The organism is Duganella guangzhouensis, from assembly GCF_009674535.1.
GTDB lineage: Bacteria > Pseudomonadota > Gammaproteobacteria > Burkholderiales > Burkholderiaceae_D > Rugamonas > Rugamonas guangzhouensis.
On sequence record NZ_WKJK01000011.1, the window covers coordinates 113,200 to 228,542 of the forward strand.

The 115,343-nt window shown below is 62.9% G+C and carries 98 protein-coding genes and 1 tRNA gene (2 of these 99 only partly in view); 53 read left to right on the plus strand and 46 right to left on the minus strand.

From position 1 onward, the window contains the following. Nucleotides 1–553, minus strand: partial view of a TetR/AcrR family transcriptional regulator gene (locus tag GJ699_RS20820; RefSeq protein ID WP_195763609.1) — the 5' portion only. Its footprint begins 86 nt before the window's first position; only the first 553 of its 639 coding nucleotides appear in the window; the start codon lies at nucleotides 551–553; its stop codon lies beyond the left edge, outside the window. Nucleotides 554–685: 132 nt separating this feature from the next. On the opposite strand from GJ699_RS20820, the gene GJ699_RS20825 reads away from it, so the two are divergent. The 6 genes from GJ699_RS20825 to GJ699_RS20850 are packed head-to-tail and all read left to right on the plus strand — an operon-like array spanning nucleotide 686 to nucleotide 10,125. Then, complete coding sequence (locus GJ699_RS20825) at nucleotides 686–2,032, plus strand: LLM class flavin-dependent oxidoreductase (protein ID WP_154379850.1); 1,347 nt, start codon at nucleotides 686–688, stop codon at nucleotides 2,030–2,032. Beyond that, a complete protein-coding gene (locus tag GJ699_RS20830; protein ID WP_154379852.1) occupies nucleotides 2,029–3,333 on the plus strand; it encodes an MFS transporter in 1,305 nt (434 codons plus the stop codon). Before GJ699_RS20825 ends, GJ699_RS20830 begins: the two co-directional genes overlap by 4 nt. Nucleotides 3,334–3,351: 18 nt before the next feature. Continuing rightward, complete coding sequence (locus GJ699_RS20835) at nucleotides 3,352–5,763, plus strand: TonB-dependent receptor (protein ID WP_154379854.1); 2,412 nt, start codon at nucleotides 3,352–3,354, stop codon at nucleotides 5,761–5,763. Nucleotides 5,764–5,767: 4 nt separating this feature from the next. Next, nucleotides 5,768–6,583: a sterol desaturase family protein gene (locus tag GJ699_RS20840; RefSeq protein ID WP_154379856.1), complete on the plus strand. Its 816-nt coding sequence runs from the start codon at nucleotides 5,768–5,770 to the stop codon at nucleotides 6,581–6,583. Continuing rightward, on the plus strand, nucleotides 6,584–8,878 hold the full coding sequence (locus GJ699_RS20845) for an arylsulfatase (protein ID WP_154379858.1): 2,295 nt from the start codon (nucleotides 6,584–6,586) through the stop codon (nucleotides 8,876–8,878). It begins immediately after the preceding gene. Continuing rightward, nucleotides 8,875–10,125: an anaerobic sulfatase maturase gene (locus GJ699_RS20850; RefSeq protein WP_154379860.1), complete on the plus strand. Its 1,251-nt coding sequence runs from the start codon at nucleotides 8,875–8,877 to the stop codon at nucleotides 10,123–10,125. Before GJ699_RS20845 ends, GJ699_RS20850 begins: the two co-directional genes overlap by 4 nt. Here GJ699_RS20850 and GJ699_RS20855 read toward each other — a convergent pair. Continuing rightward, complete coding sequence (locus GJ699_RS20855) at nucleotides 10,082–10,897, minus strand: DUF6624 domain-containing protein (protein WP_154379862.1); 816 nt, start codon at nucleotides 10,895–10,897, stop codon at nucleotides 10,082–10,084. The two genes, GJ699_RS20850 and GJ699_RS20855, sit on opposite strands and share 44 nt — an antisense overlap. A gap of 86 nt (nucleotides 10,898–10,983) precedes the next feature. On the opposite strand from GJ699_RS20855, the gene tcdA reads away from it, so the two are divergent. The 3 genes from tcdA to cysK all read left to right on the plus strand — a co-directional run bounded on the left by tcdA (nucleotide 10,984) and on the right by cysK (nucleotide 13,382). After that, entirely contained in the window at nucleotides 10,984–11,823 is an 840-nt protein-coding gene (gene tcdA, locus GJ699_RS20860) for a tRNA cyclic N6-threonylcarbamoyladenosine(37) synthase TcdA (RefSeq protein ID WP_154379864.1), read from the plus strand. 47 nt (nucleotides 11,824–11,870) lie between these two features. After that, entirely contained in the window at nucleotides 11,871–12,386 is a 516-nt protein-coding gene (locus GJ699_RS20865) for an FKBP-type peptidyl-prolyl cis-trans isomerase (protein WP_229262203.1), read from the plus strand. Between the two features lie 63 nt (nucleotides 12,387–12,449). Beyond that, nucleotides 12,450–13,382, plus strand: coding sequence for a cysteine synthase A (cysK, locus tag GJ699_RS20870; RefSeq protein ID WP_154379866.1), 933 nt, complete (start codon nucleotides 12,450–12,452; stop codon nucleotides 13,380–13,382). On the opposite strand, the gene GJ699_RS20875 is transcribed toward cysK, so the two are convergent. The 5 genes from GJ699_RS20875 to GJ699_RS20895 form a co-directional block, all read right to left on the minus strand. After that, the gene (locus tag GJ699_RS20875; RefSeq protein ID WP_154379868.1) at nucleotides 13,379–14,401 is read right to left on the minus strand and encodes a cation diffusion facilitator family transporter; all 1,023 of its coding nucleotides are present in this window, start codon (nucleotides 14,399–14,401) and stop codon (nucleotides 13,379–13,381) included. The two genes, cysK and GJ699_RS20875, sit on opposite strands and share 4 nt — an antisense overlap. After that, on the minus strand, nucleotides 14,398–14,724 hold the full coding sequence (locus GJ699_RS20880; RefSeq protein ID WP_154380099.1) for an ArsR/SmtB family transcription factor: 327 nt from the start codon (nucleotides 14,722–14,724) through the stop codon (nucleotides 14,398–14,400). The genes GJ699_RS20875 and GJ699_RS20880 overlap by 4 nt, the downstream gene beginning before the upstream one ends. A gap of 127 nt (nucleotides 14,725–14,851) precedes the next feature. Further along, complete coding sequence (locus GJ699_RS20885; protein WP_154379870.1) at nucleotides 14,852–15,376, minus strand: hypothetical protein; 525 nt, start codon at nucleotides 15,374–15,376, stop codon at nucleotides 14,852–14,854. A 6-nt stretch (nucleotides 15,377–15,382) separates the two neighbouring features. Then, entirely contained in the window at nucleotides 15,383–16,123 is a 741-nt protein-coding gene (locus GJ699_RS20890) for a P-loop NTPase family protein (protein ID WP_154379872.1), read from the minus strand. Between the two features lie 60 nt (nucleotides 16,124–16,183). Next, entirely contained in the window at nucleotides 16,184–16,672 is a 489-nt protein-coding gene (locus GJ699_RS20895) for a CinA family protein (protein WP_154379874.1), read from the minus strand. A 197-nt stretch (nucleotides 16,673–16,869) separates the two neighbouring features. Between GJ699_RS20895 and GJ699_RS20900 the strand changes: the two genes are divergently transcribed. Beyond that, on the plus strand, nucleotides 16,870–19,476 hold the full coding sequence (locus GJ699_RS20900; RefSeq protein ID WP_154379876.1) for an EAL domain-containing protein: 2,607 nt from the start codon (nucleotides 16,870–16,872) through the stop codon (nucleotides 19,474–19,476). On the opposite strand, the gene thiL is transcribed toward GJ699_RS20900, so the two are convergent. Both thiL and GJ699_RS20910 read right to left on the minus strand, forming a co-directional pair. Then, nucleotides 19,461–20,429, minus strand: a complete 969-nt coding sequence (thiL, locus tag GJ699_RS20905; RefSeq protein WP_154379878.1) for a thiamine-phosphate kinase — start codon at nucleotides 20,427–20,429, stop codon at nucleotides 19,461–19,463. The genes GJ699_RS20900 and thiL overlap by 16 nt on opposite strands. A gap of 15 nt (nucleotides 20,430–20,444) precedes the next feature. Continuing rightward, nucleotides 20,445–20,846: a hypothetical protein gene (locus GJ699_RS20910; protein ID WP_154379880.1), complete on the minus strand. Its 402-nt coding sequence runs from the start codon at nucleotides 20,844–20,846 to the stop codon at nucleotides 20,445–20,447. Between the two features lie 310 nt (nucleotides 20,847–21,156). Here GJ699_RS20910 and GJ699_RS20915 point away from each other — a divergent pair, with 310 nt between their 5' ends. From GJ699_RS20915 to GJ699_RS20945, 7 genes are all read left to right on the plus strand, one after another. Beyond that, nucleotides 21,157–23,475: an NADP-dependent malic enzyme gene (locus GJ699_RS20915; protein ID WP_154379882.1), complete on the plus strand. Its 2,319-nt coding sequence runs from the start codon at nucleotides 21,157–21,159 to the stop codon at nucleotides 23,473–23,475. Nucleotides 23,476–23,639: 164 nt separating this feature from the next. Continuing rightward, nucleotides 23,640–24,683 carry a GDP-mannose 4,6-dehydratase gene (gmd, locus tag GJ699_RS20920; RefSeq protein WP_154379884.1) on the plus strand — a complete coding sequence of 348 codons (1,044 nt, stop codon included), beginning with the start codon at nucleotides 23,640–23,642 and terminating at the stop codon, nucleotides 24,681–24,683. A gap of 14 nt (nucleotides 24,684–24,697) precedes the next feature. Beyond that, nucleotides 24,698–25,603, plus strand: a complete 906-nt coding sequence (locus GJ699_RS20925; RefSeq protein ID WP_154379886.1) for a GDP-mannose 4,6-dehydratase — start codon at nucleotides 24,698–24,700, stop codon at nucleotides 25,601–25,603. After that, complete coding sequence (locus tag GJ699_RS20930; RefSeq protein ID WP_371867611.1) at nucleotides 25,600–26,766, plus strand: glycosyltransferase family 4 protein; 1,167 nt, start codon at nucleotides 25,600–25,602, stop codon at nucleotides 26,764–26,766. Before GJ699_RS20925 ends, GJ699_RS20930 begins: the two co-directional genes overlap by 4 nt. A gap of 4 nt (nucleotides 26,767–26,770) precedes the next feature. Then, the gene (locus tag GJ699_RS20935) at nucleotides 26,771–27,889 is read left to right on the plus strand and encodes a glycosyltransferase family 4 protein (RefSeq protein ID WP_154379890.1); all 1,119 of its coding nucleotides are present in this window, start codon (nucleotides 26,771–26,773) and stop codon (nucleotides 27,887–27,889) included. 34 nt (nucleotides 27,890–27,923) lie between these two features. Continuing rightward, nucleotides 27,924–28,631: a winged helix-turn-helix domain-containing protein gene (locus tag GJ699_RS20940; protein WP_371867612.1), complete on the plus strand. Its 708-nt coding sequence runs from the start codon at nucleotides 27,924–27,926 to the stop codon at nucleotides 28,629–28,631. Further along, nucleotides 28,624–29,982 carry a sensor histidine kinase gene (locus GJ699_RS20945; RefSeq protein ID WP_154379892.1) on the plus strand — a complete coding sequence of 453 codons (1,359 nt, stop codon included), beginning with the start codon at nucleotides 28,624–28,626 and terminating at the stop codon, nucleotides 29,980–29,982. Before GJ699_RS20940 ends, GJ699_RS20945 begins: the two co-directional genes overlap by 8 nt. Here the strand turns inward: GJ699_RS20945 and GJ699_RS20950 are convergent, their stop codons facing one another. From GJ699_RS20950 to GJ699_RS20965, 4 genes are read right to left on the minus strand one after another with little or no spacing between them, the layout of a single operon-like run. Beyond that, nucleotides 29,983–30,981, minus strand: a complete 999-nt coding sequence (locus GJ699_RS20950) for a response regulator (RefSeq protein WP_154379894.1) — start codon at nucleotides 30,979–30,981, stop codon at nucleotides 29,983–29,985. Next, entirely contained in the window at nucleotides 30,978–34,385 is a 3,408-nt protein-coding gene (locus tag GJ699_RS20955) for an MHYT domain-containing protein (RefSeq protein WP_154379897.1), read from the minus strand. The genes GJ699_RS20950 and GJ699_RS20955 overlap by 4 nt, the downstream gene beginning before the upstream one ends. 49 nt (nucleotides 34,386–34,434) lie before the next feature. Beyond that, nucleotides 34,435–35,397, minus strand: coding sequence for an alpha/beta fold hydrolase (locus tag GJ699_RS20960; protein ID WP_154379899.1), 963 nt, complete (start codon nucleotides 35,395–35,397; stop codon nucleotides 34,435–34,437). Nucleotides 35,398–35,415: 18 nt separating this feature from the next. Further along, nucleotides 35,416–36,114, minus strand: coding sequence for a dienelactone hydrolase family protein (locus tag GJ699_RS20965; protein ID WP_154379901.1), 699 nt, complete (start codon nucleotides 36,112–36,114; stop codon nucleotides 35,416–35,418). A 206-nt stretch (nucleotides 36,115–36,320) separates the two neighbouring features. On the opposite strand from GJ699_RS20965, the gene GJ699_RS20970 reads away from it, so the two are divergent. The 3 genes from GJ699_RS20970 to GJ699_RS20980 are packed head-to-tail and all read left to right on the plus strand — an operon-like array spanning nucleotide 36,321 to nucleotide 39,509. Continuing rightward, nucleotides 36,321–37,553: an efflux RND transporter periplasmic adaptor subunit gene (locus GJ699_RS20970; protein ID WP_154379903.1), complete on the plus strand. Its 1,233-nt coding sequence runs from the start codon at nucleotides 36,321–36,323 to the stop codon at nucleotides 37,551–37,553. Beyond that, the gene (locus tag GJ699_RS20975; RefSeq protein WP_371867613.1) at nucleotides 37,550–38,272 is read left to right on the plus strand and encodes an ABC transporter ATP-binding protein; all 723 of its coding nucleotides are present in this window, start codon (nucleotides 37,550–37,552) and stop codon (nucleotides 38,270–38,272) included. The genes GJ699_RS20970 and GJ699_RS20975 overlap by 4 nt, the downstream gene beginning before the upstream one ends. A 13-nt stretch (nucleotides 38,273–38,285) precedes the next feature. Beyond that, nucleotides 38,286–39,509, plus strand: coding sequence for an ABC transporter permease (locus GJ699_RS20980; protein WP_229262204.1), 1,224 nt, complete (start codon nucleotides 38,286–38,288; stop codon nucleotides 39,507–39,509). Here the strand turns inward: GJ699_RS20980 and GJ699_RS20985 are convergent, their stop codons facing one another. After that, entirely contained in the window at nucleotides 39,510–39,971 is a 462-nt protein-coding gene (locus GJ699_RS20985; protein WP_154379904.1) for a hypothetical protein, read from the minus strand. Between the two features lie 112 nt (nucleotides 39,972–40,083). Between GJ699_RS20985 and GJ699_RS20990 the strand changes: the two genes are divergently transcribed. Beyond that, nucleotides 40,084–41,373, plus strand: coding sequence for a BNR repeat-containing protein (locus GJ699_RS20990; RefSeq protein WP_154379906.1), 1,290 nt, complete (start codon nucleotides 40,084–40,086; stop codon nucleotides 41,371–41,373). Nucleotides 41,374–41,444: 71 nt separating this feature from the next. Further along, the gene (locus GJ699_RS20995; protein WP_154379908.1) at nucleotides 41,445–42,983 is read left to right on the plus strand and encodes a S10 family peptidase; all 1,539 of its coding nucleotides are present in this window, start codon (nucleotides 41,445–41,447) and stop codon (nucleotides 42,981–42,983) included. On the opposite strand, the gene dsbD is transcribed toward GJ699_RS20995, so the two are convergent. Genes dsbD through mrtJ form a run of 6 tightly spaced genes read right to left on the minus strand, consistent with a single transcriptional unit; the run spans nucleotide 42,984 to nucleotide 50,022 of the window. Beyond that, a complete protein-coding gene (dsbD, locus tag GJ699_RS21000; protein WP_371867619.1) occupies nucleotides 42,984–44,795 on the minus strand; it encodes a protein-disulfide reductase DsbD in 1,812 nt (603 codons plus the stop codon). Beyond that, a complete protein-coding gene (locus GJ699_RS21005; protein ID WP_154379910.1) occupies nucleotides 44,795–45,688 on the minus strand; it encodes an FAD:protein FMN transferase in 894 nt (297 codons plus the stop codon). Before GJ699_RS21005 ends, dsbD begins: the two co-directional genes overlap by 1 nt. Then, nucleotides 45,682–46,812: a DUF3570 domain-containing protein gene (locus tag GJ699_RS21010; protein ID WP_154379912.1), complete on the minus strand. Its 1,131-nt coding sequence runs from the start codon at nucleotides 46,810–46,812 to the stop codon at nucleotides 45,682–45,684. Before GJ699_RS21010 ends, GJ699_RS21005 begins: the two co-directional genes overlap by 7 nt. Before the next feature lie 11 nt (nucleotides 46,813–46,823). After that, nucleotides 46,824–47,045, minus strand: a complete 222-nt coding sequence (locus GJ699_RS21015; protein WP_154379914.1) for a DUF4266 domain-containing protein — start codon at nucleotides 47,043–47,045, stop codon at nucleotides 46,824–46,826. Next, nucleotides 47,042–49,669: a choice-of-anchor D domain-containing protein gene (locus tag GJ699_RS21025; RefSeq protein ID WP_308495529.1), complete on the minus strand. Its 2,628-nt coding sequence runs from the start codon at nucleotides 49,667–49,669 to the stop codon at nucleotides 47,042–47,044. Before GJ699_RS21025 ends, GJ699_RS21015 begins: the two co-directional genes overlap by 4 nt. A gap of 14 nt (nucleotides 49,670–49,683) precedes the next feature. Beyond that, nucleotides 49,684–50,022, minus strand: coding sequence for a JDVT-CTERM system glutamic-type intramembrane protease MrtJ (mrtJ, locus tag GJ699_RS21030; protein ID WP_371867614.1), 339 nt, complete (start codon nucleotides 50,020–50,022; stop codon nucleotides 49,684–49,686). Between the two features lie 150 nt (nucleotides 50,023–50,172). Here mrtJ and GJ699_RS21035 point away from each other — a divergent pair, with 150 nt between their 5' ends. The 4 genes from GJ699_RS21035 to GJ699_RS21050 are packed head-to-tail and all read left to right on the plus strand — an operon-like array spanning nucleotide 50,173 to nucleotide 53,340. Further along, entirely contained in the window at nucleotides 50,173–50,742 is a 570-nt protein-coding gene (locus GJ699_RS21035; RefSeq protein WP_154380114.1) for an RNA polymerase sigma factor, read from the plus strand. After that, nucleotides 50,739–51,386, plus strand: a complete 648-nt coding sequence (locus GJ699_RS21040; protein ID WP_154379916.1) for a zf-HC2 domain-containing protein — start codon at nucleotides 50,739–50,741, stop codon at nucleotides 51,384–51,386. Before GJ699_RS21035 ends, GJ699_RS21040 begins: the two co-directional genes overlap by 4 nt. Further along, complete coding sequence (locus tag GJ699_RS21045; RefSeq protein ID WP_154379918.1) at nucleotides 51,383–52,657, plus strand: S8 family peptidase; 1,275 nt, start codon at nucleotides 51,383–51,385, stop codon at nucleotides 52,655–52,657. The genes GJ699_RS21040 and GJ699_RS21045 overlap by 4 nt, the downstream gene beginning before the upstream one ends. Continuing rightward, complete coding sequence (locus GJ699_RS21050) at nucleotides 52,609–53,340, plus strand: TorF family putative porin (protein WP_195763611.1); 732 nt, start codon at nucleotides 52,609–52,611, stop codon at nucleotides 53,338–53,340. The genes GJ699_RS21045 and GJ699_RS21050 overlap by 49 nt, the downstream gene beginning before the upstream one ends. 2 nt (nucleotides 53,341–53,342) lie before the next feature. Here GJ699_RS21050 and GJ699_RS21055 read toward each other — a convergent pair whose 3' ends face one another. After that, nucleotides 53,343–53,828 (minus strand): glycine zipper 2TM domain-containing protein, encoded by a 486-nt coding sequence (locus GJ699_RS21055; RefSeq protein WP_154379922.1) that lies wholly within the window; start codon nucleotides 53,826–53,828, stop codon nucleotides 53,343–53,345. A 356-nt stretch (nucleotides 53,829–54,184) separates the two neighbouring features. On the opposite strand from GJ699_RS21055, the gene GJ699_RS21060 reads away from it, so the two are divergent. The 4 genes from GJ699_RS21060 (at nucleotide 54,185) to GJ699_RS21075 (ending at nucleotide 63,502) form a co-directional block, all read left to right on the plus strand. Beyond that, entirely contained in the window at nucleotides 54,185–57,277 is a 3,093-nt protein-coding gene (locus GJ699_RS21060) for a TonB-dependent receptor (RefSeq protein ID WP_154379924.1), read from the plus strand. A 75-nt stretch (nucleotides 57,278–57,352) separates the two neighbouring features. Beyond that, nucleotides 57,353–58,996: a GH35 family beta-galactosidase gene (locus GJ699_RS21065; protein ID WP_154379926.1), complete on the plus strand. Its 1,644-nt coding sequence runs from the start codon at nucleotides 57,353–57,355 to the stop codon at nucleotides 58,994–58,996. 25 nt (nucleotides 58,997–59,021) lie between these two features. After that, on the plus strand, nucleotides 59,022–60,374 hold the full coding sequence (locus tag GJ699_RS21070; RefSeq protein WP_154379928.1) for an enolase C-terminal domain-like protein: 1,353 nt from the start codon (nucleotides 59,022–59,024) through the stop codon (nucleotides 60,372–60,374). An 86-nt stretch (nucleotides 60,375–60,460) separates the two neighbouring features. Then, nucleotides 60,461–63,502, plus strand: a complete 3,042-nt coding sequence (locus tag GJ699_RS21075; RefSeq protein WP_154379930.1) for a sensor histidine kinase — start codon at nucleotides 60,461–60,463, stop codon at nucleotides 63,500–63,502. Here the strand turns inward: GJ699_RS21075 and GJ699_RS21080 are convergent. Further along, nucleotides 63,489–64,124 (minus strand): response regulator, encoded by a 636-nt coding sequence (locus tag GJ699_RS21080; protein WP_229262205.1) that lies wholly within the window; start codon nucleotides 64,122–64,124, stop codon nucleotides 63,489–63,491. The genes GJ699_RS21075 and GJ699_RS21080 overlap by 14 nt on opposite strands. A 175-nt stretch (nucleotides 64,125–64,299) precedes the next feature. On the opposite strand from GJ699_RS21080, the gene GJ699_RS21085 reads away from it, so the two are divergent. Next, nucleotides 64,300–65,316 carry an alpha/beta fold hydrolase gene (locus GJ699_RS21085; protein ID WP_229262206.1) on the plus strand — a complete coding sequence of 339 codons (1,017 nt, stop codon included), beginning with the start codon at nucleotides 64,300–64,302 and terminating at the stop codon, nucleotides 65,314–65,316. Further along, on the plus strand, nucleotides 65,283–68,288 hold the full coding sequence (locus tag GJ699_RS21090) for a sensor histidine kinase (protein ID WP_154379934.1): 3,006 nt from the start codon (nucleotides 65,283–65,285) through the stop codon (nucleotides 68,286–68,288). The genes GJ699_RS21085 and GJ699_RS21090 overlap by 34 nt, the downstream gene beginning before the upstream one ends. Here GJ699_RS21090 and GJ699_RS21095 read toward each other — a convergent pair. Together GJ699_RS21095 and GJ699_RS21100 are read right to left on the minus strand one after the other, a co-directional pair. Further along, nucleotides 68,254–68,880, minus strand: coding sequence for a response regulator (locus GJ699_RS21095; protein WP_154379936.1), 627 nt, complete (start codon nucleotides 68,878–68,880; stop codon nucleotides 68,254–68,256). The two genes, GJ699_RS21090 and GJ699_RS21095, sit on opposite strands and share 35 nt — an antisense overlap. Then, entirely contained in the window at nucleotides 68,877–69,791 is a 915-nt protein-coding gene (locus GJ699_RS21100) for a LysR family transcriptional regulator (RefSeq protein ID WP_154379938.1), read from the minus strand. The genes GJ699_RS21095 and GJ699_RS21100 overlap by 4 nt, the downstream gene beginning before the upstream one ends. Nucleotides 69,792–69,920: 129 nt before the next feature. On the opposite strand from GJ699_RS21100, the gene GJ699_RS21105 reads away from it, so the two are divergent. From GJ699_RS21105 to GJ699_RS21130, 6 genes are read left to right on the plus strand one after another with little or no spacing between them, the layout of a single operon-like run. Next, nucleotides 69,921–70,670, plus strand: coding sequence for an SDR family oxidoreductase (locus GJ699_RS21105; protein WP_154379940.1), 750 nt, complete (start codon nucleotides 69,921–69,923; stop codon nucleotides 70,668–70,670). Nucleotides 70,671–70,683: 13 nt separating this feature from the next. Beyond that, nucleotides 70,684–71,982, plus strand: a complete 1,299-nt coding sequence (locus GJ699_RS21110; RefSeq protein WP_154379942.1) for an epoxide hydrolase family protein — start codon at nucleotides 70,684–70,686, stop codon at nucleotides 71,980–71,982. A gap of 15 nt (nucleotides 71,983–71,997) precedes the next feature. After that, nucleotides 71,998–73,239: an epoxide hydrolase family protein gene (locus GJ699_RS21115; protein WP_154379943.1), complete on the plus strand. Its 1,242-nt coding sequence runs from the start codon at nucleotides 71,998–72,000 to the stop codon at nucleotides 73,237–73,239. A gap of 9 nt (nucleotides 73,240–73,248) precedes the next feature. Then, nucleotides 73,249–74,256, plus strand: a complete 1,008-nt coding sequence (locus tag GJ699_RS21120; RefSeq protein WP_154379945.1) for a zinc-binding dehydrogenase — start codon at nucleotides 73,249–73,251, stop codon at nucleotides 74,254–74,256. A 19-nt stretch (nucleotides 74,257–74,275) separates the two neighbouring features. Next, a complete protein-coding gene (locus tag GJ699_RS21125) occupies nucleotides 74,276–74,974 on the plus strand; it encodes a pirin family protein (protein ID WP_154379947.1) in 699 nt (232 codons plus the stop codon). Next, nucleotides 74,971–76,992, plus strand: coding sequence for a M13 family metallopeptidase (locus GJ699_RS21130; RefSeq protein ID WP_154379949.1), 2,022 nt, complete (start codon nucleotides 74,971–74,973; stop codon nucleotides 76,990–76,992). Before GJ699_RS21125 ends, GJ699_RS21130 begins: the two co-directional genes overlap by 4 nt. Before the next feature lie 24 nt (nucleotides 76,993–77,016). On the opposite strand, the gene GJ699_RS21135 is transcribed toward GJ699_RS21130, so the two are convergent. Next, a complete protein-coding gene (locus GJ699_RS21135; protein WP_195763612.1) occupies nucleotides 77,017–77,364 on the minus strand; it encodes a CzcE family metal-binding protein in 348 nt (115 codons plus the stop codon). Between the two features lie 125 nt (nucleotides 77,365–77,489). Here GJ699_RS21135 and GJ699_RS21140 point away from each other — a divergent pair, with 125 nt between their 5' ends. The 3 genes from GJ699_RS21140 to GJ699_RS21150 all read left to right on the plus strand — a co-directional run bounded on the left by GJ699_RS21140 (nucleotide 77,490) and on the right by GJ699_RS21150 (nucleotide 80,029). Further along, entirely contained in the window at nucleotides 77,490–78,164 is a 675-nt protein-coding gene (locus GJ699_RS21140) for a heavy metal response regulator transcription factor (protein ID WP_154379953.1), read from the plus strand. Between the two features lie 102 nt (nucleotides 78,165–78,266). Next, nucleotides 78,267–78,668, plus strand: coding sequence for a DUF305 domain-containing protein (locus GJ699_RS21145; protein ID WP_229262207.1), 402 nt, complete (start codon nucleotides 78,267–78,269; stop codon nucleotides 78,666–78,668). After that, nucleotides 78,665–80,029 (plus strand): YncE family protein, encoded by a 1,365-nt coding sequence (locus GJ699_RS21150; RefSeq protein ID WP_154379957.1) that lies wholly within the window; start codon nucleotides 78,665–78,667, stop codon nucleotides 80,027–80,029. The genes GJ699_RS21145 and GJ699_RS21150 overlap by 4 nt, the downstream gene beginning before the upstream one ends. 32 nt (nucleotides 80,030–80,061) lie before the next feature. Here GJ699_RS21150 and GJ699_RS21155 read toward each other — a convergent pair whose 3' ends face one another. From GJ699_RS21155 to GJ699_RS21165, 3 genes are all read right to left on the minus strand, one after another. Next, nucleotides 80,062–81,465 carry a heavy metal sensor histidine kinase gene (locus GJ699_RS21155; protein ID WP_154379959.1) on the minus strand — a complete coding sequence of 468 codons (1,404 nt, stop codon included), beginning with the start codon at nucleotides 81,463–81,465 and terminating at the stop codon, nucleotides 80,062–80,064. Continuing rightward, nucleotides 81,462–82,136 carry a heavy metal response regulator transcription factor gene (locus tag GJ699_RS21160; protein ID WP_154379961.1) on the minus strand — a complete coding sequence of 225 codons (675 nt, stop codon included), beginning with the start codon at nucleotides 82,134–82,136 and terminating at the stop codon, nucleotides 81,462–81,464. The genes GJ699_RS21155 and GJ699_RS21160 overlap by 4 nt, the downstream gene beginning before the upstream one ends. A gap of 111 nt (nucleotides 82,137–82,247) precedes the next feature. Further along, nucleotides 82,248–83,147, minus strand: coding sequence for a LysR family transcriptional regulator (locus GJ699_RS21165; RefSeq protein ID WP_154379964.1), 900 nt, complete (start codon nucleotides 83,145–83,147; stop codon nucleotides 82,248–82,250). 103 nt (nucleotides 83,148–83,250) lie between these two features. On the opposite strand from GJ699_RS21165, the gene GJ699_RS21170 reads away from it, so the two are divergent. The 4 genes from GJ699_RS21170 to secF all read left to right on the plus strand — a co-directional run bounded on the left by GJ699_RS21170 (nucleotide 83,251) and on the right by secF (nucleotide 87,471). Continuing rightward, a complete protein-coding gene (locus tag GJ699_RS21170; protein WP_154379966.1) occupies nucleotides 83,251–84,000 on the plus strand; it encodes an SDR family oxidoreductase in 750 nt (249 codons plus the stop codon). A gap of 11 nt (nucleotides 84,001–84,011) precedes the next feature. Then, nucleotides 84,012–84,566 (plus strand): VOC family protein, encoded by a 555-nt coding sequence (locus GJ699_RS21175; RefSeq protein ID WP_154379968.1) that lies wholly within the window; start codon nucleotides 84,012–84,014, stop codon nucleotides 84,564–84,566. A 90-nt stretch (nucleotides 84,567–84,656) separates the two neighbouring features. Further along, entirely contained in the window at nucleotides 84,657–86,522 is a 1,866-nt protein-coding gene (gene secD / locus GJ699_RS21180; RefSeq protein ID WP_154379970.1) for a protein translocase subunit SecD, read from the plus strand. Nucleotides 86,523–86,532: 10 nt separating this feature from the next. Beyond that, a complete protein-coding gene (secF, locus tag GJ699_RS21185) occupies nucleotides 86,533–87,471 on the plus strand; it encodes a protein translocase subunit SecF (RefSeq protein WP_154379972.1) in 939 nt (312 codons plus the stop codon). 22 nt (nucleotides 87,472–87,493) lie between these two features. Here the strand turns inward: secF and GJ699_RS21190 are convergent, their stop codons facing one another. From GJ699_RS21190 to GJ699_RS21200, 3 genes are read right to left on the minus strand one after another with little or no spacing between them, the layout of a single operon-like run. Further along, nucleotides 87,494–88,696 carry a multidrug effflux MFS transporter gene (locus GJ699_RS21190; protein WP_154379974.1) on the minus strand — a complete coding sequence of 401 codons (1,203 nt, stop codon included), beginning with the start codon at nucleotides 88,694–88,696 and terminating at the stop codon, nucleotides 87,494–87,496. Further along, on the minus strand, nucleotides 88,693–89,865 hold the full coding sequence (locus GJ699_RS35330; protein ID WP_195763613.1) for a (R)-mandelonitrile lyase: 1,173 nt from the start codon (nucleotides 89,863–89,865) through the stop codon (nucleotides 88,693–88,695). Before GJ699_RS35330 ends, GJ699_RS21190 begins: the two co-directional genes overlap by 4 nt. 9 nt (nucleotides 89,866–89,874) lie before the next feature. After that, nucleotides 89,875–90,639, minus strand: coding sequence for an SDR family NAD(P)-dependent oxidoreductase (locus tag GJ699_RS21200; protein WP_154379978.1), 765 nt, complete (start codon nucleotides 90,637–90,639; stop codon nucleotides 89,875–89,877). A gap of 103 nt (nucleotides 90,640–90,742) precedes the next feature. Between GJ699_RS21200 and GJ699_RS21205 the strand changes: the two genes are divergently transcribed. Next, on the plus strand, nucleotides 90,743–91,636 hold the full coding sequence (locus GJ699_RS21205) for a LysR family transcriptional regulator (protein ID WP_154379980.1): 894 nt from the start codon (nucleotides 90,743–90,745) through the stop codon (nucleotides 91,634–91,636). On the opposite strand, the gene GJ699_RS21210 is transcribed toward GJ699_RS21205, so the two are convergent. Next, nucleotides 91,610–92,530 (minus strand): LysR family transcriptional regulator, encoded by a 921-nt coding sequence (locus GJ699_RS21210; RefSeq protein WP_371867620.1) that lies wholly within the window; start codon nucleotides 92,528–92,530, stop codon nucleotides 91,610–91,612. The two genes, GJ699_RS21205 and GJ699_RS21210, sit on opposite strands and share 27 nt — an antisense overlap. A gap of 105 nt (nucleotides 92,531–92,635) precedes the next feature. Between GJ699_RS21210 and GJ699_RS21215 the strand changes: the two genes are divergently transcribed. After that, the gene (locus tag GJ699_RS21215) at nucleotides 92,636–93,487 is read left to right on the plus strand and encodes an aldo/keto reductase (protein WP_154379984.1); all 852 of its coding nucleotides are present in this window, start codon (nucleotides 92,636–92,638) and stop codon (nucleotides 93,485–93,487) included. Between the two features lie 8 nt (nucleotides 93,488–93,495). On the opposite strand, the gene GJ699_RS21220 is transcribed toward GJ699_RS21215, so the two are convergent. Continuing rightward, nucleotides 93,496–93,780, minus strand: a complete 285-nt coding sequence (locus tag GJ699_RS21220; RefSeq protein ID WP_154379986.1) for a DUF1640 domain-containing protein — start codon at nucleotides 93,778–93,780, stop codon at nucleotides 93,496–93,498. A 33-nt stretch (nucleotides 93,781–93,813) separates the two neighbouring features. Continuing rightward, nucleotides 93,814–94,077 carry a DUF1640 domain-containing protein gene (locus GJ699_RS21225; protein ID WP_154379988.1) on the minus strand — a complete coding sequence of 88 codons (264 nt, stop codon included), beginning with the start codon at nucleotides 94,075–94,077 and terminating at the stop codon, nucleotides 93,814–93,816. A 120-nt stretch (nucleotides 94,078–94,197) separates the two neighbouring features. Between GJ699_RS21225 and GJ699_RS21230 the strand changes: the two genes are divergently transcribed. Then, the gene (locus GJ699_RS21230) at nucleotides 94,198–94,617 is read left to right on the plus strand and encodes an STY0301 family protein (RefSeq protein WP_154379990.1); all 420 of its coding nucleotides are present in this window, start codon (nucleotides 94,198–94,200) and stop codon (nucleotides 94,615–94,617) included. 186 nt (nucleotides 94,618–94,803) lie between these two features. On the opposite strand, the gene GJ699_RS21235 is transcribed toward GJ699_RS21230, so the two are convergent. Further along, entirely contained in the window at nucleotides 94,804–95,034 is a 231-nt protein-coding gene (locus GJ699_RS21235; protein WP_154379992.1) for a hypothetical protein, read from the minus strand. A 768-nt stretch (nucleotides 95,035–95,802) separates the two neighbouring features. Between GJ699_RS21235 and GJ699_RS21240 the strand changes: the two genes are divergently transcribed. Then, nucleotides 95,803–96,927: a patatin-like phospholipase family protein gene (locus tag GJ699_RS21240; RefSeq protein WP_195763614.1), complete on the plus strand. Its 1,125-nt coding sequence runs from the start codon at nucleotides 95,803–95,805 to the stop codon at nucleotides 96,925–96,927. Between the two features lie 35 nt (nucleotides 96,928–96,962). On the opposite strand, the gene GJ699_RS21245 is transcribed toward GJ699_RS21240, so the two are convergent. The 3 genes from GJ699_RS21245 to GJ699_RS21255 form a co-directional block, all read right to left on the minus strand. Further along, complete coding sequence (locus GJ699_RS21245; RefSeq protein WP_154379996.1) at nucleotides 96,963–97,940, minus strand: ComEC/Rec2 family competence protein; 978 nt, start codon at nucleotides 97,938–97,940, stop codon at nucleotides 96,963–96,965. Nucleotides 97,941–98,358: 418 nt separating this feature from the next. Further along, nucleotides 98,359–99,495: a tyrosine-type recombinase/integrase gene (locus GJ699_RS21250; RefSeq protein WP_154379998.1), complete on the minus strand. Its 1,137-nt coding sequence runs from the start codon at nucleotides 99,493–99,495 to the stop codon at nucleotides 98,359–98,361. Nucleotides 99,496–99,747: 252 nt separating this feature from the next. After that, nucleotides 99,748–99,832 (minus strand) — tRNA-Leu (locus tag GJ699_RS21255). A gap of 157 nt (nucleotides 99,833–99,989) precedes the next feature. On the opposite strand from GJ699_RS21255, the gene GJ699_RS21260 reads away from it, so the two are divergent. Next, on the plus strand, nucleotides 99,990–101,951 hold the full coding sequence (locus GJ699_RS21260) for an APC family permease (protein WP_154380000.1): 1,962 nt from the start codon (nucleotides 99,990–99,992) through the stop codon (nucleotides 101,949–101,951). Nucleotides 101,952–102,031: 80 nt separating this feature from the next. Further along, nucleotides 102,032–102,394, plus strand: a complete 363-nt coding sequence (locus tag GJ699_RS21265) for a hypothetical protein (protein WP_154380002.1) — start codon at nucleotides 102,032–102,034, stop codon at nucleotides 102,392–102,394. On the opposite strand, the gene GJ699_RS21270 is transcribed toward GJ699_RS21265, so the two are convergent. Next, the gene (locus GJ699_RS21270) at nucleotides 102,375–103,295 is read right to left on the minus strand and encodes an alpha/beta hydrolase (RefSeq protein ID WP_154380004.1); all 921 of its coding nucleotides are present in this window, start codon (nucleotides 103,293–103,295) and stop codon (nucleotides 102,375–102,377) included. The genes GJ699_RS21265 and GJ699_RS21270 overlap by 20 nt on opposite strands. A gap of 100 nt (nucleotides 103,296–103,395) precedes the next feature. Here GJ699_RS21270 and GJ699_RS21275 point away from each other — a divergent pair, with 100 nt between their 5' ends. Further along, nucleotides 103,396–104,253: an AraC family transcriptional regulator gene (locus GJ699_RS21275; RefSeq protein WP_154380006.1), complete on the plus strand. Its 858-nt coding sequence runs from the start codon at nucleotides 103,396–103,398 to the stop codon at nucleotides 104,251–104,253. Here the strand turns inward: GJ699_RS21275 and GJ699_RS21280 are convergent. Next, complete coding sequence (locus GJ699_RS21280; RefSeq protein WP_154380008.1) at nucleotides 104,244–106,145, minus strand: AAA family ATPase; 1,902 nt, start codon at nucleotides 106,143–106,145, stop codon at nucleotides 104,244–104,246. The genes GJ699_RS21275 and GJ699_RS21280 overlap by 10 nt on opposite strands. 395 nt (nucleotides 106,146–106,540) lie before the next feature. Here GJ699_RS21280 and GJ699_RS21285 point away from each other — a divergent pair, with 395 nt between their 5' ends. Then, nucleotides 106,541–106,939 carry a gel scht gene (locus GJ699_RS21285; protein WP_154380010.1) on the plus strand — a complete coding sequence of 133 codons (399 nt, stop codon included), beginning with the start codon at nucleotides 106,541–106,543 and terminating at the stop codon, nucleotides 106,937–106,939. 27 nt (nucleotides 106,940–106,966) lie between these two features. Here the strand turns inward: GJ699_RS21285 and GJ699_RS21290 are convergent, their stop codons facing one another. The 6 genes from GJ699_RS21290 to GJ699_RS21315 form a co-directional block, all read right to left on the minus strand. Further along, a complete protein-coding gene (locus GJ699_RS21290; RefSeq protein ID WP_154380012.1) occupies nucleotides 106,967–108,691 on the minus strand; it encodes an ArnT family glycosyltransferase in 1,725 nt (574 codons plus the stop codon). Between the two features lie 102 nt (nucleotides 108,692–108,793). After that, a complete protein-coding gene (locus tag GJ699_RS21295; RefSeq protein WP_154380014.1) occupies nucleotides 108,794–109,063 on the minus strand; it encodes a type B 50S ribosomal protein L31 in 270 nt (89 codons plus the stop codon). A 172-nt stretch (nucleotides 109,064–109,235) separates the two neighbouring features. Next, the gene (gene rho, locus GJ699_RS21300; protein ID WP_154380016.1) at nucleotides 109,236–110,498 is read right to left on the minus strand and encodes a transcription termination factor Rho; all 1,263 of its coding nucleotides are present in this window, start codon (nucleotides 110,496–110,498) and stop codon (nucleotides 109,236–109,238) included. Nucleotides 110,499–110,618: 120 nt separating this feature from the next. Then, on the minus strand, nucleotides 110,619–110,945 hold the full coding sequence (trxA, locus tag GJ699_RS21305; RefSeq protein ID WP_154380018.1) for a thioredoxin TrxA: 327 nt from the start codon (nucleotides 110,943–110,945) through the stop codon (nucleotides 110,619–110,621). A 195-nt stretch (nucleotides 110,946–111,140) separates the two neighbouring features. Next, nucleotides 111,141–111,557 (minus strand): response regulator, encoded by a 417-nt coding sequence (locus tag GJ699_RS21310; protein ID WP_154380020.1) that lies wholly within the window; start codon nucleotides 111,555–111,557, stop codon nucleotides 111,141–111,143. Nucleotide 111,558: 1 nt separating this feature from the next. Further along, a protein-coding gene (locus tag GJ699_RS21315) for a PAS domain S-box protein (RefSeq protein WP_154380022.1) crosses the window boundary here: on the minus strand, nucleotides 111,559–115,343 show its 3' portion. It continues 493 nt past the right edge of the window; 3,785 of the gene's 4,278 nt are visible here — the last part of the coding sequence; its start codon lies off the right edge, out of view — the gene reads right to left on this strand; its stop codon occupies nucleotides 111,559–111,561.

Sequence of the window (115,343 nt, forward strand, 5' to 3'; positions counted from 1 at the left end):
CGCTGTAGCCGGCCAGCATGAAGTAGTGGCCCAGCACGCACAGGTTGATGAACTGGATGGCGGCCAGTTTGGAGTCGTCAAAGCGGCCCATGCCGGCCGCCTTCAGCGCTTCCAGGCAGCGCCGCACCGGTTCGCGGAAACGGTCGCCTTCGGTTCGCATGATGTCGGCCAGGCCGTCGACGCGCGACATTTCCGCCACCACCAGGCGGATGAATTTCAGATTGTCCGGCTTGAAGAAAAATTCGGCGATGATCAGGCCCAGCCGGTACAGCACCTGGTCCGGCGTGCCGCTGGTGTCGACGTGGAACTGGGTTGCATAGTCGGGCGAGCGTTTTTTCACCAGCGTCATGAACAGCTCTTCCTTGCTGCCGAAGCGGCGGTACAAGGTCAGCTTGGAACAGCCGGCGGCGGCGGCGATGCCTTCCATGCTGGCGCCTTCGATACCGCCCTTGTTGAGGAATTCGACCCGGGCGGCTTCCAGAATACGTTGTAGCAGCTGCTCCGAGGCGTCGCGGGTAGGGCGGCCGGCCGGTGCGATGGCTGGTGAAGACATAGGCAACTTCATGTAGATTAATCCGTGATTGTCGCATGCCTGGATGGGCATGGCATAAACGTCATAAGCAAACCTGAATTAATTCGTTTGCTAAAGGATAAGCTCTGGGTAATGTAACGCAATCGTTACATTATGTGGAGAATTATCATCGCTACCGAAAAACGCCAACTCCGGCTCGGCGCTTTCCTGCAGGGTGTGGGGCATCATCTGGCCGCCTGGCGGCATCCGGATGTGGACCCGCGCAACACGCTGCGCTTTGATTTCTACCAACAACTGGCGCGCACGGCCGAGCGCGGCAAGTTCGATGCGATCTTTTTTGCCGACAGCCTCGGTGTGCCGGATGGGCCGCCGGAGCTGCTGGCGCGCGGCCTGTTGCCGTCCTATCTGGAGCCGCTGACCAATTTGGCGGCGATTGCCGGCGTGACCGAGCGCATCGGTTTGATCGCGACGGTGTCGACCAGTTATCTGCCACCATTTCACCTGGCGCGCAAGTTTGCGTCGCTGGACCAGTTGAGCAATGGCCGTACCGGCTGGAATCTGGTCACCTCCGGCACCGACTGGGAGGCGCGCAATTTCAATCTCGATACGCAGACGCCGCATGCCGAGCGCTACCGCCATGCGCGCGAGTATGTGGATGTGGTCAAGGGCTTGTGGGATGGCTGGTCCGACGATGCTTTGCTGTTCGATCAGCAGGCGGGGCTGATGTTTGATCCGGCCAAGCTGTATCGGCTGAATCACAAGGGCGAGCGTTATACGGTGCGCGGTCCGCTGGTGGCGGAGCGGCCGGTGCAGGGCTATCCGGTGATCGTGCAGGCGGGTTCGTCGGGCGATGGTCAGGCGCTGGCGGCGGCCACGGCCGAGGTGGTGTTCACCGCGCAGCAGACGCTGGAGGAGGGGCGTCGCTTCTATGCCGGCCTGAAGGAGCAGCTGATTCCGCATGGACGTTCGGCGGACAGCCTGAAGATCATGCCGGGTGTGCTGCCCGTTATCGGCCGCAGTGCGCAGGAGGCGCAGGACAAGTATGAGCAGTTGCAGGGGCTGATCGATCCGGTGCTGGGCATCGGGCTGTTGAATGCGTTCCTGGGCAATATCGATCTGAGCAAGTATCCGCTGGATGGGCCGGTGCCGGAGCTGCCGGTGACGGAGGGATGGCAGAGTCGGCAGAAATTGTTTGTGGATCTGGCGCGGCGCGAGAATTTGAGTTTGCGTCAGCTGTATCAGCGCGTGGCCGGCGCGCGCGGGCATCGGATTGTGATTGGCACGGCCGAGCATGTGGCGGATCAGCTGGAGGAGTGGTTCGTCAACGGCGCGGCCGATGGCTTCAACATCCTGCCGCCGACGCTGCCGCATGGGCTGGATGATTTCGTCAATCTGGTGGTGCCTGAGCTGCAACGTCGCGGCCTGTTCCGCACCGAATACATCGGCCGCACGCTGCGCGAGCATCTCGGCCTGCAACGCCCACGGAATCAATTCGAATGAGCGCCAACCTCGCAACCAAGCTCAGCCCAGCCGCCGAGCCTGCGCCGGATTACATCCTCGGCAAGCGCGAAACGCTGCGCGTGTTCACTTTGCTATGCCTGCTGATGGTATTCGACTTTGCCGACCGCATGATCGTCGCCTCGCTGCTGCCCATCATCAAAGCCGAATGGCAGATCACTGACGCCCAGTCCGGCCTGCTGAGCACCGTGCTGTTCGTCGGCATGGTGGTGTTCGCCTTCCCGGCCGTCGCCCTGACCAACCGCATCGGCCGCATCAAAACCGCCAGCCTGATGGGCGTATTCTGGAGCGTGGCCTCGGCCGCCGGCGCCTTCGCCGGCAACATCGGCCAACTGGTGGCCACCCGCGCCGCTGTCGGCGTCGGTGAAGCCGGCTACGCGCCAGCCTCCTACGCCTGGATCACCGCCGTGTTCCCGCCGCGCCGCCGCCAGCTGGCGCTGGGCATCTTTTCATCCGGCCAGATCATCGGCATGTCGCTGGGCGTCGCGCTGGGCGGCTACATCGCCACCCACTTCGGCTGGCGGCACGCGCTCGGCCTGATGGCGCTGCCGGGCCTGCTGGTCGCCGTGCTGCTGTACCGTGGCCGCGACTACAAGACCATTCCGCAGGCCACCGCCACCGCCACCGCCGCGCCGCCGCAAAAGCCGTTCAAAGCCATCCTCGGCTCGCGCGCCCTGCTGTGGGGCTATCTGAGCCAGGCCATGGCCACGCTGCAATGGGTACCGGTGTTCTACTTCCTGCCGACCTATTTCCACCGCATCCACGGCGTGCCGCTGCAACAATCGTCCTACATGGCCAGCGCCTTGCTGCTGCTGACCATCATCTCGGTACCGGCCGGCGGCTGGATCATGGACCGCTGGAGCGTCAGCGCGCCGCAACGCAAGCTGACCTTCGCCGCCATCCTTGGCGCCCTCGGCACCGTGGCCTACGCCGCCGCCTTCGGCCTGATCCATGACGCCAAGCTGCAGTACGGCGTGATCCTGGTGGTGTTCTTCCTGTCCGGCCTGGGCGGTGTCGCCACCCTCGGCATGACGCAGGAATTGGTGACTCCGGACGTACGTCCGCTGGCCGGCACCTGCGGCGTGATCGTTTTGCACTTCCTAGGATCGGCCCCTGGGCCTTATATTGCCGGCCTGTTGTCCGACCGCTACGGCCTGACCGCCGCCTTGCTGATCGGCGTGCTGGTCAGCGGCACGCTCGCCGTGCTGACGCTGCTGTTGGCGCGCAAACATTATCTCGCCGACCTGGCCAAGGTAGGCGCATACAAACTGGCACCTGCTTGAAAGAATAGAAAGAACACTATGGATCGCAATCTGAAGAAAAGCGCCATCGCCATCGCGCTGACGGCCGCGCTCAACCCGGCGTTTGCCAACGACGACGTGCCGACGCCAGCGCTGGCACTGGCCGCCTCCGGCGAAAACCCCAACCAGAACGCCTACGCCGAAACCACCGTCACGCAAGTGACCGTCAGCGCCCGCCGCCGCACCGAGAAGGAACAGGACGTGCCGTCGCCGATCACCGCCATCAAGGGCGACGACCTGAAGGCCATGCTGATCTCGCAAGTGCAGGATTTGCAACAGGCGCTGCCCAGCACCAACGCCGCCTTCATGCATGCCCGCGTCTCCAGCGTGGCGATCCGTGGCATCGGCAGCAATCCGGCCAACGAAGGACTGGAAGGCAGCGTCGGCCTGTACGTGGACAATGTCTACCAGGGCCGTCCCGGCATGCTGGCCATCGATCTGGTGGATCTGGAACAGGTCGACCTGCTGCGCGGTCCGCAAGGCACGCTGTTCGGCAAGAACAGCACCGCCGGCGTGCTCAATCTCACCACCAAGCGGCCGACCTTCACGCCGGAACGCAGCATCGAAGTCTCGGCGGGCGAGCGCGGCTACAACCAGACGCTGGCTTCGGTCTCCGGCGCCCTCAGCGACCACTGGGCCGGCCGCCTGTCGGTCTCCAAAACCCACGACCGTGGCTGGCTGCACAACAACTACGACGGCAAAGACTACAACAGCGTCGGCCGCGAAGGCATCCGTGGCCAGCTGCTGTACAAGCCCAGCGACAAGTTCGACCTGCGCCTGATCGCCGACTACAACCACGAAGACGACACCCAGGGAACGCTGATTCCTTACGGCTTCGGCCCCGCCGCGCCGGGCAAGTCGAGCTGGCAGGCCGCCACCGCCGCCGCGCTCGGGCTGCCGGCCGGCAGCACGCCGCTGATCACCGATCCCACGCTGTATCAAACCAGCTTCGACACCGCCCAGCGCGCTGTGGTCTACCAGGGCGGCCTGTCGGCGGAAGCCAACTGGCGGCTGGACAGCGGCTACAGTCTGACCTCGATCACCGCCTCGCGCTTCTGGATCTTCCACCCGCATAACGATAACGACGTCACCGCCGCGCCGTCGCTGCTGGACGGCGGCTACAACGTCAAGCACCGCCAGTTCTCGCAGGAAGTGCGGCTGGCCTCGCCGGTTGGCAAGACCTTCGACTACGTGGTCGGCGCCTACTACTACCATCAGAACATCGACGGCAGCTTCTTCATCAACCTCGGCAGCAAGGCCGATATCGCGCTGCTGAACAGCACCGCCGGGCTCGGCATTGTCGACAACACCAACAGCGTCTCGCACGGCCACGGCACCACCGACAGCTACGCGCTGTTCAGCCAGGGCAATTGGCACCTCAGCGAGCAATGGGAATTCACCGGCGGCTTGCGCGCCACCTACGAGGACAAGGATGGCCGCAGCGCGCGCAGCGCCCTGAGCGGCGGCATCCCGCTGACGGCTTACCCGGCGGCGTTGCGCGCCATCGTCCAGGCCACCCGCAATGCCATCGGCAGCGCCTACGATTCGGGCGACCTGAGCGTGTCCGGCACGGCACCGTCCGGACTGGCGACGTTAAGCTACAAGGTCCGTCCCGGCCTGCTGGGCTATGTCACCGCCTCGCATGGCGAGAAGTCGGGCGGCATCAACATCAGCGGTGTCGGCTCGGCACCGACGCTGGGCGCGGATTCGCTGAAGATCCGTCCCGAGAAAGCCAATAACTTCGAGCTGGGCTTCAAGAGCCAGTGGCTGAACAACCGCCTGATCGTCAACGCCGACTACTACCAGACCCGCATCCAGGATTACCAGACCAACGCCTACGTGACCGGACCGGTAACGCCGGTGCTGATCCTGACCAACGCCGGCGACGTCAAGAGCAATGGTGTGGAATGGGATATCAAGGCGCGTCCGATTGCTGGCCTCAGCCTCAACTTCACCGGCTCGTACAACGACGCGCACTACCTCAGCTTCGTCAACGCGCCGGTGTCGGCCGAGCTGGCGGCCACCGGCGCCACCAAGGCCGACCTCAGCGGCCAGCCGCTGGTGGGCGCGCCGAAGTGGATCGCCAATCCGGGCGTGCGCTACGACTGGCGCCTGAACGATGAGGTGCGCCAGTACGTGGTGGCCAACTACGCGTGGCGCTCGGACGCGCAGGGCTATGTCGATAATTCGAAGTACGCGTTGATCCCGGCCTACGGTCTGCTGAATCTGTCCACTGGCGTGCAGATCGGCCACGGCAACCAGAACTGGGACATCTCGCTGTGGGCCAAGAACGCGCTCGACAAGCACTACTTCCTGACCGCCAGCGCGGCCCAGACCACTGGCGGTGGCGGCTACGTGGCGGCGGTGGGCGCGCCGCGCACCATCGGCGTGACCGCGCGACTGGAGTTCTGATGCTATGAGCTCGCTCTATGTCTTCCTCGCGCTGTTCGTCGGTTTTCTGCTGGTGGAAGTGGCGCTGGGCCGCACCCGTTTCCAGGGACAGGGATGGCAAAACCATCTGCTGGACGCGCTCAGCGTGGTGCAGTCGCTGGTCATCATCGGGCCGCTGGTGTCGCTGGGCAGCGCGGCGCTGATGGGCTGGCTGTACCCGGAAGGCAAACAGAGCCTGGCTCATACGCCGCTGTGGCTGCAATTCATCGCCTTTCTGCTGCTGGACGATCTGGTGCAGTACTGGTGGCATCGCACGGCGCACACCTACAAGGCGCTGTGGCCGCTGCATCGGATGCACCATGCGGCGCCGTATGTCGGCATCCGCATCTGGCTGCGCAACGGCCTGTTCTACTACCTGTTGATGCCCAACCTTTGGCTGAGTGGCGCGCTGATTTATGTCGGCTTTGGCCAGCTCTACATCGGCTACTACATTCTCAAGATGGTGGTGACGGCGGCCGCGCACAGCGAGCTACGCTGGGACAGCTTCCTGTACCGCCACGCCTGGCTGCATCCGCTGGCCTGGGTGGTGGAACGCACCATTTCCACCCCGGCCACCCATTTCGCCCATCACGCGCAGTACGACAACGACGGCATCGGTCACTACAAGGGCAACTTCAGCAATCTGCTGTTCCTGTGGGACGTGTTGTTCGGTACCGCCGTCATCACCCGCAAGTACCCGCCGTCGTTCGGTCTGGAAGAAGACCGTCTGCTGGGCACCGAGAAGTGGTACGTGCAATGGCTGTATCCGGTTTTCCGCACCAATCGCAATAAGGAGAATTAAATGGAGCATGTCACACAAAGGAGCTTGCTGACGGCGGGGGCGTTAAGCGCCGTGCTGGCCCCGGCAGTCGACGCGATGGCGGCGCAGGCCGGCACGGCACAACCGGCACAGGCCAAAACGGGGCAGGGCGCGCCCAACGTCATCTGGATTTTGCTGGACGACGTCGGCTTTGGCGCCAGTTCGGTGTTTGGCGGTCTGGTGGAAACGCCGAATCTGGAAGCGCTGGCGGCGCAGGGTCTGCGTTACACCAACTTCCACACCACGGCGATCAGCTCGCCCACGCGCGCGGCGCTGCTGACCGGACGCAATCACCACAGCGTGGGCCTGGGCCTGTTCCCTGAAACCGCGGTCGACCTGCCGGGCTATAACGCGCAGATCCCGGCCAACAAGGCGACGGTGGCGGAGATCCTGAAAAACAATGGCTATAGCACCTACGCGGTCGGTAAATGGCATTTGACGCCGGCGTGGGAAGCCAGTCCAACCGGTCCGTACACGCACTGGCCGACCGGCAAGGGCTTCGAGCAGTACTACGGTTTCCTGTTTGGCGAGACCGACCAATGGCATCCGCAACTGGTGGACGGCACCCGTGCGCTGGATGACGATCCGAAAGGCCGCCATCTGAATGAATTGCTGACCGACCGCGCCATTCAGTACATCGACCAGCAAAACAAGAAGCCATTCTTCCTGTACTACGCGCCGGGCGCCACGCACGCGCCGCATCAGGTGGCCAAGGAGTGGAGCGCGCACTACAAGGGCCGTTTCGACGCCGGCTGGGACAGCTATCGCGAACAGGTATTCGCCAATCAGAAGAAGCTGGGCTTGATTCCACAGAACACCGCGCTGCCGCCGCGCAATCCGAACGTCAAAGCCTGGGCGTCGCTGAGCGCGGATGAGAAGCGGCTCTACACCCGCTATTTTGAAACCTACGCCGGTTTCCTCAGCTACACCGACGCCGAGATCGGCCGCCTGATCGCCTATCTCAAGCAGAGCGGTCAGTTCGACAACACCATCATCGCGGTGGTGATCGGTGACAACGGCGCCAGCAAGGAAGGTTCGGAATTCGGCTCCACGGTGGGCCTGGGCGCGGTGCTGTATCCGAATGGCGATATCGCCCGTCAGCTGAAGGACATCGACAAGATCGGCACCGAATACGCATCCGCCAACTATCCGCTGGGCTGGGCGCAGGCCACCAACGCGCCGTTCAAGCAATGGAAGCAGGATGCCAACTCGGAAGGCGGCACGCGCAATCCGCTGATCCTTTCCTGGCCGAAGGGCATCCAGGACAAAGGCGGTACCCGCACCCAGTACGGCCATGTGATCGACCTGCTGCCGACCACGCTGGAGCTGGCGCATCTGCAGGCACCGGCGCAGATAGACGGCGTCAAGCAGGACAGTATCGAAGGCACCAGCCTGGCGTATTCGGTTACCGATGCCAAGGCGCCGTCGCGCCACACCACGCAGTACTACGAAATCAACGGCACCCGCGCCATCTATCACGACGGCTGGAAGGCTGGCACGCTGCACAAGCCGGGCACCGCGTTCGACAAGGACGTGTGGGAGCTGTACAACGTGGCGGTCGACCCAACCGAGACCAACGATCTGGCCGCCAAAAATCCGGACAAGCTGAAGGAGCTGAAAGCGCTGTTCGACAGCGAGGGCAAGAAGTACAACGTGTTCCCGCTGAAGGACAATCTGTATCAGCAGTTCGCGCTGGACCGCAGCGCCTACAAGGATCAGGAAGTGGTGGAGCTGAATCCGGGTGTGGGTCACATCGCCGGCGTGGCCGCGCCTCGCCTGTACAGCAAATACTACCGGCTGACGGTGGATCTGGATATCGGCGCCAATTCTGAAGGCGTGCTGGTGGCCAATGGCGGACGCTTCGGTGGTTCCAGCATCTTCCTGCAGGGCGGCAAGCTGTACTACGCACAGACCAATGGTGTCGAATCCGCGCTGATCAGCTCGGACGTACCGCTGAAGTCTGGCAAGAGCAAGCTGACGGTGGAATTCAGCCCCAATCTGTGGAGTGGCGCCGACATCACGCTGTACCAGGATGGCAACCGCATCGGCAAGGGCAAGGTGCCGGTACGTTACGGCATCGCCTACTTCCCGTATGACGAAGGCTTCGACATCGGCCGCGACCAGCAGACCCCGGTTAGCGAGCTGTACAAGTCGCCGTATGCGTACAACGGCAAGCTGGAGCATGTGACCATCGACTACAAGGCGCCGCTGGGCAGCCGCGTGGTGGGCAGCGTCAATCAGAAAGTCATCAATACCTTGATCTCGCTGAAAAAATGAGCGCCGCTGTACACCTGATGGCCAAACCGATCGGCCCGCTGTGCAACCTGGATTGCAGCTATTGCTTCTACCTGGAGAAGGAAAACCTGTATCCCGAGCGCACGCGCTTTTCGATGAGCGACGACGTGCTGCGCGCCTACATCGCGCAAAACATCGCCGCCACCGATGGGCCGGAGGTGCTGTTCACCTGGCAGGGAGGCGAGCCCATGTTGCGCGGGCTGGCGTTCTATCAGCGGGCGGTGGCGATTCAGCGTGAACTCGGCGGCGGCAAGATCATCCGCAACGCGCTGCAAACCAACGGCACGTTGCTGGATGACGAGTGGTGCGCGTTTCTGGCCGGGGCCGGCTTCACGGTCGGCATCAGCGTCGATGGCCCGCGCGAATTGCATGACGCAGCGCGCGTCGACAAGCAGGGCCGGCCGACTTTTGATGCGGTAATGCGCGGGCTGGCACTGCTGCGCAAGTACCGCATCGAATTCAACGTGCTGGTGACGGTGACGCGCGCCGTGGCCGCGCATCCGGCCGAGGTGTATGCCTTCCTGCGGCGTGAAGGCATCACCCATGTGCAGTTTAATCCGGTGGTGGAGCGCGCGCCCGATGTGGACGAGCACGCCATCGGCCTGACCTTTGCGCGGCCAGGGCAGGTGAGCCATTCGCGCCCGAAGCTGGCGGTGACGCCGCACAGCGTCGGCGCCGAACAATATGGCGACTTCCTGATCGCCATCTTCAACGAATGGGTGCGGCACGATGTGGGCCGCATCTACGTGATGAATTTCGAATGGGCGCTGGCATCTTTCCTTGGCCTGCCGGCCACGGTGTGTTTGTTTGCCGAAGACTGCGGCCGCGCGCTGATCGTCGAGCACAATGGCGATGTGTTCTCCTGCGATCACTTCATGTATCCCGAACATAAGCTGGGCAACCTGCGCGACAGCGACGTCGCCACGCTGGCCGCCTCGCCGCAGCAGGCCGCTTTCGGCCGCGCCAAGTCCGACTTGCCGGACGTTTGCCGTGAATGCCCGGTGCGCTTTGCCTGCCACGGCGAATGCCCGAAAAACCGCTTCGCCTACACCGTGGACGGCAAACCCGGCCTGAACTACCTGTGCCCGAGCTACAAGAAATACTTCAAGCACATCACCCAATACATGAACGCCATGGCCAAGCTAATCAGCCACGGCCAGCCGGCCGCGCTGATCATGGAAGCCTTCAAGGGGCCGCTGGCGGTGCGGGTGGCGGCTCCAAATACATGACGACGCCGGCTTGCTGGGCGCCTTGAAGAATCTTCCATATGCCCTCGCGCATCGGCTGGCCATCGGTGTAAACGCGGATTTTCAGGCTGTTCCGTTCCGCCAGCAATGCCAGCAACGATTCCGGTGTGGCCACGGTTTGCCCGGCCACCTGCACGCCACCCTTGTCGACGACCACATCCACGGCGTCGCTGACCATCGCCTTGCGGAAGAGCCGCGCCGAGCCGATGTTATTGCCGGATTCCGCGCATAGCGGTTTCATGATGGCCAGATACGCTTCCAGCGGCGGCATGCCGGCCTGCTTGCGGCGCGCGTTGACGCCAGCCGCATCCTCAATCTCGAACGGCCGCCATTCCTCACGGCTGACGCACCAGCCTTGGGTACCGTAGCGTTGTGGATCGTGGATGCGGTCGTACAGGTAGGCGTAATTCTTGAGCGATGCCTGGTCGGCATCCAGCAGCGGCTGCATCAGTTCCAACACCTTGCGCTGGAACGGCGTGTCGCGGTCCGCGTGCTGCGCCAGCAACCAGGCGGCGTCGCCACCATCCTTGCCGACCATCACATACGTCGGCCAACCGTACTGGGCGACGATCTCTTTCAGCCGCTTGAGGTTGGGACCGTCCACGTTCTTGCCGGGGACCGGGCTGGTCCGCTGCTGCTGATCGGCTGCGCTCATCTCCAGCAATTCATCACGCAGTGCGGGCTGGGTGGGCGCTGTCGCCAGCACGGCCTGCGAGTGGAGGGAAAGTAGCAGGGGAGCGAGGTATCGGCGCATTTGCCTAGCATACCACTTTGCCAAATTGGCAAATGCTCGGATTGTCACTTCCGGCGGCTTGCTGCCGGCTCCGTTAAAATGGCGGGATGAACAGCATTACTTCCCCTAATTTTGACGAAGTCGACTTCGAACGACGCTTCGGCGGCATCGCCCGCCTGTATGGCGCGCATGCGCTGGAGCGCTTCCGCACCGCCCACATCTGCGTGGTGGGCGTGGGCGGGGTCGGCTCGTGGATCGTCGAGGCGCTGGCGCGTAGCGCCATCGGCCAACTGACGCTGATCGATCTCGACAACGTGGCCGAGTCCAATATCAACCGCCAGATTCAGGCGCTGAGCGACACCATCGGCATGGCCAAGATCACCGCGCTGGCCGAGCGCATCGCGCAGATCAATCCGTTCTGCAAGGTCCATCAGATCGAGGACTTTGTCGATCCGGACAATGTGGCGCAGATGCTGGGCAGCGCGCCGTTCGATTATGTGATCGACGCCACCGACAGCGTCAAGGCCAAGGCGGCGATGCTGGCCTGGTGCCGTCAGCACGGTCTGCCGGTGATCACCATCGGCAGCGCCGGCGGCAAGACCGACGCGGCGCAGATTTCGGTGCGCGACCTGGCCAGGACCGAGCAGGAACCGTTGCTGAAGAAAGTACGCAAGATCATGCGCGCGCAATACGGTTTCCCGCGCGGCGAAAAGACCAAGTTCCACATCGACGCCGTGTTTTCCACCGAGCCGCTGACCATGCCGGAAAGCGGCGAGGCGTGCGCGGTCGATGGCGACGAGCGCGGCGGCGGCGTTACCGGCCTCAACTGCGCCGGCTTCGGCTCGGCGATGGTGGTTACCGCCACCTTCGGCATGGTGTGCGCCGGCCATGCGCTGCGCAAGCTGGCCGATGGCGCACTGTCAACATCGGCCCCGGACTCAGACTAGTTTGCTATTATGGCGAGCTGTCTCCAGTCCTCATGGGAAGAAACAATATGAAGCGTAGTTCCGTATTCGTCGCAATGTTGTTGGCTGCCGCCTTCGCACAGGCACAAAACACGCCGGCTCCGGTTCCGGCCGATGCCGCCGCCGCCGCCGCACCAGCCGCCGCCGCACCGGCTGCGCCAGTGGTGGTGGGTTCGGCCACGCCGGGTCCGTCCGCCGACCAACTGGTCATCACCGACACCAAGGTCGGCACCGGTACCGAAGCCAGCGTCGGCGCCACCGTCTCGATGCATTACTCCGGCTGGCTGTACCGTCCGCTGGCCAAGAATATGCACGGCAAGCTGTTCGACTCTTCCGCCCCGCGCGGCGAGCCGCTGGAATTCGTGCTGGGTGCCGGCCGCGTCATCAAGGGCTGGGACCAAGGCATTCTCGGCATGAAAGTGGGCGGCAAGCGCACGCTGATCATCCCGGCTGAACTGGCTTACGGCTCGCGTCCGACCCCAGGCAGTGGTATCCCGCCGAATTCGGCCCTGATCTTCGACGTCGAACTGATCAGCGTGAAGTAAACCGGAAGCGCCGCGCGAACCGGGGTAGACTAACGTTTCTATCCCTCTTCGCCGGAGGTTTCCATGAAAGTAGCAAACGACGTTACTGAACTGATAGGCCATACCCCGCTGGTCCGCATCAACCGGCTCACCAAGGGCTGCAGCGCCCAGATTTTAGCCAAGCTGGAATTCTACAATCCCGCCCACAGCGTCAAAGACCGCATTGGTCTGTCCATGATCGAAGCGGCCGAAGCGGCCGGGCAGATCCGTCCCGATACCATCATCCTCGAACCGACCAGTGGCAACACCGGCATCGCGCTGGCGATGGTGTGCGCGGCGCGCGGCTACCGCTGCACGCTGGTGATGCCGGATACCATGAGCCGCGAGCGGCGCATGCTGCTGCGCGCCTACGGCGCCGAGCTGGTGCTGACACCCGGCAGCGAGGGCATGCTGGGCGCGATCCGCCGCGCCGACGAGCTGGCAGAGTCCGATCCGCGTTATCTGATGCCGCAGCAATTCAACAATCCCGCCAATCCGGACGTGCACCGCCGCACCACGGCGGAAGAAATCTGGCATGACACCGACGGCCGCGTCGACATCCTGGTGGCCGGCGTCGGCACCGGCGGCACCATCACCGGCGTGGGCGAAGTGATCAAGGCGCGCAAGCCGGCGTTTCGCTGCATCGCGGTGGAGCCGGAAGCGTCGCCGATGCTGGCCAAGGGCACCAAGGGGCCGCATCCGATCCAGGGCATTGGCGCCGGCTTCGTGCCGGAGGTGCTGAACACCCATATTTATGACGAAATCATCGGCGTCAAGAACGAGGATGCGTTCGAGACCGCGCGCCGCGCGGCCAGCGAAGAAGGGCTGCTGGTGGGGATTTCGTCTGGCGCCGCCTTGTGGGCGGCGTTGCAGGTGGCGCGGCGGCCGGAGCATGCCAACAAGATCATCGTCACGATCATCCCGTCGTTTGGCGAGCGGTATCTGAGTACCGCCTTGTACTCCGGCCTGGCCGATTAGTGCGCGTGGGCGTGCGCGGCGGGCGCCGCTGGCGGCGTCTGCAGGCAGCACTCCTGCGTGCTGGCCTCGGTACGCACTTGCAGCGTGCTGTGCTGGATGGAGAACTCCTCGCGCAGCTCCTTGCTGATGGCGTCGATCACGCTGTCGCCCGGATAGCCGCCGGGTGTGACCAGTTGCGCCGTCAGTGCGTTCTCGGTGGTGCTCATGGCCCAGATGTGCAGATCGCACACCTCGGCCACGCCCGGCTGCTGACGCAGGAAAGCCTCGATGCCGGCGCGGTCCACATTGTCCGGCACGGCGGCCAGCATCATGCGCAGCGACTGCGTCAGCAGCGACCAGGTGCTGTAGACGATGATGGCCACGATCAGCACACTGACCAGCGGATCCAGCCAGTTCCAGCCGGTGTAGCGCACGATCAGACCGGCCACCAGCACGCCCAGCGAGATCGCGGCGTCGGCCGCCATGTGCAGATAGGCGCCGCGAATATTGATATCGTCCTTGCTGCCGGACATGAACAGCCAGGCCGAGAAACCATTGATCAGAATGCCGACGCCGGCCACGATCGACACCGTGGTGCCGGCCACCGGATCTGGATTGATCAGCTGTTGCACCGCCTCCCAGGCGATCCCACCGCAGGCCGCCATCAGCAGCATGGCGTTGAACAGCGCGGCCAGCATCGACGTGCTGCGCAGGCCGTAGGTATAACGGTGGTTGGGCGCGCGCTTGGCCAGGATGGCGGCGCCCCAGGCCAGCATCAGGCCCAGCACGTCGGACAGGTTATGGCCGGCATCGGCCATCAGCGCGGTGGAATTGGCCAGGAAACCGTAAAAGAACTCGATCGCCACAAACACCGTGTTGAGCACGATGGCGATCGCGAAGGCGCGGCCCATGGTGTTCGGATCGCCGTGGTGGTGGTGATGTCCGTGGCCATGCGCATGGCCATGATGGTGGTGATCGTGATCGTGGTGGCCATGATCGTGATGATGATCATGGTGGTGATGGTCGTGGTGCTTGCTCATGCTTCGTTTCCGGTGGAAGGTTCGGCGATATGTTCCAGCATATCGTTGAGTACGCCGCTGATATGGGCATCGGCGGCGGAATAGAACACCTGCTTGCCCTGGCGTTCGGACTTGAGGATACGGGCGGCGCGCAGCAGGCGCAGATGGTGGCTGACCAGCGAGCTGCTCAGATCCAGTGTAGTCGCGATCTCACTGACCGCAATCGGCCGCGCCAGGCAGGCGAGCACAATCCGCAAGCGGGTCGGATCACCCAACAGGTGAAACAGATCGGCCAATTGGGCGATCGCCGGATCGACGCCGGTATAGTCGTGTTGACAGCTCATCATTGCTAACAAGTGAATAGGTGTTCACATGTTAGCACATGTCCACTTCGGGGTCAGTTCTAAAAATCGGACATTGAGTCGCGCGCGACTCAATGTCCGATTTTTAGAACTGACCCCGAAGTGGACATTATTTTTGGAATGCGGCGGGGAGTTGGGCGCGTAGTTTGGGGTCGAGCTGGTCGAGGGCTTGCTCCAGCTTGGCGGCGCGCTGCAGGGCGGCGCTTTGTTCGGCGCTTAGCGTTGGGGCGGGTTTGCGGAACGCGGCTTGGCCGCCCAGCACCACCAATGCGCTGAGGATGGCGATGCCGGCGGCGGCGGCCAGCAGCCGCAGTTCGCGCGGGTTGATGAGCGGGTGCTGGGTGGCGATCGGCCGTACCGGGCCGGCCGGGGGCGTCGGGGTGTAGCCGGGCGGGTGGTCGCCGGTTGCGCCATGGCTGCCGTGGTGGTGGTCGTGGGCCGCTGGCAGGCCGCCGGCCAGGCGGGCCTGCTGTGCCAGTTCCTGCGAGGCGGTGTCGATGGCGGCGATGTGGCGCTGGACGGTTTCTTCCAGCACCGCTTCGTTTAACGCCACCAGCGCGAAGATGGGGTCGTCGACGTCGATGCGGACGCCGGTCTTTTCAAATACCAGGGCGCGCAGCTTGTGCTGATCCATATCTGCTTACCACTGCACTTTGTCGAGTTGCTCGTACAGGTCGCGGAATACGACTTTGATGCGCTGCTTTTCCATGACGTTGAATTTGTCGCTTTCCTTGACTTCGTTGACGGTCAGGCGCGCGGTGTTCATTTTCTTGATGTCGGCGCCAAAGGTGTCGGCGTTGCGCGCCGACAGCACCACCCGGCCCACCACGCGCGCGGCGTTGTCGGCATAGGTCTGCGATTCAATAAACTGTTTGCCGGCCGCCGATTGCAGCAGGCCGAAGTGTTCGTTTTCCCACAGCACCAGCGGCACGTTGGTGGCCTTGGCGGTGGAGACGAAGCCGGTGGCGGTGTCGTGCAGGGTGTCGCCGCCGCCGACGATGGTGTGCACATACACTTTGCGGCCCGATTCCTGCAGCAGCGCGAAGCAGTCGTTTTCGATCAGGTAGCCCATCAGCGGCGAGAAGGTGTTGGCGCCGTTGTCGATGACGCAGTTGCCGTCCTGTTCCAGGATGTCGATCATCAGGGCGTCAAAGCGCTTGGGGTCGATGTTGCGGCTGTCGGTCATCACCGGCACATGTTTGACATTCATCGCCCGGTAGCGCGAGAAGGTCGCATTCTCCTGGTCGGTGTCGTAGCAGCGTAGCGGCTGCTGGCCTTCGGCCACGTCCTTGCTGGCGACCCATTGCGCAAGAATGGTCGAGACCAGAGTCTTGCCGATGCCGCCTTTACCCTGGAGAATAAAATGTACCGTGTTTTGCATCAATCACTCCCGAAACGCTTGAATGCGACGAGAGTAATTGTTTTGCCGCTTGCTGGCAACCTAGTTGATGAAGCGCAGCAGTCCCTGCAACGCGTGAATCACGGTTTGCTCGCGCACCGCGCGGCGGTCGCCGCTGAACACCAGCCGTTCGGTGTGGACGGTGTCGGCGTTGGCCCAGCCAAAGCAGACGGTGCCCACCGGCTTACCCGGTACCGCGCCGGTGGGGCCGGCGATGCCGGTGGTGGAGATGGCGATGTGGGCGTTGCTGGCGCCCAGCGCGCCGCTGGCCATGGCGGCCGCGACTTCTTCGGACACGCTGCCCATCTGCGCGATCAGCGCGGCGGACACGTCCAGCATTTCGGTCTTGGAGGCGTTGGAGTAGGCGACGAAGCCGCAATCGAACCAGCCGGTGGAGCCGGCGATTTCAGTGATGGCCTGGGCAATGCCGCCGCCGGTGCACGACTCGGCGGTGGCCAGTATCAGCCCCTTGTCCTGTAGGGCTTTACCGACCTGGGCGGCGAGATCGAGGATGGTGTCGCTGTTGCTCATGGCTGCTCCTTCTCTGATACGGGCTTGCTAGCACTGTACCATGCACTCCGCGACCGATGCCAGTGGTGTACAGCAATTTGCCTGAAATGTAACATCACTCAGCCGTGCGACAGCTGAGCTCAACACTGGTATGCTTGCTCTAGAGAAGCGGTTTGTGCAGCCCAAACGCTGCTGCCAGCCGCCACCACGGAGCCGCCATGATCAGTCAGACTGACATCCACCACGCCCGCATCCTCATTGTCGACGACCAGCCGGTCAACGTCGAACTATTGGAATATTTGCTGACCTCGACCGGTTACAAGGCGGTCAGCGCCACCACCAATCCGCGCGTGGTGGCCAGCTGGCATGCCGAGCAGCGCTACGATCTGATCATCCTCGACCTGCAGATGCCGGGCCTGAACGGCTTCGAGGTGATGGAGGCGCTGAAGCCGCTGGAGCCGGACGGTTGGCTGCCGGTGCTGGTGGTCACCGCCCAGCCCGACCACAAGTTGCGCGCCTTCGAATCCGGCGCGCGCGATTTCATCAGCAAGCCCTTCGATCCGGTCGAGACCCTGACCCGCATCCGCAACATGCTGGAAATGCGGCTGCTGCACAACCGCGAGCGCGGCTACAACACCCGGCTGGAGCAAACCGTGCGCGAGCGGACCGCCGAACTGCAGCGCTTCCGCAGCGCCATGGACGCCACCGCCGACGCCATCTTCCTGCTCGACGCCGACAACGCCGAGGTGGTCGACGTCAACGACGGCGCCTGCCGCATGCTGGCCTATCCGCGCGCCGAGCTGCTGGGCCAGAGCGCCAGCCGCATCGGCCTCGGTGCGCCGGAAGAGTTGCGCGCCCAGGCCGAGCGGCTGGCCGATTATGCCGCCGCGATCGGCCCGGCCCGCTCGCCGGAACTGGCCGAGATTGAACTGATGCGGCGCGACCTGATCACGGTGCCGGTCGAGCTGTACTGGCAACTGCTACAGCGTCCCGGCCAACCGGCGGTGATGCTGGGCGTGGCGCGCGATATCAGCGAGCGCCGCCAGGCTGAGGAACTGTTGCAGCACATGGCGCACTACGACAGCCTGACCGGCCTGCCCAACCGCACGCTGTTCTTCAAGATCGTCGGCGACGCGATCACGGTGGCGCAGGAAAAATCGTGGCGCATCGTGGTGCTGATGATTGGCCTGGACCGCTTCAAGAACATCAACGATTCGCTCGGCACCGTGCTGGGTGACGATCTGCTGCGCCAGTTCAGCAACCGGCTGGTGCAGACCGCGCGCATCCGCGACACCGTGGGCCGGGTCGGCGGCGACGAGTTCGCGCTGATCCTGACCATGAGCCGCGACCAGCAGGACGCGGTGCACGCCGCCAACGATGTGCGCGAAGCGCTGCGCCAGCCGTTCGAGCTGGACGGTCATCAGGCCATCCTCAGCGCCAGCATCGGCATTTCGCTGTATCCGGACGACGCCACCGATCCGGAAACCCTGGTCAAGTACGCCGACACCGCGATGGAACGCGCCAAGCAGGCCGGGCGCGACGGCTACCGCTTCTTCACCGCCGGCATGAACGTGCAGGTGCTGGCGCGGCTGGACATGGAACTGGCGCTGCGCCGCGCCCTCGACAACAACGAGCTGGTGCTGCACTACCAGCCCAAGGTCAATCTGCATACCGGCCTGTTTGCCGGCGTCGAATCGCTGCTGCGCTGGCAACGCCCCGGCTTCGGCCTGGTCTATCCGGCCGAGTTTGTGCCGGTGCTGGAAGATACCGGACTGGTGGTGCGGGTCGGTGCCTGGATCATCGACGCCGCCTGCAAGCAGATCAGCGCCTGGCTCAACGATGGCACCGGGCCGGTACGGGTGGCGGTCAACGTCGCCAGCCGTCAGTTTGCCGAGGGCGACCTGGCGCTGCTGGTGCGCGAGGCGCTGATGCGCCACAAGACCCCGCCCGAGTTGCTGGAACTGGAACTGACCGAAACCGCGCTGATGTCCAACGCCGAGCGTACCATCACCGTGCTCCAGCACCTGAAGGCGCTCGGCATCAAGGTCGCCATCGACGATTTCGGCACCGGTTATTCGTCACTGGCCTATCTGCAGCGCTTCCCGATCGACAAGCTGAAGATCGACATCGCCTTCGTGCGCGACATCACCACCAATCCCAACGACGCCGCGATCGCGCTGGCCATCATCAGTATGGCGCACAGCCTCAAGCTGCAGGTGATTGCGGAGGGGGTGGAGACGCGGGCCCAGCTGGAGTATTTACGGCGTAGCCGTTGCGATGAAATCCAGGGCTATTTCTACAGCAAGCCATTGCCGCCGGACGAGCTGGGCCAGCTGGTGCAGTCGGGCCGCAGCCTGCCACCGGCGCCAGGTCATAGCGACCAGCCGGCGCAGACACTGATGATCGTCGACGACGACGTCAACGTGCTGGCCTCGCTGCACCGGCTGTTCCGCCGCGACGGCTATCAGATCCTGACGGCGGCCTCGCCCAGCGAAGCGTTCGAGCTGCTGGCGCTGCACGCGGTGCAGGTGATCGTGTGCGACCAGCGCATGCCGGCCATGAGCGGCACCGAGTTCCTCAGCAAGGTCAAGGAAATGTATCCGGAAACGATACGGATTATTTTGTCCGGCTACACCGGGCTGGAGGCGGTGCTGGATTCGATCAACCGCGGCGCCATCTACCGCTTCTACACCAAGCCGTGGGACGACACCCAGCTGCGCGACAACATCCGGCTGGCCTTCCACCACTACTGGCTGATGCATGGTAGCGGCAAGCGGATCGGCCAGCCGGGCGAGGATGTGACCTCGCTTCAGGAGGTGAAATGATCGAAGCTGGCCAGTTGCAGATCGAGCGGCGCGCCGGCCGCGTCGACCAGCCGCAGACCCGGCGCCGCGTCGATGACGCCAACCCGGGTGACCGGCGTCGCGACGCTGGCGGCAGCGGCCAGGACGGCGGCGCGCGCCGTGGCCGGGGCCGTGAAGCACAGTTCGTAGTCGTCGCCACCGGCGGCGGTGAAGGCGCGCCGTAGAGCGGGCTCGCGGGTGGCCAGCACGTCGCCGGCCGGCAGCGCGTCGACGTCCAGCGTGGCGCCCACTTGCGACGCGGTGAGAATGTGGCCGAGGTCGCCGATCAGGCCATCCGAGATATCGATCGCGGCATGGGCGATGCCCTGTTCCGCCAGCAGCATGCCGAGCTCGACGCGCGGCACCGGCGTGTGCATGCGGATGCCGGCCGCGTCCAGCGTGGCGTCTTCCAGCGTCAGTTCCTCGCGGTAGGCGGCCAGCGCCAGACGGGCATCGCCCAGCGTGCCGGAGATCCAGATATCGTCGCCGGCGCGGGCGGCGCTACGGCGCAGCGCGCGGCCGGGCGCCACGTCGCCAAACACGGTGATGCAGATATTCAGCGGCCCCTTGGTGGTGTCGCCGCCGATCAGTTCGATGTTGAAAGCGTCGGCCAGCGCGAACAGTCCTTGCGAAAAACCCTGCAGCCAGGCCCGCTCGGCGGACGGCAGCGCCAGCGCCAGCGTGAAGCCGACCGGGCGCGCGCCCATCGCCGCCAGGTCGGACAGGTTGACCGCCAGCGCCTTGTGCCCCAAGCGCTGCGGGTCTTCGCCGACAAAGAAGTGGCGGCCTTCGACCAGCATGTCGGACGAAATGGCGATCTGCCGGCCGGCGGTGGGCGCGATCAGCGCGCAATCGTCACCGATGCCGAGCGCAGCGCGCGTGGCATGCTGGGGACGCTGGAAGTATTCCTTGATGAGGTCAAATTCGGAGAGCATGGCGGCATTGTACCGCTATGACTCCAGCCGTTTCTGCAGATTTTCCATGCCGATCGCCGGCAGCGATTCGTCCGACAGGAACAGCCAGTCATGATTGGCCAGCCGCACCGCCACGCCGTTGACGTGGAAGCGGCTCAGCAGATTGGGCGTGAAGAACAGCTGCGGCCCGGCCTCGTAGCTGGCGTTGGCCAGCACGATGTACAGCTTGCTGGCGCCGGCCTGGAGGGTGGCGGCTTCCAGGCTCAGCTGCTCCAGCGTGCCCTGGCCGGTGTGGATCAGCCCGCCCAGCGAGCGGGTGTAGACAAACGCCAGTTGCTGGCCGTTTTCGTGCCAGTGTAATAGTTGTTGCCAGGCCGCGCCTTGCACGGAGGCACCGGCCGGTTCCGGCAGGCGGGAGGAAACGATCAAGTCGGACATGGGTTTCTCCTGAGTAGCAACTTACCATGCCAGCTTAGCCGAATTCCGCCCGCGCACGATGCATATCGTGAAATATAACTATTTTCAATTAAATTTCATCAATTGATAGCTAAAGGTAATTAGTGGGGAAAATTGATTATGTTGCGGCCATCCATGGTTAATCTGGCTAAAAATTCGGCTAACGCCCGAGTTGCTTATAAAAAATGCTGATAAACCTTCTTGCTGTTGGTGAAAATACCTACTTATTTGCAAGATATGGTCTGATAAAATCATAGGCCTTCGATCGCAAAAAATGGGAAGGCAGTAAAGCATGGATTCGTCACCTGAGAAAAAAGAAGCAATTCGTCAACAACTGCGCGCATCCGCGCTGGAATATCACGAGTTTCCGACACCGGGCAAAATCAGCGTAACGCCGACCAAGCAACTGACCAACCAGCGCGATCTGGCGTTGGCTTACTCCCCGGGCGTGGCCGCGCCTTGCGAAGAAATCGTCATCGACCCGGCCAACGCCTTTAAATACACCGCGCGCGGCAATCTGGTGGCGGTGATCACCAACGGTACCGCCGTGCTGGGCCTGGGCAATATCGGCCCGCTGGCCGCCAAGCCGGTGATGGAGGGCAAGGGCGTGCTGTTCAAGAAGTTCGCCGGCATCGATGTGTTCGACATCGAAATCAATGAATCGGACCCGGACAAGCTGGTGGAAGTGATCGCCGCGCTGGAGCCGACCTTCGGCGGCATCAACCTGGAAGACATCAAGGCGCCGGAGTGCTTCACCATCGAGCGCCAGCTGCGCGAGCGCATGAAAATCCCGGTATTCCACGACGACCAGCACGGCACCGCCATCATCGTTGGCGCCGCCATCCTGAACGGCATTTCGCTGGTCGGCAAAGACATCAAGCAATGTAAACTGGTGGTATCCGGCGCCGGCGCCGCCGCGCTGGCCTGCCTGGACCTGATCGTCGATCTCGGCTTCCCGATCGAAAACATCTACGTGACCGACCTGGCCGGCGTGGTCTACAAAGGCCGCACCGAGTTGATGGACCCGGACAAGGAACGCTTCGCGCGCGACACCTCGGCCCGCACCCTGGCCGAAGTTATTCCGGATGCGGATATCTTCCTCGGCCTGTCGGCCGGCGGCGTGCTGAAGCAGGACATGGTCAAATCGATGGCGCCGAATCCGCTGATTCTGGCGCTGGCCAATCCGAATCCGGAAATTCTGCCGGAAGACGTCAAGGCGGTGCGCGGCGACGCCGTCATGTGCACCGGCCGTTCGGACTATCCGAACCAGGTCAACAATGTGCTGTGCTTCCCGTACATCTTCCGTGGCGCGCTCGATTGCGGCGCCACCACCATCACCCGTGAAATGGAAATCGCGGTGGTGCACGCGATCGCCGAGCTGGCCCACGCCGAGCAGTCGGACGTGGTCGCCACCACCTACGGCTTCAGCAACCTGTCGTTTGGCCCGGACTACCTGATCCCGATGCCGTTCGACCCGCGCCTGCTGATCAAGATCGCGCCGGCGGTGGCCAAGGCGGCCGAGGATTCCGGCGTCGCCACCCGTCCGATCCAGGATCTGCAAGCCTACGCCGAGAGCCTGCAGCAGTTCGTGTACCGCTCGGGCACCTTCATGAAGCCGCTGTACCAGGTGGCCAAGAAGGCGCCGCTGGAACTGAAGCGCATCGTCTACGCCGAGGGCGAGGAAGAGCGCGTGCTGCGCGCGGTGCAGGTGGTGGTCGATGAGAAGCTGGCGCGTCCTATCCTGGTCGGTCGTCCGGCCGTGCTGGAAGCACGCATCGCCAAATTTGGCCTGCGCCTGAAGCAGGGCGTCGACTTCGACGTTATCAATCCTGATTATGACGAGCGCTATCGCGACTACTGGCACACCTACTACGAGCTGACCGCGCGCAAGGGCGTGACGCAGGAGTACGCCAAGCTAGAAATGCGCCGCCGCCACTCGCTGATCGGCGCCATGATGATCAAGAAGGGCGATGCCGACGGCATGATCTGCGGCACCTTCGGCACCACCCAGCTGCACCTGCACTATATCGACCAGGTGCTGGGCCGCCGCGAAGGCGCTTGCGTGTATGCCGCCATGAATGTGCTGATCCTGCCGGAACGCCAGCTGGTGATGGTGGACACCCACGTCAACGAAGATCCGAACCCGAACGAGCTGGCCGCGATTACCGTGATGGCGGCGGAAGAGATGCGCCGCTTCGGCCTGTCGCCGCGCGCCGCGCTGCTGTCGCACTCCAACTTCGGCTCGTCCAACAGCCCGTCGGCGGTGAAGATGCGCGAAGCGCTGGAATTGATCAAGCAGCGCGATCCGTCGCTGGAAGTGGATGGCGAAATGCACGGCGACACCGCGCTGGATTCGAAACTGCGCAACGCCATCATGCCGAATTCGACCCTGACCGGCGACGCCAACCTGCTGGTGATGCCGAACATCGAGGCCGCCAACATCGCCTACAACCTGGTCAAGACGGCGGCCGGCAACGGCATCGCGGTCGGTCCTATCCTGCTGGGTTGCGCCAAGCCAGTGCACATCCTGACCCCATCGGCCACCGTGCGCCGCATCGTCAACATGACCGCACTGTGCGTGGTGGACGCGGTAGCCCAACGTAAGGTATAATTTTTGATAACAAAAAGCCGGTCGCCGCCACCGCGGTGACCGGCTTTTTCATTTCCGCTGTAACAATATGTAAGTGATGTAAATCGCGGTTTTCGGTTGGAAGTCGGTTTGTAGCGCTCTGTTACAATGACCGGCTGACACCACGATATTGATTAGTCAACACCATGCAGAACATAAAAAAAGCCCTGGTTACGGGCATCACCGGCCAGGATGGCGCATATCTGGCGGAGCTGTTGCTGGACAAGGGCTACCATGTCACCGGTACTTATCGTCGTACCAGCTCGGTCAATTTCTGGCGTATCAAAGAGCTGGGTATTGAGTCTCACCCCAATCTGCAACTGGTTGAATATGACCTGACCGACCTCGGCTCCAGCATCCGCCTGATGCAGAACGTGCAGCCGGACGAGGTGTACAACCTGGCGGCGCAAAGCTTTGTCGGCGTGTCGTTCGAGCAGCCGGTCACCACTGCGGAAATCACCGGCGTGGGCGCGGTCCATCTGCTGGAAGCGATCCGCATCGTCAATCCGAAGATCCGCTTCTACCAGGCGTCGACCTCGGAAATGTTCGGCAAGGTGCAAGCCGTGCCGCAAAAGGAAGACACCCCGTTCTACCCGCGCAGCCCGTATGGCGTGGCCAAGCTGTATGCGCACTGGATGACGGTGAACTACCGCGAATCCTACGGTATCTTCGGTTGCTCCGGCATTCTGTTCAATCACGAGTCGCCGCTGCGCGGCCGTGAATTCGTCACCCGCAAGATCACCGACTCGGTGGCCAAGATTCATCTCGGCCAGCTGGACGTGCTGGAACTGGGCAACCTGGACGCCAAGCGCGACTGGGGCTTTGCGCGTGAATACGTGGAAGGCATGTGGCGCATCCTGCAGGCCGATCATCCGGACACCTATGTGCTGGCCACCAACCGTACCGAAACCGTGCGCGACTTCGTCAACATGGCCTTCAAGGCGGTGGATGTGGCACTGGACTGGAGCGGTTCGGCCGACAATGAAATCGGCACCTGCAAGAAAACCGGCAAGGTGCTGGTGCGCGTCAATCCGAAATTCTACCGCCCGGCCGAAGTGGAACTGCTGATCGGCGATCCGGCCAAGGCCCAGAAGGAACTGGGCTGGAAGCCATCGACCACGCTGGAACAGTTGTGCCAGATGATGGTCGAAGCTGACCTGCGCCGCAATCAAGCCGGCTTCTCGTTCTGATTCAAGGAGTACCCATGGCTGCTGAAGGTACGGGCAAGCGTGCCCTGATCACCGGTTTGTCCGGCTTCACCGGCCAGTACCTGGCGCAGCAGCTGCGCGCGGCCGGCTACCAGGTGTTCGGCACGGTGTCGCCGGACCAGGTGGCGGGCGCCGATCAGTTCGCGGTCGACCTGCTGGACCGCGCCGCGCTGGCCGAGGTGGTACAGCAGGTGCGGCCGGACGTGGTGGCGCACCTGGCGGCGATCGCCTTTGTCGCCCATGGCGACGTTGAACAGATCTACCGCGTCAACGTGGTCGGCACCCGCAACCTGCTGGAAGCGCTGGCCGCGCTGCCGCGCAAGCCGGCGGCGGTGCTGCTGGCCTCCAGCGCCAATATCTATGGCAATACCGAGGTCGGCGTGATTCATGAAGAGGTGGCGGCGGCGCCGGCCAACGATTACGCGGTCAGCAAGCTGACCATGGAATACATGGCGCGGCTGTGGCAGGACAAGCTGCCGCTGATCGTGGTGCGTCCCTTCAATTACACCGGCGTCGGCCAGCAGGACAATTTCCTGCTGCCGAAAATCGTCTCGCACTTCCGCCGCAAGGCGGCCGACATCGAGCTGGGCAACCTGCACGTGTGGCGCGATTTCTCCGACGTGCGGATGGTGGCTTCATGCTACCGCAAGCTGCTGGCGGCGCCGGCCGCCATCGGCCAGACCTTCAACATCTGCTCCGGCCACGCCTATTCGCTGGGCGAGGCGCTGGACATGATGGCCGACATCGCCGGCTACAAGATCAATGTTCACGTCAACCCGGCCTTCGTGCGCGCCAATGAAGTGGTGCGGCTGGTGGGCGATAACCGCCGCCTGGCCGGCGTGATCGGCGCGATCGACACGCCGCCGCTGGCGGATACGCTGCGCTGGATGTATTCAGCGTGAACGCCGTGCCTGATTTGCGTGTCGGCCTGTCGGTGACGACGGCCGAACCGGTGCTGACCAATGGCCGCCTGGATGGCCTGGGTGTATACAGCCGCTCGCTGCTGCGGCATCTTCCGCAGGCCGGGGTCGAGGTGCAGCCGCTGTCGTTCGCGCCGCATGGCGACACCAGCAAGCTGAAACTGGGCCGCGCGCTGCCGCTGTCGTTCCCGCTGGCGACGCTGGGCGATCTGATGTTGCCGGCCTCGGTGCACCTGAGTACCCAAACCGCGCTGCCCAAGGGCGCGGCGCCGCTCGACCTGTTCCACGCCACCGACTACCGCATCGTGCGCATGGACGTGCCGGTGGTGGCCACGCTGCACGACGCGGTGCCGGTGTCGCATCCGGAATGGGCCAGCCCCAAGGCGCGTAAATTGAAGAACTGGCTGCAGGCCAAGGCCGCGCGCAAGGCGGCGCATGTCATCACCGGTTCGCATTTCTCGATCCGCGAACTGGTCGAATGCTTTGGCGTCGACGAGCGCCGGATCAGCGTGGTCCACCACGGCGTCGGCGACGACTGGCTGGACGCGCCGCCGGACGCCGAGCGCGATATCACGCTGGCGCTGCACGGCCTGCGCCACGGTTATTTCCTGTTCGTCGGCACGCTACAGCCACGTAAAAATATTGAGCGCCTGCTGGACGCCTATCTGACCTTGCCGCCGGTGCTGCGCTCGGCGCGCCAACTGGTGGTCGTCGGCCAGCGCGGCTGGCGCAGCGAGGAGTTGGTCAAGCGCCTCAAGGACTTGCAGCAGCGCGGCGAAAACGTGGTGTGGCTGGACCAACTGACCGACGACCGTCACCTGCGCCATCTGTACGCCGGCGCCGGCGCCTTTATCTTCCCTTCGCTGCACGAGGGCTTCGGCCTGCCGCTGGTGGAGGCGTTTGCGGCCGGGGTGCCGGTGGCCTGTTCCAACACCACCTCGCTGCCGGAAGTGGCCGACGGCGCGGCGCTGGAATTCGATCCGCTGTCGACCGGCGAGATCGCCACCGCCATGACCGCGCTGGTGCGTGACGACGCGGTGCGCGCGCGCTGCATCGCCGCCGGCCGCCGCCGCGCGCTGGAACTGACCTGGGACGCCGCCGCGCGTAACACCGTCGCCGTCTATCACCAAGTGCTGTCCCGCTGAAGCTATGCGCGTCCTCCATTTCTACAAGACTTATTATCCGGACACCTGGGGCGGCATCGAGCAGGTGATACGCCAGATGTGCCGCAGCACCAGCCGCCTCGGCGTGCACAACGAAGTGCTGACCCTGACCCGCGACAAGGCCCGGCCCGAGCTGGAAATCGAAGGCCACACCGTGCACCGCGCGGCGCTGGATTTCGAAATCGCCTCCACCGGCTTTTCGGTTGACGCGGTGCGCAAGCTGGCCAGGCTGGCGCGCGACGCCGACGTGATCCACTACCATTTTCCGTGGCCGTTCATGGACCTGGCGCACTTCATGGCGCGTATCGACAAGCCGAGCGTGGTGACCTACCACTCGGACATCGTGCGCCAGAAAAATCTGCTGCGCGTATATGGCCCGCTCAAGCGCCGCTTCCTCGGCAGCGTGGATGCGGTGGTGGCCAGCTCACCCAACTACATGGCCTCGTCGGACGTGCTGCAGCGCTTTGAACACAAGACCAGCGTGATTCCCTTCGGCCTGGACAAGACCACCTATCCAACGCCTTCGGAACAAGTGAAAGCGCGCTGGCGCGCCCAGTGCGGCGAGCGTTTCTTCCTGTTCGTCGGCGTGCTGCGCTACTACAAGGGCTTGCACATCCTGCTGGATGCGATGGCCAATGTCGATTACCCGGTGGTGATTGTCGGCGCCGGCCCGATCGAGCGCGAACTGAAGGCGCACGCGCAGCGTCTCGGCCTGACCCACGTCCAGTTCATCGGTGCCGTCAACGAGGAAGACAAGGCAGCTCTGCTGGAACTGAGCTATGCCATGGTGTTCCCATCGCACCTGCGTTCGGAGGCGTTTGGCATCTCGCTGCTGGAGGGCGCGATGTATGGCAAGCCGATGATCTCCAGCGAGATCGGCACCGGCACCACCTACATCAATATCGATCAGGACACCGGCCTGGTGGTGCCGCCCGACGATCCGGTGGCGCTGGGCGCGGCCATGCGTCAGCTGTGGGAGCACCCGGAGCAGGCGGCCGCGATGGGCCGGCGCGCCGAGGCGCGTTACTGGCAGCTGTTCACCGCCGAAAAAATGGCCGAAGACTACCATGCGCTATACCGTGAGTTGCTGGCGCGGCCAAGGTAGAATAGGCGCTTGCCACTGAATTCTGGAGACTCGCGTGCGTTGCCTGGTGATCGAAGACGAAGCCGAAACGTCCAATTACATCTGCAAGGGACTGCGCGAGGCCGGCTATCAGGTCACCGCCGCCGCCAATGGTCCCGATGGCCTGGACCATGCCAGCAATGAAGACTGGGACATCATCATCCTCGACCGCATGCTGCCGGGCCGGATCGACGGCCTGTCCATCGTCGACAAGCTGCGCGCGCTGGGCAAGCAGACCCCGGTCATCATCGTCAGCGCGCTGAGCACCATCGATGCCCGCGTCACCGGCCTGCGCGGCGGCGCCGACGATTATCTGCCCAAACCATTCGCCTTTTCCGAGCTGCTGGCGCGGGTCGAGGCGCTGTTGCGCCGCAGCGCGCCCGGCGCCGACAGCACCCAGCTGCAGGTGGCCGATCTGCGGCTGGATCTGCGCACGCTGCGCGTCACCCGTGGCGTCAAGGTCATCACGCTGCAGCCGCGCGAGTACCGCCTGCTGGAATACCTGATGCGCAACGAGAACCAGGTGGTGACCCGCACCATGTTGCTGGAATCGGTGTGGGACTATCACTTCGACCCGCAGACCAATGTGATCGACGTCCAGATCTCGCGCCTGCGCGCCAAGGTCGACAAGGACTTCCCGCTGCAGCTGATCCACACGCTGCGCGGCGTCGGCTACCGCATGGGCGTGACGCCGCCGGAACAGGCGGAGCCGCCGCTTGTTTAAATTCCGTGCCTCGATCGCCGCCAAGCTGGTGCTGGGTTACGGCCTGCTCGGCCTGATCTCGATCGTGGCGGTATCGGTGGTGTTCTATAGCGGCACCATCGGCGTCATCGACCAGGATATCGACGGCAAGATCGAGGCGCAGTCCGAGCGCATGATGGAAAATGTCGGCGATGGCAGCTTGATCGCGCTGAAAGGCGAGGTACACCGCCTGCTGACCGACGGCATCGACAATGACCGCGAAATCTTCCAACTGCTGGACGCCGACGGCGCGCCGGTGGCCGGCAACCTGGGTTCCTGGCCGCGCGTGATCGACGGCGAGGACATGGTGACCGAGAACGTGCTGCGCTACGGCCGCAGCACCACCGGGCGCTTGTATCTGCGGCCGCTGATCGGCGGCGGGGTGCTGATTGTCGGCCGCGACCTCAGTGAGGAAGAGGCGGTGCGCGAAGTGATCTGGCGCGCGCTGCTGGCCGGCGCCTGCGTATCGCTGATGCTGACCATCGTCGGCGCGCTGCTGTTCCGGCGCAGTATCGAGGCACGCCTGGGCGAAATCCGCCGCACCGCCGCGCAGATCGAGGAGGGGGATCTGAGCCGCCGCATTCCCATCAGCGGCAACGACGAATTCGCGCTGCTGAACCGCGACATCAACCGCATGCTGGACCGCATCGAGCTGCTGATGGAAGGTATCCGCGACGTCTCCAACGCCATCGCCCACGATTTGCGCACGCCGCTGAGCCGCATCCGCGGCCGCCTCGACGACGCGCTGCGCCACGAGATGACGGTGCCGCGCCTGAGCGGCGCCGCCCACGATGCCATCGATGATATCGATGATCTGATACGGCTGTTCGAACGCCTGCTGCAAATCGCCGAGGCGGAATCCGGCATGCGCGCGCGCCTGTTCGAGCGGCTGGACCTGGCGCGGGTGGTGGCCGATATCGGTGAGATGTATGAAGCCATCGCGGAAGACAGCGACATCAAGCTGATGGTGGACGCGCCGCAGTCGTTGCACGTCGACGGCGACCGCAACCTGCTGGCCAGCGCGGTCGCCAGCCTGCTCGACAACGCCATCAAATACGCCGGTCCCGGCGCCACCATCCACGTGCGGGCCGGCCTGTATCGCGGCGAAGCGTCGATCGCGGTGCACGACAATGGTCCCGGCATTCCGGACACGGAGCGCGACAAGGTGACGCAGCGCTTCTACCGGCTCGACAAGAGCCGCCACATGCCAGGCAATGGGCTCGGGCTGTCGATCGTCAGCGCCACCGCCAAGGCGCACCATGGCCAGCTGGTGCTGGAGGATGGCGCGCCCGGCCTGGTGGCGCGCATCGTGCTGCCGTTGGCCGCGCTCTGATTACTTCTCCGCCCAGCGTTCCTTGACCTCCAGCAGCGCCGGCATCTGGGTGAAGAAGATGTCGACCAAACGACCCTCGAAATGCTGGCCGCGTTGCGCCTGCATATGCTCGACCGCCTTTTCCACCGGCCAGGCTTCCTTGTAGGGACGGGCCGAAGTCAGGGCGTCAAACACGTCGGCAATCGCCACGATGCGGCCGACCAGCGGAATCTCTTCGCCTTTCAGGCCGTTCGGATAACCGCTGCCATCCCATTTTTCGTGGTGAGTCATGGCGACGTCGTAGGCCATGGCCAGCATGCCGTGCGGGTGCTTGCCGATGATATCGCCGCCGATGCTGGCGTGCGATTGCATCACCTTCCATTCGTCGGCGTCCAGCGCGGCCGGCTTGCGCAGGATGTTGTCCGGGATGCCGATTTTGCCGACGTCGTGCATCGGCGCGGCGTGCAGCAAGTCTTCCGCTTCGGCCTCGGTCATGCCCAGCGCCAGGCCGAGGATGCGCGAGTAGTGGCTCATGCGGATCACGTGCAAGCCGGTTTCGTTGTCCTTGAATTCGGCCGCGAGGCCGAGCCGCTGGACGATTTCCAGCCGGGTCTTCTTCAGTTCATCCACGCCCACCAGCGACAAGTGAGTACGCACCCGTGCCCGCACGATCGGCGGGCTGACCGGCTTGGTGATGTAGTCGACCGCGCCGGCCTCGAAGCCGATCACTTCGTCGTCGGTGTCGTTCAGCGCGGTGACGAAGATCACCGGGATGGCGGCGGTGGCCGGATCGGCCTTCAGCAGCTTGCAGGTTTCGTAACCGGTCATGCCCGGCATCATCACGTCCAGCAAAATCAGTTGCGGATGTTCCGAGCGCGCCAGCTCGATGGCGCGCGGGCCGTCCTTGGCGAACAGCAGGCGGTAATGGTCTTGCAGGATGTGGCGCAGCAGTTGCAGGTTGCTGGCCTCGTCGTCCACCACGAGGATCTGCGGTTGATTGGCTTGGTGGGTGGTTATCATGGGTTCTCCGTGGACAGGCTGGCCTGTAATGCCTGCAATGCGGCCTGCGCTTGCGGGAAGTCGAAATCGTTCAATGCGTCCTGCACGGCGCTCAGCTGCTGCGCCAGTTCCGGCGGCGCGCCGGTGAGGGCGGCCGTCAGCGCGGTCAGGGCGGCGTCGTTCAGCGCGCCGCGCTGCAGGAATGGTAGCAGAGCTGCCGACTTCTGGCGCGCGACTGCCAGGTCGAAGGCCGGCGCCGGCGTCGGCGCCTCCAGCCACTTGCCGCGCGGCGGTGCCAGCGCGTGGATCGCCGACAGCGCCGCATCCAGCTGCGCCGCCAGCGTGCGCTGCGCCTGTGCCAGTTCGGTCTGCAGCGTGGGTGAGGTCTGTTCGCCATCGCGCTGCGGCGAGCCGCACAGCTTCTCGATCTGCGCCAGCGTGGCCGCCAGCTGTTCCAGGCCGACGTTGGCGGCCACGCCGCGCGCCTTGTGGCACCATGCCTGCGCCTCGGCCAGGCGCAACTCGGTCAGCTGCGTTCCGGCCGGCCGGGTATCGCTGTCGATGCCCAGCAGCTTGGCCAGCGTGGCGGCGGTGGTGCTGTAGTCGGCGACGAAGCGGTGCAGCGCCTGGTGATAGGCGTCTTCCTGATCGGCCCAGCGCTGCAGGCCGGCCTTCTGATTCAGCACGCGCTGGCGCGCCGCCTCGGACGGCGCCGGCGCCGACGCCAGCGGCGCCAGTTTCAGCACCCTGGCGATTTCGTGTGACAGCGTGTGCCAGTCCACCGGCTTGGAGGCGAAACCGTCCATGCCGGCGTTGGCGGCGGCTTCGCGGTGCGCCGCCAGCACGCTGGCCGTCATCGCCACGATCGGCAGCGGCGGCGTGCCGTCCTGCTGCTCGCGGGCGCGGATGGCGCGGGTGGCGGCCAGGCCGTCCATGCCGGGCATCTGCATATCCATCAGCAGCACGTCGTAGCGCCGCTCGGCGCTCATCTGCAAGGCCTGCGCGCCGTCGTGCGCCAGTGCCAGCGTGTGGCCGCGCTTGGCCAGCAGCAGCGACAGCAGCTCCAGATTCTGCGGCACGTCGTCGGCCGCCAGCACTTGCAGCGGCGGCAGCGGATAGTCGCTGCGTTCACTGCTTTGCTGCTTGCCGTTGCGTGCCGCCTCCAGCGGCAGCAGCACGTGGAAGGTGGTGCCCTGGCCCGGCGTGCTCTCGGCCCAGATTTTGCCGCCCATCAGGCTGACCAACTGGCGGCTGATGGTGGTGCCCAGACCGGTGCCGCCGAAGCGCCGCGTCATCGAGGCGTCGGCCTGGGTGAAGGGATCGAAGATGGCGTTGATGCGCTCCGGCGCGATGCCGATGCCGGTGTCCTGCACCGCGATGTGCAGCTGTCCCTGTTGCAGGCCGGCCTTCAGACTGACCTTGCCGGCGGCGGTGAACTTGATGGCGTTGTCCAGCAGGTTGCCGAGGATCTGGCGCATGCGCAGTTCGTCGCCGTGCAGCCAGGCCGGCAGCGCGGCGTCATAGCCGATGTCGATCACCAGTCCCTTGCTGCGGGCGTTGCTGCCGAAGGTGGAGGCCAGTTCGTCGATCAGTCCGAGCAGGCTGTAATCGTCCGGCTCCAGTTCCATCGCGCCCTTATCCAGCTTGGCGGTGTCGAGAATCTCGTTGAGCAGGCGTAGCAGCGAGCGGCCTTCCTTGCGCACCGTGTCCAGGTGGCGCCGCTGTTCGTTGTTCAGCGGTGTATCCAGCAGCACGTCGGTGAAGCCGAGGATGGCGTTCATCGGGGTGCGGATCTCGTGGCTCATATTGGCCACAAAGCTGGCGCGTGCCGCCGCCGCCTGTTCGGCGGTATCCTTGGCCTGGCGCATTTGCTGTTCCATCTCGCGCCGTTCGCTGATGTCGAAGATGACGGCGTCGATCCAGCGCACTTCCGGGTTGGTTTCGTCCTGCGTTACGGCGCCGTGCTCCCAGACGAAACGGCGGCTGCCGTCGGCGTGGAGCAGGCACCATTCGACCTGGTAGGTACTCTGCTCGGCAAAGGCGCGCGAAATCACCTCCATCAGGCGTTGCTGGTCGTCCTCGCAAATCAGCGAACCCAGGGTGCGCTTGCGGTCGGGGCCAACGAAATCGCTGGCGGGATAACCGGCCAGCAGTTCGATGCCGTCGCTGACAAACGCCGGCGGCGCGTCGAACACATTGCTGCTGCGGAGCGAGATGCCGGGGATATTGCCGATCAGCGAACGGAATTGCTGTTCGCTGTCGCGCAGCGCCTGCATGATGGCGCGGCGTTCGGTGATGTCGGTAATGAACAGCACAAACAGATCGCGCTCCGCGCGCCGCGCGTGACCCAGCGCGCGCCGGATCGGCACCACGCTGCCGTCCCGGCGCACCGCCAGCACCTCGCTGCCCTTGCCGGGCAAGGCGGCGCTGTCGCTGTCGAGGAATTGCAGCAGGCCGTCCTGCTCCGAGCGCTCAACATCCGCCATCAGCAGGCGGATATTGCGGCCGACGATTTCATCGTGCGGCCAGCCGAAAATGCGTTCGGCGGAAGCGTTGAAGTCATGGATCACGCCTTCGCGGTCGATGGTGATGACGCCGTCGACGGTGGTGGTCAGCAGGGCGCGCATCCAGGCCTGGCTTTCGGTCTGCTGCTGGTACATCTGGCGATAGCGCAGCATGCCGTTGGCGGCCATGGCGAATACGGTAACGGCGACGCTGATCAGCGCGATCGCCAGCGCCACAAAGGTGTAATTCTGTTCAGGCGAGACATCCGGCGGCAGTTTGCCGATGAAGCGCGCCGCCGCCATGCCGGTGTAGTGCATGCCGGCGATGGCGCAACCCATCACCGCCGCGCTGGTGAGGCCCATCAAGGTTCGCGGCAGGCGCAGCGAGCGCAGGCCAAAGCGTATCCACAGCGCCAGCGTGGCCAGCACCACCGCCACCACGATCGACAGGCCGAACATGAAGGGATCGTAGCGCAGGTCGAGCGCCATGCGCATGGCGGCCATGCCGGTGTAGTGCATGGCGCCGATGCCGGCGCCCACCAGCACGCCGCCGCTGATCAGCGAGATGCGGCTGACGTGCCGCATGCTGATGATGAACAACGCCACCCACGACGCCGCAAGGCTGGGCAGCACCGATAGCAGCGTTATGCTGTGGTCGTAATCGACATCGGTGCACAGGTCGAAGGCCAGCATGCCGATGAAGTGCATGGCCCAGACACCGCAGCCCAGCGCCAGGCTGCCGGTGGTCAGCATGGCGGCGCGCAGGCCGCGAGTGCGCGCGAGGCGCGCCTGCGCCGCCACTTGCAATCCCATCCACGATGAGAAGACGGCAACGAGTATGGATAAAATGACCAGCGACGGCGAGTAGGTGCCGTAGTTAAGCAGGCCGAGATCTTGCGGCTGTGAGAAGAGTTCCATCATGGTGAAGGAACCTTATCACAGAAAAAAACCGCCCGCAGGCGGTTTCTGGTCAGGACTTCGCGAAAGCCAGGAAGTCGTTATTAAACTTATCTTTATGTGTATCCGTCAGACCATGCGGGGCGCCTGGATAGACGATCAGCTTTGCACCTTTCACAATTTTGGCCGAGGCGATGCCGGCGGCTTTGATTGGCACGATCTGGTCGTCGTCGCCGTGGATCACCAGCGTCGGCTTGTCGAACTTTTTCAGGTCTTCGCGGAAGTCGGTTTCCGAGAAGGCTTTGATCGAGTCGTAGGTGTTTTTAAAGCCACCTTGCATGCCCTGCGCGTACCAGGCTTGAATGATGCCCTGCGATGGTTTCGCGCCAGGACGGTTGTAGTTGTAGAACGGGCCGGAGGCGATATCCAGATACAGCTGGCCGCGATCCTTGACCTGGCCGGCGCGAATGCCGTCGAAGACTTCAATCGGCAGGCCGTCCGGGTTGGTGTCGGTCTTCAGCATCAGCGGCGGCACCGAGGAAATCAGGCCCAGTTTGGCGATGCGCTTGGTGCCATGACGGCCGACGTAGCGCGCCACTTCACCGCCACCGGTCGAGAAGCCGGCCAGGATGATGTTCTTCAGGTCCAGCGCTTCGATCAGCTGCGCCAGGTCGTCGGCGTAGTGGTCCATGTCGTTGCCTTCCCAGGGCTGGCTGGAACGGCCGTGGCCACGGCGGTCGTGGGTGATGACGCGGAAGCCGTTATTGGCCAGGAAGAAGGCGGCCGATTCCCAGCTATCCGAGCTCAGTGGCCAGCCGTGGCTGAGGATCACCGGTTGGCCGGTACGCGGACCCCAGTCCTTGTAATAGATTTCGACGCCGTCGCGGGTGGTGATGGTGCTGACGGTCTTGGTGACTTTGCCGGCGCCGGTGGCGGCCGAGGCTTCGCTGCTGACGGCGGCCATCGCGGTGGCGGCGGCGGCGACTGCGCTGCCGACCATGATGTTGCGGCGGGACGGGTTGAGTTGTTCGGACATGATATTTCCTCTCTATTTTCAGGACAGGTTTTGTTTAAAGAATGCGTCGGTGCGTGCGTTGGCCAGCGAGGCCGCGGCGGTGTCGTAATGGTTGCCGCCTGGGCGGGCAAAGGCGTGGTTGCAAGCCGGGTAGTTATGCAGTTCGATGTGCGGGTTGCTATTGAACGCGGCGTGGATGGTTTCCTGCGCCGCCTTGTTGATGTACTCGTCCTCTTCGGCCAGGTGGTACAGCAGCGGCTTGTCGACGTTCAGTGCTTCGGCCGCGTAGTTCTCGGTGCCGCCGCCGTAGTAGGCGACGAAGGCGTCGGCTTCGGCGCGCGCCGCCGTCAGGTAGGTCATCAGTCCGCCCAGGCAGTAGCCGGTGACGCCGACCTTGCCCGAGGCGCCGGGCAGGGTGCGCGCCGCCGCCACCACGGCGGCGATGTCGCCGACGCCGCCATCGAAGTTGTAGGCGCTGTACAGCGCGAAGCCGCGTGCCCAGTCGCCCGGATTGTCTTCGGACATATTCAGGCCGGGTTCGGCGCGCCAGAACAGGTCCGGGGCGACGGCGATATAGCCTTTGGCGGCGTAGTCGTCGGCGATGCTGCGGATGCCGGCGTTGACGCCGAAGATCTCCTGCAGTACCACGATCACCGGTGCGCTGGCGACGTTGGCGGGGCGCGCTACGTAGCAGTTAAAACTGCCGTCCGCGACTTGTATGGTGAGCGTGTCAGACATGGTGTCCTCCGTTGTTTGATGTATGCATGGTAGGGAGGAAAGCGCCTTCTGAGAACGGACAAAGCTGCAAAGCGCCTTTGCAAAATTGCATATACCGCCAGCTAGGTAGGCGGCCCCTCCCCAGAAGAGGTAGTGAATGACTAGTTGCATTAAAGGCAAAACTGTTCAATACTTGCCGCACCTATTTATGGAACATATTGAAAACAATGGCTTTCCTGACCAAGAAGAAAATTGCGCTGGGCATCGCCCTGCTGGTGATCGGTGGAGGCGCCGCCGCCTACTATTCCAAAAGCAAGACCCCTGTGGTGCCACCGCCACGCTTCCGCACCGCCGCCGTCGATAGCGGCAATATCACGCAGACGGTGACGGCCACCGGCACCATCAATCCGGTCGCGCTGATCAACATCGGCTCGCAGGTGTCCGGCACGGTGGGCGAACTGAAAGCGGACTTCAACGACCATGTGGTGAAGGGACAGGTGCTGCTGAAACTGGACCCGACGATTTTCAACGCGCAGGTGCGTCAGGCCGAGGCGCAACTGGCGTCGGCCAAGGCGTCGCTGCGGCTGGCGCAAGCCACCCACGCGCGCAATCAGACGCTGGTGACGCAGAGCTTCATCTCGCCGCTGGCGCTGGACCAGTCCAAGCGCGAGGTGGATGTGGCGCAGGCGAATATCCAGTTGTCGCAGGCGCAGCTGGCGCGCGCTCAGGCGGATCTGGATAACTCGGTGATTCGTTCGCCGATCGATGGCGTCATCATCAAGCGCACCATCGACCTGGGGCAGACGGTGGCGGCGTCGTTCACCACGCCGCAGCTGTTCCAGATCGCGCGCGACCTGACCAAGATGCAGATCGATACCAGCGTCTCCGAGGCCGATGTCGGCTCGCTGAAGGAAGGGCAGGAGGCGCGCTTCGTGGTGGATGCTTATCCGGACAAGGAATTCAATGCGCGCATGCGCCAGTTCCGCCTGGCCGCCAATGTGGTGCAGAACGTGGTCACCTACAATGTGGTGCTGGACGTCGACAACAAGGACGAACTGCTCAAGCCGGGCATGACGGCGCAGGTGCGTCTGCTGGTGGGCAATCGCCAGAACGTGCTGCGGGTGCCGACCGCCGCGCTGCGCTTCCGCCTCAGCGACGAGGAAATCGAGAAGCAGAAGAAACAGGAGGCCGCTGCGGCATCGGCATCCGCATCCGCTTCGGCCAGCGCGGTTGCCGCCAACGACGCGCCGAGCGACGACGACGCCTCGTTCCGCAGCAAGGCCGATCTGGCGCGCTCGTTCCGCATCTACACGCTGGACGACAAGAACCAACCCAAGCCGCTGGACGTGAAGATCGGCCTGTCCAACTTCCGCTACACCGAGGTGGTGGGCGGTGAGCTGAAAAAAGGCGACAAGGTCATCACCCGCGCCATCGGCAACGACCAGGCGGGTGGCATGTGAGCGGGTTATTGATCGACATCCGTCAGGTCACCAAAAGCTACTTCTCCGGCAGTGTGGAAACCCAGGTACTGCACGGCATAGACCTCGCCGTGCCGCGCGGCGATTTCCTGGCCGTGATGGGCCAATCCGGCTCCGGCAAGTCGACGCTGATGAACATCTTCGGCTGCCTGGACCAGGCCAGCGGCGGCAGCTACTACCTCAACGGCGTCGACACGCTGACGCTGTCGCGCAGCGAGCTGGCGGTGATCCGCAACCGCACCATCGGCTTCGTGTTCCAGAGCTTTAACCTGATCAAGCGCATGAGCGTGGCCGAGAACGTGGCGCTGCCGCTGATCTACGCCGGCGTCTCGCGCTCGAAGGCGCACGCCAAGGCGCTGGTGGAATTGGAGCGGGTCGGCCTGGCGGCGATGGCCAAGCGCACGCCCAACCAGCTGTCCGGTGGCCAGCAGCAGCGGGTGGCGATCGCCCGCGCGCTGGTGGGTGACCCGCCGCTGATCCTGGCCGACGAACCGACCGGCAATCTGGATACCCAGACCAGCGAGGAAATCATGGGCTCGTTCCAGCAGCTGAACCAGGAACGCGGCATCACCATTCTGCTGGTGACGCACGAGCCGGACATCGCCGCCTACAGCAAGCGCCTGATGCGGCTGAAGGACGGCCGCGTGCTGTACGACGGTCCGTCCGCCGAAGGCTTGCAGCAGTTGGCATTGAACCATTAATGGTATAAACGATATGAACTTTTTACAGATCGTGGTGGAAGCGTTCCGCTCGATGATGGCGAACCGCCTGCGCACGCTGCTGACCATGTTGGGCATCATCATCGGCATCACCTCGGTGGTGCTGCTGCTGGCGGTGGGCGACAGCATGAAGCGCTTCATCGCCAAGGAGCTGGAGCAGCTGGGCACCAATATGCTGTTCGTCTCCCCCGGCGGCGACCGCGCGCAGCAGCAGCGCTTGCGCAACGGCGCTCAGCCGGCGCTGACGCTGCGCGATGCCGATGCGCTGAATCAGTTACCGTCGCTGGCCGGCGCGGCGCCGGTACTGCAGGGCGGCTTCAATCTGGCGGTAGGTAACGAGAACGCCTCCAAGACGGTGCACGGCGTGACGCCTGCCATGTTCAAGATTCGCGGCTGGAAGGTGGACAAGGGCAGCGCCTTCAGCGACGCCGACGTGCGCGCCGCCGCGCGCATGGTGGTCATCGGCCGCAAGATCGCGGACCAGTTCTTTTACAAGCAAGACCCGCTGGGCAAATACATCCGCATCGAGAATGTGTCGTTCCAGGTGGTGGGTGTGCTGTACGGCGAGGGCAAGCAGGTGGATGGCGGCGATTTAAGCGAATACGTGGTGGTGCCGATCACCGCCGCTGCCGCCAATCTGGTCAAGATGCAGTTCCCCGGCAATGTGCATTACGTGGTGGCGCAGGGTAAATCCGGCGGCAATCTGCAGGATGCGATCCAGGACATCAACGAGACGCTGCGCGACCGCCACCACATCAAGCTCGATCAGCCGGACGACTTCCACATCGATAATCTGGCCTCGTTCGCGGAGACGGCGCAGAAGATCAGCGCCGGCCTGGCCGCGCTGCTTGGCTTGATCGGCGCGATTTCGCTAATCGTCGGCGGCATCGGCATCATGAACATCATGCTGGTGTCGGTGACCGAGCGCACGCGCGAAATCGGCATCCGCATGGCGATCGGCGCCAAGCCGCGCGATGTGCTGCTGCAGTTCCTGACCGAGGCGGTGGTGATCTGCCTGGTGGGCGGCATCTTCGGCATCATGATGGCCACCGGCGCGGCGGCCGGCATTACCGCCACCGGCAAGTTCGACGTGTTCATCACCTTGCAGGCGGTGGTGGTGGCATGCGGCTTTTCCAGCCTGGTGGGCGTGTTCTTCGGCTTTTATCCGGCGCGGCGCGCGTCCAAGCTGCTGCCGGTGGACTGCCTGCGCTACGAGTAATCAGTAATCGAACTTGTTGCTGCGGCCACCGGACGCCTTGTGGTAGATCGAGCGCTCTTCGCGCTCCTTGGCCAGCTCTTCGCGGCGCTCCCGGGTGGCGCGGCGGCGTTCTTCGATGCGGGCATTGTGCTCGTCGATGCGGTTCTGCATGGCCAAGCCCTGCTTGCTGTTTTCCAGCAGGCCCATTTTCTGCCGCATGGCGGCGGCCCATACCAGGAAGATCAGGATCAGCGATAGCACATAGGCGGTCTGCCAGATGCCGTAGTTCTGGCTGATGATGGGCAGCAGCGGTGCCGCGTGTTCCAGCCAGCCCTGGCCGAGCACGCCCAGTGCGGCCGCGATCGCGCCCAGGCCGAGCGTTTTGGCGATCATCCAGCGGCAGGCTTTGATCCGCTGTTCCCAGAAGGCATGCGGGTCGTCCAGTTGGTCGAGGTAGGGTGTGTGGTCGTGTGGGGTGGTCATAGCGGCAAGTTTTGGGGCGCTGGTCAGAATTATCTCATAGTTTTCCATAAGGAAATAATCTAGTATTGATCCGGGCTAGGCTTTTTGCATGTGCCGGGTTAGCATGGAGCGCATGATAAAACGTTTAATCATCGCAGCCCTGGCGGCTGCTTCCCTGCATGCCGTGGCCGCGCCGGTGATCTCGGTGGTGGGCGATGGTTGGGCCAATAATTCGGTCAACGCGGTGGTGTTCCGCAAAAATTCGCTGGTGACGCAGGGCGATACTCAGTACGTCGCTTACTACGATGCGCAGCGCTATCTGGTGCTGGGCAAGCGCACGCTGGGGAGTACGCAGTGGACGCTGCGGCGCACGCCGTGGCAGGGCAATGCGGCCGATGCGCATAACACCATCAGCATCATGGTGGACGGCGCCGGATATCTGCACGTGGCCTGGGACCACCATAACAATCCGCTGCACTATGCGCGCGGCGTGGCGCCGGGATCGCTGGAGCTGGGACCGCAGTTGCCGATGACCGGCCGCGATGAGCAGGAGCTGTCCTATCCGGAGTTCTACCGGCTGCCGAACGGGAACCTGCTGTTCTTCTACCGGCTGGGCGGCTCGGGACGCGGCGATCTGGTGATCAACCGCTACGACGCGGCCACGCAGCGCTGGACCCGGTTGCACACCAATCTGATTACCGGCGAGGGCAAGCGCAACGCTTACTGGCAGGCGTTTCTCGATGATCGCGGCACGCTGCATCTGTCCTGGGTGTGGCGCGAATCGCCGGACGTGGCCAGCAACCATGACATGGCTTATGCGCGCTCGCGCGACGGCGGCCTGACGTGGGAGCGTTCGGACGGCACGCCGTACGCGCTGCCGATCAGCGCCGCCAGCGCCGAATACGCGCTGCGCATTCCGCAGAACAGTGAGTTGATCAACCAGACTTCGATGGCGGCCGACAGCGAGGGCCGGCCTTACATCGCCAGCTATTGGCGCGATGCCGGTTCGACCGTGCCGCAGTATCACGTCATCTATCACACCGGTGCGGCTTGGCGGGTACGGTCGCTGGGGTTCCGTAAGACGGCGTTTTCGCTGAGCGGGCAGGGTACCAAGCGGATTCCGATCGCGCGGCCGCAGATCATGGTTGGCCAGGCCGGCGCGCTGCTGGTGTTCCGCGACGAGGAGCGTGGCAGCAAGGTGTCGCTGGCGCATACCGCCGACATCACCGACACGGCCCGCGCGTGGACGGTGGAGGATCTGACCTCGTATTCGGTGGGCGCCTGGGAGCCGAGCTACGACACCGAGTTGTGGCGCCGCGACGGTGTTCTCAGCCTGTTTGTGCAGAACGTGCAGCAGGTGGACGGCGAGGGCCAGGCCAGCGTGCCGCCGCAGCCGGTGACGGTGTTGGATTGGCGTCCATAGTCTTCAACCAGTTCATTGTCAGTTCTGGGGTGGCTGGTCTACTATTGGTTCTTTCAACCCCGAGAGAAGCCATGAAATTCAAGCTCGCCATACTGGTGCTGGCCGCGGTTACCGCCGCAACCACCGCATCCGCTCAAGACGCCGACAAGGCGCCAGCACTCAGCAAGGAACGTGCGGCAGAACTGCAAGCCAGCGAGCGCTTGCTGAAAGCCGATAGCCAGGTGACCAAGACTGGCCAGGTCACCATCAAGGGCAAAGTGGTGCCGTACAAAGTCACCGCTGGCACCCAGCCGGTGTGGGACAAGGATGGCAAGGTGACGGCGTCGCTGTTCTATACCTACTACCAGCGCACCGATGTCAGCGACAAGAGCAAGCGTCCGCTGGTGCTGTCGTTTAACGGCGGCCCTGGCTCGGCATCGGTGTGGATGCACATCGCCTACACCGGTCCCAAGGTGCTGAACCTGGACTCGGAAGGTTATCCGGTGCAGCCGTATGGCGTGAAGGACAATCCGCATTCGATTCTGGACGTGGCGGATATTATTTATATCGATCCGGTCAACACCGGCTTCTCGCGCGTGTTGGATGGTAAAACCGACCGCGCACGCTTCTTTGGCGTGAACGCGGACATTCAGTATCTGGCTGAATGGGTCAGCACCTTTGTGTCGCGCGAAGGCCGCTGGACTTCGCCCAAGTACCTGATCGGCGAAAGCTACGGCACCTCGCGCGTGGCCGGCCTGGCGCTGGAGCTGCAGAACGCGCAGTGGATGTATCTGAACGGCGTGGTGCTGGTGTCGCCGACGGAACTGGGCCTGAAGCGTGACGGTGCGGTCGACGACGCGCTGAAACTGCCGTACTACGCCGCCACCGCCTGGTATCAGAAAGTGCTGCCGGCCGATCTGCAGGCCAAGGATCTGAAGGACGTGCTGCCGGAAGTGGAAGCTTTCACCACCGACGAATTCCTGCCGGCGCTGGCCAAGGGCGGTTTCCTCGACGCGCAGAAGAAGGCGCAGATCGCCGCCAAGGTGGCGCGTTACTCCGGCCTGTCGGTTGACTATGTGCTGCAGAATAATCTGGCGGTGCAGCCTGGCCAGTTCTGGAAAGAGCTGCTGCGCAAGCAGGGCAAGACCGTGGGCCGTCTGGACTCGCGCTACCTCGGCATCGACAAGACCGATTCCGGCGACAAGGTGGATTACAACGCCGAGCTGACTTCGTGGCTGCATTCGTTCACGCCGGCCATCAACCAGTACCTGCGGGTGGATCTGGGCTTCAAGACCGACATCAAGTACAACCTGTTCGGCGACGTGCATCCGTGGGACTTCAAGAACGAGCACACCGGCGAGAATCTGCGCATGGCGATGGCGGCCAATCCGTACCTGAAGGTGTTCATCCAGTCCGGCTACTACGATGGCGCCTGCACCTATTTCGACGCCAAGTACACCATGTGGCAGCTGGATCCGAGCGGCAAGATGAAGGATCGTCTGCGCTTTGAGGGCTACCGTAGCGGCCACATGATGTATCTGCGATCGGAAGACCTGGCCACCGCCAACGACGACCTGCGCGAATTCATTCGCTCGGCGACGCCGGCGGCGAATGCGCCGGCCAAGTACTAATCAGCTGGCGGTGCGCTGCAGCTGGCGCACGAAGGAGTCCGCCGGCATGAAGCCGATCACGCGCGCCTGCGGCACTTCCTTGCCGCGGGCGTCGAACAGGATGATGCCGGGTGGGCCGAACAGCTGGAAGCGCTTCATCAGCGCGCGGTCGTCCGGGTTGTTGGCGGTGACGTCGACCTGGATCAGCAGCATGTCCTGCATGGCGGCGGCAACCCGGCTTTCGGAAAAGGTCATGCGTTCCATTTCCTTGCAGGCGACGCACCAGTCGGCGTAGAAGTCCAGCATCACCGGTTTGGTGGTGGCATTCAGCACCTGATCCAGTTCCGCCACGGTGCGGATGCGGGTGAAGCGCGGGCCGTCATGTGCGGCGGTCTGCGTGACGCTGGCCACGGCACTGCCGCGCAGGTGGGCCAGCGGTTGCAGCACATCCGAGCCGGCGCTGGCGGCGCCCACCAGTTCACAGATCCCCACCAGCAGCATCACCACGCCCAATGCCTTGGCCGAGTAGGCGCCGATACCGGCGCTTTGCGGCAGCGCGTCGCTGGTGCGCAGGAAGGCGGCGCACAGGATGGCGAACGCGCCCCACAGCGCCATGCTGGCGGTGACCGGCAGCACCGGGCTAATCATCCAGATCGCCACTGCGATCAGCAGCAGGCCGAAGACTTTTTTCACGCTGTTCATCCAGGCACCGGCGCGTGGCAGCAGGCTGCCCGCAGAGAGACCGGTCAGCAGCAGCGGCACGCTCATGCCGGCCGCCATGGAGAACAGCGCCCAGCCGCCGGTGACGGCGTTGCCGGTCTGGCTGATGTAGAGCAGGGCGCCGGCCAGCGGGCCTGCCACGCAGGGACCGACGATGAGCGCGGACAGCGCACCCATGATGAATACGCCGATGATTTTTCCGCCGCTCTGGCGGCCGCTCGATTCGCTCAAGCGGCTTTGCAGGGCGCCGGGCAGTTGCAGCTGGTAGACGTCGAACATCGACAGCGCGAGCGCGAACAACAGGGCGCCGAAGGTCAACAGTACCCATGGTTTTTGCAGCGCGCCGGCCAAGCCTTCGCCGGCCAGGCCCGCCGCCACGCCGAGCGCGGTGTAGACCAGTGCCATGCCCAGGCTGTAGGCGGCGGCCAGCAGCAGGCCGCGCTGGCGGGTTACGTTGCCCTCACCGACGATGATCGAGGACAGGATGGGCACCATCGGCAGCACGCAGGGGGTGAAGGACAGCAGCAGGCCGAATACCAGAAAGGCGCCGCCAATCCGCCACACGCTGCCGCTTTGCAGCGTGCGCTGGGCGAGCGAGGTGTCGTCTTCGGCGGCGACGCTGGACGGGGCGGGGGGCGCGGAGGGCGCGACCGGCGCGGTCGCAGTCGGCGCTGGCGCTGGCGTTGCCGCGCTCAGCACGCCCGGCGCGGCCGGATTGATAGTGTAGGTCAGCGCCACCGGCGGATAGCACAAGCCCGCATCCGCACATCCCTGATAGCCGACGGTCAGATCGAACGGCGCCGTGCCGCTGACCGGCACCTTCAGCGCCAACGAGGTGTAGTAAGTCTCCATCTCCTTGCCAAAGTTCTCATCGAACTTGCGCTGCCCCGCCGGCAGTTGTGGTTGCGTCACCCCCGGCCCGGTGAACGACAAACGCTCGCGATACAAGTGATACCCCGCCGGCATCGCCCACCGCAGACTCACCGTATGCGCATCCAGCAGCTCCGCCTTCAGCACGAACGCCTGCTCCGGCGGCAGAAAATCCTCCGCCAGCGCCGCCGGCAGCCACAGCGCCACCATCAACGCGCACAGCCATTTCAAAATGAACCTCATCATGTTCTCCGAAAAATACGACCCTCGTAATCGATGGCCAGATAACGCACATCCGCGCGCTCAAGAAAATCCAGACCATCCCGCTCCAGCAGCATCGCCGTGGTGGTGCAACTGCCGGCTGTAATCGCCAGCGGCGCCACCACACTCACCGAACGCCAGTAAGACACCGGCATACCGCTGCGCGGATTCAGTACATGGCAATAGCGTCGCCCATCAAGCTCGATAAACCGCTCGTAATCGCCGCTGGTGGCCAGCGCCCCGCGCTCCATCGGAATACCCGCCACCGTGGCCGACATATCGCGCGGGTCCTGAATGCCGATCTCCCACGCCGCGCCATCCGGACGCGGACCGATAAAGCGCATGTCGCCGCCCAGATTCACATAACCTTGCGTCACGCCCATTATCGTCAGCATCTCCGCCGCGCGGTCCACCGCATACTCCTTGCCGAAGCCGCCGAAATCCAGCTCCATGCCCTGCTGGGGAAGGAACACCGATTCATCGTCAAATTCCACCCGGTGCCAGCCGACCAGCGGTAGCAGACCGGCCAGCACCTCCGGTCGCGGCAGCACCGCCAGTCGGAAATCCCATGCCTTGCGCAGCACGCCGGAGGTGATGTCGAAACGCTGTTCGCTGCTGGCATGCAGCGTGTCGGCATAAGCCAGCAGCGCGGCGGTCTCCTGATCGCACCTCACGCGCCGCAAGCCGGCGGCGGCATTGATGCGCGCCACCACGCTGTCGTTGCGGTAGCGCGAATATTTATGCTCGATGCGCCGCACTTCCTCAATGGCGCGCATGGCCAGATGACGCGCCACCGCCGCATCGGCCGCCGCCAGGCGTACCTCGCAGCGGCTGCCCATGGCGGAAAACGAAACGGTGTAAATCTGCTCTACCATAGCCGCGTGAAGCCGACCTGCAGGCTGGTGGCGCGCATCGGCTGCAGGCCCGGACTGCCGGTGCCAAACACCCGCCACGATCCGCGTTGCTCGTAGCGTTCCAGCTTCAGATCCACGCTCCAGTCCTGGTCGATCTGCTTGGCCACCTTGAGGCCCACCGTGACCGCGCCAAACCCGGACAGACGCTGATCGGCCGAAGTGAAGGCCGAACCGCCGAACACATAACCGGGCGGGAACGGCGCGCCCAGCTTGGCGTCGTAGACCGGATCGAAATAGAAGTCGGCGGCCCGCTGCGAATACAGGCGCAGCGCCGGCGTCAATGTCCAGCCGTTGACCAGCGACTGTACCCATTCGCCCGACAGCGTATGCGCGCTGATGCCGAAGCTGTCGCGGTAGTAGCGATAGCTCAGGCGACTGGTGGCGTCGGCATCGACGAAGCGGTGATTCCACTGCGCCAGCAGCGTATCCTGATCGCGCTGGCGTGGCCGGTTGTCGACCAGTTTGTACGGATCGGAGTAGTAACCGTGGCCGCTGCTGTGGGTGTAGGTCAGCTGGCCGATGTCGATCGGCGTGAACACGCGCGTCACACCGGCCAGCACGCTGACCGTTTGCCGGCCTTCGTTAACCACCGCGTGATTGACCGGATTGATGGTGTCGTCCGAACCGCCGAGGCCCAGCGCCCAGGTGGTATTCTTGTCGTCGCTGTCGAAGGTGGCTTGCAGCGACAACGCGCGCGAACGGTAATCGTGCTCGGTGGAGAAGGCCGTGCCAACGCTGACCGTGCCGTGTGGCAGATAGCGCGTCACGGTGACATCGCCCGCCTTGCGCAAGTCGTCCATGCGCGAGGCGCCGGATACCGCCGTGTGAAAGCGTGGCGAAGCACCGGAGACATCGTCCATGGTGGCGCTGGCGGCGATGGTCCACTCGCCCGCCACCGGCGCCATCACCGACACTGACGGCGCATGCACTTGCACGCGATCCAGGTCCGGCTGGTCCTCCTTGTAGTACAGGTATTTGACGCTGATGGCGCCGCGCTCTGGCGGCGCCTCGGCGTGGGCCAGGCCAGGCAGCAGCATGGCCGCCGCCAGCAATGCCTGTCCCACCGGCTGTTTGGTGTTATCCATAGGGCTCCTTGTCAGTTGCAGCCGCAGCCGCCGCCGCCAACCGCGCTGCCGCCGGAGGCGGCTTCCTTGCTGGCGTAGATGTGTTCATTGAAGCGGGTGCCGAGCGCGTCGCCCTGCAGCAGCATGTCCTGGCGCGCCAGCTGGCCTTTTTCCCACGGCTGCACCTGCGGCAGCGCGCAGCCGGACAGGCCGACCGCCGCGCAGCACAGTGCGATCACGTAGCGGGCCTTCATTTCACCGCTCCCAGCGCGGCCTTGATGCGGCTTTCCAGCGCTTCGCGGTCGGCGGCGCGGAAGCCGCTGTGCTCATACAGCACCTTGCCGTCCGGGCCGATCAGCACACTGCTCGGCATGCCCTTGACGCCGTAGGTGCGTGGCGCGGTGCCATTCGGATCGAAGGCGATGACGAAGCGCGCCGGCGTGGCGGCCAGGAAGCTGCGCGCATCGTCCGATTTGGCATCGACGTTGACGCCAACGATCTGCAAGCCCTGATTGCCGTAGCGTGCCTGCATCTCGTTCATCCACGGGAAGGACTGGCGGCACGGGCCGCACCACGAGGCCCAGAAATCGATGTACACCAGCTTGCCCTTGTACTGATCCAACCGGACCGCGCCATCCGGGCCGTTCAGCGTGAAGGCGGGTGCCGGCTGGCCGGTTTCCAGCGCGGATGCGGGCGACGGCATGGTGAACACGGCGCATGCGGCCACCGCGGCCAGCGTGCCCGCCGCAGCGGCGGCGCGGGCCTGGCGGCGCCGCCACAGCAGCACGGCGGCGGCCAGCACGACCAGGATGGCCAGCATTGGATCGTTCCCATCCTGTACCGACGAGCAGCCGCCACCGCCACGGTTGTGGTGCGAGTTGTCGGTGGCGGCAGCGGCGCTGCCTTGGCCGCTGAGGGCGACGGTCCAGCTGGTGCCGCTGGCTTGCAGCGTCAGGTTGCCGCTGGCGCTGCCGGTGCCGGTGGGCGTGAAGCGCACCGGCAGCTCGCACGAGGCGCCGGCGGCCAGCGTCAGTGGGAAGGCGCCGCAGGCGTTGGCATCGCTGGCGATGGCGTACGGGCCGCTGAAGGTGGCGCTGTCGATGGTCAGTGCGGCGCTGCCGGTGTTGGTCAGCGTGAAGCGCTTCAGTGGTCCGGTTGCGCCGACAGTGGCGCTGCCGAAGTCGAACGATTGCGGATTGGCGCTCAGGCCAGGCGTGGTGGTGGGCACGGCCAGACCGTTGCCGCTCTGGTGCACGCTGAACTGGACGCCGCCATCGGTCATCAAGACCAGATCGGCGCTGCGGGCACCGGCGGTGGAGGGCTGGAAGGTGGTGTCGATGGTGCAGCTGGCGCCAGGACTGACGGTGCCGCCAACGGCGCAGCTGCCGGCCAGCGCAAAGTCGGCGGGGTTGCTGCCACCGAGGACCAGAGAAGTGATCTTCAGCGCGGCATTGCCGCTGTTACTCAGCGTGGCGTGGTGCACGGCGGCTTGCTGGCCCACCTGCGTATCCGCGAACACCACCGCAGCGGTATCCGACAACACCGGCCGCGCGGCGGCGGCCGTGGTGCCGGAGCCGGTGATGCCGACCGACAGGTCAGGCGCATTCGATCGCACCAGCAGCGTGGCGCTGATGTCACCCGCCGCAGTCGGCGCGAATGACAGCGGCACATTGCAGCTCGCCCCCACCGCCAGGGTGCCACTGCAACCACCGCTGCCGATACTGACGCTGGCGGCGCCGCTGACGGTGATGCCGCTAAAGGTCACCGCCACGTTGCCACGGTTGGTCACGGCCACGTTCTGCGTGGTGGCGCCGGCGCCGATGGTCTGGCTGCCGAAAGCCACGGCGCCAGGATTGGCGGACAGCGAAGGCGCCGCCGCGCTGGCACTGCCGGACAGGCTGACCGCGAGCGCGCCATTGCTGGCATTGGAGGCCAGATTCAGGCTGGCGGCAAAGGCGCCAGCCGTTGTTGGCGTCGCACTCAGGGTGACAGTGCAACTGCCGCCAGCCGCCACTTGCGCCGAGGTCGTGCAGGTGCCGCCCAGCGTGAAGATGCCGGCATTGGCGCCGGACAGCGCGATGCTGCTGAAGCTCAGCGCGGCCTGGCCAGCATTGTTGATGGTGATGGTCTGTACCGGCGAAGCGCTGCCAGTCACCAGCGCGCCGAAGTTCAGCGTGGTGGCCGACAACGCGATGGTGGCGGTTGGCGTGCTGTTGCCAGTGCCGCTGAGGGCCACGCTGCTGCTGCCACCGGTGGCGTTATGGCTGATGTTCAGCGCCGCGCCGCGCGCGCCGGCCACGGTCGGACGGAACACCAGTTGCACCGAACAGTTGGCGCCCGCTGCCACCGAGCCGCCGGCGCTGCAACTGCCGCCGGTGATGGCGAAGTCGCCGGCATTGGCGCCGCCCACGCTCAGCGCGCTGATGTTCAGCGCGGCGTTGCCACTATTGGTCAGCGTGGTGCTGAGGGCTGCGCTGCTCTGGCCCACGGTGGTGCCGGCGAAGGACAGCGTGGCCGGCGCCAGCGAGGCTGCCGGCGCCGCCGTCACATTCGGATTGCCGATGAAGGCCGCCAGGTCATCCAGTTCAGCGGCGCTGAATTTGCCGTTGTACAGGGAACCCATGCCGCCGCGATTGGCGGCGAAGGCGCTGCTGATCACGCTGGCGTTGTTGGCCGCCGCCAGAATGCCATTGACGTTGTTGGCCGGCGTGGCACCGTGGCAGGAGGCGCAGGCGGTGCCGCCGGAGGTCGGCCCATTCAGGTACAGGCTCTTGCCGTTCAGGGCGTCGGCCGCCTGCGCGCCGGACGCCAGCGTGAGCATGGTCCACAGACCGGCGGCTGATAGCGCGCGGCGGTGGGACGGTGGGATAGGTTTCATCGGTTCTCCAGTCACTAAGATCCACAAAGGGTGATTGCAAAGGCGTTGCACAGGCCATGCAGCAGCGCGCACAAACGCCAGTCACGCCAGCGCTGATAGGCAGCGCCGAACAGTAAGCCGGGCCAAAACACCAGCACCGCCGCCGTCAGGCCCGAGCCCAGATGCAGGGCGCTGAAGGCGGCAGCGCTGAGCAACAGCGCAGGAAGGGGCGAAGTGCGCCGCAGAAGCCAGGTGTGCAAGCCGGCACGGACGATCCATTCTTCGAGCAGCGGCGCCAGGAGGAGGAGGCGGAGCAAAGCGCCATGGTCCGGCGCCAACAGGGCCGGGCCGCAGAAGACGGAAGAGGCAAGCACGTTCGCTGAGCATTCTGTTAATGTTGTAGCGGTCAATAGCAGCCCGCCCGAAGATGGTTCAAAATTGGCGGGGAAAATATTTTTGCGCGGGGTTTGAACCTTTTTCCGCTGGCTGCGTATTCACGGCACCAGAGGAGAAAATGCATGCGGATGGGCGGAAGGATGGGCGTGTCGGACGAGGTGGACGAGAATGTGCTGCTGCAGCGGATCTGCGGCGGGGACCGGCTCGCCTTTCAAGTGCTGTACCGCGCTTACTTTTCGCGGCTGGCGCGCTTCCTCGACCGCATGACGCGCAGCGTGCCGCTGGTGGAAGAAATCATCAACGACACCATGATGGTGGTGTGGCAGAAGGCATCCACCTACGACGGCAGCTGCAAGCCGTCGACCTGGATTTTCGCCATCGCTTACCGTCAGGGCTTGAAGGCGCTGCGCGGCCGCGACGAGCCGCTGGAGCCGCAGGAAGAACTGCCCGGCGAGGCCGGCACCGAGCCCGATCACGCGCTGGCGGCGCGCCAGTTGCAGCGCGGCGTCGGCCGCGCGCTGGATGCGCTGCCGCTGGAACAGCGCATGGTGGTCAGCCTGACGTATTACCATGGCATGGCGTATCAGGAAATCGCCGAGACCATGGGCTGTCCGGTCAACACGGTGAAAACGCGCATGTTCCACGCCAAGCAAAAGCTGAAGGACATGCTGTCCGATCATATGGAAGAGATGCAATGAGTACCCACATGAGCATGAGCGAGACCGAACATCTGGCGCTGCAGGATCTGCTGCCCTGGTATGCCTCCGGCTCGCTGGACGCGGCGGAGGCGCAACGCGTGCAAGAGCATTTGCATAGCTGCGCCGACTGCCGCCAGGATCTGGCCTGGCAGCGCAAGCTGCTGCAGACGGAAGGTCCGCTGCCCGCCGGCCTGGACCCGGAACGCGCGCTGGCGCGGCTGATGCCGCAGTTGCCGCCGCAGTTACCGCAGCAGCAGGCTGCCACGCCGGCCGGCCTGATCGCGCGAGTGCGCGCATGGCTGGAAGGTTGGCGCTGGCAGGGCTGGGCCATCGCCGCGCAGTTTGCCGCGATCCTGGTGCTGGCCACGCAGTTGGTGCCGCATGGTGAAGCGCCGTCCTATCAGGCGCTGGGCCACGGCCCCGCCTCCACGCCGGACGTGCTGGTGGTGTTCAAGGCCGAGGCGCGGCTGCAGGACGTGCAGCATCTGCTGCAGGAACACGGCGCACAGATCACCGGCGGCCCCACCGTCACCGGTGCTTACATGCTGGAAGTGGAATCTGGCCGCCAGGCGGAATTGCTGTCGGCGTTGCGCGACTCGCCGCTGGTGGCGCAGGCCGAGGCGCTGACTGCGGGCCAGCCATGAAACGCCTGCTGGCATTGACGTTGTGCTTGTGCGCCGGTCTCGCTGCGGCGCAGGAGGGACTGGACCTGCCGCGCATCGTCCCGCAAGCGGAACTGCCGGTGGCGCAGAAAGCACCGGAGCATGCCGAGATTCTGGTGATGTTCCATTTGCCGGCGCCGCACTTCCGCGCCGACAGCTACGGCAGCGCCGATTACCGCGAAGATGCCGGCAAGGCCGCGCGCAAGCGCATCGCCACAGCGGTGGCGCACGATTATCAGCTGGAGTTGATGGAAGACTGGGCGATGCCGGTGCTGAACGTTGACTGTTACCGCATGCGCCTACGCACCGGCCAGTCCGCCGAGCCGGTGCTGGAAGCGCTGTCGCGCGACCGCCGCATCGAATGGGCACAGGTGATCCAGGACTTCGTGGCGCAGGCCGGCAGCGATCCCTTGTACCGCATGCAGCCGGCCGCCGGCGCCTGGCAGCTGGACGAAGTGCGCAAGGCCGCCACCGGACGCAAGGTCACGGTGGCGGTGGTGGACAGCGGCGTCGAAAGCCATCACCCCGACCTGGAAGGGCAGGTGGCGCTGGAAGAGAATTTTGTCGATGGCCAGAAGTATGTGCCGGAACTGCACGGCACCGCGGTGGCGGGCGTGATCGCGGCGCGGGCCGGCAATGGTGTCGGCATCGAAGGCGTGGCGCCGGACGCGCGGCTGCTGGCGTTGCGCGCCTGCTGGCAGGCCGGCAGCGCAACCCGCTGCAACAGCTTCACGCTGGCCAAGGCCATGAACTTTGCGCTGTCGAATGGCGCGCAGGTGATTAACCTCAGCTTGTCCGGACCGCAGGACAGGCTGTTACAGCAGTTGGTGGAAGCGGCGCAGCAGCGCGGCATCCGGGTGGTGGGCGCGGTCGATCCGGCGCGGGCCGATGGCGGTTTCCCCGCCAGCCTGCCCGGCGTGTTCGCGGTGGCGTCGGACGGCGCGAACACGCGCAACGGCACGCGCACCTTGCTGGCGCCGGGCCGCGATATTCCGACCACCATGCCGGGCGGACGCTGGGGACTGGTCACCGGATCGTCGTATGCGGCGGCGCACGTCTCCGGCATGCTGGCGCTGCTGGAGGAGCTGAAGCCGCAAATGCCGGCAGCCCGGCTGCGCGAGGGCATCGTGCTGAATGAAGGCAGCGCACCTTTGACGGGGATAGATCTCTGTGCCACCATCATCCGCATTACAGGAAAATGTTCATGCGCGTGCCAACCCAGTTCCGTCAGTCGATACGCCCGCTCGCCCTGAGCGTGCTGGCCTCGTTGCTGGCGCTGGATGCACCCGATGCGCAGGCGCAGTTGAGCGGTAGCGCGGGCCTGCTTTCCAACTATCTGTATCGCGGCGTCACGCTCAGTGACGACAAGCCGGCGGCGCGCCTGGCCCTGAACTACGACGGCGCCGAAGGCTGGTTCGCGGGCGGACAGGTGGTGACGGGACAGCTTGCGGTGGAGACGCACCGCAGCGCGCAATGGACCGGTTATGCGGGCTATGCGCAGCGGCTGCCGTCCGGCCTGGCCTGGGAGACCGGGGTGACAAGCTACACCTTCTCGCACACGCCAGGCTGGAACTACCGCGAAGTGTTCGTCGGCCTGGCCGGTGAAACGCTCAGCGCGCGCCTGCATTATTCGCCGGATTACATGGGGATGGGCGAGCGCTCGCTGTATGCTGAAGTGAATGGCGGCTGGAAGCTGGCGCCGCGCCTGCAGGCGTTCTGGCACGCTGGCAGCTACCACTCTTTCGACAACGCGCAATCCAGCCGCCACGAGGCGCGTCTTGGGCTGGCCACCGGCTACCAGGGCTGGCAGGCGCAAGTCTCGCTGGACCTGACGCGTGCGCGCGCTGCAAGCAGCACCGATCTCTACGGCGTCAGCACGGGCGGCGGCGGCACGTGGCGCCATCAAGTGGTGCTTGCCGTCGCGCGCGCGTTCTGACTTTATTGCGTGGGCTGATTGCGTTTGGCGATTTCGTTACCTACGTAGCCGCCGCCCACCGCACCGGCGATGGTGGCCAGCGCCTTGCCGTTGCCATGACCGACCTGATTGCCGATCAAGCCACCCACCACCGCGCCGATGCCGATGCCGACCGGGCTGTTTTGTGCCACCGGCGCAGGTGCCGGCGTCGCTGTCTGCGCAACCTGCTGCGGTGCTGGCGCATAGGTGTGATGCACCACCGTTTTATGCTCCACCACCCGGCGTGGCTCTGGCGCTGGTGCCGCTGCTGGTGCCGGTGCCGCTGCTGGTGCCGCCGCCACGGTTGGCGCATTGGCCGCCACTGTTGCCTGCGCATCGTTCTGCGGCGTGGCGTGCGAGCTAGGCAGCAGGCCAGCGATGGATGCTGCACCGACCAGGCTGATCAGCGTGACCGAAGCGGCGGCAACAGCCATCATGGGATGAATGCGGGTGCGGGTGGTGTTTTCCATGTTGATTTCTCCTCAGTATCGCCATCAGTGGCGCTTGGTCGTAAAACGGCGCAGTCCTGCGCCACGCTGACGCAGAAAATGTATCCGCAGTAAGCAGATGTAACCCGCTCCGGCCGTCAACGTATCAATCCCGCCACACCCAAATGTTGGCTCTACATTTCATGCTTTCCCTCTGTGCGCGGCGGTTGAGTGATTTCTTTTTGATATCAAATGGTAGCGCATAACATTTCTGGCATTATTTTTGTTGACAACAACTTTCCAAGGCTCGTAGACTTAAATGATCGCGCAACCATTTGAAGAAACTGGTGTTCGATTTATAAAAATAACCACGGTGAATTACCGAAGGAGACTGTCAAATGTTAGTGAAGCACAAGAAAGCCCGGCAAACGCGCCGGCAGATGGCGCTCGGCCTGACTGTTATGGCTGGATTGATTGCGCAATCATATGCCCAGGATACCGTTCCAGCAGCCACTCCCGCCGTTCCAGCCGCCCCGGCCGCCGCCCAAGACGAGCCGATGACGGTGGTGCAGGTTAGCGGCTACCGCAACTCGCTGCTGTCCTCCGCCAAGGACAAGAAGGAAGCGGTCGGCTTCCAGGACTCGATCAACTCCGAAGACTTCGGTAAATTCCCGGACAAGAACATCGCTGAATCGCTGGCCCGCATTCCGGGCGTGGGCGTGTCGCGCGACGTCACCGGCGAAGGCTCGACCATCCAGATTCGCGGTCTGGGCTCCAGCTTCACCAAGATCCTGCTGAACGGCGCGCCGATCGCGGTGGCGTCCTCCGGCCCGGTCGACGGCGCCAACACCAACCGCGAGGTCGACCTCGACCTGCTGCCGACCGACCTGTTCACCAAACTCACCGTCAGCAAGAGCCCGACCGCCGACCAGATCGAAGGCGGCGCCGCCGGCGTGGTCAACATGCGCAGCGCCCGTCCGTTCGACAAGGAAGGCCGCTACATCACCGGCGGTTTCACCGGCACCAAGCAGCAGATCGCCGACAAGGCCGGCGGCCGTGGCTTCATATTGGCCAGCCAGACCTTTGGCAACTGGGGCATCCTGGGCGGCATCACGCTGTCGCGCCAGCAGGTGCACACCACCGGCTGGGAGTCGGTAGGCTGGACCAACGCCAACCTGTCGGCCGCGCAGAACACCAGCAGCACCCGTAACAACACCGGCGGCGGCAACTACACCGTGCCATCGACCGTGCCGGTGGGCGCCGGCGCCGGCCTGACCGCAGGCACCGTCATCGACCAGGCATGGCTGCTGGCGAATAACCCTGGCCTGACGATTCAGCAGATCGACAACGCCATCTTGCCGCGCCTGGGCCGCAGCATGGACTACTTTGGCACCAAAGACAAAGGCGCCGCCATCCTGAGCGCCGAGTATCGCCCGTCGGAGAATCTGCACTTCTACATCGACACCATGTACAGCAAGCGCGATGACAAGATGACGCGCATGGACTACGACTGGTCGGTCCGTAACGGTGGCATGATCCCGATGAACATGACGGTCGATAAGAGCGACTGCAGCAACGGCTGTACCGTCACCAGCGGCACTTTCGCCAACACCAGCTTCTTCTTCGAGCATGGCTACCGTCATGACCAGGTCAGCCTGCTGGGCCTCAACCCAGGCATGGAGTGGAAGATCACGCCGACCCTGAAACTGGACGCGCAGATCAACTACACCCGCAGTAACTTCAGCCACGAAGCGCCGACCGTGTACCTGACCACCGCCGCCAACAGCGGTGTGACGGCCACCTACGCCAACAACGGCGGCATCCCGACCATCACCTCCAACGTGGACCTGAACAACCCGGCCAACTACGTGTGGTCCGGCGGCCGCGTCAACGTGCAGAACGAGTTCCGCAAAACTGAGACCAAGGGCTTCCACAGCGATCTGACCTGGGGCGACGACAAGTTCAGCATCAAGGGCGGTGTGGCGTATGACGACATCACCCGCCGCATCCGCGCCACCGACAATTCGGCGGCGTGGCAGGCTGCGGTCTGCGGCAACAACCCGAATGTGTTCCTGTCCGGCCCTAACGGCGCGCCAACCTGCGACGGTGCATCGACCCCTGGCACCAGTGCGGCGTCGCTGTATCCGGGCTATGGCACCGGCTACACCACCGGCGCCACCACGCCGCTGGTGAATGGCGGTTCGCTGATTCCGCAATCGGCGCTGGCCAGCTACATCATCCAGGGACCGTACGGCAAACCGATCGTTGATTGGGCGCGCTTCTCGAAGGATTCGAACTACCAGCAGTACTTCAACAGCGCGCCGGACAGCGGTTCGTCGTCGACCGGCGCCAGCTCGGGCTACATCGGTGAGAAAACCACCGGCCTGTATGCTGAAGCCAACGGCAAATACGACCTGGCCGGCTTCCCGATGCGCTACAACGCCGGCGTGCGTTATGTGCGCACCAAGCAGTCGGTTGGTTCGCTCAACTCGATTTCGGACCCGCGCAACGCCAGCCTGACGCTCAACGGCAGCAAGTATCCGAACATCGACCAGTGGGTGTATCAGGACACCACCTACAACAACACGCTGCCATCGGCCACCGCCGCCATCAACCTGCGCAGCGACGTGATCGCCCGCGCCGCGATTTCGCGCAGCATGACGCGCGCCGATCCGAACGCGCTGCGTCCTGGCGTGAACTTCTCGTCGGTGTCGGCGGACGTCGGCTCGGTGGGCAACCCGGCGCTGAAGCCCTACCTGTCGGATAACATCGACATTGGCCTGGACTGGTACACCGGCCGCGAAGGTTATGTCAGCATCACCGGCTTCCAGAAGAAGGTGGATGGCTTCACCATCAGCGAAAACATCACCGCGCCATTCAGCTCGCTGGCTGCCTACGGCATCAACTACGGCACGCTGACCCCGAACCAGCAGGCGGCGATCAACTCGCGTGGCGGTCCGGATGTGGCCACCGTGGTACTGACCCGTTCCCGCAACGCCGCCGGCGAACTGCGTATCCGTGGTCTGGAACTGGGTTGGGTACAACCGCTGGACAAGATCCTGCCGATCCGCGGCTTCGGCATCAACGAAACCGCGACCTTCATCACGCAGCGTGGCAGCGGCGAGGGCGCGGCGGGCTTCGTGGCCCTGGGTGTGCCTAACCGTACCAACAACTTCTCGGTCTACTACGAGAACCACGGCTACATGGCGCGTCTGTCGCACACCTTCTCGAAGGGCAGCCAGGTGGCGGGCACCAACCAGAACGGCATCACCAACGCCGCGCTGTACTCGGACAACTACAAGCAGCTGGACTTCTCGTCGAGCGTGGATCTGGGTGAGGTGTTCGACAAGGATAACTGGCCTAGCCTCAGCTTCGACATCGTCAATCTGAATAACGACTCGCGCCGGACCTACTACCAGTTCAGTAACGCGACGTATTCGATTTATTCGCCGGGCCGCAGCTACGCGCTGGGTCTGCGCTTCAAGTTCTAATCGTCTGGCCCCCCGTATCTCCCAGCGGGGCCTTTTAGCCCGCCCCTTCGGGGGCGGTTTTTTTTAAGGGATAACATGGACGCATCGACACGCCACCTGCGTCTGGCACTTTGCGCGGCGGCCTTTGCCTTGCTGGATTGGGGTAACGCCTACGCGGCGTCGCCACCGCATCTGCGCAAGCAGGGCAGCGCTACCCAGTTGATGGTGGATGACCAGCCTTTCCTGCTGCTGGGCGGCGAGCTGCATAACTCATCGGCGTCCAGCCTGGCGTATCTGGACCAGCTGTGGCCAACGCTGAAAGCGGCGGAAGTGAATACCGTGCTGGCGCCGGTGGAGTGGGACCAGATCGAAGCGGTGGAAGGCCGCTTTGATTTCACGCTGCTGGACGGCGTGCTGAAACAGGCGCGCGCACACAATACGCGACTGGTGCTGCTGTGGTTTGGCGCGTGGAAGAATTCGATGTCGACTTACGCCCCGGCGTGGGTCAAGAAAGATACGCAGCGTTTTCCGCGTGCCCGCACGCGCGCCGGTGTGGCGCAGGAGATACTGACGCCGTTCAGCGCCAATACGCTGGCCGCCGATAGCGCCGCTTTCCGCGCGCTGCTGGCACATCTGAAGCAGGTAGACAACCAGCACACGGTGTTGATGGTGCAGGTCGAAAATGAAATCGGCATGCTGCCGGAAGTACGCGACTACAGCGTGGCCGCCAACGCGGCGTGGCAGGCGCAGGTGCCGGCCGAGCTGACCGCGTATCTGGCCGCGCACAAGGACACCTTGCAGCCGGCGCTGAAAACCGCGTGGCTGGAGCGTGGCGCGCGCGCCAGTGGCAGCTGGGCCGACGTGTTTGGCGACACCATCGAGGCCGAAGAGATTTTCCAGGCGTGGCACTACGCGCGCTTTGTCGAAGCGCTGACGGCGGCCGGCAAGTCGGCCTACGCGCTGCCGATGTACGTCAATGTGGCGCTGAACCGACCGGGCAAGCGGCCGGGCGAATATCCCAGCGCTGGACCGCTGCCGCATTTGTTCGATATCTGGAAACCGGGCGCGCCGTCGATCGACGTGCTGGCGATCGATACCTACTTCCCCAACTTTATCCATTGGGCCAGGCAGTTCAAGCGGCCGGACAATCCGCTGTTCATCCCGGAAGCCAACCACGCCGAACGTCCCGACGCCGGTGCCGATGCCTTCTACGCGATCGGCGAGCATGATGCCTTCGGATTTTCGCCGTTCGCCATCGACGACATCAAGAACGGCGAGTCCTCGCTGCCGCAAGCCTACCGTGTGCTGAAGCAGATCAGCCCCATCATCAACCAGCACCAGGGCAGTGGTAAGCTGCATGGCTTCAAGGCGCCGCTGTCGTATGAGGGGGAAGTGGACGTGGCGCCGCAGAGCGTGCGCATGGGCGGCTACACGCTCAGCGTCAGCTTCAACGCGCCGTGGGAAAAGCTGGCACCATCCGAAGTGCAGAATCGCGGCGGGCTGGTGATACAGACCGGCGACGATGAATTCCTGGTCGCGGGCAAGGGACTGACCATCGTCTTCGGCAGCGAAGACGGTGCCCAGGTCGGCATTGAAAAAGCGGTAGAAGGCAGTTACCAGAACGGCCGCTGGGTAGAGGGCCGTTGGATGAACGGCGATGAAACGCATCAGGGCCGTCACATCGGCCTGCCGGGCGATGGCTACACCATACAGCGCGTGAAGCTGTATCGCTATCGCTGATACGAATTTTTTTGGAGTACAAGTCATGAGCAATTCGAGCCCCGTAGTAACCGCCATGCAGGTGATCCCGGTGGCGGGATACGACAGCATGCTGTTGAACCTGTGCGGCGCCCACGCGCCGTTCTTCACCCGTAACCTGGTGCTGCTGACCGATAGCGCCGGTAACACCGGCATCGGCGAGGTGCCGGGTGGCGCCGGCATACTGAGTGCGCTGGAACGTTCGGTGTCGCTGGTGGTGGGCACGCAGATCGGCCGCTATAACCGCACCCTGAACAGCATCCGCGCCTTCATCGGCGGCCAGCATCAGGTGACGTCCGATGCCGAGGCGGCGGTGCTGAAGCAGCCGCACGAAATCAATCTGCGGCTGGATAACGTGATCACCGCCGTGGAGGCGGCGCTGCTGGATTTGCTGGGACAGCACCTGGGCGTGCCAGTGTGCGAGCTGCTGGGCTCCGGCCAGCAGCGCGACAGCGTGCCGATGCTGGCCTACCTGTTCTACATCGGCGACCGTGGCCGCACCGATCTGCCTTATTTGAGCGGCGATGGCGCGTCCGGCTGGTATGCGCGCCGCAATCAGGAAGCGATGACGCCGGCGCAGATTGTGGAGCTGGCCGAGGCCACGGTGGACAAATACGGCTTCCGCGACTTCAAACTGAAAGGCGGCGTGATGAACGGCGCCGATGAAATGGAAGCCGTCACCGCCATCAAGAAGCGCTATCCGGATTCACGCGTGACGCTGGACCCGAACGGCGCCTGGTCGCTGCGCGAAGCGATCGACCTGTGTCGCGGCCAGGGCCACATCCTGGCCTATGCCGAAGATCCTTGCGGTCCGGAGGATGGCTATTCAGGCCGTGAGATCATGGCCGAATTCCGCCGTGCCACCGGCATCCCGACCGCCACCAATATGGTCGCCACCGACTGGCGCCAGATGGCGCATTCGCATCTGCTGGGCGCGGTCGATATTCCGCTGGCCGATCCGCACTTCTGGACCATGCAGGGTTCGGTGCGGCTGGCGCAGTTGTGCGAGCAGTGGGGCATGACCTGGGGCTCGCACTCCAACAATCACTTCGACGTGTCGCTGGCGATGTTCACACACGCCGCCGCCGCCGCGCCGGGCAAGATCACCGCCATCGATACCCACTGGATCTGGCAGGAAGGCCAGGAGCGCCTGACCAAGGAACCGCTGCAAATCGTCGGCGGCGAAGTGGCGGTGCCGCAGAAGCCTGGCCTGGGCATCGAGCCGGACATGGAGCGCATCGCGGCGGCGCATGCGCTGTACAAGAAAGTCGCCACCACCGCGCGTGACGACGCGATGGCGATGCGCTATCTGGTGCCCGGCTGGACCTACTCGCCCAAGCGTCCCAGCCTGGGTTCATAAGCGCTGTGGGAAGGTTTGCGCCAGCCTGTGAAGGGCATGGCGCACATCGCCTTCCATATCGACGGCGTGCAGGCCGGTGTGGTTTAATGCTTCATCCTGTTATCCACGTCGTCAACCAGATGAGACTCGAAGTAAAGTATTTGCTGTACACGCTATGCTTGATTGTCACGACTGGTTTTGCCGGTGCCCAGCCGGCGGCGCAGACGAAATGGCCTTACTGGCATACCAGCATGGTGCACACCGCCTGGTACAAGCGAGATGGGGCGCCTACTGTCAACTTTCAGATGACGCAGGATGATCGCGGCATGTTGTGGTTTGCGGCTACGGATGGCGTCTATCGCTTTGACGGTGTCCGTTTCGAGCGACTGTCCGCGATCGATGGCAATAAGCTCAAGTCAAACAATACCAATGGCATTCTGGCGGTCGGTTCGGCGCTGTGGGTTGGCTATAACTTTGGTGGGGTGAGCGTATTCGATCAAGGTAAAGTGCGTTATTACGGCAAGGAAGAGGGGCTGCCGGAACACACGGTTTATCAGATAAGGCGTAGCCGCTCCGGTGTGATGTGGTTATCCACTGCGGATGGCTTGTATAGGCTGGAGCGGGAGCGGTGGCGCCGCGTGGGACTTGAAGCTGGCTTGCCACCGGCCGAGTACAAAGCCAGATTTGAGCCGCTGGACGACGGCACCATCGTGGTTGCCAATTCCGCCGGGGTTTATCGCAGCACCCGGGATGGTCGCCAATTTCATCAAATTGCGATCAGCGACAAGTATGAGGTGATGCAAATCCGCGCCGACGGCGTTGTGCTGCTAGCGGACCACGCAGCGCAACTGTTCCGTTACTCGGTTGACAGTGAGCAGATCACGCCCATCATCCTGCCCGATATCAAATTACCGGGTAGCGCACGCTTCGATGGACGCGGCGCACTCTGGGTTAACGCCGAGGGCAAACTTAATTTGCTGGGGCCAGATATGCGCGTCCAGCGTAGCTTTACCTCGCCAGAGAATTTAAGTGGCAATATCACCTATGATTTTTTCACTGATCGGGAAAGTAACGTCTGGATCGCAACCGAGAACGGGATCGACAGAATCCGCGAGTCGCGCCTGAACGTCATCGACTTGTACCCTAAAATATTTGGCTGGATCAGCGTGCAAGCGGATCTGTCCGGCGTCACTTGGGTCAGTAGTTACAGCGCGACACATTCATGGTCAGGCAATACCTATGGTTTGCGTCCCGACGGCAGCTGGATTGAGGGACTCGCGCACAACGTATCCGCCAGCACGCGCGCTGCGGACGGCAGTATCTGGTTCGGCAGCGCCGAATCCCTGTGGCGTCTGCAAAACGGGCAATGGCAATCCTGGCCCCTGGCTGCCGACCTGCGCGGTCACGACGTGCAGGCGATCGCCATGGATGCTCAGGCCCGATTGTGGGTTTCCGTGCAGGGGAAAGGCGTATTCGTATTTCATGACGGTCAATGGCAAGCCGGCGGCGGCATTAAGTCGTTGTCCGGACGCCCGGCGATATCGATCTACGCTGATAAAGACTTGGTGTGGTTTGGCTACCCGGCCAACCATATGGCGCTGCTGGACGGCGCGACGTTGCGCGAATACGGTCCGACGGATGGACTGGAGATCGGCAATGTGACAGCCATGGCGCGCCATCGCAGCGGTTTGTTTGTGGGCGGCGATCAGGGCATGGCTGTCTTCGATGGCAACCGGTTCGCGACGATGCTGGATGGCGAGGGCCAGTCGCTGGGTGGTATCTCGTCCCTGCTGTCGACGCGAGGGAACGAGCTGTGGTTCCACGGCGCCGATGGCATAGTGCGGATCGGCGATGCGGAGTTGACCTCATCCGCGCTCGGCAAACACCGGATCAATCCGGAATATTTCAATTATCTGGACGGCCATACGGGGAAACCTGCGCAGATGCGTCCGTTGGCGGAGTTGAGCGAGGCGGCCGATGGGCGGCTGTGGTACGCCACCTCGGGCAGCGTCGGCTGGATAGATCCCAATCACATCGTGCGCAATACGCTGCCACCGGTCAGTCAGGTGACCGGATTGCGCACGGATCACCAGAATTATCCCGCTGTGCCTGGACTGGTGCTGCCCAAGCACACCACCAACATTGAGCTGGATTTTACGGCGGCCGCACTGAGTATCCCGGAACGCGTGCGCTTCCGGTTCCGTCTGGTGGGGCTGGACAAGGATTGGCGTGACGCGGGTAGCCGCCGCGCGGCGTTTTACACCAACCTCGACCCCGGCAATTACCACTTCGAAGTCATGGCCGCCAACGAGGATGGCGTATGGAGCTCGACGCCAGGATCGTTGGACTTCAGGGTTGAGCCGGCATTCATGCAAACTGTGTGGTTCAAGCTCTTGTGCGTCGCGCTGGCCTTGTCGCTCATCGCGTTGTGGTACTGGTGGCGCATGACCTTGATGACGCGGCGGGTGGCGGAGCGCCTGGGCGAGCGCCTGCGAGAGCGGGAGCGCATCGCCCGCACGCTGCATGACAGCTTCCTGCAGAGCGTGCAGGCATTGATGATGCAGTTCGACTTGATACGGTATAGCTTGTCAGCGACCGACCCGGCACAGAAAAAAATCGAACATGCCCTCGACAGCGCCGGCCAGGTACTGGAAGAGGGCCGCGAACAGGTGCTGGCCCTGCGCCTCAATCACGAACTCAGCGGCGACCTGGAGTCCGCGCTGTCGGGGCTGGGGCAGATTCTGGCGCCCCGGCATCAATCCCGCTTTACGCTGCGGATGCACGGCACCCCGCGCCCGCTGCGGGCCATGGCGGCGGCCGAGGCATATGCGATCGCGCGTGAAGCGATGCTGAACGCCTTCAGGCATGCGCAGAGTGATGAAGTCATCGTGGAACTGCGTCACACGGCAAGGCAATTCACGTTGCAGGTCAGTGACCGTGGCCGGGGGATGAGTGCGGAGATTCGCGAGCGCGGCCATCGTCCGGGGCATTGGGGCCTGACCGGGATGCGTGAGCGCGCGCAAGACGCCGGCGGCACGCTGGAGGTGCACAGCGAAGAAGGGCGAGGCACCAGGATCACGCTGCGCTTGCCTGAGCGTCGCGCCTACGCCCGCAAGGAAGCTGATAAGCTGGCGGCTACAGATCAATAAAGCCGCGCTTCGAGGCCAGCGCGACGGCGTGCGCCCTGTCGGCGGCGCCCAGCTTCATCAGCAAGGTGCTCATGTGAGCTTTGACGGTGGCCTCGCTGATGCTCAGCAAGGCGGCGATTTCGCGATTCGACTTGCCGACGGATGCCAGCCGCAACACATCCAGTTCGCGGCAGGAGGGCGGGCTGCCGGTGTATTGGGCCGCGATTTCCTGACGCATGGTTGGTGGCAGCACATGCCAGCCCTCGTGGACCTCGCGCACCGTCGCCGCCAGTTCGGCGCCGTGGACGTGTTTCATCATATAGGTGCGCGCACCGGCTTTCAGGGCGGCGGCGATGCGGGCATCGCCACTGTAGGTTGACAGCACGATCAGCCTGGCATCGGGATGACGGCTGCGAATCTCCCGTATCGCTTCCAGTCCATCCATGTCGGGCATTTGCAGGTCGATCAGCGCGACATCGGGACGGGTGCTGTCGTAGAGCGCGACCGCATCGCGGCCATCGCTGGCCCTGGCCACGATGTCAAAGGCGCCATGCGCGACCAGGGTGTTGGCAATGCCCTCGCGCATCATGGGATGGTCATCCGCGATCATCACGCGGACCATCGATAGGTCGATAGCTCTCATTTTCTGTTCCCGGATCTGCCCTCCGATTCTAACGGAAAATTTTCATCTGAATCTCTCCCAAAAAGGAGGCATTGTGCATGTGGATGGATAGTGTTTCTACTTCCAGCCGATTTCATCCACGCTGCTTGCAGACTAGACTGGCCTCATGTTGATACATCGAGGGAAGAATATGCAAATGCTGAAAAAACTGGTCTTGATCGCCGCCGGCGCGGCGCTGTTTTCATCCGGGGGAGTGAGCGCGACGCCGGTGCGGCCGGACCTTCCCGCGGACCAGATCAGCGATGCGGCGCTGGTGAAAAAACTGCCCGGCTTCAGCAACCGCGAGGCGCTGGTCAACGGCGTGCATCTGCACTATGTGATCGGCGGCGAGGGGCCGCCGGTGCTGCTGCTGCCGGGCTGGCCGCAAACCTGGTGGGCCTGGCACAAGATCATGCCGCAACTGGCCAAACATCACACCGTGATCGCGGTCGATATCCGTGGCATGGGCAGCTCCGACAAGCCGGCCGGTGGCTACGAGAAGAAAAACCTGGCCAAGGACTTGCATGAATTGGTGATCGAACTGGGCTATCCCAAAGTGGATCTGGTCGGTCACGACATCGGCTCGATGATCGCCTACAGCTACGCGGCCAACTTCCCGCAGGCGACCAACAAGCTGGTGCTGCTGGACGTGGCGCCACCGGATGCTTCGCTGGCCACCTGGCCGATGCTGCCGGCGGCGGGCACCTTCAGTGACAAGCTGGACGAGAAACATGCTTACGTCTGGTGGTTCGCCTTCCACCAGGTGAAGGGATTGCCGGAAGACTTGCTGGAAGGCCGCGCCTATCTGCAGCAAGCCTGGATGTTCCGTTACCTGATGCAGGATGAAAGCAAACTGGACAATCTGGACCGGGCGGTCTACGCCGCCGCGTATGACAGCCGCGACGCGATCCGCGCCGGCGACGCCTGGTATCAGGCATTCCCGCAGGATATTCTGGACAACGAGACCTATGCGCCGCTTACAATGCCCGTGCTGGCCATCGGCGGTCCCGGCTATGAATGGCTGAAGGCTACGCTGGCCAGCAAGAGCCGCAATCACCGTGTCGTCAAAATCGCTGATAGCGGCCATTACATTCCGGAAGAGCAGCCGCAGAAATTGCTCCACTACCTGACCGATTTTTTATGCGATTCAAGTACGCCCAACTGTTCCGATTAATCTTGCTGGCGGCACTCAGCCTGGACGCCAGCGCCACCGCGCTGGCACCGGATTCCGCCAGGACCAGCACGCTGGTGCATACGAGCTGGGGAGTGAAGGACGGTGCGCCAAGCAATGTCTTCCTCATGACGCAGGATCAGTTGGGCATGCTGTGGCTGGCCGCCACCGACGGCATCTACCGCTTTGACGGCATCCGCTTCGAGCGCCTCAACGCGATCGCCGGCAATCGGCTGCACTCGGTCAGTATCGGCAGCGTACTGTCGGTCGGAACCGCGCTGTGGGTCGGATATAACTTTGGCGGCGTCAGCGTGTTTGATGGCGGCCGAGTGCGCCATTATGGTGTCGCCGATGGCTTGCCGGCCCGCACCGTGCACAAGTTGGTGCATACCGGGGACGGCGGCATCTGGGCCGCCACCGTCGATGGCCTGTACCGCCTCGACCGTCAGCGCTGGCAGGCTGTCACGGAAAAGGACGGTGTGCCGCGCGGGCGGGTCACACGCGTGGCCGGCTTGCCGGATGGCGTGATGCAGGTCATCCCTCCGAATGGGAATGTTTACCGCAACACCGCTGGCGGCCATCAGTTTCAACTGGTGCTCGACGCGCATGGTCTGCAGCCATTGCAGGACCTGCCGAACGGCGACGTACTGTACGGCGATCATGGCCAGCATTTTTTTCGCTATGGCGCGGCCGGCAATACGCTGACGCCGTTACGCTTTCCCGCCACGGTCAAGCCGGTCGACCCGTTTCTGGTCAATGGCGGCGGCGTCTGGATTCACCCCGAGACGGGCTTGACGCAGCTCGGTCCCGACCTGCGGCCATTGCGGGTATTCAAGGGACTGGAAAGCTTGAGCGGCAAGCAGATTTACGGCACGCTGGTCGATCGCGAGGGTAATCTCTGGCTGACTACCGAAAACGGTGTCGACCGCATCCGCAGCGCGCGTCTGAACGCGATCCCGCTGCCGGACCGTATGTGGCGGGCGCTGAGCGTGCAATCGGATGGTGACGGCACCATCTGGATCGGCAATCACCGCGCGGACGATGACGAGAACAGCTTCAACGTGGCGTCCTTCGGCGTGCGCCAGGATGGCAGCAGGATCGCCTCGCCGCTGCATGACATCACAGCAGCCACCCGTGCCGCCGACGGCAGCGTGTGGTTCGGCAATAAGACCACGCTGTGGCACCGGCAAGCCGGCCGCTGGCAATCGTGGCCATTGCCGCCGGGGCTGCGTGGCAGCGACGTGCAGGCGCTGAGCGTGGATGGCGACGGCCGCCTGTGGGTGTCGGTGGTGGGCAAGGGCGTGCATGTGTTTCACCATGGCGGCTGGCAGGCTGGCGGCGGCGATCCGGTGCTGGCGAAACGGACCGCGGTTTCGCTCCACACCGACGCGCAGGGACGGCTCTGGTTTGGCTATCCCGACAACCGGCTGGCGGTGCTGAGCCATGGCAGTCTGCACGAATACAGTCGCGAGGATGGACTCAATGTCGGCAACGTCACCGCAGTGGCCAGCCGCAATGGCCAGCTGTGGGTTGGTGGCGATGAGGGCGTGGCGGTCATGCGCGGACAGCGTTTCTCGCCCTTGCTGGATGCCGATGGACTCTCGCTGAACGGCGTGTCCGGCATGGTGGCCACCCGTCGCGGTGAGCTGTGGCTGAACGGTGTCAGCGGCTTGAGCCGGATCACCGCCGCCGATCTCGCCAGCGGCCGGGTAACGCGGGTCGATCGCTTCGATTACCTGGACGGCCGGGTCGGAAAACCGCACCACATGCGGCCCTTGTCGGTGCTGACCGAGGCGCCGGACGGCCGCCTGTGGTATGCCACCTCCGGCGGCGTGGGCTGGGTCGACCCGGCGCGGATTCCGCACAACCCGCGCGCGCCCACGCCGCAGGTGACGGCCTTGCGCACCGACCAGCAGGAATATGTGGTGCGGCCCGGACTGACCCTGCCGCCGCGCACACGCAACCTGGAGCTGGATTTCACCGCCGCGACGCTCAGCATTCCCGAGCGCGTGCGCTTCCGCTATCGCCTGCTGGGGCTGGAGGAGGGCTGGCGCAATGCCGGTGCGCGCCGGGTCGCGTTCTACACCAATCTGGAGCCGGGCGATTACCGTTTCGAGGTATTGGCTTGTAACGAAGACGGCGTGTGGGGCGTGACACCGGCCAGCTTCGCGTTCCGCATCGCGCCCACCTTTGTGCAAACTATCTGGTTCAAGCTGCTGTGCGCGCTGCTGGCGCTGCTGTTGATGGCCTTGTTCTACTGGCGCCGCATGCTGGCGGTCACGCAACGGATTTCCGAACGGCTGCGCGAGCGCTTACGTGAACGCGAGCGCATCGCGCGCGCACTGCATGACAGCTTCCTGCAAAGCGTGCAGGCGTTGATGATGCAATTCGATCTGATCAAGCACAGCCTGGGTGCCGACGATCCTTTGCATGGCCGGATCGAGCACGCGTTGACCACTGCGGACGACGTGCTCAGGGAAGGGCGCGAGCAGGTGCTGGCGCTGCGCCTCAACCATGAGCAGGCCGGCGATCTGGAAACCGCGCTATCCGGACTGGGGCATATCCTCGGCCCACGCTACCAGACCGGCTTTGCGCTGCAGGTGAACGGCGTGGCGCGGCCTTTCCGCGCCGATGCGGCGGCGGAAGCGTATGCCATCTGCCGCGAGGCGCTGCAGAATGCCTTCCGTCATGCGCATAGTGCGCAAGTGCGAGTGGAGTTGCGCTACGAGCGCAGTCATTTCACGCTGCGGGTCAGCGACCAGGGGCGCGGCATGGACGCCGCCGTGTACGAACGCGGCTATCGTCCCGGTCATTTCGGACTGACAGGCATGCGCGAGCGCGCGCAGGACGTCGGCGGCACACTGGAGATCCACAGCACGCTGGGCCAGGGCACGACGGTCACGCTGCTGCTGCCGGCGCGGCGGGCGTACGCGCGTGCCGCTACAGTTCCAGCAAGCCCCGTTGCAGCGCCATGATCACGGCTTGGGTGCGGTCGCTGGCGCCGGTTTTGGAGAAAATCGATTTGATGTGAGCCTTCACGGTCTCCTCGCTGATGTTCAGCACGGTGCCGATTGCACGGTTCGAATCGCCTTTGGACATGCGCGACAATACCTGCAGCTCGCGCTCCGTCAGCGGCGCGGCGGTCACCGACTCCGCCAGTATCATCGCCACTTGCTCGGAAACATAACGACGGCCGCTGTGCACGGCAATGATGGCGTCGATCAGTTCGGCACTCACGCTGTGCTTGAGTACATAGCCGGAGGCACCGGCGGCAAAGGCTTTGCGCATCAGCGCGTCGCCGCTGAAGGTGGTGAGGGCGAGCAGGCGGGCGCGCGCGTGGCGGGCGTGGATGGCCTGCATCGCCTCCAGACCGCTCATCTCCGGCATTTTCAGATCCAGCACCATCACATCCGGGCGCAATTGCTCAAACAGCAGAATGGCTTCGTGGCCGTTGGCGGCCATGCCGACTACCTGGATGCGCGGGCTGTGCGACAGCACCGCGTTCATCCCTTCGCGGAACATGGCATGGTCGTCCGCGATCACCACGCGGATGGCGTCGGCACTCATGGCGCGCCCCGCTCATCGACTTGCGCGAACAGCTGGACCGCCCAGTCGACAAACACCCGTACCGTCGCGTTCAGATGCCGGTTGGGCGGATACATCACATACAGCGGATGGCGCGGCGGCTGCCAGTCTTCCAGCAGGGCGACCATGTCGCCGCGCTCCATCATGTCTTGCACAAACCAGCGGAAGGTCTGTCCTATCCCCATGCCGGTGGTCAGCGCGCTCAGATGCGCCGTGCTTTCATTCACCGCCACCGCCGCGTGCGCATTGATTTCCAGTTGCTGGTCCTCGCGCGTGAAACGCAGCGGGACGACTTTGCCCGTCAGCGACGAAAAATAGCCGACGATGCGGTGATGCTGCTCGATATCCGCAGGGTGCGACGGCCGGCCATACTGGGCCAGATACGAGGCGTGACAGCAGGTGACGAAGGCCATTTCGCACAGCTTGCGGGCGATCAGGGTGGTGTCGGCCAGGGCGCCGCCACGGATCACGCAATCGATGCCCTCGCTGATCAAATCGGTCGGGCGGTCGCTGACACCGATGCGCAGTTCGATATCCGGATAGGCGGCTTGAAATTGCGGTAGCGCCGGCAGCAGGATCTGGTTCGCCAGGATCGAGCCGATGTCGATCCGCAGCCGGCCTTTGGGCTGGGCGCGGGTGTGCCGGGTGGCGGCGTCCATGTCGTCCAGATCCCCCAGCAGGCGGCGCGCGCGTTCGTAATACTGGGCGCCTTCGGGCGTGACGGTCAGAGTGCGGGTGGTGCGATGGATCAGTTTGGTGCCCAGATGGTCTTCCAGATCCTGCAGCAGCTTGCTGGCGGTGGAGCGCGGCATGGTCAGCTGGTCGGCCGCCTTGCTGAAGTTACCGGCCTCGGCAATGCGGACAAAAGTGCGCAGCGCTAGTAGTTGATCCATGCATGCTCTCCGTCGGAAAGCATTTATTGTACATGTGTATGGATAGTGATTCCACTTTCTCCTAATTTACACACGCGGCTGCACAAAATACACTGAACTCATCAACTAACCCAACACAAGGAGTTCATCATGAGCAAGCTTCAAGGCAAAATCGCCCTCGTCACCGGCGGCACCAGCGGCATCGGCCTGGCCACCGCCCAGCGTTTCGCGGCCGAAGGCGCGCGCGTGTTCATCACCGGCCGCCGTCAGGCCGAACTGGACAAGGCGGTTGCCGGCATCCCCAACGCCACCGGCATACAGGCCGACTCGTCCAGCAGCGCCGACCTGAAACGCCTGTTCGAGACCATCAAGGAAAAAGCCGGCCGCCTGGACGTGCTGTACGTGAACGCCGGCGGCGGCTCGATGGCACCGCTGGGCGCGATCACCGAGGAACACTTCGACGACGCCTTCGACCGCAACGTCAAGGGCTTGACCTTCACCGTGCAGGGCGCGCTGCCGCTGCTGTCCAAGGGCGCCTCGGTGATCCTGACCAGCTCCACCGCCGGCGTGGTCGGCACCCCGGCCTTTAGCGTCTACAGCGCCAGCAAGGCCGCCGTGCGCAATCTGGCGCGCAGCTGGATCCTGGACACCAAGGAGCGCGGCATCCGCATCAACGTGGTCAGCCCTGGCCCGATCCGCACCCCTGGCCTGGTGGAACTGGCCGGCGATGACGCCGCCGCGCAGCAGGGCTTGCTGGATTACCTGGCGTCGCAAGTACCGCTGGGCCGCGTTGGCGAGCCGGACGAGGTCGCCAAGGCGGTGGTGTTCCTGGCTTCGGATGACGCCAGCTTCGTCAACGGCACCGAGCTGTTTGTCGACGGCGGCCTGGCTCAGGTATAAGCGGAGAACACGCATGGACCAGTTCTCGCATCCAGATCTCTCCCGCCGTGCCGCGCTGCGCGGAGTGGCCACAGCGGCGGCGGCCGGCGGCCTGGCCAGCCTGCTGCCGGCGTCGGCCGGGGCTGCCGACGCTGTCGCCAAGCCGGCGCCGGTCGCCTACGCGCAGCCGCCCGCCGTGGCCGGCGTGCGACCGTTCAAGGCCGCCATTCCACAAGCCGCGCTGGACGACCTCAAGCTGCGCTTGTCGATGGTGCGCTGGCCGGAGCCGGAACTGGTGCCGGACTGGTCCCAGGGCGTACCGCTGGCCCGCCTGCAAGCGCTGGCCGACTACTGGCAGCACCAGTATGACTGGCGCCAGGCCGAAGCGAAGCTGAACGCCTTCCCGCAATTCACCACCCGCATCGATGGCCTGGATATCCACTTCCTGCACGTGCGCTCGAAACACCCGGACGCGCTGCCGATCCTGCTGACGCACGGCTGGCCGGGCTCGGTGTTTGAATTCATCAAAAGCATCGGCCCGCTGGTCGATCCAACCGCGCACGGCGGCAAGGCGGAAGACGCGTTTCACGTGGTGATTCCATCGCTGCCGGGCTACGGCTTTTCCGGCAAGCCGTCCACCACCGGCTGGGGCTTGCCACACATCGCCCGCGCCTGGGCCACGCTGATGCGCCGTCTCGGCTACCGCAAATGGGTGGCGCAGGGCGGCGACTGGGGCGGCGGCGTCACCACCTGGCTGGCCAAGCAGCATGCCGATGGTCTGGCGGCGGTGCACCTGAACCTGCCGATCCTGTTCCCGCCGCCGCTTGAGGACGCACCGGACCAGGAAGAACAGGCGACGATTGCACAGCTGGTCGCCTTCGACGGCAACAAATCCGGCTACGCCAAGCTGCAGGGCACGCGCCCGCAGACCATCGGCTACGCGCTGGCCGACTCGCCGGTGGCACAGGCGGCCTGGATCTACGAGAAGCTGGGCGAATGGACCGACAGCGGCAACGATCCGGAATCGGTGCTGACCCGCGACGAAATCCTCGACAACATCTCGCTGTACTGGCTGACCGACAGCGGCGCCTCGTCGGCCCGCCTGTATGCGGAAAGCTTCACCACTGATTTTTCGACCCAGAAGCTGGATCTGCCGGTGGCCGTCAGCCTGTTCCCGCGCGAGCTGTACCACCCGCCGCGCAAATGGGCCGAGCGTACTTATTCAAAGCTGTACTACTGGAACGAAGCGGCGCGCGGCGGCCACTTCGCCGCCTTCGAACAGCCGACGCTGTTCACGGCGGAGTTGCGTCGCGCTTTTGCCACCGTCCGTTAAGACCAGGAGAACTCCATGCAAGCATCCTCACCCTCCCAGCCGGCGCGGCGCGCGCTGTTGACCGGCAAACCCTCGGCCCTGCGCCGCGCCGTGCCGCAAGGTCTGGTGCTGCCACCGGCCACCAGCGCCATCACGCCATTCCGCGCCGAGGCGCCGCAGGCGTTGCTGGACGACCTGAAGCTGCGGCTGTCGATGACGCGCTGGCCGGAGCAGCAGACCGGCGCCGGCTGGTCGCAAGGCGTGCCGCTGCAGCGCATGCAGGACGTGGCGCGTTACTGGCAACACCGCTACGACTGGCGCCGCGCCGAGGCCCGCCTGAACGCCTTCCCGCAATTCCGCACCGAGATTGATGGCGTCGGCATTCACTTCCTGCACGTGCGCTCGAAGCATGCCGATGCGCTGCCGCTGATCCTGACCCATGGCTGGCCGGGTTCGGTGTTCGAATTCCTGAAAGTGATCGGCCCGCTGGTCGATCCGACCGCGCACGGTGGCAAGGCCGAGGACGCCTTCCACGTGGTGGTGCCATCGCTGCCCGGCTTTGGCTTCTCCGACAAGCCGAAGGAAAAAGGCTGGAACGTGGTGCGCATCGCCAAGGCATGGGGCACGCTGATGGCGCGCCTGGGCTACGGCAAATGGGTGGCGCAGGGCGGCGACTGGGGCGCCGGCGTCACCACCGCGCTCGGTCATATCAAGCCGGCCGGGCTGGCGGGCATCCACCTGAACTGGCAGTTCGTGTTCCCCGAGAAAATGCCGGCCACGCTGTCGGCCGACGAGCAGCGCGCGGTCGATGGCGTTGGCCGCTTCCTCAGCGGCGAGTATGGCTACTTCAACGAACAATCGACGCGGCCACAGACCGTCGGCGAAGTGCTCAGCTCGACGCCAGTGGGCCAGGCGGCGTGGATTTACGAGAAGTTCCAGGCATGGAGCGACCATGGCGGCGACGTCGAAAATGTGCTGACGCGCGACGAGATGCTGGATGATATTTCGCTGTACTGGCTGACCAATACCTCGGCCTCGTCGGCGCGGATTTATTGGGAGAATTCGCCCTCCAGTTTTTCCGGCGGCCGGCTGGATTTGCCGGTGGCGGTCAGCGTGTTCCCGAAAGAGATCTACCGCGCGCCGCGCTCGTGGGCCGAGGCGACCTATCCGCAGATGATTTACTGGAACGAGGTGGAGCGCGGCGGTCACTTCGCGGCTTTTGAGCAGCCGCAGCTATTCGTAGCCGAGCTGCGCGCCGGCTTCGCCAAACTGCGCTGAGGAGAGAGCATGCGCGGCATTATTTACCATCAATATGGCGAGCCGGCCGACGTTTTGCACCTGAGCGAGGTGCCGGAATTGCCGGTGCCGGGACCGGGCGAGGTGTTGATCCGGGTGACGGCGCGCTCGGTACATCCGGGCGACCTGCTGGGCATACGCGGCCGTTACCGCAGCCCCGGCAACCACGCGCCGGTCGGCCCGGAAGGGGCGCGGCCCGGTTTCGAAGGCGCGGGCGTGATCGAGGCGGTGGGCGCCGGCGTGGCGCCGGAACTGGCGCCGGGCGCGCGGGTGGCGTTTTTCCCGGCACGCTGGGCCTGGAGCGACAAGGTGCTGGCACCGGCGCGCTTCGTCACCCGTATTCCAGATGCGCTCGACGACGCAGTCGCGGCCCAGCTGCACGTGGCGCCGTTGACCGCCGCCCTGCTGCTGCGTGCGGTACAAGCCGCCGGCGCCAAGCCCGGCGACGTGGTGGCGCTGTCGGCTGCTGGCGGCCTGGTGGCGCGCCTGAGCGCGCAACTACTGCTGGCCGAAGGCTACGTGCCGGTCGGGATCGTGCGCTCGGCGCAGGCTGCGGCCACACTGGCCGGCCAGGCGCCGCCCATCGGCTATGTCAGCACCGACCAGCCCGACTGGGACAAGAAGATCTTCCCGCTGACCAACGGCCGCCCGGTTAAGGTGGCGCTGGACGCGGTGGGCGGCCAGGTGGCCAGCGCGCTGACCGCGCTGCTGGCCGACGGTGGCACGCTGATTTCCTATGGCGACCTGTCCGGCCAGCCGCTGACGGTACCCGCGCTGGCGTTCTCGACGCGCGGCATCAGCATCACCGGGGTATCCGTGGGGCGCTGGGCCGCACTGCCGGACGCGGTGCGCGGCGCCGACATTGCGACCGCGATCGCGCTGGCCCAAGCCAGTCCGACGCTGTTCCGGGTGGCCGCCGAGTATCCGCTGGAGGCGATTGCCGACGCGGTCAGCCACGCCGAGCGCGCCGGCAAGGATGGCGCGGTGCTGCTGCGATGAGTAGAGAGGGAACAGCAATATGATTTTGCATCGCCGCTGGAAGACGCTGGACGGCAAGCGGCTGTCATGGCTGCGCGCCAAATACCATTTTCGCGTCCATGCCGATGGTAATCCGGAACATGGCGCGCTCGGTCCTTTGCTGGTCTGGAATGATGACGAGGTGGCGGTTGGCGCCGGCTTCGCCATGCACGGCCATCGGGATGTCGAGATCGTCACCTATGTGCGGCAGGGCGTGCTGGGCCACCGCGACACGCTCGGTTCGGAAGGCACGCTGCATGCCGGCGACGTCCAGGTGATGAGCGCCGGCAGCGGCATTCAGCATGAGGAATTCAACCGGGGCGAGGTGCCGCTGCTGATTTATCAGATCTGGCTGCAACCGCGCGAGAGCGGCGGCGCGCCGGCCTGGGCCACGCGCAGTTTTCCGGCGCGCCATCAGCACGGTCAGTTTACGGTGCTGGCCAGCGGCTTTGCCGACGACAGCATGGCGTTGCCGCTGCGCGCCGAGGCCCGGGTATTGTGCGCCACCTTGCAGGCGGGGCAGCAGATCCGCCATCCGCTCGGGTTAGCCCGCCAGGCGTATCTGGTGGTCGTGACGGGCGCGATCGAGGTCGATGGCGAAGCGATGGACGCGCTGGACGGTGGCGTGATACTGGGCGTCGACAGCACCGTGATCGAGGCCCGCGAGGACGCCGAAATAATCATGGTAGAGGTCGCATGAAAGTACATCTGATTAGTTTGTTGATTGGCAGCTGCGTGGCCGTCATGGCGGGCGCCCAGCCGGCGCCTGTGGCCGGCATCGACACCACCGCCATCGATCCGGCGGTACGCAGCCAGGACGATTTTTTCGCCCACATGAATGGCCGCTGGCTGGCCACCACCGCGATTCCGCCCGACCGCTCGGGCTGGGGCGCCTACGCCCAGCTGGATGACGAGATCCAGCCGCAACTGCGCGCCCTGATCGAGGATGCCGTGGCCCACGCGTCCGCCGATCCCGAGCGGCAGCGCATCGGCGACTTCTACGCCAGCTACATGGATGAGGCGCGGCTGGAACAACTGGGCCTGGCGCCGCTACGCGCCGAACTGGCGCGGGTGGCGGCCGTCAGGGGAAGACAGCAGTTGCCGGCTCTGATTGCCCATTTGCAGCAGCTGGGCGTGGCCACGCCCTACGGCTACACGGTGGACCAGGACAGCCGCGATGCCAGCCGCTACGTGGTGCTGCTGGACCAGGATGGCCTGGGCCTGCCGGACCGCGACTATTATCTGCGCGACGACGATCCGCAATTGGCCGCCACGTTAGCGCGCTATCAGCAGCATATCGGCGCCATGCTGGCGCTGAGCGGCGATAGCGACAGCGCGGCCAACGCACAAGCCATCGTTACCTTCGAGCGGCAGCTGGCCAAGCTGCAATGGAACGCGGTGGCGCTGCAGGATCCGGTCAAGAGCTACAACAAGGTCGCCGTGGCGAAATTGCCGCAGCTGGCGCCAGGCTACGACTGGGCCGGATATCTGCATGCGGCCGGCATGCGCGGCCGCGTCAGCGAGCTGGTGATCGGCCAGCCCAGCTACTTCCAGGGCATGGCGGCGCTGCTGCACGACACGCCATTGCCGACGCTGCGCGCCTATTTCCAGTGGCAGCTGTTGCGCGCGTTTGCGCCTTATCTCAGCAAGGCGTATGCCGACAAGTCCTTTGCGTTTTATGGCACCGCGTTAAATGGCAAGACCGATCCGGGACCGCGCTGGAAGCGTGGTGTCACCCTTGTCAACGACAACCTGGGCGAGGCACTGGGCAAGCTGTACGTCCGCGACTATTTTCCCGCCGAGCGCAAGCAGCGCATGAGTGCGCTGGTCGGCAACGTGCTGGATGCCTTCCACCAGAGCATTGAACAGCTCGACTGGATGAGTGCTGCCACCAAGCAGCAGGCGCAAGCCAAGCTGGCCAAGCTCAGCGTCAAGATCGCCTATCCGGACCGGTGGCGCGATTACACCGCGCTGCGGGTGCGGCGCGATGACTTGCTGGGCAATGTGATGCGTCTGCGCCAGTTCGACAACGTCCGCAAGCTGAGCAAACTGGGCCATCCGATCGAACGCGGCGAATGGGGGCTGTCGCCGCAGACCGTCAACGCTTACTACAATCCGCAGCTGAACGAGATCGTGTTCCCGGCCGCGATGCTGCAGCCGCCGTTCTTCAATGCGGCCGCCGACGACGCGGTCAACTATGGCGCGATTGGCGCGGTGATCGGGCATGAAATCAGCCACGCCTTCGACGACCACGGCGCGCAGTACGATGGCGACGGCAATTTGCGCGACTGGTGGAGTGCGGCCGACCGGCAGGCCTACGCGCGCAAGATCAGCACGCTGGTGGAACAGTATGACCAGTTCAGTCCGCTGCCTGGCTACCACGTCAACGGCACGCTGACGCTGAGCGAAAACATTGCGGACAACAGCGGGCTGGCGATCGCCTACAAGGCATATCGGCTGTCACTGCAAGGCCAGCCAGCACCGCTCATCGATGGCTTGAGCGGCGACCAGCGCTTCTACATGGGCTATGCGCAGTCGCGCCGCATCAAGTTGCAGGACGCGGCACTGATCCGGCGCCTCAAGACCGATCCGCATGCGCCGGGCGTGGCCCGCACCAACGGGCCGCTGCGCAATCAGCTGGAGTTTTATCGCGCCTTTGACGTGCAGCCCGGCGACGGCATGTATCTGGAACCCGCGCTGCGCGTCACCATCTGGTAACGCGCCGCAGCGGGGGCCGCGCGATCAACCACGGTATAGCGGATTCGAAGCGACATAGACTTCGGTGTTCCCGACGTTGACGCCGGCTGGTGCGATCGACTGCAGCTTGAATTCCGACTGGTTCGGGAAGGTGTCGAAATGCCAGGTGAAGTGCTGGCCCTGGGTTACGAACTGCACCGTCTCGCCATCCTCGACGTTGACGTATTTGGTGTTGGCATCGAGGTCGATGGTGCGATCGTTGATGCCGTTGTTCACCAGCTGGCCATAGTCGGCGGTGGTGCCGGTAGGGCCGGCGGCATGGGCGGCGCCAACGGTGCCAACGACGGCAGCGGCAAAAGTCAGGGCGAAGGTCAGGCGGGTAGTGGTTTTCATCTTGAGCTCCTTAGGGTTTCGTGTTGTCGACATCACTGTGTCGATGGAGACCAGTGTAGAAAAATGGCGCTGACGCCGGCATGACGCAATCGTTACAAAATAATGACGGGCAGGGAAAGCGGCAGATGAATATTCTGGTGATCGAGAACGATGCCGGTACGCGCAGCTATCTGCGCGACGGCCTGAGCGAATCCGGCTATGCGGTGGCGCTGGCGGACAGCGGCTTGCAAGGCTTGCGGATGGCGGCCGCGCAGCGTTACGACCTGATTCTGCTGGACGTGTCGATGCCGGACATGGACGGCTGGGAGGTGATGCGCCGCTTCGATCAGGCGGCGCGGGTGCCGGTGTTTTTTCTGTCCGGTCGCGGCGCGCTGGAAGACCGCCTCAAGGGACTGGAGCTGGGCGCCGAGGATTACCTGGTGAAGCCGTTCGCGTTTGCCGAGCTGCTGGCGCGGATGCGCACCGCATTGCGGCGCCGCCCCGGCGTGCCGGTCGACAGCATGCTGCGCGTCGGCGATCTGGAACTTGACCTGCCGCGCCGACGCGTGGTGCGCGCGGGGCAGCGCCTGGCGCTCACCAACAAGGAGTACGCGCTGCTGGAGCTGTTCATGCAAAACCAGGGCGTGGTGCTGTCACGCGCGCTGATCGCGTCGCGGGTCTGGGACATGAACTTCGACAGCGACACCAACGTGGTCGACGTCGCCGTGCGGCGGTTGCGTCAGAAGATCGACCGGCCGTTCGCGCTGCCGCTGATCCACACCGTCCACGGCATGGGCTACCGCTGCGAGGCGCAAGCCTGATTCCGCCCGTCGATTGATTACAAAGCTGTCATTTCCGCGTCATCGTTTTGTCGGTTGCCGCTGCGTAGACTGGCCGCACCGATGCCATCCCAAGGAGGAATTATGTATGCAAAAACCATGGTCACGGCGCTGTTGCTGCTGGCCGGGACCGCTCGCGCACAGGAGCACCAGCACCACATGGACGGCGCGGCCATGCCGGGCGCGGCGCCGCCGGTGTTCGTCGCCAGCAACGCCAAGCCATTCGCCGGCCTGATGGACGACGCCATGGCGGTGATGGACGCCGGCATGCGTCAGGCGCCAATGAACGGCGTGGCCGAGCACGACTTCGTCACCATGATGATGCCGCATCACCAGGGCGCGATCGACATGGCCAGGTCGGTGCTGCTGTACACCCAGGATCCCGAAATCCGCAATCTGGCGCTCGGCATCATCGCGGAGCAACAAAACGAAATCAAGGTCATGCAGGCATGGCTACAACACCAAGCGAAAGGAAGCAGCAAATGAAAACACCGATTGCACTGGCCATCGGCCTGTTGGCGAGCGCCGCCGTGCTGGCGGCGCCATCACCGCTGGACCGGGTCTACACGGCTGACCAGAACAGTAATACCGTTTCCGTATTCAACCCGGCGACCAATACGCTGCTGGGACAGATCAAGCTGGGCAATGTTCGCCCGGACGTGCTGTCACCGCTGTACCGTGGCGAAACCAATGTGCACGGCATGGGTTTTTCGCCGGATCACAAGACCTTGCTGGTGATTTCCAACGCCTCCAATTCGGTCACCTTCATCGACACCGCCACCAATCAGGTCAAGGGCAAAACCTATGTCGGCCGCTCGCCGCACGAGGGCTTCTTCAGCGCCGATGGCAAGGAGGTGTGGGTGGTGGTGCGCGGCGAGGACTATATTTCCGTGATCGATCCGCTGACGTTCAGGGAAACGCGGCGCATCCAGACGGCGATCGGCCCCGGCATGGTGCAGTTCATGCCGGACGGTAAGCTGGCGTTTGCGGTGTCCAGCTTCACGCCGGAGGTGGATGTGATCGACGTCGCCTCGCACACCATCGTCAAGCGCATCAGCGTGGTTAGTCCGTTCTCGCCATTCCTGCAGTTCACGCCGGATTACAGCGAAATCTGGATGACGCACAAGGACGTGGGCAAGGTGACCCGCATCAGCACCCGCACGCTGGAAGTGACCGGCGTCATCGATACCGGCTTGATTACCAACCACCTGGCCTTCGCCACGGTGGGCGGCGAAGTGCGCGCTTATGTGACCATCGGCGGCGAGAACCTGGTCAAGGTGTACAGCACTGGCGCGCAGGCTCATTTGCTGGCGTCGATTCCGACCGGCGCGCTGCCGCACGGCGCCTGGACTTCGGACGATAACAGCCGGGTCTACATCGGTTTGGAAAACGGCGATGGCGTGCAGGCCATCGACACCGCTACCAATCGGGTGGTGGCCACTATCGGCGGCGGTCAGGCGCCGCAGGCGCTGGTGTATCTGTCGCATGTGGCCGGGAGCGGCGATGATCGGCCGAATCTGGTGCCGCGCGTGAATCAGGATTCGCACAATATCCAGCTGCATCCGCTGGCCGGCAATAGCACTGGCTTCATTGTGGTGCGCAATCTGGGCGTGATCGATGCGATTGAGGCGTTTCTATTCCGCTTGAAGCCGGACACGCAGTACGACATCTACGTCAGCAGCCAGGCGGCGCCGATCGGCAGCTTCCGCACCAACGCCATGGGCATGGCCAACGGCACCATGATCGGACCGGTGCGCGCCAGCGCCGCCGGCGATGCGGCGCCGCGCGGCGAAACGGTGACGGTGCGCCAGGCCGGTGGCGACGCGGTGCTGGTCAGCGGCAGCTAAGCGCGCGGTTGTGCCGGCGTGGCGGCCGGCGCTTAGCCCTGCGCTGTGGGCTGGAGTGGGAACCCGAGCGTGAAGCGGGTGACGTCGTCCTTGCTGTCGGCGCGCCAACTGCCCTGATGCAGCGTCATGATGCTGCGCACGATGGACAGGCCGAGGCCACTGGAGGCGGCGGAATCGGCGCGTGCCGGGTCGGCGCGGTAAAAGCGGTCGAAGATGCGCTCCAGCTGGTGCGGCGGAATAGTCGGACCATGGTTTTCGACACTGAGGTCGACCCGGTCCGGCAGTGGGTTGGCGGCCAGCACGATGGCCGATCCGGGCTCCGCATAGCGCACCGCGTTGGCCATCAGATTTCCCAGTGCGCGCCGCAGCAGGGTTTGATCGGCCCAGATGGTGCCGCTGCCGTGCACGCGGATGGTGACGTCTCGCTCCTCGGCCAGTCCTTCGAAATAATCGACCATCAACTGCAGTTCGCCGGCCAGCGCGAGGTGCTTGCGTTCGATGGCGTTGTCGGTGTTTTCGGCGCGCGCCAGGAATAGCATGTTGTCGGTCATCTTCGACAGGCGCTGCAATTCCTCGAAGTTGGAGCCCAGCAGTTTTTGATAATAGGCGACGTCTCGCTGCTGGCCCAGCGCCACCTCGGTCTGACCCAGCAGATTGCCGATCGGCGTGCGCAAGTCATGCGCCATGTCGGCTGACACCTGGCTCAGTTGGGTGAAGCTGCGTTCCAGCCGGTCCAGCATGGCGTTGAAGCCGTCGATCAGCGGCTGTAGCTCATGCGGCACATTCTGTTGGTGGATGCGGGTGGACAGATTCTTGATGCCGATGCCGGTGGTCTGGCGCGCCAGCGCGCGCAACGGCCGCAAACCACGCGCCGCGCTCCACCAGGCCAGCATCGCCAGCAAGGCCGCCGCGCTGGTGGCAACCAGAAGGATCTGGTCGCGGTAGGCGCGCAGCACACGGCTGCGCTCCGTCATCAGGCGGCCGGCGATGATCTCCAGATCTTGCGACGCGCCCGAGACCGGCGTCGATACCGCCAACACTGAAAACGGCACGCCGCCTTGTTCACGGGCATGGCGCACATAATCCAGTCCCAGCGGCGAGGTAGTCCGTACTGGCATGATCGCCGGCACCGGCGTGTGGCTGGGATTGACCTCGATCAGCGGCGGCTGGCCAGCGAGGCGCAGCACCAGCAAGGCTTCGCGATTGCCCAGCATATTGGCGAATAGCTGCGGCTTCTGGTGGATCAGCGCGATCAGATCGGTGTCCTGCAGCAGGGTGCGGATCTGGTCCACACGGGCCACCAGCGCGGCGTCATCGCGTTCCGCCAGTTGCCGTTCCAGCGACCGGTAAAGCAGCGTTCCCACCGTGGCCAGCACGGCGAACGATAGCAGCGCAAACAGCAGTGCCAGCCGCGTCGCGAGTGAACGCGGCATCATGCCTCGGCCTCGCAGCGATAGCCGACGCCGTGCACGGTGTGGATCAGGCGCTGCGGGAATGGTTCATCGATCTTCTGGCGCAGCCGGCGCACCGCCACGTCCACCACATTGGTGTCGCTGTCGAAATTCATGTCCCAGACGCGCGACGCGATCAGCGAGCGGGATAGCACCTGCCCCTGGTTTTGCACAAAGAATTGCAGCAGCGTGAACTCCTTGTTGGTCAGGGCGATTTTGTGCGCGCCACGTACCACGCGCCGCTTGGGAATGTCGATTTCAAGATCGGCGATGCGTAGCACGTCATGCTGGCGTTGCTGGCCACCGCGCCGCAAGATCACACGGATGCGCGCCAGCAGTTCGGCAAACGAGAACGGCTTCACCAGATAATCCTCGGCGCCGAGGTCGAGTCCTTTGAGGCGGTCTTCCAGCACGCCGCGCGCGGTCAGGAACAGCACCGGCACCGGCGCTGACTTGTCCAGGTTGCGCATGACTTCCCAGCCGTCCATCTCCGGCATCATCACATCCAGCAGAATGAGGTCGTAGCGGAATTCGTTCGCCATGTGCAGACCGTCCCTGCCGTTGCGGGCCAGATCGACCACATAACCGGATTCCGTCAAGCCGTTGCGCAGATATTCACCTGCCTTGGGCTCGTCTTCAATAACCAAAATTCGCATGAGTTCTTCCTTAAGACGCAGTTCGCGCTCGCACTTTAATTCCTGGGCTGCGACAGAACGCTGACAAAGAAATGACAAGTCGGTCATTTTTGAGCTGGCGCCGCCGTGGGCCTACAAGCGTTGCGGGAAGGCTTCCACCAGCCAGTCGATGAACACCCGCAGCCGGTGCGTGACGTGCCGGTTCTGCGGGTAGACCACATGGAAGGGATAGGGCGCGGGGCGCCACTTCTTCAGAATCTCCACCAGCGAGCCATCCGCCAGCGCCGGTGCCGCCGCATAGGCGAACGTCTGGATCACGCCGATCCCCGCCAGGCCGGCGGCCAGGTGGGCGTTGCTCTCGTTGACGCCGACGCGGTGTTCCACTTTGATCTCGGCTTTTTCTTTATTGCGCTCGAAGCGGAATGGCATGGCGCGGCCGTTTTGAGACGACACGTAGCTCACCAGCCGGTGGCCGTTTTTCAGTTCGTCGGGATAGGCTGGCACGCCGAACTGTTTCAGGTAGGCCGGCGTTGCGCAGGTGACCATGGCGGCGTTGCCGATGTGGCGCGCGATCAGCGAGGAGTTGTCGAGGGCACCGCCACGGATGACGCAATCGACATTGTCGCCCACCATATCGACGGCGCGGTCGGAGACGCCAAGGTCGATCCGTATGTCCGGGTAGCGGGCCAGAAAATCGGGCAGGGCGGGGATCAGCACGTCGCGCGCGGTCGAGCCGCCGACGTCGATGCGCAAATGACCGCGCGGCTTGCTGCGGGAAATGCTGAAGGAGGTGTCGACATCTTCCAGCTCTTTCAGTATCAATCCGGTCTTGTCGTAGTAATGCTGGCCTTCCGGGGTGACCGTGACGCGGCGCGTGGTCCGCTGCAGCAGCCGCACGCCCAGATGCGCTTCCAGTTCCTGTACCAGCTTGCTGAGGCTGGCGTTGGGCATGTCCAGCGAGTCGGCCGCCTTGGTGAAACTGCCTGCTTCCACCACGCGGGCGAAGGCGCGGATTGCCATCAACTGATTCATGGATTATTCCTCTGTGTGGATAGTGATTTTAATTTTACACGGTTTATCAATAAAGATCCGAGGCGTAAAGTTCAGTCATACCAACTGACTTAAGGAGTAAATCATGAGCAAGCAACTGAACGGCAAAATCGCACTGGTCACCGGCGGCACCACTGGCATAGGCCTGGCCACCGCGAAGGAACTGGCGGAGCAGGGCGCGCGCGTGTTCGTCACCGGCCGTCGCCAGGCCGAACTGGATGCGGCGGTGGATGCGATTGGCGCCAGCGCCACTGGCATCCGCGCCGACGCTTCGGTGTTGTCGGATCTGGATGCGGTGTATGCGCAGATTGCGAAAAGCGCCGGCAAGCTGGATATCCTGTTTGCCAACGCCGGCGGCGGTGACATGGCGCCGCTGGGCGCGATCACCGAGGAACACTTCGACCGCATCTTCGGCACCAATGTGCGCGGTGTGCTGTTCACGGTGCAGAAAGCCTTGCCGCTGCTGGTGGATGGCGCGTCAGTCATCCTGACTGGTTCCACCACCTCGATTCAGGGCACGGCGGCGTTCAGCGTGTACAGCGCCAGCAAGGCGGCGGTGCGCAACTTGGCGCGGTCGTGGGTGATGGATTTGAAGGATCGCCGGATTCGCGTGAATGTGGTCAGCCCTGGTCCGATCCGCACGCCTGGCCTGGGTGGCCTGGTGCCTGACGAAGCGCGTCAGGGTCTGTTCGATGCGCTGGCTTCGCAAGTGCCGCTGGCACGTCTGGGTGAGCCGGAGGAAATCGGCAAAACCGTGGCCTTCCTCGCTTCCGATGCTTCCAGCTTCATCAACGGCGTTGAGCTGTTTGTTGACGGCGGCATGGCGCAGGTTTAAGGGGAGGCGCCATGAAAATCATCTTGGCGGTATGGACCGCGCTGGTGTTGAGTTTCGGTGGCGCCGCGCAAGCGGCTGGCATCAAGTCGCCGGGCATCGATCATGTGGGAGTGACGGTGCCTAGTCTGGAACAGGCGAAGGCGTTCTTCGCATCAACCTTCGGTTGCGAGGCGGTGACACAGATCGGCCCCTTCGACATGAAGCCGCACGCGGAGAGTGTGACGCTGGCGATGATACGTTGCGGCAGTGGCGCCAACATCGAGCTGTTCGAATACAAGAACGCGAACGGCAGCACGGTGATGCCGAAGATGGAGGATGTCGGCGCCGCGCATATCGCCTTCTACACCGACGACGTGCAGGCCGGCGTGGCCTACCTGAAGTCGAAAGGCATCACCATCCTCGGTGAGCCGATGGTGATGACCAGCGGCGACACCGCCGGTGAAACCTGGGTGCACTTCCTGTCGCCGTGGGGATCGGAGCTGGAACTGGTAGGCTACCCGAAGGGCAAGGCGTATGAGAAGACGTCCAAACGTAAGCTGTGGAATCCGAAGCACCCGGCGAACTGACTGGATATATTTTTTCTGGCGGGGGCTTGTTTGTCGAAATATTAACCTCAACTCGGACGGACTCGACAAACAACCTCCATCAGGGGAGACATGAACCGATACCCAATCTGGAAGTATGTCCTGATTGCCGTCGCCATTCTGCTAGGTGCGCTGTACACCGTACCGAACTACTTTGGTCAATCGCCGGCAGTGCAGGTCAGCAGTGGCAAAGCCACCGTCAAGGTCACGCAGGACATGGCTTTCAAAGTCGCCGCCGATCTGGACAAGGAGGGCATACCGAATCAAGGCGTCAGCTATGACGGCAGCGGTGCATATCCTTCCGTGCGTGCCCGCTTCGCTACGCCGGACATTCAGTTCAAAGCCAAATCCGCACTGGAGAAGGACCTCAACACCGACCCGAATGATCCCGCCTATCAGGTCTCGCTGAACCTGCTGGCCGATACGCCGAAATGGATGCGTAGCCTGCACGCACTGCCGATGTATCTGGGCCTGGATCTGCGTGGCGGCGTGCACTTCCTGCTGCAGGTGGACACCAAGGCGGTGCTGAACAAGCGCATACAGGGCTTGCAGGCCACGGCGCGCAGCGTCTTGCGCGACAAGGATGTGCGCCACGCCGGCATTGAACGTAGCGGCAATGCGATCGACATCGCATTCCGCGACGAGGCCACGCGGCAGAAGGCCAAGGACGTGCTGTCGGCACAATCGGCGGACCTGCTGTTCACTGATAGCGGAACTGGCAGCGATCTGAAAACCACCATCACCCTCAAGCCGGAAGCGCTGAAGAAAGCCGTCGACGAAGGCATCCAGCAAAATATCTCCACACTGTCCAAGCGCGTCAACCAGCTGGGCGTGGCGGAGCCGGTAATACAGCAGCAGGGCGCGGACCGCATTGTCGTGCAGCTGCCCGGCGAGCAGGATGTGGCGCGTGCGCGCGCCGTCATCGGCCGCACGGCGACGCTGGAGATTCGCCTGGTGGACGACAGCATCACGCCCGGCACAGAACTGTCTTCCGCCATTCCCTATAACTCCGAGCTGCTGACCTCCGGCCGCGACGCACCGTTGGTGGTATCCAAGGACGTGGTGCTGAGCGGCGACTACATCACCAGCGCCATCTCCGCACTCGACCAGAACCAGCAGCCATCGGTCAACGTGGAACTCAACAGCGAGGGCGGACGGCGCATGCGCGCCACCACCAGCGGCAACGTTGGCAAGCGCATGGCGATTGTGCTGTACGAGAAAGCGGGCAAGCCTGAACTGGTGTCGGCGCCGAGGATCTCCGAGGAGCTGGGCGGACGTTTCAACATCACCGGCTCTTTTACCGCCGAGAGCTCGGCGGAACTGGCGCTACTGCTGCGTGCTGGCGCATTGTCGGCGCCGATGGACATCATCGAAGAACGCACCATCGGCCCGGCGCTGGGCGCGGAGAACATCAGCAAGGGCGTGCATTCCACGCTGTACGGCTTTGCCGCGATTGCCGCCTTCATGATCGCCTACTACATGATCTTCGGCTTCTTCAGCGTGTTTGCGCTGGCGTGCAATCTGCTGTTCCTGGTCGCGATTCTGTCGCAGATGCAGGTGACGCTTACGCTGCCCGGCATGGCGGCGATCGCGCTGGCGCTGGGCATGGCGATCGATTCCAACGTGCTGATTAACGAACGCATACGCGAAGAGTTGCGGGCCGGCGCCTCGCCGCAGGCGGCGATTGCCGCCGGCTTTGATCGCGCCTGGGCCACCATCATCGACTCCAACGTCACCACCTTGATTGTTGGCGTGGCGCTGTGGGTGTTCGGCTCCGGACCGATACGCGGCTTCGCCGTGGTGCATACGCTGGGCATATTGACTTCGATGTTCTCCGCCGTGTTTGTATCACGCGGTGTGGTCTACCTGTGGTACGGCCGCAAGAAGAAACTGCAATCGCTTGCCATCGGCACCGTCTGGGCGCCAGGCCAAAAATAACGGAGACATCATGGAATTCTTCCGCATCAAAAAAGACATCCCGTTCATGCGCCATGCGCTGGTGTTCAACGTGATTTCCGCACTGACCTTTGTCGTTGCTGTGTTCTTCCTGTTTCATCGCGGCCTGAATTACTCGGTGGAGTTCACTGGCGGCACCGTGATGGAACTGCGCTACCAGCAGCCAGCCAATCTTGAGCAGATCCGGCATACGCTGGAGGGGCTGGGCTACGAACAGCCGGAAGCCACCAGCTTCGGCACCGCGCACGATGTCATGCTGAAGCTGCCGGTGGTAAAGAGCGTCACGCCCAAGGATGCCTCTCTGCGCGTGGCTGATGCGCTGTGCACAGCGGACCATGCATGCACCGTGCAGAAGGTGGAATTTGTCGGCCCTCAGGTCGGTGATGAACTGGGACAGAACGGCCTGAATGCGCTGGTGATGGTGGTGATCGGCGTGATGATCTATCTGGCCGTGCGCTTCGAATGGAAGTTCGCGGTGGCGGCGATTGTCGCCAACCTGCACGACGTGGTCATCATCCTCGGCTTCTTCGCCTTCTTCGAGTGGGAGTTCTCGCTGACCGTGCTGGCCGGTGTGCTGGCGGTACTGGGCTATTCGGTGAATGAATCGGTGGTGATCTTCGACCGCATCCGCGAGAACTTCCGCAAGCAGCGCGGCGCGGGCGTGCACGAGGTGATCGACAACGCCATCACTTCTACCATCTCGCGCACCATCATCACCCACGGCTGCACGCAGATGATGGTGTTGTCGATGCTGTTCCTCGGCGGTCCTACGCTGCACTACTTCGCGATGGCGCTGACCATCGGCATCTGCTTCGGCATCTATTCGTCGGTGTTCGTGGCTGCCGCCGTGGCGATGTGGTTGGGCGTGAAGCGCGAGGATTTGATTAAGCCAGTTAAGCCCAAAGACGAGACGGCCGGCGCGGTGGTGTGAACGGTAGCCTCAATATGGAACCCTATGTCTGGTTGCTGGATGGCCGTTTCACCAATATCCAGGCGCAAAGCGCGGCGCCTATCCCCATCGCGGCAATGATGTATGCCATCGGCCTTGGACTGCCATCGGCCAGCAAGGCCACCAGCGCTGAACCGGCAATGCCGCTGCCGTACTGAATCGCGCCGGTCAAGGCCGACACGGCGCCGGCTTGCTGCGGCCTGTCGCGCAGTGCGCCGGCCAGTGAATTTGCCACGATCAGGCCGGCGGCGGAGATAAACAGGAATAGGGGCACGACCAGCTCATACAAGCCGCCATCAGACCAGGCCGCGCCAGCTGCACATGCCCCCGCGACTGCCGCCAGAATGGTTCCGCAACGCAGCAGCCAGTCGCTGCCGAAGCGTTGTACCAAACGGACGTTCAGCTGATTGACGGCCATCAGCCCGATTGTTCCGACGCCGAACAGCAAGCCATACTGCTGCGGTGTCGTGTGGTGATAGCTGATGTACGCGAATGGCGTGCCGGCGATGTAGGCATATACGCCGTCGAAGAAAAATCCGCCGGCGCCGGCATAGCCAAGTATCTGCCGGTTTCCCAGCATGCCCCAATATGCGCGCAATACTTCATCCCATGATTGTCGGTTGCGCTGTCCCGCAGGCAGGGTTTCCGGAAGCCAGCGTAGCGCCAACAGCGTGATCAGGCCGATCGTGACCAGCACCCCAAAAATCATGCGCCATGAACCCCAACGTAAAATCTGTCCGCCCAGACTCGGGCCAAGCAGGGGAGCGACGGCCATGACCGTCATCAGGGTGGACATCACCTGCGCGCCGCGATAGCCGCTGTACAGGTCGCGCACAATGGCGCGTGCCAGGACTACGCTGGCACAGGCGCCGATCGCCTGCACGGCGCGCCAGCCGATCAGCGCCGGCACGCTGGCTGACCATGCGCAGCCGGCCGAACCAATGATGAACAGCAGCAGCCCGATCGCGATGGGAATGCGTCTGCCGTAGCGATCACCCAATGGTCCCCACACCAACTGGCCCAGGCTGAAGCCAATCAGAAAGCCTGAGATGGTGTAGTCGATTGCGCTGCCGCCGGCATGCAGCGTGGCCGAGATGTCAGGCAAGGCGGGTAAATACAGGTCGGTGGAAATCGAGGCGAATGCCATCAGGGTGCTCAGTATGACCAGGATGCCGAGTCCGCCCCGGTTGTTCGTCAGAGCGGTCATAGAGGGCGTCCGGCGAAGACTTCCTTCACCACCGGCAGGGCCGAAAATACATTCGGCCAGCCCGCATAGAAGGCCATTTGCGTCAGCACTTCCGCTGCCTGCGCCTTGGTCAGGCCGTTGTCCATGGCGCGATTCAAGTGATAGGACAGCTGTGCCACCTGACCATTCGCGATCAGCGCGCTGACCGTCACCAGGCTGCGGTCGCGCGGCGCCAGCGCTGGACGCAGCCATAGTTCGTGGAACAGCAACTCTCCGGTGTACTGCACCACGCCTGGTGCGACGGCGCCGAAATTCTGCGCCACGGATTGCGAGCGCTGCGCTTCCGCTTTCTCATCGATGGGTAACAGCGTGTCGCTGGCCGGCGGCAACTGGCTGGCCTTGATGCCGCGTGCGGCGAAGACGTCCTTGGCAATCGTCACCGCCGCCATGGCGTTGTCCCAGCCAGCGTAGAAAGCCAGATGCGTGATCAGCTCCGACATCTCACCAGGCTCGACGCCATTCTCCAGCGCCCGCTCCATCTGCGCACGCAGCTGGGTGGTCTGGTTGCGGGCGATCAGCGTGGACAAGGTTACGATGCTGCGATCGCGCGGCGACAGGTCCGGGCGTTTCCACACTTCGTCCGTCAAGCGTTGCTGCGCATACTTGGCGAGCGCCGGCGACACGGCGCGGATATCGTCATTGGGGGGCTCGCTGCGGGCGAACTGTCTATATTGGCTATCGGAGACGGGCTCCAGCCAGTCGACGTTCTTTTCGTCGACCGTCCCGGTCAAGGCCATATGTGTCATGGAGGTGGTTGGCGTGGCGCCATGCCAGTGCTTCACGCCCGGCGGACACCACAACACGTCTCCGACGTGCAGCTCGACCACCGGGCCGCCCCATTGCTGCGTCCAGCCGGTGCCCGCCGTGACCACCAGATACTGCCCGATGGGATGGGTATGCCAAGCCGATCGCGCGCCTGGCGCAAAGGTGACATAACCGCCAGACGCCGCCATCCCGGGCTTGGGCGGAAACAGCGGGTCGATTCGTACCTTGCCGGTGAAATAGGCGCTGCTGCCTTGCATCGAAGTGCGCGAGGCGGCGGTGCTGATGACTTGGTCGTCGGCGTGAGATGGCGCCGCGCCAAGCGACAGCAGCGCGATGCAGCAGAGGGCGAGAGATTTCATCATCATGCACATCGCTCAGCGCATGATGAAGCCGCCATCAACCGAGATCGTTTGTCCGGTGACGAAGCTGGCGGCGTCGCTGCACAGGAACAGCACCACGTCGGCGATTTCCTCGGCGCGGCCATAGCGGGCCATGGGTACGCTTTTCAACATGCCCTCCAGCGCCTCGCCCTGGCCGGCGGCGATCATCTTTTCCGCCATCGGCGTCCAGATCAATCCGGGGCAAACCGCGTTGACGCGAATGCCGCGCGCCGCGTATTCCAGCGCCGCGCTCTTGGTCAATCCCAGCACGCCATGCTTGGCCGCGTGATACGTGCCGCGCTCCGCGCCACCCACCAGGCCGCCCAGCGATGAGCAATTGACGATGGCGCCGCTGCCTTGTTTGCGCATCTGCTGTAACTCGAACTTCATCGAGCTCCACACGCCGCGCAGATTGACGGACATGACACGATCGTAATCGTCGCGCGAAGCGTCGGCTGTTTCCGCCAGCACGTTCTGCACGCCCGCATTGTTGTAGGCGAAATCCAGTTGGCCGAAAGTGGCGACGGTCTGCGCGACCATCGCCTCGACCTGGGCGTCATCCGCCACATCGCAACGGATGGCCAGGGTCTTGCCACCCAGCGCGGCGACCTCGTTGGTGGCGGCGGCCAATGCTTCCTCGCTCCAGTCGGCCAGCACTACGGAAGCCCCAGCTTGAGCAAAGGCTTTGGCGGCGGCCAGCCCGAGGCCCGAGGCGGCGCCGGTCACCAGGGCTACTTTATTGTCGAATGAGAATTTCATGGGGATTCCTTGAGAAGAATAACGTGAAGAGGCCAATGTACCGGAGCCCCATTTATGTGGATAGCTGGTATCCTTCTCTAACCGATATGCAAGGGATTCATGAATGGCTCGTATAGACCTCAATAATCTTTCCGCTTTTATCCTGGTGGCGCGTGAACGCAGCTTCACGCGGGCGGCGGCTCAGCTTGGCGTGTCGCAGTCTGCACTGAGCCATACCATCAAGGGACTGGAGGCAAAGCTCGGCATACGCCTGCTGACGCGTACCACGCGCGGCGTCTCGCCGACCGAGGCGGGGGAACGCCTGCTGGCCAATATCGGCCCCTACTACGAGGGGATCCATGCCGAGCTGGACGCGTTGACCGCGCTGCGCGACAAGCCGGCCGGCACAGTGCGCATCAGCGCGCACGATCACGCTGCCAGCACCATTCTCTGGCCCAAGCTGTCCAAACTGTTGCCGGAGTATCCCGAGCTGAAGATCGAGATCTCGATCAGCTATGGCATGATCGACATTGTTGCGGAGCGGTTTGACGCCGGCGTGCGCCACGGCGACCGGGTGGCCAAGGACATGATCGCGGTGCGCATCGGACCGGATATGCGGCTGGTGGTGGTCGGTGCGCCGGCCTATTTCAGCGCGCATGGCAAGCCAACGGTGCCGCAAGACTTGACGACGCATAACTGCGCCAACCTGCGGCTGCCGACCTATGGCGGCCTGTATGCCTGGGAGTTTGAAAAAGATGGCCAGCAACTACAGGTGCAAGTGCAGGGCCAGATGATCTTCAACACCACCCCGCAAATGCTGACCGCCGCGCTGGATGGCTACGGCCTCGCCTACATCCCGGAAGACCTGGTGCAAGAACATATCGCTGCGGGGCGATTGGAGCAGGTGCTGGACGATTGGTGCCAGCCTTTCCCTGGCTATCATCTGTACTACCCCAGCCGGCGCCAGGCTTCACCGGCGTTTTCTTTGGTGCTAAATGCGCTTCGTGACCGGGCGTAATGGAGCCTGATAGCGCAGCGCATCCACGATCAGGCTAAATGCGGTGGAAGGCTGGCGCCGGCTGGGGTAGTACAGATGATAGCCGGGGAAGTAGTGGCACCAGTCTTCCAGAACGGGAATCAGCAGTCCTTGCGCCACCTGTTGTTGCACGGCTTCTTCCAGCACGTATGCCAGTCCCATGCCGTCCAACACGGCGGTGAGCACTTGTTGCACGCCATTGAAAACCAGTGTGCCGTCGACCTTGGCGTTGACTTCGCGCGTTCCTTTTTTGAATTCCCACGGCAGCAGACCGCCGAGTGTCGGCAGGCGAATGTTGATGCAGTTGTGCGCGGTTAAATCCTGCGGTTTGGTCGGCTTGGGATGACGCGCGAAGTACGCTGGCGATCCGACCACGGTCATGCGCAGGTCCGGGCCGATTCGCACGGCGATCATGTCTTTGGCGATGTACTCGCCCAGCCGGACGCCGGCATCGAAACGTTGTTCAACGATATCGACCATGCGGTAATCGGTGCTGATTTCGAATTTAATATCGGGATACTCGCGCAGTAGGTTCATCAGCCGGGGCATCAATATCGAATTGGCGGCGTGTTCCGATGCGGTGATACGGATATTGCCGGCTGGCTTATCCCGCAATTCCTTCAGCGATGCCAGATCGGCCTCGATGCCTTCCAGGCGCGGGCCGACCGCAGCTAGCAGCCGTTCGCCGGCATCGGTAGGGGCGACACTTCGGGTGGTGCGGGTGAATAACCGTAATCCCAGCCGCTCTTCCAGTCCGCGCACGGTTTGGCTTAAGGCGGACTGGGATACCCCCAGCTGCGCCGCAGCCCGCGTGAAGCTGCCCTCGCGGGCAACCATCACGAAAGCGGTCAGATCATTGAGGTTTTCTCGCATGATTCATTAGAGCTGCTAATGGAGGCATGCGGATTATACCGGCTAATCAAAAACCGCCATGCGTACTACAGTAGACCCTGTCGAATTAATGAATGTAAGGAAGCGGTCATGGAATACGTCACATTGAATAATGGTCTGCAGATGCCGGTGCTTGGGTATGGCGTGTTTCAGATCGCCGATCCCGCCGAATGCGAGCGCAGTGTCATCGATGCCATCGAGTCCGGCTATACCCTGCTGGATACGGCCACCTCGTATATGAACGAAAAGGCGGTGGGCCAGGCGGTGAAGCATAGTGGCGTTGACCGCAGCTCACTGTTCATTACCAGCAAGCTGTGGGTGCAGGATACCGGCTATGAAAAGACCGCCGAAGCCATCGACCAATCGCTGCGGCGGCTGCAGCTCGATTACCTCGACTTGTATCTGATACACCAGCCGTTTGGCGATGTGCACGGCTCCTGGCGGGCCATGCAGGACGCCTACCGTAGCGGCAAGTTGCGCGCGATCGGCGTCAGCAATTTCCACACGGACCGCCTGATGGATTTGATCGCTTTTAACGAAGTGCCGCCGGCGATTAACCAGATCGAAGTTCATCCTTTCCACCAGCAGGAAGACAGCGTGGCCTTCATGCGGGAACACGGCGTGCAGGCCGAGGCATGGGCACCGTTTGCGGAGGGCAGGAACAATCTGTTCCAGAACGAAGTGCTGGCGGGGATTGCGGCGCGTTACAACAAGTCCATCGGCCAGGTGGTGCTGCGCTGGCTGGTGCAGCGCAAGGTGGTGGCGCTGGCCAAGACCGTCCGGCGCGAGCGCATGGTGGAGAACCTCAATGTGCTGGACTTTAGCCTAGACGCTGCGGACATGGCGGCCATCTCCACGCTGGAAACCGGCGTCAGCAGCTTCTTCTCTCACCGTGATCCGGCCATCGTTAAATGGATGAGTGAGCGCAGGCTGGATATTTAAGCAGGCGTCTAGTGCACCAGCTTGAGTAACAGGGCGGTGATGATGGATACCTGCAGCAGGCCGACGCCTACCACCCAGCGAATCAAGTCGGCGCGGGAGTCAGCGATCTTGACCTCCAGCTCCGCTTTGAACAGATCAATCTTATGATCCGTTTTCTCCAACCTGTGATCGAAAGTGGCCATCTCCCGCATGATATCCCCGGCCATCTCGGCCTGAATAGCGGCGAGGGCAGGCGGCATGCCGGCCTCGGTCAGACGCGTAGCGTATTTGTGGCTATCGAAAGAGATGGTCATGATGATGAGCCTCGTGTTGGTGTCGGCGATCCGCTAGTGCACTAGCTTTAGTAGCAATGCCGTAATGACGGACACCTGCAGTATGCCGACGCCGACAACCCAGCGGATGAGGTCGGCGCGACTGTCAGCGATCTTCATCTCAAGCTCCGCTTTGAACAGATCAATCTTGTGATCCATGGTGCCCATCTCTCTCATGATGTCGCCAGCCATTTCTGCTTGAATCGAGGCGAGAGCTGGTTGCATGCCGGCTTCGGTGAGACGCGTGGCGTATTTGTGGCTGTCGAAGGAGAGTGTCATGATGAGCCTCGTGTGAGCAAGCGTTCACCATACAAGTTTAGACCGAGATCCGTTTGACTTGGCCATCGTTTGTCGAGCTTCGGATGCGTTCTACGTGATCGAGTAATTGGGAGATAAAGCATGCTGAATAAATACCTGGTGCTTTTGATGTTGCACTCATCAGCCATCCCTCCGGCCATGTCTTTCGAGTGCCCCGATGCCATCCCTCAGTCCGCTATTCGGATAACAGCTGCATCGACAGATTGGGTGCCGTATGTCGCGTCTCCGCTTTATCTGCATGCGGCCGCACCGATGGATGGACCGCCCGAGATGAAGGGGGAGCTGGCGGAATTTAAAGAGACTCGTGGTAAAAATGAGTGGTCGTATAGCTATGCGCTGGACGGTGCTTTCCCGAATGGCAAGTGGCTGCAATGCACGTATGGCGAGCACAATCAGGTAACGCTGTCCCGCCGATTACCCGACGAGATTCAGGCGTGCAAATTCGTTTATCGGAAAGGCTCAAAGGCAGGGCAGCATCAGATAACGATTCAGTGCAAATAGTCGGTAAATCGTGACGTGAATGTCGACATCGTTGGCGCGAATGGCCAGATACGCCCGTTCGTTGACATCGTCAATTTCCTGTTCTAAAGCGCGTTGCGGGGAAGCAAAAGCACTGAACGGACCAGCGATGCACAATGCAGCACACGGCAGAGTGCTTTTCCTGACGATGTACAACATAATCTTTGCCTATCGTCTCGCTCGGCCACGTTTTCCGATAAGCGCGCTGTGTTCGAGCGAAGGGAAGGATGACAGCGCATATTCCATGCTCGCGACGAATTCGTCGCATGTCGCATTCAGATACGCTTCGACGCGCATTAAATCGCGTTCCGCTGATCCTTGAACGTCCACCGTACGCGCTCTGGCATCCGTTAGCTTAGCCGCATACAGCGCTTTCTTTTTGGCTTGTCTGATGCTCATGACTTTCCTCCTGTGACCTCAGGCTCGACATGGACCGGAGTCAGTGCTTTGAGCAAGCGTATCACCTTCTTCCCCTTGACTGTCGCATTGATGTAGCCGAGTTTTTTGTAGAAATCGGAAGGTGGGGTAAAGGCGAATCCAGGCTACTCGTTTGCATCTCAGCAGGTATGCGAGGGTCTTCATATACTGAATAGCAATCAGGGTAACTGATCCCGTCAGCGGGTTATTGAGGGGCAGGCCTATTTGGGTAAATCGACTGATCGGTGCAGCCTGCCAGCTTCAACCAAGAGATTTGGTCTGCAAGTCCAGTCATCTGTTCGATGGCGAAGGTGCGTGCATAGCCATAAATCGCCATGATGATCTTTTCGATCAATAGGGTTTAGGGGTTGCGAAATTATCAATGGGCTTTAAGGTGAATGAGCGCTTTGATAGCTTTCGGAGGAGGAGACAGGCAGGATAACTTGACCGTGCCTTACTGATATTCGGGCGTCCATTGTTCCGAATTCAAGAAATCGCGTACCAATTGGCACAAAGCTTCTGAAATTTCGGCTATTACACTAAGCAACAATGATTCCGCTACCTTTATGAATAACTCTTTCATACCTTCTCCTTAATTAGATTTTCTTTTGACATGGTCAATATACTTGAAAACCAAGTAAGTGTATAATGCTCCACTTAGAAAGCTTGTGGCGATAATGTAGAAGGTTTCGCCAATGTTGTCTTTTATTCTCATGTAACTCCTTTATGCGTAATGTTTTGAAAGGATTTATGAAAGACTTGGATAATGGAATTTCCATCGCTTTATCTGGTGGAGGAGTTCGGGCAATGGCATTTCATACGGGAGTTTTGCGCTATTTGGCCGAAAAGAGATGCTTGGAAAATATTTCCGAGATTTCTTCCGTATCTGGCGGGAGTTTACTAATTGGACTAATTTTTTCTAAGTCCAAGATGTCATGGCCAACTTCTGTGGAATATCTTGATAATACTCGTAATCTTATTAAAGGTGAGCTTACAAGAAAAAACATACAGGGAACCGCAATACTTTATGCCATTTATCCGTGGAATTGGAAATTTATACTTTCTCGCGCCAATATTGTTGCTAAAGTAATTCGCAATAAATGGGGAGTACACGGTACGCTAGGCAGTATTCCGAAAATTCCTTCTTGGTCGATTAATTGCACGACAGCTGAAACGGGACGACGTTTTAGATTTAGAGACGGTGGATTTGGTGATTATGAAACCGGGTATGCTAACGCAAACGATTTTTCGCTTGCTGCCGCTATGTCCGTCTCTGCTGCCTTCCCTGTTGGGATTGGTCCGTATTCCTTAAATGTTTCCAAGTTTAAGTGGTTGAAACGGAATTACTGGAATAGCAAAGAGGAGTCGGCAGTTCAATTGCCCTATAAAAGGCTTCATCTTTACGATGGTGGGGTTTACGATAACCTTGGCTTGGAATCTTTCTTTGATATTGGAACAGGCATGGCAAAGAAAGGAAAGAATATTATCGTTTCAGATGCAGGCTCTCCTTTTTCTCGAAGATTCGATCTTAGTCCCCTCAATCCTTTACGAATTAGTCATTTAATGTCCGTAATGATGGATCAAAATCGTTCTTTGCGAGTCAGAAATTTTGTGGAAGCAGTTAAGAGATCCAATGTGGGCGCTTATATTGGAATATCTAGATCGAAGAATATCGACGAAGCTATTGCCCAGATGAAGGGCGGCCAAACGGAAAATTCTTCGTGGTTAGAGAAATCGGAGGTTGATTATGTTTGTACCTTTTCGACGTCTCTAGGGAAGTTATCGGAGGCTGATTTCGATAAAATTGAAAGGCATGGTTATGAAACTGCGAAAATAACCAATATCGCTTTTCCGTATTTGAAGAAAGAAAATTAAAAATACCTCTTACTAGTAAGAGGTATTTTTCATTGTCAATTAGGGTACTTCTTACGGTTTAATGCTGCACGAATATTGTCGCTGCTTTTATTAAGTTTCTTGAATTTTTTAGGCGCGAATTCGTCGTGCTTATGGATCTCATTATTTCCCGCCATTGCGTCAACCCAATTCACGGTGGAAGTTCCATTCTCCGACCAGACCAACACATCGCCTCTTATTGTCGTTGCTACTTCAACCTCTTTCTGGCGAAGTAAGTCACGCACAGGGCGCGCCGGATGGCCATACTGGTTACTGTGATCTGCCGAGCAGACTGCTAGCTTTGGGGATAGCACATCTAGAAGATCGCTGGTTAGAAAACCGTTATCAGCACCATGATGCGGTAGAATCAGCACGTCGACTTCTTTGCAGAGACTAGAAGATTTCAACAGGGCGGCGATATCTTTAGACTCTACATCCCCCAAGCTGAGAACATTAAAGCAGCCAGTTCGGAACATTTGCACGGTCGAATTATCGTTCGATTTATCCGTGATGGTTTTAGGATGAAAAACCACATCGCGGTAGCCGTAGCTGCTAGCGCTTGTCAGCCCCTTGATATAAGCAGGCGTAATTGCTACCGTTGTTATCCGAGCTTGATCCTTCTTGCGATAATCCAATATTGCCGCGAGGCAGTCCTTGCCATTTTGCGTCGATGGGTCGTAGCCAGGATATTCGATTTTACGGGGCGTCAGGATTTCAAGGATTGTTGCCAATTCGGCCGCTTCGCAATGATCGCTGTCCCAGCTTGTGATGTGCAGTACATCGACGCGAGATTTCCCGCACTGCTTTAGCTCGTGCTTAATGTTGGGAGTGTTTACTGCGTTCATACGCGCTTCAATCAGAGTAAATGTTGCTCCGTTGAAATACGAGAACGACGAGCCGGGTGTGCCTAGTTGATATGCTCGAAACCGTGTTCGGGCGACTTGCAATTCCGGGAGTAGAGATTTTCCTGCTGCGACAATTTCGTTGAGATTCATCGTCTTTCCTTAAGGTGAAGACGGATGACCCGCACTGTACGCACAAACAGGATTGACGTAACAGATAAAAACGCACAAACTCGCAGTTCCCCAACCGCAAAGTGACGTTGCATGTCATTTTGTTCGCCCAAGGGCCGATGGTCCTTGGGAGTCCGCCTGGCACTCAATGTGCTCGAGTGCTAAGGTTTATTTTGCTCGTAACGGTTGCCTGTGTCAAAAGCAACCTTATTTTTTCCAGCATAAACAAATTCCTTTTGGCAAGTTTTGAATGAAAACCCTTGATTACCAAGGGGTTTCGTCATTTCAATGTGTATCATTTTTGCAACAATTGCGTGCGCTAGCGTACACTGCGATGTAAATTTCCGTTATTTCACAGGCAAAAAATTGCTTTTTGGGAATTTAGGTGATAGATAATTGGTCAACTTTTCCTAATGGAAATAACTTTTGCACCGTTCTTCAAGCTATCCAAGTAGTCTGACCAACGTTGCATCATTTCCCTTCTGGCGGGAAGGTGCGCAGTCCGGTTATACGCGCGGCCGTTTGGGTCTTTGACTGCATGTGCTAATTGATGCTCAATCAGATCGACACGCTCACCAAGTACCTCATCCATGATGGTACGGGCCATCGCACGGAAACCGTGGGCAGTCATCAACTCTTTTGTGTAGCCTAAACCGCGCAACGCGGCATTAACCGTGTTTTCGCTCATGCAACGATCTGCCGTCCTGATACTAGGGAAGACAAACTTGCCGTGCCCCGACATTGGCTGAATTTCACGCAGAATCGTAACTGCCTGAGTTGACAACGGTACGATGTGATCTGCGTCCATTTTCATCTTGTGGCCGGGTATGCGCCACTCAGCCGCGTCTAGATCAATCTCGCTCCATTCAGCACCTCGTAATTCCCCTGGCCTGACGAAGACTAATGGCGACAGTTGCAAAGCAGCTCTGGCGTATGGATGACCGTCGTAGCCATGAATTGAGCGCAACAGCGCGCCAACCTGCTGCGGCTCCGTTATCGCGGCATAGTGGCCCTTCTGGGGGACTGCAAGCGCTCCCTTGAGGTCAGCGGTTACATCGCGCTCTGCGTAGCCACTGGCGACTGCGTACCGAAATACTTGCCCACAAATCTGTTTTACTCGGTGTGCTGAATCGATAGCGCCTCGCTCTTCCATTTTCTGCACAGTGCTTAATACGTCTCGTGGACCGACCGTGGAAATGGGTTTTGTACCGATGAAGGGAAAGACGTCGTGATTGAGCCAGTTCGTTACCTTTTCTTGAGTGCTGGCTGCGCGGTTGGTTGCCGTCTTATGCAGCCATTCGAGGGCAATCTTTTGGAAGGTGTGCATGGCCGCAGAGTTCTGTGACTTCTTCGCATCCTGCTTTGCTTGGCTTGGATCAACGCCATCTGCCAAAAGTTCACGCGCCTCGTCTCGGCGCTTCCGAGCCTTTGCTAGCGATACAGCAGGGTAGACCCCTAACGCCAAAGTCTTCTGTTTCTCGGCAAAGCGATAGTTCATTCGCCAGTATTTGCCTGCTGCCTTCACAAGCAGGAACATGCCTTGTCCATCGGTGTACTTATCGCCTGGGCGCACCACTGTGTTTGACTTGGCGAACGAAGGTGTCCGTTAAGGCCATTGGATTCTCCTGTTGGTACTTATTTGAGATTGGAAAGAAGTACCAACAAAAATGCCATGAAAATGTTGGTATCTGATGCTATCCGGTTGGAAAGCTTTGGACAAGAAAAAACCCGCTTCCCTATGAGGGGAGCGGGCTTCTTGAATTAGGTCGGATTGCGTAGTACAGACTGTTGGTGCCCCGGGCCGGAATCGAACCGGCACGCCTTGCGGCGGCGGATTTTGAGTCCGCTGCGTCTACCAATTCCACCACCGAGGCAGGTGTATTGCAATGCGACCCGCATTATCACCGATTTGCCCCACCGCCGCAACCCTATCCCACAATCTTTGCATCCTGATAACAATTTGCTGCGTCGAAGCGGGTATCATCTGCCATTCCGCTAGACTGCGCCGGTCTGCCGCCGGCATCGAGACGCATGAAAAATAATAAGATTCGCGAGATTATCCTGGGCAAGCCGCTCGACCCGTTGAAGAGTGAGACCCGCCACTCGATGGCGCTGGTGGCCTTCCTGGCCTGGGTTGGTCTGGGTGCCGATGGTCTGTCCTCGTCGGCCTACGGCCCGGAGGAGACCTTCCGCGCGCTGGGTGGCCACACCCACCTCGGCCTGTACATGGCGATCGCCACGGCGGTGACGGTGTTCATCATCGCGCTGGCCTACAACCAGGTGATCGAGCTGTTCCCGACCGGCGGTGGCGGCTACCGCGTGGCGACCAAGCTGGTGGGGCCGTACATGGGGTTGATCTCCGGCTGCGCGCTGATCCTCGATTATGTGCTGACGATTGCGATTTCCATCGCTTCCGGTGTCGATGCGCTGGCGTCGTTCCTGCCGCTGGGCTTCCAGCCCTACAAGCTCTGGGCGGAGATGTTTTTCATCGGGCTGCTGATTGTGATGAATCTGCGCGGCTTGAAGGAGGCGATTCAGATTCTGCTGCCGATCTTCCTCGGCTTTGTGGCGACGCATTTGGTATTAATCGTTTATGGCATTTTCGCGCATGCTTCGCATTTGCCGGATCTGGTGCCGAGCACAATGGCGGAGACGCAGGATCTGGCCAGTCATATCGGTTGGGCCGGCGTGGCGGGCATGTTGTTGCTGGCGTATTCGCAGGGTGGCGGTACGTACACTGGGCTGGAGGCGGTGTCGAACAATGTCAATCTGCTGGCCGAGCCGCGCGTGCGTACCGGTAAGGTGACCATGCTGTATATGGCGTTGTCGCTGGCGTTCACGGCAGGCGGCATCATCCTGCTGTATCTGTTGTGGGATGCGCAGCCAGTGGCGGGCGAGACGCTGAATGCGTCGACTTTCAAGACCATCATCGCCAGCATGGGCCTGGGTGGTGAGGTGGTGAATCAGATTCTGCTGGTGATTGTGCTGGCGTTCGAGGCTGGCCTGTTGTTCGTGGCGGCGAATACCGGTTTTCTTGGCGGTCCGTCGGTGCTGTCGAATATGGCGGCTGATTCGTGGGTGCCGCACAAGTTCCGCTATCTGTCGACGCGGCTGGTGACGCAGAACGGTATTCTGGTGATGGGTGTGGCGGCGCTGGCGATTCTGTGGGGGACTGGCGGCAGCGTGACCTTGCTGGTGGTGCTGTATTCGATTTCGGTGTTTCTGACGTTTGCGATTTCGCTGTTCGGGCTGGTGTTGTATTGGTCGCGCAATCGCAAGAAGGGTTCGCAGTGGAAGCGGCGCTTGTTGTTGTCGGCGTTGGGCTTTGTGATTTGTGCCGGCATTTTGGCGATACTGCTGGTGGAGCGGTTTACTGAAGGCGGCTGGGCGACGGCGCTGATTATTGCGGCGATGGCGGCATTCTGTATCTACATTCGTGATCATTATCGCGAGACCAAGCAGGCGATTCATTCGGTGGATGAGGTGTTTGCTTCACAGCCGTTCGGCAGCAATGCGGAGCCGGTGGAGCCGAATCCGGATGATCAGACGGCGGTGTTCATTGTGGGTACCTCGCGCGGTGGTGGTTTGCATGCGCTGTTGTGGGTGCAGCGAATGTTCCCTGGTCACTTCAAGAATTTTCTGTTCGTGAATGCGCGGACGGTGGATTCGCATGCCTATGGCGGCGAGGGCGCGCTGGAGCAGATGCGCGAGGAGGCGGCGGAGACGTTGGAGTTCTTTGTCGATTTCTGTCATAGCCATGGGATGGCGTCGTCGTCGTATCTGGGCTTTGGCACTGATGCGGTGGAGGAGGTGACGCGCTTGTGCGAGGAGATCAATCGCGAGTTCCCGCATTCGATTTTCTTTACCAGCAAGCTGATCTTCGCATCGGATAACTGGTTCACGCGCTTGCTGCACAACCAGGCGGCGCTGGCCGCTCAGCGCCGCTTGCATCTGGAAGGGTTGCAGATGGTGATTTTGCCGATGAAGGTGTAGAGCTACATCAAACGGTCTTCACTCGACTGCTGCGCAATCTACCGCCCAGACTACAATGGTTAATGGGCGATGGAGGTGCTATGGAATCTGAAAAAATTGCAGTATTGACCGACCGGATCGATGCATTGACGGAAGAAGTGAATGCAATCAATGCAATGATGAAGCAGCACACTCAGCAACTAGATGGAAATATTGAATTCCGATTGAGCGCAGTGGAGCGGCAGCTTTTGGCGCTCCAAGAGCAGGTGGCTGGACTGATCGTCAAGGTTGCTGTTCTTGAGGAGCGGCTCAACGGCTTGGTGGCTACGGTGACCCAAATGCAGTTGCGGCTGGCGTCGGTTGAACGACGCCTCGCGCGGATGGAATTTACGATGTGGGGGCTGGCCGTCATGCAGTTCATACTGATTGCTGGCGTGTACGGACTTATTCTTTCACACGGCTGAGCTCGCGTGTGAAGAAGTCGGTCAGTTTGGCGATCGCCGCGCTGACGTGTGGTTCCTTGTCGTATAGCTCAACGTGGGTCGCGCCTTCGATGCGATGCAGCTGTTTCGGCGCGCGGGCGCTTTCGATGGCGGCTTCGGTCATCCAGGCGGTCACCGCTGCGCTGGCGGTGATCATCAGCAGTGGGCGCGGTGCGATGCGTTCGATGAAACGGAAGGCGTCAAAGCCGGCAATGCGGTCCACGCTGCTCCAGGTCAGTGTCTTGCGCGCGCGTGGATGTTCGCCGCGCGGCGTGCAGTAGTACTCCCACCCTTCATACAGATGCAGGTCGCCGCTGCGGGCCTGTGCTTCGTCGGCCGGGAAAATCGGGAAGTAGCCGGTTTCTTCGCCGCGTGCTTCGGCGCTGCGGGCGGCCGCTGCGCCATCCAGCAATGCTTGCAGCACGGCGGGATCCTGCTGGCCGTTGGCGCCGTGCGCCAGGTTGCGGCCGACATCGACCGCAGCAACGGTGGCGACTGCCGCCAGCCGGTGATCGGCCGCCGCCGCCGCGACCACGTAGCCACCTGATGCGCAAATGCCCAGCGCGCCGATGCGCTGCGGGTCGATGTCCGCACGCGCGCTCAGATACGATGCGGCGGCCTTGATGTCTTCGACCCGCTGCGCCGGGTCTTCCAGCCCGCGTGGCCAGCCGCCGCTTTCGCCCTGGTAGGCGGCGTCGTAGGCGAGGGTGGCGAAGCCTTGTTCCGCCAGGCGGCGTGCGTACAGTCCTGCGCTCTGTTCCTTGACGCTGCTGCCTGGATGGCCAACGATGATGGCCGGGTGCGGACCTTCGCCCGGCGGCAGGTAGAGGTGGGCGGCGATGCTCAGGTTGTTGCTGGTGAAGGTGACGGTGTGTGCTTGCATGATGTGCTCCAGATCTGAATGTCGATAGCGCTATTGGACTCCCGTATCCTCCGCACGAGGTAGTGCAAAGCCGCCAGATTCATGCATAATCCGACCAACCATGGACGCGACCCTTCTTTTAGAGCTGCAAACATTAATCGCCCGTCACGCCGGGCCGGATGGCATTCAGCGTCCGCTGCCCGGCTTGGTGGTGGCCACGGCGCGAGAATCGATGCCGCTGCAGGCGTATGTGACGGAGCCGGTCTGGTCGCTGGTGGTACAGGGCACGAAGCGGTTGCTGTTGGGCGAGCAGGAGTACACCTACAGCGCCGGACAATATCTGATTGCCTCGGTCGATCTGCCGGTCAGCGGGCAGGTGACGGCGACGCCATTTGCCGGCATCAGCCTGACCTTGAAGCCGGACGCGATTGCCGCATTGATGACGGAGACGGCGGCGCCGCGTCACGCCCAGGCCGAGCCGTCCGGCATTGCGGTCAGCGATGCGCCCGACGAGTTGTTGGAGCCTGTGCTACGACTGCTGCGTCTGCTGGACAGGCCGGCCGATTTGCCGGTGCTGGCGCCGGCGATAGAGCGGGAAATTTACTGGCGGCTGATCAACGGTCCGCAGGGTGCGATGCTGAGTCAGCTGGGGCTGGCGGACAGCAATCTGGCGCAGATCAGCCGCGCCATTCGCTGGATACGCGAGCATCACGCCGAGCCGTTTCATATCGAGGAGCTGGCCGGCCGCATCGGCATGAGTGCGACGTCCTTCCATCGCCATTTTCGTCGTGTGACGTCGTTGAGTCCGATTCAATTCCAGAAGCAGATACGTTTGCAGCAGGCGCGCACTTTGCTGTTGAGCTCATCGCAGGATGTGGCCAGCATCGGCTTTGCGGTGGGCTATGACAGCCCCTCGCAATTCAGCCGCGAATACCGGCGCCTGTTTGGCGTGGCGCCTGGCCAGCACCGTCACGCCTGAGCTGGCACGCGTGCTTGCTGCTGTTCGAGCAGCGCAAAGATGGCGTCCTTGGACAATACATACTGGTCCATCAGCACGTCCTTCAGCTCGGTGATCTGTGCGCGATAGTCTTCGATCGCGGTTAGGGTGTAGCTGTACAGCTCGTCGGCCTTGGCTTCCACTTGGCCGAGGTCGGCTTCCTTGTCCTTGAACTGGCTGTGGTCGATCTTGGAGCGCGAGTACATCGATAGTTTGTTGACCATCAGATCCAGCATCGAGGTGGCTTTTTCGATGTCGTTCTGGCTGCCGATCGAGATGCCGCGCGCGCCGTAGAACAGTTCTTCCGCCGCCACGCCGCCGTACAGCTGGATCACGTCGCGTTCCAGTTCTTCCAGCGTTTTCAGGCCGACGTCGTCGGAGGCCGACAGCACATAGCCCAGCGCGTTCAGCTTGGACACCGATTCGGTGCTGATCTTCAGCATGGGCGAGCGTTCCTTGACTTCGGCCAGCGGCAAGCCTTCGCGCAGCCAAGGATCGATCTGCATAAAGAAGTGGCCCAGTTCGTGCAGTGCGACGCGTTCGCGCTGGCGGGTTTTCTCGGCGGTGGTGGCGCGGTCGGTGAGGCCGATGGTGGCGCGTTCAAAGGCCCGGAACATCAGGTCGGTGTTGATGACCTTGCTTTCCTGGATGGCCAGCATGCTGGCGCGCTCGACCACGGTCTGCAACACGGCCGGACTGAGGTTGGCGGTGATCTCGGCCACTTGGTCGAGGTTGAGGTCGTCCCAGTCCACGCATTTGTCGGCCTTGCGCGCCAGGAAGGAGCGCAGCAGTTCGCGCCGCTCGTTCTTGTTCGGCAGGCGGAAGTTGATCTTGACCGAGAAGCGGCGCAGCATGGCTTCGTCCATGCGGCTGGAACTGTCGTCAAAGTTGGAGGCGACCACCCAGATCACGCCCTGGGCGTCGTCGCTGCGCACGCCGTCGAGCAGGCTGAGCAGCGTATTGGCGGTGTCGTCTTCCCATTTCTTTTCGCCGCGGCCACGCGGCATGAACAGGCTCTGCGCTTCGTCGAGGAAGATGATGCAGTTGCCGCGTGCCTTGGCCTTGCGGTGCAGCGCGTGCAGCGCCTTGGAGCCGCCGCCGATGTAGCCCGATTCCAGCGCCGAGCCGGAAGCCTGGATCAGCGGAATATTCAAGCGCTTGGCCAGATAACCGGCCAGCTTGGTCTTGCCGGTGCCGGCCGGGCCGGTCAGCATGACGTTGAACGGTTTGTCGATGTCGTGCTCTTTATACAGTGCGCGGTTGCGTATCATGTCTTCCAGGTGCAGCACTTCCTGTTTGATATCTTCCATGCCGATCAGGTCGTCCAGGCTGCCGCCCAGTTGGTCGGGCGTCAGCACGCTGGCGTTGAGACCGTTGCCGGGCAGGCCATTTTTCAGCAGGAACAATGCCAGCACCAGCAGCAGGATGTCCACCAGGTGGCGGATCAGGAAGGCGCCCACCCGCAACAGCAGGTTGCCCTCATCGTCCTGCATCACCGCCTTGTGCGAGGCCAGATAATCGTCGCGGGCGATGGCATAGGGAATGTCATTGCGCAGCAGCACTTCGCGTTCCAGGCTCAGGTGGGTATTGCCCGGCACTTTGACCACGTACAGTTTGACGTCGTTCTTCAGCTTGTAGATATAGCGCGGCGCCTCCGACTGCGGCGCGGCGATCAGCAGGTACTCCAGCTGGGCGCGCTTGGCCGGCAGCGCCGTGATCTGGGCGATGTCCTGGCTGCGCAGCACCGGGCTGCTGTCCTGCGCCACCTCGGCGCGCACGCCGATCAAAATGGCCAGCGCGGCGGTCAGCACCAGCAGGGCGGCGCGCACGTAGTTGTTCCGAAGAGCAGTTTGAAGTTTGTACAGTGTGAACATATGCATCATCCAGGGCATGATGCCGGGGCTGGGCGCGGGGTAGGGCGCTGCAGCCAGGGCCGCCGTGACCGGCCGCGCAAAGTGGGGCGCAACCGGGTGACTAGGTGTCTTGCGATTGAGTCATGCCGTACGGCAACTCATTGCGTAACTATAGCGGGATAGTCGGGGTTTGTATCGCTTTGTGCCCATAAAAACAGCAGGCCTGCAACAGATTGCAGTTGAGCTACCGTTTATCCCCGATTTTTGCAGTTGGTCCGCGCGCTTTTGCGGCTCGTCGCATGACGCGGATCTTTGCAAAATGGTTTGTTAATCTGCTCACGTCAACTGCTGTCAAACGCGTAACAGCGGTGGCTTCCGAAGTTCAATCAGTACAACCTACTTATTTGGAGCACACCATGAAATCGATCCTGCTTGGCGTCGTAGCCGCGCTCGCCCTGACGTCCCTGCCTGCCGTGCACGCTGAAGATAGCAGCGTCAGCATTCAAGCCCCACGCATCGCCCGCTATTACATGGACCCGGTCGAATTCCGCACCTATAGCAATACCTATCAGCTGGAAAATGGCCAGACCATCAACTTCCGTCAGCGCATGACCATGATGTACACCCAGTTGGAAGATGGCCGCAGCGTGCGCATCTATGCAGTCTCGCCCAAGGCTTTCGTCACCGAAACCGGGGTGCGCATCGAGTTCCGCGATGAGGGCGAAACCGTGGCCATCACCGATTTCCAGAAACTGCCGATGGCCAAGGTGCAGGGCAGCGGCACCATTGTGATGGCGGCCGCGCGTCAACAGTAAGTCTGAAGCGCGCCTGCGCCGCCGGCTTTAGTCGGCGCGGCGGTACAGGCGGAAGCGTTCTTCGCGGTCGGCCGGACGTCGGCCTTCCCACAGCAACACCCATTGCTTGCCACGGAACTGCGGCTGGATTTCATGGTCGTCGCGCAGCTTGACGCTGTCTTGCAGCAGCAGCAGCTGGCAGCGCTCCTCTTCAACGCCGGCAAACGGCAGTTGCGCATAGTAGGCGAACGAGGCGCGCTGCGCCGGTCCCACATTCGATTCGATGCAGCGGGTGCCCGGCGGTAGCTTGTCGGCGATCTGGCGCGCCACGCTGGCGTAGCTCTTGCTGTAGTTCATGTCCGGCAGGAACAGCGTCATCAGCAGGATCCAGATCAGGATCAGGCCGCCGGAGGACAATACCACCGCGCGCCACAGCACCGATGGCCGGCGCGACACGCGCCAGTGCACCAGCACAAACCAGCCCAGCGTGGCGGTCAGTGCCACCAAAAAGCCGGCCCATCCCAGTTCGGGCGTGAAGCCCGGCACCAGCTTGAGCGCGTTCTTGGCGGCCTGTGCCGGCCAGCCGGTCAGCTTGGCAAACCAGAACACCCAGATTACGGCGGCGCAGGCGGTCAGCGCCATCACCGAGAACCAGTCGATGGCGTTGATGGCGCCGCGCTTCATGGTCAGCAGGCCGAACGCGGCCATGATGGCCAGCGGCGGCAGCAGCACCAGCAACTGGCCTTGTTCGGGCGCCGGATGGAATAACGTCAGCACCAGGCCCATCACCACGAACGCCAGCGGCACCACAATGTGCAGCACGCCGCGCTGGCGGCGCCAGGCCCATACCGCCCAGCCGGCAAACGGCCAGGCTGGCCAGAAGAACCACATGCCGACCCGGAAGAAGAATTTCAGCGACATCAGGCTCGGCCAGTCCAACTGCAGCCAGTTCCAGCCCAGCCAGGCGTTCAGCGGTTGCTGGTGATAAGGCTCCAGCAGTTGCGACGGGATCAGCCACAGCGCGGTGATCAGCGCGCCGACGGCCAGCATCGCGCCCAGGTCGCGCACCGCGCGGATGGCGGGCTGGGCGAGGAAACGGGTGCAGGCGAACAGGGCCAGGATCAGGCATACCGGCGTCAGCCAGCCACGTGTCAGCGTCATCAGGCCGATCGCCAGACCGCTCAGCGCGGCGTTGCGCAGCGATGGTTTTTCCACATAGCGCACGGTGCGGTACAGCAGGAAGGCGGTCATCGCCACCTGCAGCGATTCGGGCGTGGTTTCGTGGCTGTGCAGCAGCAGGCCGAGGCAGCCGAGGTAGATCAGCACGGCGGCGTCGGCCAGCGTGCGGCCGAAGTCGTCCGGTTCGGGCTGGCCGCCAAAGGCCAGCCGCAGCGGTTGCGCGTCCTGGCGGCGGCCCAGATGGAAGGTGGCGTACCACAGCGACAGCACGCCCAGCAGGAAGCCGCCGACGGTGGCCATGCGCGCGGCCAGCACGTCGCCCATCAGCCAGCCGAACAGTTTGATGCACAGCGCCCCCAGCCAGAACGCCAGCGGGCCTTCGTCCGGCCACGACAGGCCGGCGATATTCGGCCACAGCCAGTCTTGCCAGGTGCCGTGCGCCATGGTCCACATGATGCCGAAGCTGGCGGCGTCGTCGTTCTTCCACGGCTCGCGGCCGATCAGTCCAGGCAGGATGTACAGCAGGCCGAGGGCGAACAGCGCCCAACGCGGCAGGGCCAGGGTGGCGGCGGCGGGAAGACGTACTGGCTTCATCGATTAATCTGTTTTTATGAGTAGAACCGGAGTATGCAGCAAAATGGTGCGTGAAACAAAAAAAGCAGCCAGAGGCTGCTTTTTTTATCGGAGCGGCTGAAATTAGCCAGCAGCGACGGCGGTTTTCGAACCGACCGAACCGAACTTCTGGCGGAATTTCTCAACGCGGCCAGCGGTATCGACGATTTTGTGTTTGCCGGTGTAGAACGGGTGCGATTCAGCCGAAACCTCGATCTTGATCAGCGGGTATTCTTTACCGTTGTGCTCGATCTTTTCGCGGGTTTGGATGGTCGAACGGGTGACGAATTTGAAGTCGCACGACAGGTCGTGGAAAACAACTTCGCGGTATTCTGGGTGACCTTCTGGTTTCATTTTGTAGCCTCGGTTAGTTTGGTAGCCAAACAGCACTTCGTCGGTCGATCCTACCTCGTGACCCGATTGCCGCTCACTTGCCAGAGTTAAAAATAATGCGATCGACGATTATACTGGTGTAAACGCAAACAGGCAACCAGTGGTTGCCTGTTTGTTAAGGCGGGCTAATGAATTAGCCGCCGCGGCGCATCATATCGAAGAACTCGTTGTTGTTCTTCGTGGCGCGCATTTTGTCGAGGATGAACTCCATCGCCTCGATCTCGTCCATCGAGTACAGCAGCTTGCGCAGGATCCAGATCTTCTGCAGCTGGTCCGGCTTGATCAGCAGTTCCTCGCGGCGGGTGCCCGATTTGTTCAGGTTGATCGACGGGTAGACGCGTTTCTCGGCCAGGCGGCGCTCCAGGTGCACCTCCATATTGCCGGTACCCTTGAATTCTTCGTAAATCACGTCATCCATGCGCGAACCGGTTTCGATCAGCGCGGTGGCGACGATGGTCAGCGAACCGCCTTCTTCGACGTTACGGGCGGCGCCGAAGAAGCGTTTCGGACGTTGCAGCGCGTTGGCGTCGACACCACCGGTCAGCACCTTGCCCGAGGCCGGGATCACGGTGTTGTAGGCGCGCGCCAGACGGGTGATCGAGTCCAGCAGGATGACCACGTCTTTTTTCATTTCGACCAGGCGCTTGGCTTTTTCCAGCACCATCTCGGCGACCTGCACGTGGCGGGTGGCCGGTTCGTCGAAGGTCGAGGCGACGACTTCGCCGCGCACCGAGCGTTGCATCTCGGTCACCTCTTCCGGACGTTCGTCGATCAGCAGCACGATCAGCGTAACGTCGGGGTGATTCGAGGTGATGGCATGGGCGATGTGCTGCAGCATGACCGATTTACCGGATTTCGGCGACGCCACCAGCAGGCCGCGCTGGCCCTTGCCGATCGGCGCGATCAGGTCGATGATGCGGCCGGTGATGTTTTCGGTGCCGTTGATGTCGCGTTCCAGGCGCAGCGGCTCTTGCGGGTGCAGCGGCGTCAGATTCTCAAACAGAATGCGGTGTTTCGAGGCTTCCGGCGATTCGCCGTTGACCTTGTCGACCTTGACCAGCGCGAAATAGCGCTCGCCATCTTTCGGGGTACGCACTTCGCCCTCGATCGAATCGCCGGTGTGCAGATTGAAACGGCGGATTTGCGACGGCGAAATGTAGATGTCGTCGGTGGAGGCCATGTAGCTGGCGTCCGGCGAACGCAGGAAGCCGAAACCGTCCGGCAGCACTTCCAGGGCGCCATCGCCGAAGATTTGCTCGCCCGATTTGGCGCGTTTTTTCAGGATGGCGAACATCAACTCTTGCTTGCGCAAACGCGCCGCATTGTCGATATCCAGTCCGATGGCCATTTCCAACAACGCCGAAACGTGTAAGGCCTTCAATTCAGATAGATGCATATTGTTTGAGTATCCCGCGACGGGAAAGTAAAGGTAGGGGAGGGAACTACGTGGGTTGTCTCATTTTATACGGTGGCGGCGCGGGCGCGGCGCCACCGGTACAACGTAGCAGTATCTTACTTAGATATTGCTGTCGATGAAAGAGGTCAGCTGGCCTTTTGCCATTGCGCCAACCTTTTGAGCGGCGGCGACGCCGTTCTTGAACAGGATCAGGGTCGGGATGCCGCGGATGCCGAACTTGGCCGGTACGGCCTGGTTCGAGTCAACGTCCATCTTGGCGATCTGGATCTTGCCGTCGTATTCCTTGGCGACTTCTTCCAGGATCGGGGCGATGCTCTTGCAAGGACCGCACCATTCGGCCCAGAAGTCGACCAGCACAGGGCGGTCGGATTTCAGCACGTCGGCGTCAAAGGAAGCATCGGTAATGTGTTTGATATTTTCGCTCATAGTTTCCTCAATCGAGGTCAGATAAGTAATAACGCCTGGGGACGGACCTCAAACGCTGCCATGAGCAGCAGTTGGGTGCCATTTGCACGATTTCAATGTCTCGGAGGGGATGGCAACAAGGTCGGCAGGCGAGGGATGGCGTAAATAATAACCCATTTTTTGGAAATGTGCGGTGGTTTGTCGAAACCCTCTAAACTATTTGCCAAGATTGCCCGGCAGCGTGGCCGCCGACACCCGGCAATGGCCGGCGGCGCGCTGGATCAGCGCCGCCAGCGCCTCCGGTTCCAGCGGCTTGGCGATGGCGTCCAGAATCGTCAGTCCCTGCGCCTCGGCGACGCGGGCGGCGGTGCGCAGCACGGCCGGATCGACACTGGACAGCAGCACCACGCAACCGCCGTATTGCTGGGCCGCCGCCAGGCGCAGGAAGTCGATGCCGTCCATGACCGGCATCGACAGGTCGCACACCACCAGCTCGGGCGGGCGCAAACGCAGCTCGATCAGGGCGCGGCGGCCGTCGGTCTCGCGCACCACGGTGTGGTCGCCCAGGCTGGTCACCATGTCGGCCAGCAGGTCCAGCATGAAGGTATCGTCGTCCAGCAGCAAAATCCGCATATCAGTTATCGTCGGCGAAAGTGGTATTGGTCATGATTTGTTCGGTGATGCGTTCCAGCAGCGGCCACAGTTTCTGCAACAGCTGTTGCGCGTGCTGCTGGTTGTCGGCGTCGCTGGTCTCGGGCGGCAGCTGTTCCATCTCCAGCAGCAGTTCGCCCATGCCCAGCGCGCCCACGGTGCGCGCCGGCGATTTCAGCTTGTGACCGAGGTCGCGCAGCGCGGCCAGGTCGCCGCGCCGCAGCGCGGCTTCCATCAGGGTCAGGCCGTCCTGCGTATTTTGCAGGAATTTGAAGGCGAACTTGCGCACTTTATGCGGATGGTAGCCGAGCAGCTTGGCCAATATGGACAAATCGATCACCGCCGGGTCGCCGCCCAGCGTGGTCTTGAAGGCCGGCGCGCGGGCCCGGCCGGGCAGGGCGTCGCGCGGGTCGCTATCGTCGCGCTCCGGCAGCCAGTTGGCGATGGTCTGGTACATCAGCGCCGGCTGGATCGGCTTGGAGATGAAATCGTCCATGCCGGCCTCGATGCAGCGTACCCGGTCCTCGCTGGTGGCGGTGGCGGTCATGGCCAGCACCCGCATGTCGGCCAGGCGCGGGTCGGCGCGGATGCGGCGGGTGGCTTCCAGGCCATCCATCAGCGGCATTTGCACGTCCATCAGCACGCAGTCGAAGGCGGTCTGGCGCAGCAGTTCCAGCGCTTCCATGCCGTTGGCGGCCAGGCACACCGAGGAGCCGACTTCCTCCAGCATCTCCAGCGCGATCTGCTGGTTGAAGGTGTTGTCCTCCACCAGCAGGATGCGGGCGTTCTTCAGCGCCGACATCACGGCGGCGCTGCGCGAGGACGCCAGCAGCTCGGCGGCGGCATCCTTGACGCGGTCGATCAGGTCCGGCACCGAGGCGGTGGAGATGCCGAGGCGCGCGGTGAACCAGAAGGTGCTGCCCTGGCCGGGCCGGCTGCGCACGCCCACTTCGCCGCCCATCAGCTGCGCCAGCTGTTTGCAGATCGCCAGACCGAGCCCGGTGCCGCCGTATTCGCGGGTGGTGGAGGTGTCGGCCTGCTGGAATGACTGGAACAGTTTTTCGATTTCGCTTTCCGACATGCCGATGCCGCTGTCGCTGACTTCAAACCGCAGCAGGCAGCCATGGGCGTCGCCCACCACCTGGCGCACGCGGATTTCGATGCGGCCTTTTTCGCTGAACTTGATGGCGTTGTTGGTGTAGTTGATCAGCACCTGGCCCAGGCGCAGCGGGTCGCCGCGCAGCACCTTGGGCAGGGTTGGATCGAGGTCGTACACCAGTTCCAGCTCGCGGCTGGCGGCTTTCGGCGCCACCACCGTGTTCAGGGTCTGGATCACATGGTCGAGCGCGAAGTCGACCTGTTCGATTTCCAGCTTGCCGGCTTCGATCTTGGAGATGTCGAGGATGTCGTCGATGATGCCCAGCAGGTGTTCGCCGGCGAAGCGGATTTTTTCAAGATAGTCGCGCTGGCGCGGATCGAGTTCGGTCTTCAGCGCCAGGTAGGCCATGCCGATCACGCCGTTCATCGGGGTGCGGATTTCGTGGCTCATATTGGCCAGGAACTGGCCCTTGGTCTGGCTGGCTTCCTCGGCCACGCGGCGGGCGTAATCCAGTTCGGAGGTGCGGGTGGCGACCCGTTCTTCCAGATGCTCATTCAGTTCGCGCAGCGCGTCCTGGCCGCGTTTGCGGTCGCTGATGTCGGTCAGGCTGGCGACCACCAGGTGCACCGCGCCGCGTTCGTCCGGCACCGGCTCGGCGTTCACCGACAGCCACAGGCGGCCGCCGTCCGGCTGGTCCAGGCCCATCACCACGTCGCGCACCGGCATGCCGGTCACCAGCGCCAGTTGCACCGGATGGCTGATGGCGTCGTACGGCGTGCCGTCCTCGCGCACCCCGGCCCACAGGCCGTCGGGACTGAGTTCCGGCGTGTGCGTCAGCAGGCGCGCGGCGGCGGCGTTGCGTTCCAGGATGGCGCCCTGGCCATCGATCATCAGCAGGCCGTTGGTGACGGTGTTGAAAATCGACGCCAGGCGCTGGCTGGATTCGTGCAGCGCGCCTTCGGCGGCGCGGCGCGCGGTGATATCGGTCAGCATCGCCAGCATGCCGGCGTAGTGGCCGGAATCGGCGTTCAGCACGGTGGTCGACAGCAGGCACCAGACGGTGCTGCCGTCACTGCGCAGGAAGCAGATGTCGCCCTGGCCGGCCTCGCCGGTCAGGCGGCGCTGCAGGTGCTGCTTGAGCAGGGCGCGGCCGTTGTCGTCCATGAAGTCGGTCATGGCGCGGCCCAGCATTTGTTCGATGTCGTAGTCCAGCATGCGCGCCAGGGTCGGATTGACGAAGGTGGTGCGGTCGTCGGCGTTGGTCATCCAGATGCCTTCGGCGGCGGTCTGCACGATCTGGCGATAGCGCTCGGTGCTGGCGTGCGCCGCCTCCTCGGCGCGCTGGCGCTGGGTCATGTCGCGCAGCGCCATGATCACCAGTTCCTGGCCGGCCAGCTGCACTGGCGACAGGTGCACCATGGCCGGAAAGCTGCTGCCGTCGGCGCGCACCGCGCACAGCACCCGGCCCGGCAGATTGGCGCGCGAGAACAGCTCGCGCACGCGACCCTTGCTGCGCATGGCTTCCGGCGCCAGCTGCTCGACCGAGCGGCCGGCCATGCTGCCCTCGTAGCCGAAGCTGCGCGCGCAGGCCGGATTGGCGTGGCGCACCCGCCCGCCCTTGTCGGCCACCAGCACCGCGCCGGGGGTGGCGTCCAGCACCGCGCACAGGCGCGCTTCCTCGGCGATGGCGCGTTCACCGATGTCGGCCAGGGTGCCGGCCGCGCGCAGCGGCAGGCCGGCGTCGTCGCGCTGCAGTATCATGCCGCGCGCCAGTACCCATTTCCAGCCGCCGTCGCGCCCGCGCATGCGGTGCTCGCTGTGGATTTGGCCGGTGGCGTCGCTGGTGCTGCTCAGGCATTCCTGTACCTCGCGCTCCAGCCGCGGGCGGTCGTCCGGGTGCACATAGTCCAGCCATTCGGCCAGTGTCGGATGGAATTCGTCGGCGCGGTAGCCAAGCAGCGCGCAGTAGCGCGGCGACAGCGTCAGCGTGCCGGTGTCGAGCCGCCATTCCCAGGTGCCTTCGCCCGAGCCTTCCAGCGCGAAGCTGGCCAGCCGTTCGGCGCTGCCCAGTTCCGCGCGCGCGGCGCGCAGCGCGCGGCCCTGCACCCGCAGGCGCCAGGCGCCGGCCATTGAAATCACCAGCAGCAGCGCGCCGACGATGGCGCCGCCGTAGCGCAGCAGCGGGTTGCCGTCCGGCGGCTGGTAGAGAAAACCGTCCAGATTGAAGTTGGTCGGCAACATGCCCTGCGCGGCGTAGGCGTGCGCCAGCGCGCGCCAGCGTTCCGGGTTGCTGTAGCCCAGTTCGATCAGCGGCTGTTCCAGCAGGCCGGCGATGTGCTGGGCTTCGAACATCAGGTGTTCGCGGCTGTGGCGGTTGGGGTAGCGGGCGCGTATCAGGTCGGCGATTTCGCCCGGATGCTGCATCGCGTAGACCCAGCCGCGCAGCGTGGCTTCGCGCAGCGCCTGGGCGCGCGCCGGATGCTCGCGCAATTCGCTCTCGGTGGTGTACAACACGTCGCCGTAGAAATCCAGGCCGTGGTTGCGCGGCGAAATCAGTTCGTAGGGCAGGTTCAGGCGGTCCAGCACATACGGCGCCTCGGTCAGGTAGACCGACATGGCGTCGACCTTGCCCTCCACCAGATCGTCGTAGTTGTAGCTGTGGGGGACCT

Coding starts and splice junctions, on each gene's coding strand:
- GJ699_RS20900 (WP_154379876.1), top strand. CDS start 16,870: ATGATCAGTCAGACTGACATCCACCACGCCCGCATCCTCATTGTCGAC.
- GJ699_RS20915 (WP_154379882.1), top strand. CDS start 21,157: ATGGATTCGTCACCTGAGAAAAAAGAAGCAATTCGTCAACAACTGCGC.
- GJ699_RS20980 (WP_229262204.1), top strand. CDS start 38,286: ATGAACTTTTTACAGATCGTGGTGGAAGCGTTCCGCTCGATGATGGCG.
- GJ699_RS21110 (WP_154379942.1), top strand. CDS start 70,684: ATGGACCAGTTCTCGCATCCAGATCTCTCCCGCCGTGCCGCGCTGCGC.
- secD (WP_154379970.1), top strand. CDS start 84,657: ATGAACCGATACCCAATCTGGAAGTATGTCCTGATTGCCGTCGCCATT.
- GJ699_RS21310 (WP_154380020.1), bottom strand. CDS start 111,557: ATGCGGATTTTGCTGCTGGACGACGATACCTTCATGCTGGACCTGCTG.
- GJ699_RS20835 (WP_154379854.1), top strand. CDS start 3,352: ATGGATCGCAATCTGAAGAAAAGCGCCATCGCCATCGCGCTGACGGCC.
- GJ699_RS21135 (WP_195763612.1), bottom strand. CDS start 77,364: ATGAAAACCACTACCCGCCTGACCTTCGCCCTGACTTTTGCCGCTGCC.
- GJ699_RS20895 (WP_154379874.1), bottom strand. CDS start 16,672: ATGAGCAACAGCGACACCATCCTCGATCTCGCCGCCCAGGTCGGTAAA.
- GJ699_RS21075 (WP_154379930.1), top strand. CDS start 60,461: ATGCTTCATCCTGTTATCCACGTCGTCAACCAGATGAGACTCGAAGTA.
- dsbD (WP_371867619.1), bottom strand. CDS start 44,795: ATGAGGTTCATTTTGAAATGGCTGTGCGCGTTGATGGTGGCGCTGTGG.
- GJ699_RS21175 (WP_154379968.1), top strand. CDS start 84,012: ATGAAAATCATCTTGGCGGTATGGACCGCGCTGGTGTTGAGTTTCGGT.
- GJ699_RS20970 (WP_154379903.1), top strand. CDS start 36,321: ATGGCTTTCCTGACCAAGAAGAAAATTGCGCTGGGCATCGCCCTGCTG.
- GJ699_RS20960 (WP_154379899.1), bottom strand. CDS start 35,397: ATGTCCGAACAACTCAACCCGTCCCGCCGCAACATCATGGTCGGCAGC.
- GJ699_RS20865 (WP_229262203.1), top strand. CDS start 11,871: ATGAAGCGTAGTTCCGTATTCGTCGCAATGTTGTTGGCTGCCGCCTTC.
- GJ699_RS20985 (WP_154379904.1), bottom strand. CDS start 39,971: ATGACCACCCCACACGACCACACACCCTACCTCGACCAACTGGACGAC.
- gmd (WP_154379884.1), top strand. CDS start 23,640: ATGCAGAACATAAAAAAAGCCCTGGTTACGGGCATCACCGGCCAGGAT.
- GJ699_RS20890 (WP_154379872.1), bottom strand. CDS start 16,123: ATGCAAAACACGGTACATTTTATTCTCCAGGGTAAAGGCGGCATCGGC.
- GJ699_RS20855 (WP_154379862.1), bottom strand. CDS start 10,897: ATGCGCCGATACCTCGCTCCCCTGCTACTTTCCCTCCACTCGCAGGCC.
- cysK (WP_154379866.1), top strand. CDS start 12,450: ATGAAAGTAGCAAACGACGTTACTGAACTGATAGGCCATACCCCGCTG.
- GJ699_RS21105 (WP_154379940.1), top strand. CDS start 69,921: ATGAGCAAGCTTCAAGGCAAAATCGCCCTCGTCACCGGCGGCACCAGC.
- GJ699_RS21065 (WP_154379926.1), top strand. CDS start 57,353: ATGGACGCATCGACACGCCACCTGCGTCTGGCACTTTGCGCGGCGGCC.
- GJ699_RS21050 (WP_195763611.1), top strand. CDS start 52,609: ATGCGCGTGCCAACCCAGTTCCGTCAGTCGATACGCCCGCTCGCCCTG.
- GJ699_RS21235 (WP_154379992.1), bottom strand. CDS start 95,034: ATGAGCATCAGACAAGCCAAAAAGAAAGCGCTGTATGCGGCTAAGCTA.
- GJ699_RS20845 (WP_154379858.1), top strand. CDS start 6,584: ATGGAGCATGTCACACAAAGGAGCTTGCTGACGGCGGGGGCGTTAAGC.
- GJ699_RS20995 (WP_154379908.1), top strand. CDS start 41,445: ATGAAATTCAAGCTCGCCATACTGGTGCTGGCCGCGGTTACCGCCGCA.
- GJ699_RS21225 (WP_154379988.1), bottom strand. CDS start 94,077: ATGACACTCTCCTTCGACAGCCACAAATACGCCACGCGTCTCACCGAA.
- GJ699_RS20825 (WP_154379850.1), top strand. CDS start 686: ATGTGGAGAATTATCATCGCTACCGAAAAACGCCAACTCCGGCTCGGC.
- GJ699_RS20965 (WP_154379901.1), bottom strand. CDS start 36,114: ATGTCTGACACGCTCACCATACAAGTCGCGGACGGCAGTTTTAACTGC.
- GJ699_RS20850 (WP_154379860.1), top strand. CDS start 8,875: ATGAGCGCCGCTGTACACCTGATGGCCAAACCGATCGGCCCGCTGTGC.
- GJ699_RS21150 (WP_154379957.1), top strand. CDS start 78,665: ATGAAAACACCGATTGCACTGGCCATCGGCCTGTTGGCGAGCGCCGCC.
- thiL (WP_154379878.1), bottom strand. CDS start 20,429: ATGCTCTCCGAATTTGACCTCATCAAGGAATACTTCCAGCGTCCCCAG.
- GJ699_RS21295 (WP_154380014.1), bottom strand. CDS start 109,063: ATGAAACCAGAAGGTCACCCAGAATACCGCGAAGTTGTTTTCCACGAC.
- GJ699_RS21140 (WP_154379953.1), top strand. CDS start 77,490: ATGAATATTCTGGTGATCGAGAACGATGCCGGTACGCGCAGCTATCTG.
- GJ699_RS21085 (WP_229262206.1), top strand. CDS start 64,300: ATGCTGAAAAAACTGGTCTTGATCGCCGCCGGCGCGGCGCTGTTTTCA.
- GJ699_RS21100 (WP_154379938.1), bottom strand. CDS start 69,791: ATGGATCAACTACTAGCGCTGCGCACTTTTGTCCGCATTGCCGAGGCC.
- GJ699_RS21220 (WP_154379986.1), bottom strand. CDS start 93,780: ATGACCATCTCTTTCGATAGCCACAAATACGCTACGCGTCTGACCGAG.
- GJ699_RS20830 (WP_154379852.1), top strand. CDS start 2,029: ATGAGCGCCAACCTCGCAACCAAGCTCAGCCCAGCCGCCGAGCCTGCG.
- GJ699_RS21280 (WP_154380008.1), bottom strand. CDS start 106,145: ATGTTCACACTGTACAAACTTCAAACTGCTCTTCGGAACAACTACGTG.
- GJ699_RS21270 (WP_154380004.1), bottom strand. CDS start 103,295: ATGCAAGCACACACCGTCACCTTCACCAGCAACAACCTGAGCATCGCC.
- GJ699_RS21205 (WP_154379980.1), top strand. CDS start 90,743: ATGGCTCGTATAGACCTCAATAATCTTTCCGCTTTTATCCTGGTGGCG.
- GJ699_RS35330 (WP_195763613.1), bottom strand. CDS start 89,865: ATGATGATGAAATCTCTCGCCCTCTGCTGCATCGCGCTGCTGTCGCTT.
- GJ699_RS20875 (WP_154379868.1), bottom strand. CDS start 14,401: ATGAGCAAGCACCACGACCATCACCACCATGATCATCATCACGATCAT.
- GJ699_RS21090 (WP_154379934.1), top strand. CDS start 65,283: ATGCGATTCAAGTACGCCCAACTGTTCCGATTAATCTTGCTGGCGGCA.
- GJ699_RS21250 (WP_154379998.1), bottom strand. CDS start 99,495: ATGTTCCTGCTTGTGAAGGCAGCAGGCAAATACTGGCGAATGAACTAT.
- GJ699_RS21260 (WP_154380000.1), top strand. CDS start 99,990: ATGAAAAATAATAAGATTCGCGAGATTATCCTGGGCAAGCCGCTCGAC.
- GJ699_RS21080 (WP_229262205.1), bottom strand. CDS start 64,124: ATGAGAGCTATCGACCTATCGATGGTCCGCGTGATGATCGCGGATGAC.
- GJ699_RS21265 (WP_154380002.1), top strand. CDS start 102,032: ATGGAATCTGAAAAAATTGCAGTATTGACCGACCGGATCGATGCATTG.
- GJ699_RS21005 (WP_154379910.1), bottom strand. CDS start 45,688: ATGGTAGAGCAGATTTACACCGTTTCGTTTTCCGCCATGGGCAGCCGC.
- GJ699_RS21010 (WP_154379912.1), bottom strand. CDS start 46,812: ATGGATAACACCAAACAGCCGGTGGGACAGGCATTGCTGGCGGCGGCC.
- GJ699_RS21070 (WP_154379928.1), top strand. CDS start 59,022: ATGAGCAATTCGAGCCCCGTAGTAACCGCCATGCAGGTGATCCCGGTG.
- GJ699_RS21160 (WP_154379961.1), bottom strand. CDS start 82,136: ATGCGAATTTTGGTTATTGAAGACGAGCCCAAGGCAGGTGAATATCTG.
- GJ699_RS21015 (WP_154379914.1), bottom strand. CDS start 47,045: ATGAAGGCCCGCTACGTGATCGCACTGTGCTGCGCGGCGGTCGGCCTG.
- GJ699_RS21095 (WP_154379936.1), bottom strand. CDS start 68,880: ATGAGTGCCGACGCCATCCGCGTGGTGATCGCGGACGACCATGCCATG.
- tcdA (WP_154379864.1), top strand. CDS start 10,984: ATGAACAGCATTACTTCCCCTAATTTTGACGAAGTCGACTTCGAACGA.
- GJ699_RS21055 (WP_154379922.1), bottom strand. CDS start 53,828: ATGGAAAACACCACCCGCACCCGCATTCATCCCATGATGGCTGTTGCC.
- GJ699_RS21275 (WP_154380006.1), top strand. CDS start 103,396: ATGGACGCGACCCTTCTTTTAGAGCTGCAAACATTAATCGCCCGTCAC.
- GJ699_RS21145 (WP_229262207.1), top strand. CDS start 78,267: ATGTATGCAAAAACCATGGTCACGGCGCTGTTGCTGCTGGCCGGGACC.
- GJ699_RS21130 (WP_154379949.1), top strand. CDS start 74,971: ATGAAAGTACATCTGATTAGTTTGTTGATTGGCAGCTGCGTGGCCGTC.
- GJ699_RS21240 (WP_195763614.1), top strand. CDS start 95,803: ATGAAAGACTTGGATAATGGAATTTCCATCGCTTTATCTGGTGGAGGA.
- GJ699_RS20910 (WP_154379880.1), bottom strand. CDS start 20,846: ATGTCCGACTTGATCGTTTCCTCCCGCCTGCCGGAACCGGCCGGTGCC.
- GJ699_RS21060 (WP_154379924.1), top strand. CDS start 54,185: ATGTTAGTGAAGCACAAGAAAGCCCGGCAAACGCGCCGGCAGATGGCG.
- GJ699_RS21290 (WP_154380012.1), bottom strand. CDS start 108,691: ATGAAGCCAGTACGTCTTCCCGCCGCCGCCACCCTGGCCCTGCCGCGT.
- GJ699_RS21115 (WP_154379943.1), top strand. CDS start 71,998: ATGCAAGCATCCTCACCCTCCCAGCCGGCGCGGCGCGCGCTGTTGACC.
- GJ699_RS20885 (WP_154379870.1), bottom strand. CDS start 15,376: ATGGATCAGCACAAGCTGCGCGCCCTGGTATTTGAAAAGACCGGCGTC.
- GJ699_RS21230 (WP_154379990.1), top strand. CDS start 94,198: ATGCTGAATAAATACCTGGTGCTTTTGATGTTGCACTCATCAGCCATC.
- trxA (WP_154380018.1), bottom strand. CDS start 110,945: ATGAGCGAAAATATCAAACACATTACCGATGCTTCCTTTGACGCCGAC.
- GJ699_RS20955 (WP_154379897.1), bottom strand. CDS start 34,385: ATGATGGAACTCTTCTCACAGCCGCAAGATCTCGGCCTGCTTAACTAC.
- GJ699_RS20880 (WP_154380099.1), bottom strand. CDS start 14,724: ATGAGCTGTCAACACGACTATACCGGCGTCGATCCGGCGATCGCCCAA.
- GJ699_RS20840 (WP_154379856.1), top strand. CDS start 5,768: ATGAGCTCGCTCTATGTCTTCCTCGCGCTGTTCGTCGGTTTTCTGCTG.
- secF (WP_154379972.1), top strand. CDS start 86,533: ATGGAATTCTTCCGCATCAAAAAAGACATCCCGTTCATGCGCCATGCG.
- GJ699_RS21155 (WP_154379959.1), bottom strand. CDS start 81,465: ATGATGCCGCGTTCACTCGCGACGCGGCTGGCACTGCTGTTTGCGCTG.
- GJ699_RS21285 (WP_154380010.1), top strand. CDS start 106,541: ATGAAATCGATCCTGCTTGGCGTCGTAGCCGCGCTCGCCCTGACGTCC.
- GJ699_RS20990 (WP_154379906.1), top strand. CDS start 40,084: ATGATAAAACGTTTAATCATCGCAGCCCTGGCGGCTGCTTCCCTGCAT.
- GJ699_RS21165 (WP_154379964.1), bottom strand. CDS start 83,147: ATGAATCAGTTGATGGCAATCCGCGCCTTCGCCCGCGTGGTGGAAGCA.
- GJ699_RS21190 (WP_154379974.1), bottom strand. CDS start 88,696: ATGACCGCTCTGACGAACAACCGGGGCGGACTCGGCATCCTGGTCATA.
- GJ699_RS21035 (WP_154380114.1), top strand. CDS start 50,173: ATGGGCGGAAGGATGGGCGTGTCGGACGAGGTGGACGAGAATGTGCTG.
- GJ699_RS20950 (WP_154379894.1), bottom strand. CDS start 30,981: ATGATAACCACCCACCAAGCCAATCAACCGCAGATCCTCGTGGTGGAC.
- GJ699_RS21025 (WP_308495529.1), bottom strand. CDS start 49,669: ATGAAACCTATCCCACCGTCCCACCGCCGCGCGCTATCAGCCGCCGGT.
- GJ699_RS21215 (WP_154379984.1), top strand. CDS start 92,636: ATGGAATACGTCACATTGAATAATGGTCTGCAGATGCCGGTGCTTGGG.
- GJ699_RS21045 (WP_154379918.1), top strand. CDS start 51,383: ATGAAACGCCTGCTGGCATTGACGTTGTGCTTGTGCGCCGGTCTCGCT.
- GJ699_RS20925 (WP_154379886.1), top strand. CDS start 24,698: ATGGCTGCTGAAGGTACGGGCAAGCGTGCCCTGATCACCGGTTTGTCC.
- GJ699_RS21125 (WP_154379947.1), top strand. CDS start 74,276: ATGATTTTGCATCGCCGCTGGAAGACGCTGGACGGCAAGCGGCTGTCA.
- GJ699_RS21200 (WP_154379978.1), bottom strand. CDS start 90,639: ATGAAATTCTCATTCGACAATAAAGTAGCCCTGGTGACCGGCGCCGCC.
- GJ699_RS20935 (WP_154379890.1), top strand. CDS start 26,771: ATGCGCGTCCTCCATTTCTACAAGACTTATTATCCGGACACCTGGGGC.
- rho (WP_154380016.1), bottom strand. CDS start 110,498: ATGCATCTATCTGAATTGAAGGCCTTACACGTTTCGGCGTTGTTGGAA.
- GJ699_RS21040 (WP_154379916.1), top strand. CDS start 50,739: ATGAGTACCCACATGAGCATGAGCGAGACCGAACATCTGGCGCTGCAG.
- GJ699_RS21170 (WP_154379966.1), top strand. CDS start 83,251: ATGAGCAAGCAACTGAACGGCAAAATCGCACTGGTCACCGGCGGCACC.
- GJ699_RS21245 (WP_154379996.1), bottom strand. CDS start 97,940: ATGAATCTCAACGAAATTGTCGCAGCAGGAAAATCTCTACTCCCGGAA.
- GJ699_RS21120 (WP_154379945.1), top strand. CDS start 73,249: ATGCGCGGCATTATTTACCATCAATATGGCGAGCCGGCCGACGTTTTG.